Below are 112,542 nucleotides of genomic sequence, written 5' to 3'. Positions count from 1 at the left end.
AGCGGATGCGATCGGCTCGCGGCTGGCACGCCTCGCCGGCAAGGTGCAGGTGATGGCGGTGACGCATGCGCCGCAGGTCGCAGCCCGTGCCAGCCAGCATCTGTTGATCTCCAAGGATGCGCTCGACAAGGGCAAGCGGGTCGCCACCCGCGTCAACGCACTCGCCGCCGACCATCGCCGCGAGGAGATCGCACGCATGCTGGCCGGCGCCGAGATCACCGCGGAGGCCCGCGCCGCTGCGGAACGGTTGCTCAGGGCGGCGAGCTAGTTTGCCCATGGCTGCCAAGGCGAAGAAAGCGCTGGTCGACGTCGACAAGCTCACCAAGGCCCAGGCCAAGGTCGAGCACATGCGGCTTTCACTCGAGATCGAGGCGCACAACGAGCGCTACTATCAGAAGGACGCGCCGACCGTATCGGACACGGCCTACGACGCTCTGCGGCAGCGCCTGGAGGCAATCGAGGCCAGGTTTCCCGATCTCGTCACCAAGGACTCGCCGACGCAGACGGTTGGCGCTGCACCGGCCCGCGGCTTTGCCAAGGTGCAGCATGCCGTTCCGATGCTGTCGCTCGGCAACGCATTCAGTGACGAGGACGTCACCGAATTCGTCGAACGTATCAGGCGCTTTCTCAAGCTGGATGCCGACCATATTCCGGCGCTGGTCGCCGAGCCGAAGATCGACGGCCTGTCGCTCTCGCTGCGCTACGAAAATGGCGAACTTGTTCGGGCCGCGACGCGTGGCGACGGCTTCACCGGCGAGGATGTCACCGCCAACGTCCGTACCATCAAGGACATCCCGCACACCCTGAAGGGACGCAACGTTCCAGCAGCCTGCGAAATGCGCGGCGAAGTCTATATGCTCAAGAAGGACTTCCTTGAGCTGAACAAGAAGCAGGCCGCGGCCGACGACACGGTGTTTGCCAATCCGCGCAATTCGGCGGCGGGTTCGCTGCGTCAGAAGGACGTGTCGATCACCGCGTCACGACCGCTGAAATTCTTCGCCTACACATGGGGCGAGATGAGCGAGCTGCCCGCCGACACCCAGCACGGCATGCTGGAGTGGATGGACAGAGCAGGCTTTGTGGTCAATCCGCTGATCACGCTCTGCAAGAGCGTCGACGATGTCCTGAAATTCTACAACAAGATCGGCGAGGAGCGGGCTTCGCTCGGCTACGACATCGACGGCGTGGTCTACAAGGTCGACCGGCTCGACTGGCAGGAGCGGCTCGGCTTCGTGTCGCGCAGTCCGCGCTGGGCCATCGCACACAAATTCGCAGCCGAACAGGCAACGACAATTCTCAAGGGCATCGATATCCAGGTGGGGCGCACCGGAGCGATGACGCCGGTCGCGCGGCTCGAGCCGGTGACGGTCGGCGGCGTCGTGGTTTCGAACGCGACCCTGCACAACGAGGACTACATCAAGGGCATCGGCAACGACGGCAATCCGATCAGGGATGGCGTCGATCTCCGCATCGACGACACCGTCGTCGTGCAGCGCGCCGGCGACGTCATCCCCCAGGTCGTCAATGTCGTTCTGGACAAGCGGCCGAAGAGTGCAAAGCCGTACAAGTTTCCGGACACTTGCCCGGTGTGCGGCAGTCACGCGATCCGCGAGGAGGGCGAGGCGGTGCGCCGCTGCACCGGCGCGCTGATCTGTCCGGCGCAGGCGGTCGAGCGGCTGAAGCATTTCGTGTCGCGCCTTGCCTTCGATATCGATGGTCTCGGCGAGAAGCAGATCCAGGAATTCTACGAGGACGGACTGGTGATGTCGCCGGTCGACATCTTCACCCTTCGCGAGCGGGACCAACGTTCGACCAGCAAATTGATGCAGCGCGAAGGCCACGGCGAAACCTCGGTGCGCAACCTGTTCGACGCGATCGACGCCCGCCGCAACATCGACCTGCACCGCTTGATCTTTGCGCTAGGCATTCGCCATGTCGGCGAAGGCAATGCCAAGCTGCTGGCGCGGCACTACCACACGATCGAGAATTTCCGTGAGGCGATGCTGGCCGCCGCCAAGGGCAGCACGGACGAAGAGAACACCACCGAGGCCTACCAGGACCTCAACGATATCGATGGCATCGGCGAGATCGTCGCGGATGCGGTGGTCGAGTTCTTTGCCGAGCCGCGCAACGTGAAGGCGCTCGGTGAATTGCTGCAGCAGATCGAGGTGAAGCCCGCCGAGCAGCCGCGCAAGAGCTCGCCGGTCTCGGACAAGACCGTGGTGTTCACCGGGTCGTTGACGAAGTTCACCCGCGACGAAGCCAAGGCGATGGCCGAGCGGCTCGGCGCCAAGGTCGCGGGATCGGTTTCAAAGAAGACGGATTACGTCGTCGCCGGCGAAGAAGCAGGCTCGAAGTTGACCAAGGCGCGCGAGCTTGGCGTTGCGGTGCTGACCGAAGACGACTGGCTGAAGCTGATCGAGGAGTAGGGCGCCGCGTCGCCGCCGCATTCTCCGCTGTCGTCCTCCGCGAAAGCGGGGGACCCAGTATTCCAGAGGCCGCAGTGATTCACCCAATAGGCCGCGGCGTACTGGATCCCCCGCTTTCGCGGGGGATGACGAGGCGAGAGCGCGGTACGAGCGCGCGCCTCACATCATCCCCTTTTCATCCTCCTCGGCCTGCGCGATCAGCTCTTGGCTGACCACCACATTTCGCCGCGGCACGACGAAGATCATGGTGCAGGCGCAGGCGAGCGAGATCGCGAAGAGTGCCGATGTCAGCGGCAGCGTCGTGGTCGAGTGGCCGCCGAGATAGGCGCCGAACTGCGAGATCAGCGAACCGATGCCCTGCTGCAGGAAGCCCATGGCGCCGGACGCAGTGCCGGCGGCCTCGGGGCGGATGCTGATGGCGCCGGCGGCGGAATTGGCCATCACGAAGGCATTGGCGACCATCACGATCATCTGGGTGCCGAACAGCCAGAGCGGCGCCTGGTTCAGCCCGGCGAAACTCCAGATCAGGTTCAGCAGGCTGCCGCCGACCTGCAGTGCGAGGCCGAACCAGATCAGCTTCTCCAGCGAGTGCCGCGGCGCGAAGCGCACGCACAGCAGATTGCCGATGAAGTAGCCGAACCCCGTCATCGCGAACCACGCGCCGTATTCGGCGCTGCTGCGGCCCATCTGGGTCACCACGATATAGGGACCGCCGCCGGCGAAGGCGAAGATGATCTGCGAGGCCAGCACCTGGCACAGCAGATAGCCGACGAAGGCGCGGCTTCGCATCAGCCTGCCAAGATCGCCGCGGAAGCTGGAGCTGTCGGCGCGGTCGCGGCGGGTTTCGGGCAGCGCCAGCGCGATGAAGATCGTGGTGATCAGCGACGCCGCGGTGATGAGATAGAGGATCGCGCGCCAGCCGAATGTGGTTTCCAGCAAACCGCCGGTCAGCGGGCTCACCATCTGCGCGATCATCAGCGCGGCGACGACGAGGCTGATCATGGCGCCGACCCGCTCGCGCGGATAGAGATCGCGGATGATGGCGCGGCTGATCACCATGCCGCTGGCGCCGCCGAGCGCCTGGAAGAAGCGCGCCGCGATCAGCTGCGGCAGGGTCTCGGCGAATACCGAGCCGATGCCGGCCACCACCATCAGGCCGAGGCCCGCGAGCAGCACCGGGCGGCGGCCGAACTTGTCGGATAGTGGTCCCATGATCAGCTGCGAGAGCGCGATGCCGACCATGTAGAGCGACACGGTCATCTGCGCGATTCCGATGTCGCGGCCGAATGTGGTCGCCAGCACCGGCAGCGCCGGAACCAGCATGTAGAGCGAGATCGGCGCGACGCCCGTCATCACGACGAGCATCAGCAGCATGACCTTCGATGTCGCGATGTTGTTGTCTTTGATGTTGTCTTGGGCCGCGCCGGGCGGCTTGCCCATCACGCCGTGCATTCAGGTCCGGTCCAGCATTGTGGAAAAGACTGTAGCGTGCCCGTTCGCGCGGAATACGTGTGTTTCGGCATACGCCCATGCATTTCGGGAGGCGAAGGCGGTGATGTTTCGTCTCGCGCAACAAGCACACTGTCGTCCCGGCGAAAGCCGGGACCCATAGCCACAGGCGTGTATTGTTGAAGTGCGCTGTGGCCTCGGCGTCATACAACAGCAGACAGCGGTGGTTATGGGTCCCGGCTTTCGCCGGGACGACGTCGAGTGTGTGGAACGATGCTTGCGCTGCTACTTCAACGCCGCCGTTGCCTCATCCAGCCACAGCTTGGCGGCGTTGTCGTCGAGATGCGGACGTACCACACGCGCGACGCGGGCGTGGTATTCGTTGAGCCAGCTCAACTCGCCTTCGCTCAGCATGCTCACCTCGATCAGGCGGCGATCGATCGGCGCCAGGGTCAGCGTCTCGAATGCGTTGACCGGCTTCTCGGCGCCGGCAATGTCGGTGCCGATCACCAGTTCGAGGTTCTCGATCCTTATGCCGTAGGCGTCGGTCTTGTAGTAGCCGGGCTCGTTGGACAGGATCATGCCGCGCTGCAGCGGCGTGGTGCCGAGCTTCGAGATCCGCGCCGGCCCTTCATGGACGCTGAGATAGCTGCCGACGCCGTGGCCGGTGCCGTGCTCGAAATCGATCCCGGCCTGCCAAAGATGTTGCCGCGCGAAGCTGTCGAGCTGCGCTCCGGTGGTGCCGTCGGGGAAGATCGCACGGGCGATCGCGATATGGCCGCGCAGCACGCGGGTGAAGCGGTCGCGCATCTCGTCGGTCGGCTGGCCGATCGCGATGGTGCGGGTGACGTCGGTGGTGCCGTCCTCATATTGCGCGCCGGAATCGATCAGCAGCAGATCGCCGGGCTCGATGCGGCGGTTGCTCTTGCGCGTCACGCGATAATGCACGATGGCGCCGTTCGGCCCGGTGCCGGCGATGGTCGGGAACGAGACGTCCTTGAGCGCGCCGGTCTGGCGGCGGAAGGTTTCCAGCGCCTCGACGGTGTCGATCTCGGTGAGGTGGCCCGAGGGCGCCTCGCGGTCGATCCAGGCGAGGAAGCGCGTCAGCGCCACCGCGTCGCGCTGGTGCGCGGTGCGCGTGCCGTCGATCTCGGTGAGGTTCTTGACCGCCTTCAACAGGCTGACCGGATCGCTGCCGCGCACCGGCTTGCCGCCGGCGCCGGCGATCAGGCGGCTCAACGCGTCAGACGCGGTCGCGCTGTCCAGCGCGATCGAGGCGCCGCGCTTGGCGAGCTCGGTCAGTTTTGGCGTCAGCGCCGCCGGCTCCTCGACATCGGCGGATTGCTCGAGATGGTCGCGGGTCGCGTTGGACAGCTTGCGATGATCGATGAACACCAGTGGCCGGCCTTCCTTCGGCACCAGCGCGTAGGACAGCGGCAGCGGCGTATGCGAGACGTCAGCGCCGCGGATATTGAAGGTCCAGGCCACCGCGTGGCTGTCGGAGAGCACCAGCGCATCGACACCGAGCTTGTTGATCTCGAGCCGGATGCGCTTCAGCTTCTCGGCCTCGATCTCGCCGGAAAACTGCGCGCCGTGGATCGCGACCGGGCCGAGCGGCGGCGCCGGCCGTTCGTGCCAGACCGTATCGACCGGGTTGCCGTCGACGGCGACCAGCTCGGCGCCGGCCTTGGCGCAGGCCGCCGCCAGCCGTTCGGCTGCCGCAGAAGTGTGCAGCCAGGGGTCAAATCCTAGGCGGTCGCCGGCTGCCAGATGCCGGGTCAGCCAGTGCTCCGGCGGCGGATCGACCAGCGGCTCGACCTGCCAGGCCTTGCGATCGACCTGCTTGCCGGCCTGCAGCGTGTAGCGCCCGTCGACGAACAGGGCGGCTTCCTTGCTCAGCACGATCGCGAGTCCGGCCGATCCGGTGAAGCCGGTCAGCCAGGCAAGCCGCTCCTCGGACGCCGCAACATACTCATTCTGCTGCTGATCGGCGCGCGGAACCACGAACCCGGTCAGCTTGCGCCGCGCCAGTTCCTCGCGCAGTGCGCTTAAGCGCGCGGTCAGCGCCACGCCGCCTTCGGGCTCTTCGAACGTCTGGAAATGGGCTTCGAACATCGCCTTTGCGCTCTCTTCCGATGCAGCATGAGCTTCGCGCCAACGCGCTGAGGCATGACCACATTTTTGGCATAACTTATGCTTGAATCATGTCATAGTGGAAGTGACCGGACGATGTCCACCATCGACGGTCAGCGTACGGGGGGTGTCCAGGAGTGTCTCAACTCAACGGTGAGGAGATGCACGATGCCTGCATTCACGTTTGAGAAGATCTCGCCGCCGGTCCGTCGCGGGCCGATCGCGCCGATCGAGCAGAAGCAACGTGGCGTCATCGTGCAGATGCTTGACCGTTTGGTCGCGGCGCGCGCCAGGCGTGCAGCCGGTCAGGACAAGGCCGAGACGGCCGGCCGCGATTCCGCAGCAACCGAATAGCTAATCCAAGGATCGCGCTAACCGTGCGAGGTCGGACGCCTTCGCCACGGTTACATTGACGACCCTGGTGCCCTCGAGTTCGCGCACGATCCGCTCATCGAGGCCGACGACACCCAGATCGAATTCGCGCTCCGGCGTCAGTAGCGTCATGCGCTGACCGGCGATGACGACGACGGTCATGTCGAGCGGCTCGCCGGATATCGCCCATTCCCTGAGCTCGTTGCGAAACGGCTCCCTGCGCCAGGCATCCGGGAAGCCCGGATCGCATCTGACCTCGAGGCCGTCGTCGGACGTGGTCAGGACGAGCTTCGATCGGGAGGGCTTCCAGTGCTCCTCCAGCAGCTCGTTGACGAGCCAGACGCAGCTGAACGCACGGCACTCCGCCGGACGGCTCGGATAGATCCGGCAGCCGCGCCCCGGCCTGCAATGCGCACACCATGCGTTGGCCGGCTTCGCCAGTTCCTCGATCGCCATCACCTTGCAGCAGAGCGTGCAGTCGCCGCACTGTCTGCCGGTCGCGGTCATTTCACCTGACCGAGCGCAGCAGCAGGCTGCTCCAGCCCTCGATCTTCAGATGCCGCAGCGGCACCAGCCCGCGGGCGCGATAGGCGGCAATGACCGCCGGCGCCTGATGCGTCAGCAAGCCCGAGAGGATGACTTGCGCGGACGATGCGAGGTGCCGGGTCATCGGCCCCGCCAGCTGGCGCAGCGGATTGGCGAGGATGTTGGCGAGCACCAGATCGAACGGCCCGTCCTCGGCAAAGCGCGGTGCGGCAAAGCCGGTGGCGCGGATCACATCCACCAGATGCCCCGCCCCGTTCAGCCGGGCGTTCTCCTCGGCGACCTTGACAGACGGCGGGTCGATGTCGCTCGCCAGCACCTTGCGATGCTGTGCCTTGGCAGCGGCAATCCCCAGCACGCCCGTCCCGGTGCCGAGATCGAGCACCCGGCGGGGCTGATAGGCCTTCAGCACGTGGTCGAGCAGCAGCAGGCAGCCGCGCGTGGTGCCGTGATGGCCGGTGCCGAAGGCGAGCGCCGCCTCGATCTCGATCCCGAGCTTGTTGGGGGCTATCCTGTGCCGGTCATGCTGGCCGTGGACGATGAACCGGCCGGCCGCGACTGGGACCAAATCTTCCAGGCTGGCCTTGACCCAGTCCTTCGCCTCGATGGTGTCAAATACCAAAGTCGATGCGACATCCTGTCGCGTCACCGCCTGGCCGACCAGCTCGCGCAGTAAGGCCTGGTCCGGCGCCTCGGCAAAGTGGACGGTCACGTCCCAGCGGCCGTCCGGCCGCTCGAAGGCCGCAAAAGCCGCCTGATCCTCGAAATACATCTCGGACAGCGCGTCGACCACGCGTTTTGCGGTCTGTTCGTCTGGAAGGGTGATGCTGGCGCGGTGTGTAGACGGGGTCATCGGAGGCCGGTAGCGCGGTTTTTGTTAAAATTTCAAGCCGCATTCAATCGAATATCGCGAGAATTGATAGGTTCCCGATTCAGACAACCTTAGATACCGCCGTACTACTACGGAGGCGGAACTCGGGAACACCCTTCGTTCCAAGGCATCACAACCCAGGGCAGGGCTGCAATGAAGACTCTTTTCGTTAGGTTTTTACAGAATGATTCCGGCGCGACCGCCATCGAATACGGACTGATTGCGACCGGCATTGCCATCGCCATCATCGCTGCGGTGAATGGCGTCGGCACGAACTTGAGCGGGACGTTCAACACGGTCGCCAGTTCGCTCAAGTAACTTCGCAGACGGCGTTCTCGAGCAAGCACCGGGCACAACGAGGCCCGGTGTTTTCTTTTTGACAGATTGCCCACAGAGCCTCACGCAGCCTGACCACAAGCCATCAAGCACATTGTCCCCGGGGTTGTCGGCTTCCGTTCCACAGGCAGTCAACCGGGATACTCACCGATTGTCACGCCAAGGCACACCACCTTTGACCCCGGTCGACCCACAGCTTCTCAACAGACCTGTCCACAGCTTGGCCCGGCCCTGACCGCGGCGCCCGATGCGCCGTCAGCTTTATGCGAACAGCGCGCGATGGTCGGCGAGGACGGCCCGCGCGGCGTTGTGGCCGGGGGCGCCGGTGACCCCGCCGCCGGGATGAGCCCCGGAACCGCAATGGTAGAGACCGCGCAGCGGTCCGCGATAGTCGGCATGGCCGAGCATGGGACGCGCCGAGAAGAGCTGGTTCAGCGTCAGTGCGCCGTGGAAGATGTCGCCGCCGAGCAAGCCGAACTGCCGCTCAAGGTCGAGCGGCGACAGGATCTGGCGGCCGATCACACTGCCCGCGAAGCCGGGGGCGTAGTCATCGACTGTTGCGATCATGAGGTCGGCGACCTCTTCGCGATGGTCGTCCCATGATTTGCCGTCGGGCAATTGCGGCGCCACGTGCTGGCAGAACAGGCTCGCGACATGCTGACCCGGCGGGCTCAAACTGTCGTCGAGCGTCGAGGGGATCAGCACCTCGACGACGGGCGCGCGGCTCCAGCCGGACTCACGCGCATCGCGCCAGGCGCGATCCATGTAGCCGAGACCAGGCGCGATGATGATGCCCGCAGTGAGGTGATCGCCCGGGCCGGGCAGCGCGGTGAACGAGGGCAGGGTATCAAGCGCCACATTCATCCTGAACGTGCCGGAGCCGTTCTGCCATCGCCCGATGCGCGTGCGGAATTCGCTTGCCAGTGCGCCCTCCGGCACCAGGCGCGTGTAGAGCAGCTTCGGGTTGACGTTGGAGACGACATATTTGGCGCTGATAGTCTCGCCATTGTCGAGGATGACGCCGGTGGCGCGATCCTTCTCGACGATCACCTCGCGGACGGGCGCATCGGTTTCGATCTCGACGCCATGGCTGCGCGCGGCACGCGCCATCGCCTGGGTGATCGCGCCCATGCCGCCGATCGCGTGGCCCCAGACACCCTTCTTGCCGTTCACTTCGCCGAACGCATGGTGCAGCATCACATAGGCCGAGCCGGCCGCGTAGGGGCTGGCATAGTTGCCGACGATGGCATCGAAGCCGAACAGCGCCTTGACGAGGTCGTTCTCGAAACGCTCGTCGAGCATCTCGCCGGCCGAGCGCGTGAACAGGTCGAGCAGATTGCGCTGCTGCTCGAGCGACAGCCGGCGCAGGATGTTGGCGGTGCCAAGCGCGTTGAAGGCTTCATTCATGGCGCCGAGGCCGAAGCCTTCGACCAAGTTCGGCGGCGCGCGCAGCACGAACTGGCGCAGCACGTCGGCGATGGCTTCGAGTTCCCCCGAGAACACGCCGATCGCGGCCGCATCCCGCTGGCTCAGTCTCTCGACCGACTGCTGGGTGCGGCCTTCGCCGGTCAGCAGGTAACTGCCGTCGGGTGCGGGGAGGAAGTTCTGCGCGCGGCGTTCGACGATCTTGAGGCCGTGGTCGGCAAGTTTCAGGTCGGAGATGATCTGCGGATTGAGCAGGCTCACCGTGTAGGCGGCGACCGAATTGCGGAAGCCCGGACAAAACTCTTCGGTGACGGCGGCGCCGCCGACCACCTTGCGGCGTTCCACGACCTTCACCCGCAGCCCCGCCATCGCGAGATAGGCCGCGCAGGTGAGGCCGTTGTGCCCCGCACCGATGATGACGACGTCGACTTCATGATTGGACATGGTGCTTCTATAGGCCGGATGATCTCATCCGGCCACCGTCCGCGATGCCCTCGCATCCGGCGGGTCACAAAACCGTACCGATCCGGATACGATAATTCGACCGCGATTGTGTGGCCGTGAGCCCCCAGCGGGGCAGGCAGGGCGCCTCGTTCGTTCAGTCTTGCCAAACCGTGGAGTGCATATGCCGTTTGTTTTTGATCAAACTCAAATCGAGTGGCCCGACGACGATTCCGATCTGCCGCCGCCGCGTGCCGACCAGTTCGTCTATCTGCCGGCGCCGGAATATGGCGGGCAACACGATCCCGTGCATTTTTCTCTGGACGTCCCGCCCGAACCGCCGCCGGACAAGGTGCCGGTTTCGCGACCAAGCCTGTGGGATCGCCTGCGTGGCCGCAGGACTCCGGCTGCGCCAAATCCGCAGGCGACGGCGGCCTGGCATGCCGCACGCGCCACGCAGGCCGTGTTTGTCCGGCAGCGTTTGCTCGCTGCGGTCGTTCCGGTGCTCACCGATCTCGGCGCGCGGCAGCTCTACTGTCGCTATGACGGAGGCAATGACGAGGGATTCACCTGGCTCGAGAGTGCCACGCTTCACGACGGCACGCGCATCGACACCGCTGCACTGGTCGATCAACTCGTCGCGCGCAAGCTGCTCGACCGGCTGGTCGCGCGCGGGGTGACGCGCCGGTACGACGAGAGGAGTGAGCACAACCAGATCGACTCTTTTGTTCACGACTGGCTGTGCACGGAGTTTGCGACCATGCTGCTCGGCAGCGGCTACGGCACCGGCGAGCATGTCCTGTACGGCGCGTTCACGGTCGATCTCGACGCCGGCACCGTGACCGACGACCCCGCCGCCGATCCGGTGACCCGCAACGCAGAGATCACGAGGTAGCCTGCGATGGCGCATCCCTATCATCATGCCGTGCGTTCGGCGCGCCTGTTCGGCGGTGTTCCCGAGGACTACCTACCGATCCACGACTGGTTCGACGAGAGCAAGGCGCATCTCGCCGACGTGCGGCACCGCGCGCTTCGTCATCACAGCGAAGGCATCTTCCTCTGCGAGAGGATATTCGGTGCCACGCTGACCAACAGCGCCGGCAAGCAGGTGCCGGTGCGGACGGTTGGCGAGCAGCACGTCAAGGACGATCTCGGCTGGATCCCGTCGGTCAAGGATTGGCTGCAACATCTGGAAATGCAGCCCTGGATGGGACGAACGCCGTTCCGGCCGCAGATGGACGCAGCTGCACCGCTCACCGGCGCGGCAAGTTCGACCGATGATGTGCTGACAGGCTGAACCGCTCAAGCGATTGGCATCGGTGGCCGTGTTGCCCGCTGCAGGGCGCTATGATTCAATGCAATGCATGTGCCCGGTGTTGATCTGCCGGATCGTGACCGGGAGTATTCATGTCGTCTGAGCCGTCCGCCTCGCGAAACCGGCTGGTGCTGGTTGTCTACACCGCCGCGATCTTCGTCAGCGCCCTGTTGCTGTTCTCGGTGCAGCCGTTGTTCACCAAGATGGTGCTGCCGCGGCTCGGCGGCTCGCCGGCGGTGTGGTCGGTGGCGATGGTGTTTTTCCAGTCGCTGCTGCTCGGCGGCTACGCTTACGCGCATCTCTTGATGAAGCTGAACAGCCGTGTGGTGCCGATCGTGGTGCATCTCGTGCTGCTCGTCGTCGCGCTCCTGACATTGCCGCTCACGATCAAAAGCGGCTGGGGCGAGCCGCCGACCTCGGGCTACGCGGTCTGGCTGCTCGGCCTGTTCGTGGTCTCGATCGGCCTGCCGTTCTTCGCGCTCGCCGCCAACAATCCGCTGCTGCAGGCCTGGTTCGTGCGCACCGGCCACCCCAACGGCCCCGATCCTTATTTTCTCTATGCGTCCTCGAACATCGGCAGCTTCCTGGCGCTGCTGTCCTATCCGGTGCTGCTCGAGCCGATGTTCACGTTGCGCACCCAGAACCTGATCTGGACCGGCGGCTATGGCCTGCTGATCGTCCTGATCGCAAGCTGTGGCGTGCTGCTGTTGCGGTCGCCGGCCTATGCCGCCGCACACGACGCGCAAGTCGATGATGCAAACGCGCCGGCGCCGTCCTGGTCGCGGCGGGCGCGCTGGATCTTCCTGGCTGCCGTACCGTCCGGCCTGCTGATCGCAGTGACGGCGCATATCTCGACCGACGTCGCGGCCGCTCCCTTGCTTTGGGTGCTGCCGTTGTCGCTGTATCTCCTGACGTGGGTGCTGGTGTTCCAGTCGCGGCCGCTGCTGCCGCACAAATGGATGCTGCTGGCGCAGCCGCTGGCGATTGCCGGCGTCGTGATCCTGCTCGCGGTCGGCGGCGAGCAGAACTTGCTCCTCACGCTCGGCGGCCATCAGCTCTGCTTCTTCATCATCGCGATGGCCTGTCATGGCGAACTTGCGCGCACCCGCCCGGCGGCGAAATATCTCACCGGCTTCTATGTCGCGCTGTCGTTCGGCGGCATGGTCGGCGGCCTGTTCGCGGGGCTGATCGCGCCGTTCACCTTCTCATGGATCGCCGAATATCCGATCCTGCTGGCGCTCGCGGCGCTGTGCCGTCCGCCCGGCGGCGCGGAGCGGCTGCCGCGCTGGAGCGCCTGGTACTGGCCGTTCCTTGCGGTGCTGGCGGTCGTGCTGATCGCGCCGAGCTATTCGGCCGGCGCCATCTTCAACTGGTTCGACGACCACCGGGTGTGGGTGATCGGCGCGGTCGGCGTGCTCTCGGCGCTGCTCGCGCTCGCACTGAATGCCAATCGCTGGAAGATCTTCGCCACCGTCGCCGTCGCGCTGGTGGTGCTGCGTGCCTATCCATCGGACGACGGCCGCGTCGAAACCGTGCGCAGCTTCTTCGGCGTGCACAAGATCGTGGTGACGCCGAACGGGCAGTATCACGTGCTGATGCACGGCACCACGATCCACGGCGCCGAGAAGTTCAAGAACGACGACGGCACGCCGGTCACCGGAAAGCCGGAGCCGATCAGCTACTATCACAAGGATGGCGGCATCGGGCAGGCCATCACCGCAATGCGCGAGCGCAAGGGCGCGCCGCTGAAAGTGGCTGTCATCGGCCTCGGCTCGGGGACGCTGACCTGCGCCTCGGCCCCCGGCGAGGACTGGCGGTTCTTCGAGATCGACCAGTCGATGGTCGATACCGCGAGCGACCCGAAATACTTCACCTACATCCAGAGCTGCGAGCCGAACCTGAAGCCTGTGATCGGCGATGCGCGGCTGACCTTCGCCAAGGAGCCGGACGGCGTCTACGATCTCATCATCGTCGACGCCTATTCGTCGGACGCGATCCCGATCCATCTCGCGACCGAGGAGGCGATGGCGATCTACAAGGAGAAGCTGGCGCCGCAGGGCGCGGTCGTCATGCATGTCTCCAACCGGCACCTCGAACTTGCCAGCGTCGTGGTCGGCATCGCCGATGCCAACGACATGAAAAGCTGGGTCTACAGCGAGGATTCCGGGCGCGACAACGAATACATTTTCTCGACCTCGGTCGTGGTCTCCGCCCGCGAGGACGCCGATGTCGGCAAGCTCGCGGCATCAGACGTCTGGACCGAGACCGATGCCAACGAGAAGCAGCGGGTCTGGACCGACGATTATTCGAACGTGCTGGGCGCGGTCTACCGGCGCTTGCGCGACGGCGAGCAATAGGCTCTAGCGGTCCAGCAGCTTCGCGATCTGGGAGCTGACGATCGCGGTGAACAGTTCGGGGTCGTTGAAAGCCCGCGCAGAGAGCATAGCTCCGTGAACCGACGCCATCAGCGTCTGGGCCTCATCTTCCGGCTGCTTGTCCAATCGGAACAGGCGCTGCTCTGCGCCAGCCTGCAGCACCGACGTAAGCCATCGCGCAAGATGATGGAAATGGGCGCGGACGCGCGATGCGACCTCGTCCGGCAACATCGGCATCTCGCCGGCAAGCATCGCGCAGACGCAGAACGGCAGCGTGGCATCTCGAATGCACGCTTGCCAGAAGCTCGCATAGGACTGCAGTTGGTCGACCGGACTGGCGGATTGCTCCTGAAGCGCCTTCAGGCCCAGCTCCGTCTGCTGCCGGTAGCGATCGACCAGCGCCGAAACCAGCTCGGCCTTGGTCGGGAAGTGATGGTGGATGCTCGCCTTCCGGATGCCGATCGCACCCGAGATGTCGGCATAGCTGAACCCGTTATAGCCGCCCGCCACGATGAGAGACTGCGCGACGTCGAGAATCCGCTCTGAAGTCGAAATCATTGGGTTCATGCCGGCGCCTACCTTCCGGTAGGTAAGTTGTCAAGGCGGAGCAGCGCGTTTGTTCGACACAAGAAGGTGTCCCGGCGCCCGATTGACCCGGGACGTTTATCTACCTACTAGTAGGTAGATAAACATGGGAGTCAATCAATGCAAAGCCGACTTTCGGCCCAATCCAGCTGGCTGCAATCCTACTATTTCGGGCGCGCTCTCTTCTCGATCGCCTGGGTCGCCGCCGCCGTACTTTTCAGCGGGCAAGCAGGCCCCGCCGCGTTCCTGCTGGTGATCTATCCGGCATGGGACGCCATCGCCAATCTGGCTGACGCGCGGGTCAACGGCGGGCTGAAGGCCAATCCGTCCCAGGCATTGAATGTCGTGGTCAGTGCCATCACGGCGCTCGCCGTGATCGTGGCGATCGGCCGCAACACCTATGCCGTTCTGGCGGTGTTGGGTGCCTGGGCGATCCTCGCGGGTCTGCTGCAATTGTCCACCGGCGTCAGGCGCTGGCGCCATGTTGGCGCGCAATGGGCGATGGTCCTGAGTGGTGCACAGTCTGCACTGGCCGGCGGCTACATGATCAGCCGATCGATCGGCACCGTCGCGCCGACGATTCTGGACATCGCTCCCTATGCGGGATTCGGCGCGTTCTATTTCCTGCTTTCGGCGATCTGGCTCGTTGCCAGGGCCCACCGCAGCGCGCGTGCGTAAGCACTGCCCGGCAGCATCGGAGAGCGCCAGTCAACGTCACCGCGATGGCTATTTCTTCTCCGGTGCTGTCGTCGCGGAGGCGGGTGTCGAAGCCGCAAGCAGTGGCATCGTCGGCGCGCTCTCGCCGCCGTCCTCGTCGAGGAATTGCTCCACGCCCGCCTGGATCGACGATTTCGCGCTGTCAGGGCCGCGGTCGCTGAGGTCGTTGTGCTGGAATTCGGTTCTGACCACCTTGATGCCGAGCCTCGCGCAGGTCTCGTCGTCAGGTACGACGCCCGGATCGGCCTTGAACACCGGATCCCTTGAGCGGAACGACAGGATCTTGATCTTGCTGTCGGTGATGAAGGGGACGCGCAGATTGTCCAGCGTCACGACCTTCTTGACCAGGTCGGGATGCTGCCTGGCGAAGAACATCGAGATGTCGCCGCCGTTGGAGTGGCCGATCAAGGTCAGCGCGCGATAGTTTGCGTTCGGATAGAGCTTCTTCAGCTCGTCGATCGCATACATGATGTTGAAGACGCCGCGATTATATTGCATGCGGCGGCCGACATATTCCTCGCCGACCTTGGTCACCATCGGCGCATCGCTGTCGAGATCATGCTGGATGCTGACCACGAGGTAGCCGCGTGACGCGAACACATTGGTGAGGAATGAGTACTCGGTGTTCCTGACGGTGTTGCCGTGGCTCAGGATCGCGACCGGCAGCTCGATCATCTCGGCCATCGCCTGCATTTGCCGGTCGCGCCGGACCGCGACCTCGACCGTGACGTCGCGATCGTCGCGAAGGACGTCGTGGAATGTCAGCGTCGTGTGACGGATGGCCCATCTGTCCGTCGTGAAATAGCCGGCCATCGCCACGATGCACAGGCAAAGGACAATGATGCCCCGTTTCATGTCGACCTCTGATATTGCCTACGCGACCCGCGCTTCTCGCCCTGGTTTCATGGGCATTCCGCGTGAATCGGCCTCCAGGGGCCGGGCGGGCGCTCTTGCCGCCGAATATCGGGCTAATTTTACAATCAGATGACGACGCGACGACGGGCCACGGCGCACGACGGCGCGGGCCTTTTGCGACGGTCACAAGCGGGTGAGGGGAGCGTGAACTGACGGCGCGGCGGCTGCGGCGCCGTCAGCGGATCAGGAGAGACTGCGTCTCAGTCCTGATAGTTGTTGCCGTAGAAGCTGCGCTGCTGCTGGTAGTACGGCCGCGGCTGATAGGTGCCCTGCGGCGCCGCCGCGTAGCCCTGGTTGCCGTAGTATTGCTGCTGGCCATAGGCCTGCGCGTCGTAGACGCGGCGGCTTGACGGCGGCGCCGGGTAGCGCTGCGCAGTCGAGCTGCCGTCGGCCGGATAGATGTAGCCGTCATCGGCGCGGGCCTGCGCCGGATATTCGCGCGGCTGCGGTGTCAGGACGACCGGGTCGCCGGCTGCGGCGGTGCCATACTGCTCGTCCTGCTGCGGCGCGCGGCGGGCGACGGCGGTGCCGTTGCGCCCGCGGGGATTGCGCGCCAGCGCGACCTGCGCCGAACCGGTCAGCGTCACCGTGGTGTTGAGCACGCCTTCCTTCTGGACCAGGGCGTAGAGCGTCGTTGCGTTGTCGCGCGACAGCCGCACGCAGCCATGCGAGGCCGGTGTGCCGAGGCGGTTCACCGAGTCGGTGCCGTGGATCGCGTGCCCGATCTTGGTGAAGAAGATCGAGTGCGGCATCGGCGCGTCGTCGAATTCCTTGGAGTAGTGATCCTCTTCCATGCGGAAGGCGCGGAAGGTGCCGTTCGGCGTTTCGCGCGAGGGGATGCCGCTTGAGACCGGCCAGTGATAGCGCGCGACGCCGTCGACCGCGACCGTCATCTGCTGGTTGTCCTTGTCGATGGTGATATCGACCTTGGCCTGCGCGGCGCCGGCCGTGAAAAGCATTACGGAAGTGAACGCAATGAGGAACGAACGCATTTTATCCTTGGCCTCCAGGCCTGATCACAAAGCCGCGGCTCTCCGTCCCCGGCAACCAATATGCACGGAATCCGAATTTGGTTCCAGTCGCGGACCTCATGCATCGTTAATCCCGCACGCGGCGCAAACAAGGCCGAAGCCGGGCTGGCCTGTCGCGGCGGACTGACATTTTCGCGAGCAGGCCGCGACAACGGCCCCAGTTGGTCACCGCCACGCAACCATTTGGCCGCATGGGCGTTTCACAATCCCGCCTCGGCGGCGCATTCGCGCCGCGCATCAAGGAACCAAGATGAACAACACCAAGGTTAAGACCGCGGCCGTCGTCCCAGCCGGCCTCTCCGCGCGGCTCCTGCTTGCGGCCGCAGCCCTCGCTTTGGCGCTGGTGACTGTCCCCCATGTCGGCCATGCCCAGGGCATCGTCCGCGGCGCTCATGAAGGCGCTTATGAGGGTAATCGGGCCGCCGGTCCGATAGGCGGCGTGGTCGGCGGTGCCGTCGGCGCCGGCGTCGGTGGCGCGATGGGCGCGGTCAAGGGCGTGTTCGGTATCCCGGATCGCGGCTACCGCCGTGGCCACCGCTGCCGCGGCTATTACCGCCACGGCCATTTCCATTGCTACTGATTGTTGGAGAACCTGTTGCCGGATGAAGTGCCGCCCGTAGCCCGGGTGAGCGCAGCGATACCCGGGTAAACCGTTCCCGCATATCGCTTCGCTCATGCTGGCTACAAGGCCGCAAACGTCAATTCTTCAGCCGGTAGCCGGTCCGGAAGATCCAGGCCACGATCACCATGCAGGCGATCAGGAAGCCCGCGGTCATGCCGAGGCTCAGTCCGACGCTGACATCGGCGATCTCGTAGAAGCTCCAGCGGAAGCCGGAGATCAGATAGACCACCGGATTGAGCAGCGTGATGGTGCGCCAGCCCGACGGCAGCATGTTCACGGAATAGAAGCTGCCGCCGAGGAAGGTCAGCGGCGTCACCACCAGCATCGGAATCATTTGCAGCTTCTCGAAGCCGTCGGCCCAGATGCCGATGATGAAGCCGAACAAGCTGAAGGTGACGGCGGTCAGTACCAGGAAGGTCAGCATCCACACCGGATGCTGGATATGCAGAGGTACGAAGAGTCCGGCAGTGGCCAGGATGATCAGGCCGAGGACGATCGACTTGGTGGCGGCGGCGCCGACATAACCGATCACGATCTCGAAATAGGAAATCGGCGCCGACAGGATCTCGTAGATCGTGCCGACGAATTTCGGGAAGTAGATGCCGAACGAGGCGTTCGAGATGCTCTGGGTCAGCACCGACAGCATCACGAGCCCCGGCACGATGAAGGTGCCGTAGCTGACGCCCTCGACCTCGGTGATGCGCGAGCCGATCGCGGCGCCGAACACCACGAAATACAGCGAGGTCGAGACCACCGGCGAGACGATGCTCTGCAGCAGCGTGCGCCAGGTGCGCGCCATTTCGAACAGATAGATCGCCCGGATTGCGCGGTAGTTCATGGCGCCCTCACGAGGCTGACGAAGATGTCCTCCAGCGAGGATTGCTTGGTATCGAGATCGGAGATCCGGACGCCGGCATTGCGCAGATCGTTGAGCAGGCTGGTGATGCCGGTGCGATCGCCCTTGGTGTCGTAGTCGTAGGTCACCGCGTGGCCGTCGTCGGAGAGTTCGAGATTGTAGGTGGCGAGCGCCTGCGGAACGGCGTCGAGCTTGCTCTGCAGCTGCAGCGTCAGCTGCTTCTTGCCGAGCTTCTGCATCAAGGTCGCCTTGTCCTCGATCAGGATGATCTCGCCCTTGTTGATGACGCCGATGCGGTCGGCCATCTCCTCGGCTTCTTCGATGTAATGCGTGGTCAGGATGATGGTGACGCCGGCCGCCTGCAGCGTGCGGACCACTTCCCACATCCCCTTGCGCAATTCGACGTCGACGCCGGCGGTGGGCTCGTCGAGGAACAGGATCTGCGGCTCATGCGACAGCGCCTTGGCGATCATCACACGGCGCTTCATGCCGCCGGACAGCTCGATGATCTTGCTGTCCTTCTTGTCCCACAGCGACAGGTCTTTGAGCACCTTCTCGATATGGTCGGGGTTCTTCGGCTTGCCGAACAGGCCGCGACTGAAGCTGACCGTTGCCCAGACCGACTCGAAGGCGTCGGTGTGCAGTTCCTGCGGAACCAGCCCGATCATCGACCGCGCCGCGCGATAATCGGCGATGATGTCGTGTCCGCCGATCGAAATGCGGCCCTCGCTCGGATTGGCAATGCCGCAGATGATGCTGATCAGCGTGGTCTTGCCGGCGCCGTTCGGCCCGAGCAGCGCGAAGATCTCGCCTTTGACGATATCGAGATTGATGCCCTTCAGCGCCTTGAAGCCGGAGCCATAGGTCTTTGACAGATTGGATACGGAAATGATCGGCGACATGGAGAATCGGATGCGTGAGGGAAGGGCGCGCGCGGATTGGGGCCCGGGCAGGCGCGTGATGCGGGTTCAGCCGAGATAGGAACGCACGGTCCGTTCTGCAATCGGTCGGCGAGGGAGAAATTTATTCTGCGGTGCGCCTTAGGGGCCCACTGCCAAAATATCGAAAACAACCCCATGCAAAGGAGCCGGCGGCTGGCGGCCCACATTGCAATTTGACCAGTCGGGCAAATCAGCGGTACTCTTCTGGTATTCCGAAGTCGTGGAGGCGCCCTTCGCTCCAGGGCAATCGCATCCGGGCGGGAGGGGACGCAGTTCCGACGCCCCGCGATTCAATCCAATCAGTGCCGCTTCGCCGGTTTCGCTGGTTTCTTGGCGGCCGCCGCCGGGGCGGGGTGCGCGGGCGGCGCGATATCGGCGACCTTGGCGACCAGCATGATCTGCAGCTGGTTGTTGACCGGCGCGTTGGGGCGGGCGGGGTCGAGCAATTGCTCTTCGCCGAGCCCGACCGACTGCAGGCGCTTCGCCGTGATCTTGAAGGTGTTGACCAGGATGTCGCGGATCGCGTCGGCGCGCCGCTGGCTCAGCAGCACGTTGTTCTCGCGCCGTCCGGTCGATTCGATGTGACCGACGATCAGGAACGTGTACGGCAGCAGCGAGGCGTGCGTCAGCGCATCGGCGATCCGCCCGACGGACTGGTAGGAGTCCGGCAGCACGATCGGCGTGTCGACGTCGAACTGGATGTCGGCGTTGAATGTCGGCAGGTTGGTCAGGTCGGGGGCGATCGGCGGCCGCTTTTGCGGCGGCGGCTCGTTCTTCGATCGCGACCGCGATCGTTCCAGCACTTGCTGGCGCAATGCGGGGACGTCGATCGTTGCGTCCGTCTCGTAGTGATTGAGCTTGGCGATAACGTCGTCGCGCGTGATGGCGGTTTGCGCCTGAGCCGGCGCAAGCGGCATCGCCAGCAAGACCAGCGTGCCGAGCACGCCCAGAAGGCCAGGATCGCGCAAGCCTCGTGTCGTCAGGCGCATCATTGATACCCCGCGTCATTGATCGCCTGGGCGCAATTGCGGCTGAGGCCCTTGGCGCCGACGAGGCATGGCACCGATTTGCTGGTCTCCTTGGTCGAGCCGCCGCAGACCTTGACGATCTCGCGGGTGCATACGTTGGCAACGGTCACGCGCGCCGCGATCCGCTTCTGGATCGCATCGAGGGTGGAGAAGTAGCTCTCCTTGCACTGCGGCGAGATCACGTCGCGGTTGCGCGACAGGCACTCCTTGAGGCGGGTGGAGTCGAGGTTGACGCCGCGGCAATTGGCGGTGATGTCGGCGCCGCAGGCCTTGGCGAGCTGCGCTGCGGAATCGCCAAAGCTGATCGTCTCCGCGACCGCCAGCGACGGCGCAGTGAGCGCGATGACAAAAAGGAAAAACCCACCCCGGACCATGGGGCCATCTCAACCCGTGAAATCAGCGATGGTCAAGGGCTACGAACAGGGAAGGCCACTAACGAAGGCCGCCAAGGAAAGCCGCTACGTCACGCCCGTTCCACAAAGCTGTCGACCACCTTCTTCTCGCCGGCCTTTTCGAAGGCGATGGTCAGTTTGTTGCCGTCGACTTTCACCACATGGCCATAGCCGAATTTCTGGTGAAACACCCGGTCATCCAGTGAAAATTCCGACGTCGTGCCGGTGGATTTCGCCACCAGCTCGCCCTCGATCACCATGGGGCCGCGCTTGGTGCGGCTGAAGCTGTCGGAGGAAAAGGACGACTGCCGCTCCTCGAAGCCGCCTCCGCCGCTGCGTCCCCCGCCGCCGCGATTGCGGTTGGCCTGGGCGCGCTGCCAGCCCGGGGTCGAATAGCTCGAGCCGAATGATTCGAGGTTGTCGAAGCGGGAGGCGCCATAGCCGCCGCTGCCACCCCAGCCCGATCCGCCCTTGGATTCGGTGATCTCGACATTGTGCGCCGGCAGCTCGTCGAGGAATCGCGACGGGATCGTGGTCGACCAGGTGCCATGGATGCGGCGGTTGGTCGCGAAATAGATCTTGGCGCGGCGGCGGGCGCGGGTCAGCCCGACATGGGCGAGGCGGCGCTCCTCCTCGAGCCCGGCGCGACCCTGTTCGTCCAGCGTGCGCTGGCTCGGGAACAGGCCTTCCTCCCAGCCCGGCAGGAACACGTTGTCGAATTCGAGGCCCTTGGCCGAATGCAGCGTCATCAGCGACACGGCTTCGTCGCCAGCCTCGCCGTCGCGGTCCATCACCAGCGAGATATGTTCGAGAAACCCTTGCAGGTTCTCGAATTCCTCCATCGAACGCACCAGCTCCTTGAGGTTGTCCAGCCGGCCCGCGGCGTCCGCCGAGCGGTCCTTCTGCCACATCTCGGTATAGCCGCTCTCGTCGAGCACGATCTCGGCGAGCTCGGTATGCGAGGTGACCTCGCGCTGGGCGCGCCAGCGGCCGAACTGCATCACGAGATCGCGCAGCGACCCACGCGCCTTCGGCTTCAGCTCGTCGGTCTCGACCACGGCGCGCGCCGCCTCGAACAGCGGAATGCGGCGCTTGCGGGCGTGGTCGTGCAGCAGCTGCACGGTGGCATCGCCGAGCCCCCGTTTCGGCACGTTGACGATGCGCTCGAAGGCGAGATCGTCGGCCGGCGAATTGATGGTGCGCAAGTACGCCAGTGCATCGCGGATTTCGGCGCGCTCATAGAATCTGGGGCCGCCGATCACGCGGTAGGGCAGGCCGAGCGTGACGAAGCGGTCTTCGAACTCGCGCATCTGGAACGAGGCACGGACCAGGATGGCGACGTCGTTGAGGTTTTCGCCCGTGCGCTGCAGCTCCTCGAGCTCCTCGCCGATCGCGCGCGCCTCCTCTTCCGAATCCCAGGAGCCGGTGACGGTGACCTTCTCGCCGTCGACATCCTCGGTGCGCAGCGTCTTGCCGAGCCGGCCCTCATTGTGCGCGATCAGATGCGAGGCCGCGGCCAGGATGTGGCCGGTGGAGCGGTAGTTGCGCTCGAGGCGGATCACCTTGGCGCCGGGGAAATCGTGGTCGAAGCGCAGGATGTTGTCGACCTCGGCGCCGCGCCAGCCATAGATCGACTGGTCGTCGTCGCCGACGCAGCAGATGTTTTTCAGTGGCGCCGCATTCTCCGTCATTCCGGGATGCGCTGAAAGCGCAGAATCTCGAGATGCGTCCTCGTGACCTCGAGATTCCGGGTTCATGCCTTCGGCATGCCCCGGAATGACGGGAGAGGTGATCACCCCCGGAATCACATCGGAAAGAGGTCGCCCCGGCCGCGACGGCGCCTGCGACAGCAGGCGCAGCCACAGATACTGCGCGACGTTGGTGTCTTGGTACTCGTCGACCAGGATGAACTTGAAGCGGTTCTGGTACTGCCGCAGCACGTCCGGATTTTCGCGGAACAGCCTGATGTTCTCGAGCAGCAGGTCGCCGAAATCGGCGGCGTTGAGGATCTTCAGCCGCTCCTGATAGGTTGCGTAGATCTTGCCGCCCTTGCCGTTGCCAAACGAGGCGGCCTCGCCCGCCGGCACCTGCGACGGCGACAGCCCGCGATTCTTCCAGCTGTCGATCAGGCCGGCCAGCATCCGCGCCGGCCAGCGCTTGTCGTCGATGTTCTCGGCCTGCAGCAACTGCTTCAGCAGCCGCACCTGGTCGTCGACGTCGAGCACCGTGAAGTTGGATTTGAGCTGCACCAGCTCGGCATGGATGCGCAGGATGCGGCCGCCGATCGAGTGGAAGGTGCCGAGCCACGGCATGCCCTCGACCGCCTGGCCCAGCATCTGGCCGAGCCGCAGCTTCATCTCGCGCGCCGCCTTGTTGGTGAAGGTCACCGACAGGATCTCTTGCGGCCGCGCGCGGCCCTGGCTCAGGATATGCGCGATGCGCGTGGTCAGGACGCGGGTCTTGCCGGTGCCGGCGCCGGCAAGCACCAGCACGGGACCGTCGAGCGTCTCGACCGCCTCGCGCTGCTCCGGATTGAGGCCGTTGAGATATTGCGGAACGCCCGCCGCCGCCCGCGCACGCGCGGCGATGCCGCCAGCCACCGGCTGGTGCTCGGGAACGCCGTGATGGGGCAGTTTGCTCGGCTCGGTCATTGGCGAATCGTCTCGGCCCCACGATGGCACCGTGGGACGGTGAAGGGGAGCCTTCTTAACAGGGATTGAAGGCCATATAGGGCCTGACCGGCCGTTTTGACAGGTTTATCGTGGCTGACTGGAACGGTTTTGGCAGCAGTGCACAACCAGCCTGGTTCCTGAAATCGGCGAAAATTTCCCGGTTTCGCGGTCAGGAACCAGCGTTTCCCCGGAGGATTGTTTCGACAAATGCGGCGCCGGCTAAACGCCCGCGTCCGGAATCGAACAAGGAAACGAAGCGAGAGGTTCTGATCATGTTGAGCTGGGTCGTCACATTCCTGGTAGTCGCCCTGATCGCGGGCATTCTGGGCTTCGGCGGCATCGCCGGCGCCTCGATCGAAATCGCCAAGGCGATCTTCTTCATCGCCATCATCCTGTTCCTGGTGTCGGCGGTGGTCGGATTGGCGCGCGGCCGCACAAGGGTCTAGCGAAAGGCTGGGTCTAGCGAAGGGCTGGTTATTTCTTCGAGGGCATCGCCACGTTGCGGCCGATGCCCTCGGGCCGCGGCACACCCGCATAGCTATCCACGATCTTCTGAATGCGGGTGCGGATGTCAGGTGGAAACGGCGCCACCTTGCGCGCCTCCATGTCGATATGCAGCGTGAGATTTTCCGAGGTCGCGGAAAGCCAGCCCTCGGTGGCGTGGCGCAGCTCCTCGAACGTGTGCAGCCGCTTCTCGTCGGCGCCGAGCAGGAAGACCGAGACCTGCACGGGATCGCCGAGATGAATTTCTCGCAAGTACCGGACATGGCACTCGGCGGTGAAGGTCGAGCACTGCCGCTCCTTCATGTAGGCCGGCCCGATGCCGAGCTGCAGCCACATCTCGTCGATGGCGCGGTCGAACATCACATTGTAGTAGGCCATGTTGAGATGGCCGTTATAGTCGATCCATTGCGGCTCGATCTGCATCACGGAAGATTTGAACGGGGCGGCCGGTAGTGGCATCTCGCTCGTGGCAGTCGCTGAAGTCATTATCCATCCCCGGTTCGTTGGCGTGCGAGCATGAACTTTTCTGTGACTCCGGCGTCCACTTTTTCAAGTCAGGCTCTCTTGACCCCTTATACAAGCTTTGCCACGGTCGGCTAAAGCCGGGAGGAAATTCGACGTGGCGACAACGATTTCGAGCAATCTGACGCGACCTGAGCCGCAGGCCCTGAAGCGCGCGATCGACGCGCTGGCGGCCCGGTTCGGCAACCGGCTCGTGACGTCTTTAGCCGTGCGCGAACAGCACGCCCATACCACCACCTGGCTGCCGACCCAGCCGCCCGATGCGGTGGTGATGGCGCAGGAAACCGCCGACATCCAGGACGTGGTGCGGATCTGCGCCGCAAATCGCGTGCCCGTCATCGCCTTCGGCACCGGAACCTCGCTGGAAGGCCAGGTCAACGCGCCGGCGGGCGGCGTCTGCATCGACCTGCGCGACATGAACAAGGTGCTCGAGGTGCATGCCGAGGACCTCGACTGCGTGATCCAGCCCGGTGTGACCCGCAAGGCGCTGAACGAGCATCTGCGCGACCAGGGCCTGTTCTTCCCGATCGATCCCGGCGCCGATGCCTCGCTCGGCGGCATGACCTCGACCCGCGCCTCCGGCACCAACGCGGTGCGCTACGGCACCATGCGCGAGAACGTGCTGGCGCTGAAGGTGGTGCGCGGCGACGGCGAGATCATCACGACCGGCACGCGGGCCAAGAAGTCGTCGGCCGGTTACGACCTGACGCATCTGTTCATCGGCGCTGAAGGCACGCTCGGCATCATCTCCGAGCTCACCATCCGCCTGCGCGGCATTCCCGATACGATCGCGGCTGCTGCCTGTTCCTTCGAGACGGTGCGTGGCGCCTGCCAGGCCACGATCCTCGCGATCCAGACCGGGATTCCGGTTGCGCGGATCGAGCTGCTCAATGCCGCGCAGGTGAAGGCCTGCAACAACTATTCGAAGCTGTCGCTGCCGGAAACGCCGCTGCTGCTGCTGGAATTCCACGGCAGCGAGGTCGAGGTCGCCGAGCAGTCGAAGAATTTCCGCGATATCGCCGCTGAGTGCGGCGGCGGTGACTTCACCTGGACCACCAAGCCGGAGGACCGCACCAAGCTGTGGCAGGCCCGGCATGACGCCTACTGGTCCGTCAAGGCGCTGCGCCCCGGCGACAGCATCGGCGTTGTCGCAACCGACGTCTGCGTGCCGATCTCGCGGCTTGCCGATTGCGTCACCGAGACCGAGGACGATCTGAAGCGGCTCAATCTGCTGTCGCCGATCGTCGGCCACGTCGGCGACGGCAATTTCCACTGCTCGCTGGTCTGCGACGTCGACAACAAGGACGAGATGGCGCGCGGCGAGGAGTTCATGCACCGCCTCGTCGAACGGGCGCAGGCGATGGGCGGCACCTGCACCGGTGAGCACGGCATCGGCCAGGGCAAGCAGAAATATCTGAAGGCCGAGCTCGGCCCGGAGGCGCTCGACGCGATGCGGGCGCTGAAGCAGGCGCTCGATCCGCAGAATATTTTCAATCCCGGCAAGATCGTTCCTGCGGCTTAACCAATCGGATATTCCGGCCACAGGACGTTGCGATGTCGTGGTTCAGCAAGGCCAAGCGGAAGGATATCTGGGACGATCCCGCCGCGCAGCCGCTCGGCGACATCGAGGCTGCGCAGAGGATCCGTGCGATCTGCCGCGATGCCGCCGGCTGCGCCGAGGCGGTCTCTTCGCCCGACAAGCGTTCGCAGGAGAAGCAGCAGATCGAGCGCGATCGCTACGAGCGTGCCGCCAAGGTCGCGATGGAGACCGCGATGAAGATCTCCAACGAGCTGGTGCGGGATTCCGCGGTGCGCGAGATCGTCGGCCTCTGCATGAAGGCCAACAACATCAAGACGGGCCGGGCGCTGTTCCGCGCCATCCACGCGGGCTCGATCAAGGCCGAGGTGTTGAAGGAGCATCCTACGCTGCAGGCGGAGTAGCGGTGACCCGCCTCGGCTAAGCATGTACTCATAAGTCCGGGAGCAGACATGGTCTGGACCGGCCGGAAACGTTAGCAAATGATCCCGAAGCGGACACATACTTATCCATCGGCATGTCTTTGGCCGACCTTCCTCCAGTTTCAAGCATTGCTATAGTTGGATAGGTCACTACGTTTGGACGTTGGCTAGCACGAATTATGGCAGCGACGCTGACAAGAGCCCCAGGGCATTGCCCGATATTTCACCAAGCGGAGCTGAGATGGATAGCCCAGTCAGGTACGCCCGCAGCGGTGATGTTTCCATCGCGTACCGCATTTTTGGCCAAGGCCCCCGCGACATTGTGTTGATACCGGGTACCCTCTCGCACGTTGAGTTGCTGTGGGAGGTCCCTAGCCATGAGCATCTTCTAAAAAGACTCACGACTTTCGCGAGAGTAATCGTCTTCGACAAACGCGGACAGGGCCTTTCGGATCGCGTCGCCGAACAGACTATCGAGGAACGAATTGGCGACGTGCGCGCCGTTATGGATGCGGCCGGTTCTGATCGTGCAGCCATATACGGTTGGTCCGAAGGTGGTCCTATGTGCCTTATGTTTGCAGCCACCTATCCGGCCCGGACCTCTGCGCTGATACTATTTGGCACCTTTGCATCGATTAAGGATGAGCCTTGGGCCGTAACGCCTGAAGCTTACGGAAAAACCCTTCGTCGACTGGACGCGCACTGGGGAGAAGGGGTTTTGATACGTGTTAACGCGCCAAGCCGGCGCGATGACGCTACCGTCCTGGAATGGTTCGCGAGAATTGAGCGAGCAGCAGCGAGTCCGGGTTCTATCCGGGATTTGATGAAGGCGAATTACCAACTCGATGTCCGCCATCTGCTAGCGACCATCCAGACGCCCACTCTGATACTTCATCGTGCGGGGGACGACCTTGTTCCAGTCAGAGCCGGCCGCTATTTGGCTGAGCACATTCCCGGTGCAAAATACCTTGAGATTCCAGGCACCGATCATATGGTGCTCGATCAAGAGACGCAGGACATCATCGCCGACGAGATCGAAGAATTCATAACCGGTTCACGTCGACATCTCGAGCCTGCCCGGGTTCTCGCAACTATCATGTTTACCGATATTGTCAGTTCGACGCAACGTGTCGCCGAAGTTGGAGACGCCCGGTGGCGCGAGCTGCTCGGCAATTTCTATGCGGTGTTGCGTAAGGAATTGATCGCGTTCCGGGGCCACGAGGTGCGTACCGCAGGTGATGGCCTGCTTGCCACCTTTGACGGACCGGCACGGGCTATAAAATGCGCGCGCTCTATGCGCGAGAAGATACGTCCGCTAGGGCTGCAGGTCCGCACCGGATTGCACACTGGGGAATGTGAACTCATCGACGATGATATTGGCGGCATTGCAGTACATATCGCAGCCCGAGTCGCCGCCTTGGCGGAATCGGACGAAGTGCTGGTTTCAAGCACGGTCAGAGACTTGGTTGCCGGATCAGGGATCGAGTTCGTAGATCGAGGCGCCCACAATCTAAAGGGCGTACCCGGAGACTGGCGGCTGTTCGTCGTTCAGTAGGTCATGTCGCCTACTGGGCCCTTGGTGGACATTCCTCCGTCCGCCGCCGATGTCTGATTTCGGGGCCCAAATGGATGTCGTCTGCCCTGTATCGGGAAGGCCTTATGATGAGTAGGCGCCCCAGGTCTTTCCACCGAGCGTGCGGACCGCTTCATCGACGCTGTGGAAGACGTGGTCCCTCGGCAGGACGGCGTAGAGATCGAAGCGCTCGAACGCCTCCTGGGCGCGGGAGGATTCGAGCCGCGCCACGGCCACCGTCAGGCCGTCATCGCGACACTCGCGAAACAGGTCGCGGAGCGCTTGCGCCGCCGTGAAGTCGATCTCGATCATGCCGCTGGCTTCGATCACCAGCAGTTTCGGTTTGGGTGTCGCGTGGCCGATGGTCTTGAGCACGCCGCTGTGAAAACCTTCCGCGTTGAGGAACGACAACGGCGCCTGCAGGCCGACCACGGCAATGCCGGGCTTGCGCTCGCCAGTGACGTGCGGGCCCGCCGGCCACCAGATCGTGGTGCCGGGCACATGGACGAATTCCACCAGCTGGCCGCGCGTCGTGGTCCAGATGCCGTGCAGCAGCGACAGCGCGATGCCGACGGCGACGCCTTGCTCGATCGGCAGCACGATGATCGCGGCTGATGTCGCCACCACCAGCAGGAATTCGTAGAACGACTGGCGGTAGATCGCGACGATCTGCTTCACGCGAATGATGCGCAGCGCCACGAACAGCAGGACGCCGCCGAGCGCCGCATCAGGCACGTGCTGCAGCAGCGTCGCACCGAACGCCAGCAGCGCGAGCACGATGGCGGCGGCGAACAGGCCGGCGAGCTGCGTGCGGCCGCCGGTCTCCGAGACGATGCCGGTGCGCGGCGGGCTGGCGTTGACGGGGAAGGCGCCGAACAGGCCGGCGAGCAGGCTGCCGGCACCGGCGCCGAGGAAGTCGCGGTCGACGTCGGCCGGCTTGTCCGGATCTGATAGAAACGAGCGCGTCGTCGCCGCGGTCTGCACCATGACGACGATGGCGATCAGGATCGCCAGCGACAACAATTTGATCCATCGCTCCGGCGCGATGTCCGGAAGCGATGGCGTTGGCAGCGACCCGGGCACGGTGCCGACCACCTTGACGCCGTTGCTTTCGAGATGGCCGGCGATCACAGCGATGGTGGCCACGACAAGGCCGATCAGCGCGCCCGGAATCCGCGCGCTGATCTTCTCCGATCCGGCAACCAGCGCCAGCACGCCGAGGCCGATCGCCAGCGTGTAGAAATTGGTCTGGCCGATCTTCTCGGCGAGGACGCCGAGCTTGTAGAGCGTCGGGCCGTCCGGCGTGGTCAGGCCGAGCACGCCCGGTAATTGCGAGACCAGGATGTGGACGGAAATGCCGGCGAGGAAGCCGACCGTCACCGGCGTCGACAGCAGATTGGCGATCCAGCCGAGCTTGAACAGGCCGCCGGCGATCATGATCGCGCCGACCATCAGCGCCAGTGCCATCGCCAGCGACTGATAGTCTGGTGAGCCAGCGGTTGCCATCAGCGCCAGGCCGGCCGCGAAGATCGGCGTGATCGTGGAATCGGCGCCGCAGGACAGGAAGCGGTTGGCGCCGAACATCGCAAAGCCGAGCGAGCCGGCCATGAAGGCGAAGAAGCCGATCTGCGGCGAGAACCCGCCGAGCCGCGCGGTCGCCATCTGCTCGGGGATCGCGATCGCGGCGAGCGTCAGCCCGGCGATCAGATCGCCCGGCAAGTCGCCCGGTCGGAATGCGCTGAGCGAACGGAAGATCGGCCAGTTGGCGCGTGTCTGATGAACGTCGGCCATCGGTCTCCCGTGAGGATTGCGGCGATTCGCCAATAGTCCGACATCGCGCCGGCAAAATCCAGCGCAGTTGGGCTGTGTGCAGCAGCAAGGCGGTTCGCTATCCCGCGCGCGCTTCGGTGATCGCCTTGCGGATATCAGCCAGCGGCGCGCGGTCGTCGAATTCGACGCTGTCGCCCTGCAGCCTGACGCCGAGATCGCGCCACAGTCCGGCGAGATCGGGCGTCACAGGCCGTGATCCCCATTCGCCGTGCAGCCGCGTCAGCACGTCGACGCCGACCGCCTTGTCGGCGGTCGACAGCACGCGCGCGATCGGCCAGTCCCTCTCATGATTGCCGCCGGCGGCGAGCACGCCGCGCATCGCGTCCTGCAAGCCGAATTTGTTGCCGGTGCGCTTGCGGATCTCGACATCGGCGAACAGGCAGAACATCGCGCCGCCCCAGTATTTCCGGCCCCAGGTGTCGGTATTGTCGAGGCCCTCGTCGCCGGCCTGCGGCAGCCCCTTGGGCATGTCGCGCAGCATCGCCAGCCAGATCTCCCGCGCGGTGAGGTCGCCGGCCTGCACCCGCGCGACCGGCTCGACATAGACCGCGAGCCCCTCCGACAGCCAGGCATAGCGGTCATCGAGATCGGGCAGGGCGGTGTGCACCATCTCGTGCACGATCACCCAGTCGCGCTTGAGATCGTCCACGCCCGCGTCGCGGCCGATCGGCAGCCGGATCGCGGCGCCGCGATAGCCCCATGTGGTGCCGCCGCGCACGCGCGAACCGTCGACCGGCACGATCAAGAGCCGCAACGAGTTGACGGGAAACCGGCCGTAATAGATCGAGACCGCGCGGGCGGACGCCTTGATCCAGTCGAATATTTTCTCCTTCGGCAGCGCCATCTCGCCGGGTGCGAATCCGACATGGATGGTGGCGCCGGCGACGTCGAGGTCGGTCTTGGGCAGCCGGTCGAAGGCGTCGTAGGGCATGCCCTCGCCGCGCATGAACTCGGACTGCGCCCTGACGTGGCACGATGCGATGCCGATGAGGATCGCCGCGACCAGCATCGCGGCGGCGATCACGCGATATGTCGGGATGCTCTTCATCGCGTCATGCCGCGCGCCCCTATTCGCGAACGGAAGCCGCTGTCAGAAGTCCCGCCGTGATCCAGCCATGCAGATAGCCGGCGCCGCGCGCTGCGGCATTGTCGGGATTGTCATAGGTCGCGAGCATCTCGCAGAGCACGCCGAACGGAACGCCGTCAGAGGCTTCATCCCACATCATCGCTTCCTCCGTCGGCAGCTCGCGGAACATCGGCGTGGTGTCCTGGCGCCAGATCAGCAGGCGGGCGGGTTCGGCGAGCGTCTCCGCCTCGGGCGGCGTCTCGTCGTTCTTCAGTGCCATCCAGATCGCTGCGGCATTGGTCGACGGGTCGACCCTCGCAGCGCTCGGATGCGGCTCGAACACCAGCTCGTTCCAGACCTCGGGCGCAAAACCGGCCATCGCCTCCAGCGCCAGCACGGCGCCTTCACCGGCGTCGAAAGCGTCGTTCAACGCCTTCTCCAGCGCGGCGAGGTCGGCGAGCACCGGATGGTTGCTGTAAGGGGCGGTGGCCTTCAGGAAATCCGGCAATCCTTGCGAGAACCAGCGCAGGTTCGGATGCTCGGACGGCCGTGCCTTGACGTAGGCATGGCCCATCTCGTCGAACATCTCGTCGCCGAGATAACCGTGCAGCAGTTCGTGGTCGTTACGCATCGCCTCGACCAGCCGCGAGCCGTAGGCATGGCGATAGACGCCGAACAGCGTCGCGCGCGTCTCCCTGGGGCTGTCGAGGATTTCGGTCAGGATGCCGTCGTCGCCGCTGAGGATGGCGTGCTGAAACTCGCTCTGCTGGCGCGCGAAGTCGCTCATGCCGCCGGCACGCCCGCGGGCAGCACCTGCCCGGCGATCTCGCGGGTGCGCTCGACCTCGCGCAGCAATTCGTCGAGCGGCGGGATGTTGTCGTCGCGCTCGATCATGGTCGAGACGCGTCCGAACCGCTTCAAGGCCGCGACATAGAGGTCCCAGACATCCTCGCACACCGGATGGTCGTGCGTATCGATGATGTGCGTGCCCATATGGCTGTGGCCCGCCATGTGGAATTGCACCACGCGATCGGGTGGAATGCCGTTGAGGAAGGCCATCGGATCGTAGCCGTGGTTGAAGGCGCTGACATAGACATTGTTGATGTCGAACAGCAGCCAGCAGCCGGAGCGGCGCGACAGCTCGGAGAGGAATTCCCACTCCGTCATCTCGGAATTGTTGAACTGCACATAGGTCGAGACATTCTCGAGCACGATGGCGCGGCCGAGGAAATCCTGCACCAGTTGCACCCGGCGCACGACGTGATCGAGCGCCTCCTGCGTGTAGGGGATCGGCAGCAGATCGTGCAGGTTCTTGCCGTGCACGCCGGTCCAGCACAGATGGTCCGACAGCCATTTCGGCTGCACGCGCGTTGCGAGGTCCTTCAGGCCTTGCAGATAGTCGAAATTCGGCGGCGCGGTGGAGGCGATCGACAGCGAGACGCCGTGCATCACCACGGGATAGCGCGCGCAGATCCGGTCGAGGATCCGCAGCGGCTGGCCGCCCGGCAGCATGTAGTTCTCGCTGATCACCTCGAACCAGTCGATCGGCGGATTTCCGTTCAGGATCTCGTCGTAGTGCTGGGCGCGCAGGCCGAGGCCGAAGCCCAGGAACGGAGGCTTGGCCGATTGCAGCGGGCGCTCTGCGAGCACCGACTTGTCCGGTGATCGGCTCGCAACGTTCATGGCGGCTCCGCGCTTCTGGCGCCGGGATCGCGGCGCCCAACTTCAAAACTATCATGGAAACGAGGCCCGGCCTACACCGGGCCCCGCTCGGTCTGATCCGTTCACCCGGCCTTGAACTTGCCCTTCGCCGCGGTGCAGTCGGCCTTCGTCATCTCCGCAAAGCCCTGACCCTTGCAGGCATTCTGACCTTTGCAAGCGTGATTGCCGCCCTTGCAGGCGCTCTGGCCCTTGCAGGCATTGGCACCAACGCATTTGCCTTCGCTCGCAGCGTAGGACTGCGTCGACACCACGGCTCCGGCCAGGAAAAGCGTGGCGGCGGCAGCGGCGAGTGTGGCACCGGACTTGGTTGTAAGCTTCATGAGCGTCTCCTTGTGCTAGATGGTTGAAGGTGCGCCGCCCGCAAGCCGCGTGAGTTGGCCGAAGGCTGCACCCAAAGATAGCTACGGATATGGTCCGCTTTGGTTACCAATGCTGGGATCATTTATCCGGGCCTTGGCGTGAAAAGGCCCGGCGCCGTCGCCGGGCCTTCTTGGGACGATGCGATCAGCCCTTGACGAACTTGCCGCCCATCGCGTTGCACTGCTTTTCCGAGCTCAGCGAGAAGCCGGTGCCCTTGCAGGCGTTCAGGCCCTTGCAGGAATTGGCGCCGCCCTTGCAGGCGCTCTGGCCCTTGCAGGCATTGCCGGCCATGCACTTGCCCGTGGCGGCATTGGCGGGCGTCGAGGTGGTCGAAACCACGGAGCCGGCGAGGAACAGGGTGGCCGCAGCGACGGCGAGCGTTGCGCCGGACTTCGAACTCAACTTCATGACGATCTCCTCGGTGATTTGTCTAAAAGCAATAAATGTGGCGCCGTGAGCATCCGACGATCGTTCGATCCCGGACCGCACAACGGATGGACGTTCGGAGAGCAATCAGATCGCAGGGGCGTCCGTGGCGCGGTGCTTCCCGCGATTTGAGTGCTCGTCCAAGATCAGCTACGGGGCATCAGGCGATTTGGTTACAGCGCTTCAAAGGAAAATTTTGTTTGGTCCGGGTCTGATGCCCGGTCCATGTCAAACACCGTGGGCAAAAGAGTATTTCATTGCGCCGAGCCGAACCGGTTTGCTGCGTTGCACAGTCTGCATTTTAATCAGTTTTGCGCGGCGCGCGCCGGTTTCAGCTTCGCCATCTGCGCCACGTTCGCCTGCAATTCCTCGGCGCTGAACGCCGGGAACGAGCAGATGCGGTTGCTGCAGGCAAAGGCCGCGGGCTCGCCGAGGTCGGGATAGTCGACGTCCGGGTTGGGCAATCTGCCCTCGCGCAGGTCGAGCCATTCGAGCCGCTTGTAGCGGGCCGGCAGGACGCGGGCGATCGCGTGCAGGCGCTGCGCGCGCGTGTCGTCCTTGTGTCCGACGATCGTGACATGCGTCGGCTCGGTGGCCAGTTCCTCATCGGCGAGCAGCACGCCGGGCATCGGCCGCGGCATCTCGCTCGAAGCCGCACCGAGGTAGCGCATCGCATGCGCCGCCAGTTCACGGGTGCCGTCGCTGCCGGTATAGCGATTGAGCATGTTCATGAAGCGCGCGATCTGGATCTGGTCGTCGATCAGCTTGGCGGGCCTCGCGAACACGCCGGCTTGTCCTTCCGGCGTCTTCGAGGTGAGGAAGCCGCCGGCGTCGTCGCGGAACGTCGCGGCGAAGTCGCCGGCTCGCACCGCCGACGTCAGCCAGTCGCGATTGCCGGTCGCGGCGTAGAGATCGAGCAGGGCCTGTCCCATCGCGACGGTGTCGCCGAGGAAGGGGCCGCCGCGATCCTTGTCGCCATGGCGGAAGCCGCCGTCCGGCAGCGCGCGATTGGCGAGCACCCATTTCGCCGCGCGCTCGGCGATCGCGAGCGCCTTGGGATCGGCGCTCGCGTCGTAATAGGCCACGAGGCCTGAGATTGCCCAGCCGTTCTCGCGTGCATAGAGGTTGTTGTCGATGCGAGGCAGGCCGAGCTTGCGGCGCGCGGCATCATCAAGCGCATAATAGGCGTGGCCGTCGACGTCGTGATCGAGGTCGGCATCCTGGCTGACATAGAAGGCGCCGTCGGGGCCCAGCAGGACATCCGTGAGGTAGCGCTCGACATCGCGTGCGGCCGCGAGATATTTCGCCTCCTTCCACTGCGCATAGGCCTGGCTATACTGCCGCAGATATTGCGACTGGAACGAGATGATCTTCTCGAAATGCGGATGGCTCCAGGAGCCGGCCTCGGAATACTGGAACACGCCGCCCCACACCGGATCGATCAGCGCGACCGCGGCATCGAGCGTCTGCCTCGCGCGCCGTGTTGCCGTCGCGTCACCGGCTTCGGTCCGGCTGATCGCAAGGTCGAGGCTGTCGGCGTCGATATATTTCTGGTTCTCGCCCCAGCCGCCGAGCTTGTCGTCGTAGGATTCATCGAACGTCCTGGTCAGCTCAGTGCGTTGCGCCTTGCCGATGAAGGCCGAAATGGCGGGCTTGATCTCGAACGCCTCGCCGACCGACGGGCCCGGCGAGGGATCGTCGATGATGGCCTTGAGCAGGGCCTGCATCCGCTCCGGCTCGATATAGCCCCTGATCTTGGCGATCTCGCTGCCGTCGGGCGCGAACACGATGGTCGCAGGCCAGCCCCAGTCGCCGTAGCGGCTCGAGAGATCCGGATTGGCGTCCTGGTCGACGCGGACCGGGAGATATTTCGCCGCGAGCAGCTCCTGCACCCTGGGGTCGGCGTAGGTCGTCTTCTCCATCACGTGGCACCAGTGGCACCACACCGCCTCGAGATCGAGGATGACGAAGCGCTGCTCGGTCGTGGCGCGCGCGAACAAATCGTGGCTCCAGCCGGTCCATGCCGGGGCGTCCACCGCAAGCGAGGGCTGCGCGCTCAACGCCATGAGAACTGCGATGCTGCGGACAAATCTCATGGCGCGCTCCCGAGGGCGAGGGTCGTCTGAGCTACGGGGCCGCCGGGATCGGGGCTCGCAAGCTCACGGGATTGTGAGCGCGCCTCCCGGGTTGTTCTCAGGTCGGCGCCTTCCGGCCCTCGGCCGCGTTGACCAGCAGGCGGTCCAGCGAGGCGGCGCCGGGACCTGCGATCGCAAGCCACATGAAGGCGGCGAAGTAGGTCGCCTCCTCGAACCCGAGCAAGGTCTCCAGCGAGTCGACGTCGCCCCATTTCGCCGACCTGATCGCGACGATCATCACCACCGCGAGCATCGCGGCGGGGATGCGGGTGAACAGGCCGAGGATCAGCATCGCGCCGCCGAAGCATTCGACGCCGGACACGAAGGGGGTGAGGATGGTCGGGAACGGAATGCCCCAGCCGACGAAGTTCTCGGTGACCTGGGCGAGGTTGGTGAGCTTGCCCCAACCGGCCAGCATGAAGGTGTAGCCGACGATGATCCGCATGATCAGCGGCCCGGCCCAGGAAAAATGCGAGGCGATCCGCGCCGGCAGCAGAATCAGCAGGTTGACGATGAAGTTCATGCGAAACCCTCCCAATATTCCGCCACGCAGCCGGCGCCGGCTCTCGGTGCGAACGCACGTCAACCGGCACGAGCCAAAAGCTACGGCCGCGTCATGGTGGGAGTTTCGCCTGACATGGCGGGCTTGTTACGGGCCCTATCCGATATTTTGCAGCGCCGGGAAGGTTTCCAGCAGCCAGACGCTGACACCCGACACCGCGCCGGTCAGGAAGCCGATGCCGGTGACCACCATCAGCACGCCCATCACGCGCTCGACGGTGTCGAGGTGGCGCTTCATCCGCGCGAACAGTGAGGAGAACTGCTCGACCAGAAAGGCGGCGACCAGGAAGGGGATGCCGAGCCCGGCGGAATACACCGCGAGCAGGCCGGCGCCTTTGGTTACCGTGGCCTCCGCGGCCGCAATCGAGAGGATTGCGGCCAGGATCGGCCCGATGCAGGGCGTCCAGCCGAAAGCGAACGCCAGCCCCATGACATAGGCGCCCCACAGCCCGACCGGCTTGGGCGCGGTCAGCCGCCCCTCGCGCATCAACAGGCCGATTCGGGTGATGCCGAGGAAGTGCAGGCCCATGATGATGATGACGATGCCGGCCAGGATCGAGAGCTCGGCCGACCAGGCGCGCACCAGCCCGCCGACGATCGACGCGCTGGCGCCGAGCGCCACGAACACGGTCGAGAAGCCGAGCACGAACATGACCGCCGAGATCATCACCGCGCGCTTGGAGGCTGCGGTGGCGCCGTCCTGGTTGACCTGCTCGATGGTCGCGCCGGTCAGGTAGATCAGATAGGGCGGCACCAGCGGCAGCACGCAGGGCGACAGGAAGCTGACTAGACCGGCGATCAAGGCGGCCGGGATCGTGACGTCGTGCATCAAGGAACCTTCGAAGATAGCTGGCCTGTCTTGGCGTGTACGCAGCCAACAATCCAGAAGTTTCGTCACTGAGGCCTTCAACTATGGTCACAGGCCCGTGTCCGGGGGCTGCGTTGCGTCCGGGCTGGTGAAACAATCGCGGATATGTTCCGTAATGCGGTAAAGCAACCGCTGATCCGGACCTCATCGATGCGCATCGGCATCCGCAGTGCCATCTCCGCCCTCGTCCTGACCTCGATCGTGGTCAGCGCCGTCGGCGTGCATCTGCTGTGGTGGCGCACCGCACAACGGGTGAGCCAGACGCTGGCCGACACCATCAACGACCAGATCGTCTCCGCGGTCGGCGACGAACTGCAGTCGATCACGACCGAAGCGCGCTCGTCGATGACGGCGGTGCGGACGCTGTTGACCGAGAAGGTGCTGGACGCCCGCGACGTACGCAAGCGGCAGTTCGTGTTCCTGTCGCAGCTGCAATCGCAACCGACCATTTCATGGGTCGCGTTCGGCTGGCCGGACGGCACGTTTTTTGGCGCCCACAAGCTCGGCGACGCCGGCGTCGAGATGCTGACCATCTCGCCCGACCGCAAGCTGCGGGCCGATCGATACGACTATGCCGGTATCGACATCAAGCTCAGGGACAGCACTGTCGAGGATGGCAAATACCTGGTCACGGAGCGGCCCTGGTTTCGCGATGCGATCGCAGCCCGCGACCAGCAATGGTCGACGCTGACGACGCTGCCCCGTGGCGAGCGGCTGGCCGCGATGCTGGCGGTGCCGATCGACGTCGACGGCGAGCGCACCGGCGTGCTCGCCATCATCATCGAGCTGACCCGGGTGTCGAACTTCCTCTCGCAGCTCACGGTCGGCAAGTCGGCGGGCGCCTTCCTGCTCGATCGCGACGCCAGCGTGATCGCGTCTCCCGATGCTGACGCCGACGAGCTGAATGCGCTGAAGACCGACCACCCGCTGCTGCCGGTTGCGGTCGCAGCAGTCAGGCAGGCCGGCAAGGCCTACGATCCCGGCGAGGGCGAGGCGTACCGGTCCCAGGTCAATCGCAACGGACAGGCCTATCAAGCGGTGCTGACGCCGATCTCGTTCCCGGGCTGGTCGCTGGTGACGGTGGTGCCGGAATCCGAATTCCTCGGCCCGGTGCGGATGACGATCCGCAACCTGCTGATCGGGCTCGCGGTGCTGATCGCGGCCGCCGGGCTGTTGTCGGCCTGGCTGGCGCAGCGCCTGATCGCGGGGCCCCTGATCAAGGTGGTCGGCGAGATCAGACATGTCGAGCGCTTCGACCTCGACAAGGTCGAGCGGCATCCGTCGCGCCTTGCCGAGATCGAAAACCTGTCGGGAGCGATCGGCGACATGGCGCAGGGGCTTGCCGCGTTCCGCAAATACATTCCCGCCGATCTGGTGCGGCGGCTGGTCAGCGACGGCAATGGCGCGCGGCTCGGCGGCGCGGTGCGGCCGATGAGCGTGATGTTCGTCGATCTCGCCGGCTTCACCGGCATGTCGGAACGGCTCGGCGATCGCATCATCCCCTTGCTGTCGCACTACTTCGACATCGTCTCCGCGGCGATCCAGCACGAGAGCGGCACCATCGACAAGTTCATCGGCGACGCCGTCATGGCGTTCTGGGGCGCGCCGGCGGCCAATCCGGATCATGCCGCGGATTGCTGCCGGGCGGCGCTCGCCTGCCAGCACGCGGTCGCGCAGGCCGGCCTCGCCGACGACAAGGGAGAGGCGGTCAGGATCCGGATCGGCATCAATTCCGGCGACATGCTGGTCGGCAATATCGGCTCGGAGGTGCGGCTCAACTACACCGTGATCGGCGATGCCGTGAACATCGCAAGCCGTCTCGAGGGCACGAACAAGGTCTATGGATCGACCATCATCATCGGTCCGGAGACGCGGCGTCTCGCCGGTGACCGTATCGTCGTCCGCGAGCTCGACCGGCTCGCCGTCTACGGCCGCGCCGGCGGGCTCGAAATTTACGAATTGATCGCAATGGCCGACGAGGGCGCGATCGCGCGCGACTGGATCGCGTCCTACGAGGCCGGGCTTGCGGCCTGGCGCGCCGGCGATTTCACCGCAGCGATCGCGGCGTTCGAGAGGTCCTTGCAACTCCGCGGCACGGATGCGGCCTCGACGCAGATGATCGCGCGATGCAGGCATCAGCTCGCCAATCCCACCGATGAGGATTGGGACGGCACCACGGTGGCGCGGTCGAAATAGCGGGAGCTGCGCAGCGGCGTGTGCAAAGAGTCCGTCAGGTGCGGCAAAGCAGACCGACGGGCAACTCAATGCGAAGCTGCGTCCCCACCACAACTGTCATCGCCCGGCTCGACCGGGCGATCCAGTACGCCGCGGCCCCTCGGCTCAAGCACAGGCGTCTCTGGAATACTGGATCACCCGCATGCGCGGGTGATGACACCGAACTTGCCCGAGATCGCGCCACCTACTCGATGTCGTCCTGGCGAAAGCCAGGACCCATTACCCCGAATGCCGATTGTTATGCACCGCTGGAACGACGAGTCCCGCCTACAACATCCGCCGCGGCGTATGGGTCCTGGCTTTCGCCAGGACGACGATGGGGAGAGAGTTGTGCGCTCACCGCTTGCGCGCGCCTTTGTTCGCCGCCGTCTCGAACTCCCGCCCCCGAATCCGCACCAGATCGTCGGCGGAATGTGTCAGCAGCACCACCGTGGCCTCGCGTGCAGCCTCGGCATCGCCCGCGGCAATCGCGTCCAGCACCGCGCGGTGCTCGATCAGCGCGCGCGGGCGGTGCGAGCCGGGGGCTGCGATCGTAAAGCTCTGGCGCAGGGTAATCTCGAACATCTGCGCGATCGGCCAGAAGAACTCGTTGCGGGTCGCGAAATAGATCGCCTGATGGAACATGATGTCGGCGGCGACGAAGTCCTCGTTGGTTCTTGCCGCGTCCATGCCGTCGCATCCGGCGCGGATACGGGCGATGTCACCTTCCTCCGCATGGGTCGCGGCCAATGCTGCGGCTGCGGGCTCGACCGCCAAGCGCAGCTGAAACAGCTTAGCCAGATAGCGATCGATTTCCGCGGTCTCGAGGTGCCAGCGCAGCACGTCGGGATCGAGCTGATTCCACTGCTCGGGCGGCCGCACCCGCGTGCCGCTCTTCGGCCGCGACTCGATCAACCCCTTGCCGGTCAACGTCCGCATCGCCTCGCGCACCACGGTGCGGCTGACATCCATCATCTCGCAGATCTGCATTTCCGGCGGCAGTGTCTCGCCGACGCCGATCTCGCCGCGCACGATGCTGCTGCCGACGCGGTCGGCGACCTGGCTGTGCACGCTCCGGCGCAACGCGTTGGAGGTCTGGAACATCGGAAGCCTCGCTGCGGTTGGTTGCCTGCACCGCCGCCGCGGTGCTCTTGCACAACCGAATGTGTTTTGTCATACATTATGACAAAAGCGCTGCCAAGCTCGCGCCGGGCGGCGGGCGGTCACGAGAACGCCAAGACAAAGCGAAGACAAAAGCGATCCGTTCCCGGGGAGGAGCATCATCATGATCTCGAAGCATGTGAACCGCCGCATCGTGTTGCGGTCGTCGGCCGCTGCTGCGGCGTGGCTCGCCGCCGCGCCCGTGATCATCGGCCGCGCGCAGGCTGCGACCATGAAGATGCGCTGTTCGTCGTCGCTCCCGAACGATCCCAAATATGCCAACGGCCGCGTCTACTACGACAACCTCGTCAAGAGCCTGAAGGCGAACGGGCTCGGCGAGCAGATCGAGGTCACCTTCTTCCCCGACAACCAGCTCGGCCAGGAGATCGACGTCATCAACTCGGTGAAGCTCGGGGTGATCGACCTGATGGTCTCGGGCTCGTCGATCTCGGCGAACCTCGTGCCGCTGGTCGGGACTTTCGATCTTGGCTACCTCTTCACCAGCTACCAGCAGCAGACCAAGGCGTTCGACGCCGGCGCGGCGAAGCCGATCGAGGATGCGCTGCTCAAGGGCGGCAGCATCCACATCATCGCCTGGGCCTACAATTTCGGCGCCCGCAGCGTGCTGGCGAAGAAGCCGGTGAAGACGCCTGAAGATCTCGCCGGCCTGAAGATCCGCACGCTGCCCAACCCGATCATCACCGAATGCCTGCGCCTGATGGGGGCCGCGGCGACGCCGCTGGCGTTCGGCGAGATCTATACGGCGCTGCAGGCCGGCGTGCTCGACGGCCTCGAGCACGATCCGCCGACCATCCTGGCCAGCAAGTTCTATGAGACGGCGAAGCACTACGCGCTGACCCAGCACATCTTCTCGCCGCTCGCGGTCTATTTCAGCGACACCACCTTCAATCGCATGCCCCCCAAGCTGCGCGAAGGCTTCCTCGACGCGGCGAAGCAGGCCGCGATCGAGACGCGCGCGCATGGGCTCGCGGTTGAGAAGGAGGCGCTGGCGGCCCTGGTAGAGAAGGGCGTCACGGTCGTCGAATGCGACAAGGAGGCATTCCGCAAGCGCGTGCTGCCGCAGACCGACAATTTCATCAAGGCGCGGCCCGAGGCGAAGGCCGTCGTCGATCTGATCCGCGCCACCCAGGCCTGAGGTCGGCGCATGTCGGTCGCCGCAGTCGCGACGAGACGCAGCGCCGATCGGATCACGGCGCCGCTGCTCGCCGTCAGTGACGCGATCGCCGCGATCCTGCTCGCCGCCGATCTCGTGGTGGTGTGCGTCTCGGTGCTGGCCCGCTTCCTGTTCAATGCGCCGGTCGAATGGTCCGACGACGTCGCCCGCGGCCTGATGGTGGGGTCGAGCTTCTTCGGTGCGGCGAGCGCGCTCGCGCGCAACGAAAACCTCGGCGTCGCCTTCTTCGTCGACATGCTGCCGCCGGGCGTGCGCCGCGTCGTCGACGCGGTCGGTGCGCTGCTCGTCACCATCATCGCAGGCTATGTCGCGTTCAACGCCGTCAAGATGGGCTGGCTGACCACCGGCCAGACCTCGGGCTCCGGCCTGCCGCTGGAATGGACGTTCTACCCGATGGGCGTCGGTGCGGCGTTCATGACGATCTTCGCGTTCGAGACGTTCTGCGGCCGGCCGCTGCGCGACATGGCGGCAGGCATCGTCGCGACAACCGTCATCGCAGGTCTTTACCTGGCCTGGGACGCGCTTGCACCGTCGTCGGTGCCGTCGTCGCAGGCGTTGATGCTGATCGGCTTCTTCCTGACGCTGTTCGGCGGATTGCCAATCGGCTTTGCGCTGGCGTTGGCGGCGCTGATCTTCATCTGGGTGGAGGGCACGCTGCCCGGCGTGATCTTCGCCCAGCAGATGGCGCGCGGCATCGACAATTTCGTGCTGCTGGCGATCCCGTTCTTCATCCTGGTCGGCTATCTGATGGAGGCCAACGGCATGTCGGTCCGCCTGATCGAGCTGTTGCAGCGCGCGGTCGGGCGGATGCGCGGCGGCCTCAACGTCGTGATGGTGATGTCGATGGTGCTGTTCTCCGGCATCTCCGGCTCCAAGATGGCCGACGTCGCCGCCGTCGGCTCGGTGCTGATCCCGGCAGCGCGCCGCTCGCGGCAGAATCCGGGCGGCGCGGTGGCGCTGCTCGCCGCCTCCGCTGTCATGGCGGAGACCATTCCGCCCTGCATCAACCTCATCATTCTCGGCTTCGTCGCCAATCTGTCGATCGGCGGACTGTTCGTTGCCGGCATGCTGCCGGCCGCGCTGATGGCGCTGGCGTTGATCGCGGTGTCGATTATCTTCGGGAAGCGTCCCGCCGCGACTGACGAAGCCGAGCCGCGCGCCGCAGTCTCGGGGCTATGGACCGGCGCGATCGCCTCGTTCGGGCTGATCTTCATGATCTTCTTCGGCTTCAAGAGCGGCTTTGCCACGGCAACGGAGATCTCGGCCTTTGCCGCTGTCTACGCCATCGCCGTCGGCAGCCTCTTGTTCCGCGAGCTCGGCGCGAAGAGCCTCGCGCATTGCTTCGTGCAATCGGCTGTTCGCTCGGGGCTGGTGCTGTTCATCGTTGCGGCGGCGCAGTCGCTCGCCTTCATCCTGACGCTGCAGCAGGTGCCGCACGCGGTCGGCGACCTCATGCTGGCGATCTCGGGCAGCCACGGCGTCTGGCTGTTCATGCTGCTATCGATCCTGGCCCTGGTGGTGATGGGCTCGGTGCTGGAGGGCGCCGCGGCGCTGATCATCTTCGGCCCGCTGCTGCTGCCGGTTGCGGTCAAGCTCGGCATCGATCCCCTGCATTTCGGCGTCGTGCTTGTCATCGCGATGGGGCTCGGGCTCTTTGCGCCACCACTTGGTCTTGGCCTCTACGGCGCCTGCCTGATCGGCAATGTGCCGATCGAGCAGACCATCAAGCCGATCTCAGTCTATCTCGGCCTGCTGTTGCTGTGCCTGCTGGTGATCGCCTTCGTACCCGCCATCAGCACGGCCTTGCCGCATGCGCTCGGCTACTAGGGGGATAAAAACGTGAAGGTGCTGCTCGCCCATACTCCGCAGATGCGCCGCGACTATTATGGCGGGCGCAGCCTGAACGGTCTGCGCGCGGTCGCCGACGTCACGCTGCATGAGGGTGACGAGGCGCTCGACGCGGCGGCACTGGTCGCGGCCGCGGCCGATGTCGACATTATCGTCGCCGATCGCATGACCCAGGGGCCAGGGGAGATTTTTCCGCTGCTGCCAAAACTGCGCGCCTTCGTGCGCTGTGCGGTCGATATCCGCAATATCGATGTCGCGGCAGCATCCGCTGCCGGTGTGCTGGTGACGCAGGCGAGCGCGGGCTTTGTGCAGTCGGTCGCCGAGCTCGCGCTCGGCTTCATGGTCGATCTGTCGCGCGGCGTCTCGCGTGCCACTGCTGACTATCACGCGGGCAGGGCGACCGAGGTCGTGATGGGCCGCCAGCTCGCGGGCAGCACGATCGGCATCATCGGCTATGGCAGCATCGGGCGCTATCTTGCCGGGATCGCCAAGGTCCTCGGCATGAAGGTGCTGGTCGCCGATCCCTTCGTGACGCCGGATGATGCGGCGATCGCGCATCTGCCGCTCGACGAACTCCTGGCGCGCGCCGATTACGTCGTCTGCCTCGCGATCGCCAATGCGGAGACCGAGAACCTGATCGGGCAGGCCGCGCTGTCGCGGATGCAGACGCACGCCTACTTCATCAATCTGTCGCGCGGCAACCTGGTCGATGAGACGGCGCTGGCGGCCGCGTTGCGCGAGGGCCGCATCGCCGGCGCCGCGATGGATGTCGGCCGCGCGCCCGACCAGATGCCGGCGCCGGAGCTCGCGAAGCTCGGCAATGTAATCGCAACCCCGCATGTCGGCGGCCTGACGCCGCAAGCCATCGAGCATCAATCGTCGGAGACCGTGCGTCAGGTCGCGAAGATCGTCGCCGGCGAGATACCTGTCGGCGCCGTCAATGCCGAGCACTGGACGCGGCGGCCGGGGCCATGAAAGTTCGGCTGATCCCAATGCCGTCCGCGGGACTGGACAACACCTTCGCATCCGGCCCAAACTTGAGCCCGTCAAACCGCGGCCCAGAGCGTGCGGATAATCAATCAACGGACGTCCCGCAACAAACGACGGGCGCCGCGAGGGAAACAGGGAGTGCATCACATGGCCATTTCACGCCGTGACGTTTTATTGGGCAGTGCCGGTGCACTCGGCGCCGCATCGTTCTCCTTCCCGGCTCCTGCCATCGCACAATCGGAACCGATCAAGATCGGCTGTCTCGCGGCGATCACCGGGCCGAGCTCGGCGCCGACCGTCGGGTTCAACCGCGGCATCAACTTCGCGGTCGATGCCATCAACGGCGCGGGCGGGGTGAAGGGCCGCAAGATCGAGCTCGTCATGCGCGACACCCAGGGCGATCCGACCAAGGCGGTGAACGCCACGCAGGAACTGATCAGCCAGGCCAAGGTGCACGCGATCTGGGGGCCGCTGAATTCGGGCGAGGCGCTGGCGACGACGCCGATCATGGCGCGCGCCAAGATGCCGGACTTGCACCCCTGCGTCGTCGAGACCCTGATCGATCCGGTCAAGTTCCCCAATGCATTCCGCATCGCGCCGTCGAACAATCAATGGGATGACGCCGTGCGCAATTATTGCCTCAAGATCCTCAAGGTGAAGAAGGTCGCCGTGATCGGCGACACTACCGGCTATGGCGTTACCGCGGTCGGCGCCTCCGTCGCGGCGTTCAAGAAGGACGGCGCCGAAGTGGTCTATCAGGCCAATATCGACGCAACGCAACCCGACATGACGCCGGACATGCTGCGCGCCAAGAATGCCGGTGCCGAGGCGATTGTGGTGTGGAGCGTCTCGACCGGCATGGAGGCGCGCATGTTCAACACCCGCGCCGCGATGAACTGGGATGTTCCCTTCGTAGGCCACCCCTCGCTGGCCTCGGGCGAGCTCGCGAGCCTGGTCGCCAAGCCCGAAAACTGGAAGAAGGTCTATGCGATCGGCTACAAGAGCTGCAGCTATGACAGCGCCGGCAAGCTGCCGCCGAAGAGCGCCGATCTGGTCGCGCGGCTGACCAAGGCCAACATCGCGCTGAACGACACGCTGTTGTGGTGGATCGCGGGCGGCATCGATTGCATCGAGCTGATCGCCAAGGCGGTCGCGGAAAGCGGCTCGACCGACAGCGCCGGCATCGTCAACTACTGGAATTCGCTGTCGACCTATCCCGGCTATTTCGGCAATTACCGCTTCTCGCCGACCCAGCATAACGGCTATTTGACCGAAGAGATCGTGATGTCGGAAGCCTCGACCGCCAAGGACGGCACCTTCGCGCTGGCGCCGGGATACACATAGCAGGGCGAGGGCGCAGCCGATGCTGGCCTCGATCCTTGCATCCGGTCTCGCGGCGGGCGCGATCTACGCGCTGGTCGGCGTCACCTACAACACGATGTTCTCGACCTCGCGGGTGATGAGCTTCACCGCTGGCCAGCTCGCGATGCTGGGCGGCGTGTTCGGCTCGATGTTCACGCTGAAGCTCGGCCTGCCGATCGCTGTCGGCTTCGTGCTGACGCTGCTCTGCTGCGCGGTGATCGGGATCATCACCGAATTCGTCGCGGTGCGGCCGGTGCTCAAGAGCCTCGACCAGCATCTCTACGTGCTGTCGACCCTGGCGGTCGCGCTGATGATCCAGCAGGTCACGGCGATCAAATGGGGCACCGAGCCGCAGCCGTTCCCGCGCATCGCAGGATTCGGCGAGGGCGTTTGGGACGAGAAATTCTGGCTGCCGGTCGCCGCCTGCGCCGTCACCATCATCGGCCTTGAATATCTCTACCGCCGCACGCTGGTCGGCCGCGCGTTCCTCGCCATCGCGGAGGACAATTTCGCGGCGCGGGCGCTCGGCCTGCCGGAGCGCAATCTGCGCGTCGCGAGCTACGCGCTCGCCGGCGTGGTGGGCGGCATCGCCGGATTCTCCGGTGGGCAGCTGCTGCTCGCCTTCTTCGCCAATGGCGCGCTGCTCAACTTCTACGGCTTCGTGCCGGTGGCGCTCGGCGGGCTCGGCAACAACCGAGGCGCGATCATCGGCGGGCTGGCGCTCGGCCTGTTCCAGCAGGCGGCGAACTTCCTGGTCGGCGGCATCTTCTCCTCGGTCGCGGTGTTCACGCTGTTCATCGTGGTGCTGCTCGCAGCGCCGCAAGGCTTGTTCGGCGCCTCGACCGCGCGGAGAGTGTGATGACGTCGGTCGCAGCCACGCCGCCCCGAACCGACAGCGGCGCATGGCGCACCGCGCTGCCGCACATCCTGCCGTTCATCGGTATCTTGGTCGCAGCGGTGCTGCTGCCCTTCGTCAGCAACGACTATTGGGTGCTGATCGGCACCCGCGCCGCGATCTACTGGGTGCTGGTGTCGGGCCTCAATCTCGTCGTCGGCTTCGCGGGGCATCTCGCGATCGGCTATGTAGCGCTGCTGACGCTCGGCGCCTACACGACCAGCGTGCTGGTCGCCGGCAACGTGATGCCGGCGATTCCGGTGTTTGCCGCCTTGCCGATCGCGGGCCTGATCGGCGCGATCTTCGGCGTGATCGTCGGCCTGCCGGCCTTGCGCCTGCGCACCTTCTATTTCGCGATGTCGACCTTGGGCTTTGCGACCATCGTGACCCAGATCGCGCTGGCCTGGCAGAGCGTGACCGGCGGCGGCATCGGCATTGCCGGTCCGGAATTCCCGGCGCCGTTCAACACGCCCTGGGGCTTTTACGGCCTCTGCATCGCGTTCGCCGCGTTCACCACCTGGATGAGCGCCAATGTCGCGCGCAGCCGGTTCGGCCGTGCCTTGATCGCGGTGCGCGACGCCGAGGTCGCCGCCGAAGCCAGCGGCATCTCCAAGCCGAACATGCTGATTGCGATCTTCCTGTTCGCCGGGGCGCTGGCGGCGATCGCCGGCGGATTGTTCGCGACCCTGCAGACCTACATCACGCCCGACGCGTTCACCTTCGATCTCTCGGTGCTGTTCTTCATCGCGATCCTGATCGGCGGCCGCGGCTCGATCCTCGGGCCGATGCTCGGCACCATCATCCTGACCATCCTGCCGGAGATCGCGGCGCCGCTCGCGGCGTGGTCGACCTTCCTCTACGCGGTGCTGCTGCTGCTGATCGTGCTGGTGATGCCCGGCGGCATCGCGGCGCTGCTCGATTTCCGCAACCGCCGTCCGCTCGCCAGCAACCGCGCCATCGTGCCGCGCCCGGCCGCGCTCGCCGAGATCGTGCGCCGGCGCGACGGCGGCAAGCCGCTGCAGCTGCGCGGCATCGCGCTGAGCTTCGGCAATGTGAAGGCGATCGACGGTCTCGATCTCGATGTCGCGCCCGGCCAGATCCACGGCCTGATCGGTCCGAACGGTAGCGGCAAGACCACCACGCTGAACGTGATCTCGGGCTACTACGCTGCGAAGGCCGGCACCATGACGCTCGGCGATGAGGTCCTGCCCGCGGGCGCGCCGGTCAAGCGCGCGGCCAGCGGCATCGCGCGCACCTTCCAGACCCCGCGCGTGATCGGCGAAGCCTCGGTGCTGGAGAACGTCATGATCGGCGGCTCGATCGAGGGCAGGGCGAATTTCGTCGAGGCGATGCTCGCGCTGCCGCGCAATGGCGCGGACGAGCGCATGCTCGCCGCCAAGGCGCGGGCGCTGCTCGGCGTCGTCGGCCTCGAGGCGCTCGCCGATGTGCGCGCCGACCGCCTGCAGCACAGCGAGCTGCGCTTCATCGAGATCGCACGCGCGCTGATGCTCGATCCGGACTTCCTGTTGCTCGACGAGCCCGCGGCAGGCCTCTCCAATGACGAGATCGAGCGGCTCGCTACGCTGATCAAGGCGGTGTGCGGCCGCGGCACCGGTGTGCTGCTGGTCGAGCATCATGCCGACCTGATCTTCGATATCTGTCACCAGGTCACCGTGCTCAATCTCGGCCGCACGCTGGCGGCGGGAACGCCGGCGGAGATCCGCGTTCACAAGGAGGTCGTCAGTGCTTACCTCGGCGGCTGAACCTCTGCTCAACGTGAGCGGGCTGGTGTCCGGCTACGGCAAGATCCGCGTGCTGCACGGCATCGACATGACGATTTCCGCTGGCGAGGTCGTCGCATTGCTCGGTCCGAACGGCGCCGGCAAGACCACGCTGCTGCGCGCGATGTCGGGTTTGTTGCCCGTCAATGCCGGGCAAGTGCGGTTCGCTGGGCGCAACATGACCAACGCCACGCCGCGCGATGCCGCGCGTGCCGGCCTCGTGCATGTGATCGAGGGACATCGCGTGTTCACGCAGATCTCCGTGACCGACAATCTGCTGCTCGCCGGCTACGACCTGCCGCGCTCGGAACGCGCCGTGCGCATCGAGGAGGCGCTGTCATTCTTCCCCGAGATCGCCGAGAAGCGGCACGAACGCGGCGGCGCGCTGTCGGGCGGGCAGCAGCAGATGCTGACGGTGGCGCAGGGCCTGGTCCGCCGGCCGCGGCTGTTGATGCTCGACGAGCCCTCCGCCGGACTGTCGCCGGTGCTGGTCGATCGCGTCCTCAACGTCATCGGCCGGCTGCGCGGGCAGGGCACCTCCGTGCTGCTGGTCGAACAGCTGCTGGAGAAGGCGCTCGCCTGTGCCGATCGGGTCTACGCGCTGGTGCAGGGGACGATCGCGCTGGAGGCTGTGACCGGCGAGAGCGACCTCGCGCACCGGCTGGAGCGCGCTTATTTCGGCCATGAAAGCCATGCGCTGGGGGCCTGAGGCCGCCTTTCCCCGCGCGCTCAAAACTCGGGCTTGGCGCGTGGCGCCGTTTCTGGCTTGATTGCCCGGTGAGGCTGGCCTTGTTAGAGTGCACCGGAATCCGCAAGCGGACAGTGTATCGGGAAGGTGGTGTTCATGCTGTGCCCGGCCTGTCAATCCGAGACCTTGGCAGAGGACGGTGTCTGCCGGTCGTGTGGGCTGAGCTTCTCTTCCGTCTGTCCGAATTGTCAGCATCCGAATCTCGAGACCGCGCGCTTTTGCGGCGCCTGCGGCGAACGTCTGGACCAGGCCCAGCCGGTTGGCGAGCGCAAGGTGGTCACCGTGATGTTCGCCGATATCGTCGGCTCGACCGAGCTCATCGGCGACAATGACCCCGAACTCGCGCTGGCCCGCCTGCCGCCCGCGCTGGAGCGCATGGGCCGTGCGGTCCAGCAATATCACGGCACGATCATGCGCAGCATGGGCGATGGGCTGATGGTGATCTTCGGCATCCCCCACGCCCAGGAGGATCATGCGTTGCGCGCCTGCCAGGCCGCGCTCGCCATGGTCCAGTCGTCGCGCGACAATGGCATCGTGCTGCGGGTCGGCATCCACTCCGGCGAGATCGTCGCCGGCGTGCCGGACAAGTTCACGAAAGAGCAGGGCGTCTATGGCGCCGCTGTGCACCTTGCAAGTCGCCTCGAACACATGGCGCAACCGGGCGACATCTGCGTCACGGAGTCGACGTTCAAGCTCGTGCAGGCGTCCTGCGATGGGCGCGCGCTGGGCCACCAGGACGTCAAGGGGTTTCCGCGGCCGGTCGCCGTCTACCGGCTGGTCGGAATGAAGCCAGCACGCGCGCCCTTCCGCGATGCCGTCGTCGGCGTCTATCGCGGCCGCGATGCCGAGCTTGCCGTCCTGCACGACGCCTTCGCCGGGGCCGAACAGGGCGAGGGCAAGGCGATCGGCATCTCGGCACCGCCCGGCCTTGGCAAGAGCCGCCTGTGCTTCGAATTTGCCCGGACCGTCAAGGAGCGTCTGGTGCCGGTGCAGGAGGCGCGGGCATCGCCCTACGATCACTCCGGTCCGTTGCAGCCGCTGCTGGAATTCTTCCGCAACTTCTTCCGGATCGCTTCCACCGACGATGCGGAAACGGCACGCGCCAAGATCGCGGCACGGATCGAGTCCTCGGTCCCTCATCTGATGGACGACGTCGCGTTGCTCGCCGATTTCCTCGGCATTCGGGACGCGCAAGCGCCGGCGCCTGCGATGGACCCGAAGGTGAGGCACGCGCGGCTCGTCAATCTGGTCGCAAGTCTCGTGCGCGACGGCACCCGCACGCCGTCGGTGATCATCATCGAGGACATTCACTGGCTGGACGAAGCGAGCATGGAGTTCGTCTCGGCGCTGGTGAATGTCGCGCATATCAGCCGTGCCCTGATCATCCTGACCTATCGGCCGACTTATCAGGCACCCTGGGCCGATGGCCCCGGGTTTCGAGAGCTGCGGCTCGACGAACTCCGCGATGAGGACGTGTCCGCCCTGACGCGCGATCTGGTCGGCGATCACCTGTCGACCGTCGCGATACGCGACCGCATCGTCGAGCGGAGCGGCGGCAATCCGTTCTTTGCCGAGGAGCTCATCCGCTCACTGGTCGATAGCGGAGAACTCGAAGGCCGGCCGGGGCACTACGAAGCATCCGGGCAAGTGCCGACCGAGACCCTGCCGGCTACGGTTCAAGCCGTGATCGGTGCGCGCATCGACCGGCTCGCGCCGGCAGATAAGGAGGTCTTGCAGGTGGGCGCGACGATCGGCCGGGAATTTCCGCTGCCGGTGCTCACCGAGGTCACGCGGGCCCATGCGCCCAACCTGTCCGACATCCTTCGCCGCTTGCTGGAAGTTGAGCTGATCGAGAATGTGCCCGGCGAGACCGAACAGGAACGCTTCGCCTTCCGTCATCCGCTGATCCAGGAGGTTGCCTACGCCATGCAACTGCGCACCCGCCGCGTCGAGCTGCATGCCGCGGTCGCCAGGGCGCTCGAGCGCTTCCACCACAACCAGCTGAGCGAATACGCCGACCCGATCGCCCATCATTTCGAGGCGGCCAAGGATTATGGGCCGGCGGCCGCCTACACCGCACGCGCGGCGGCCTGGATCGGGACCACCAATTCGCGCCTGGCGATGAAGGCATGGGTGAAGGTCCGGCTGCTGCTGCAATCGCTGCCTCATGCGCCCGAGACCGACCGGCTGCGCATGCACGCGTCGGGACAGATCGTGAGCCTCGGCTGGCGCGAGGGAATGAGCGCGGAGGAAGCTGCGCCGTTCCACATCGAGGCGCTGGATATGGCGCGGCAACTGAAGGACTCTGTTTCGGAAATGCTGATCCTGGCCGGCTATGGCCGGGTCATGGCCTGCACCGGCTCGGCGGACGAATACGTAGTGCAAGTGCTGCATGCGATCGAGGTCTGCGAGGACCCGAGCATCGAAACCATCTTGCACGTGTTCCTGTGTCAGGCCTACGGCTATGCCGGCAAGCTTCGGGAAGCGCTCGCGGCCGGCGAGACCGCGCTCAAGCAGGTTGCGCGCATCGAGAAGTCCCACCAAGCGCAGCTCGGCTTCAATGTGGAACGGTGGGTCGAGAGCCTGTATGCGCGGCTGCTGGTGCGCACGGGAAGTTTCGATCTTGCGCGGGAGAATATCGCCAAGCTGGTCGCCAACGAGAGCGGCCATCCCGATCCGGCGGTCCTGTTCATTCCGCATCATGCCGGAGTCGAACTGGCCTGGCTGACGCAGGATGAAAAGCTGGCTGATCTTCACAGCCTGCGTATCGACGAGATCGCCAGCAGAAACAACACGCCCTACGTTGCGGTATATGCGAGCGTCTGCCGCGGACTGGCGCTGTCGCTGGCGGGGGACCACGTCGCGGCGATCCAGAAGCTCGAATCGGCGATCCGGCTGGCGCGCGAGGCTTTCGCCGGCCTCGAATATGAAAGCGACATGCTGGCATTCCGTGCCGAAATTCATCTGAAGAGTAACAGCTTCGCCGTTGCCTTTGGCGCCGCTGAACAGGGGATCGCGGTCGCGCGGGAGCGGCGGGCGCGGCTCGCCGAATGCCGCTCGACGCTGGTGCTGGCGCAGGTGGTCAACGCGGATCAGTTGCGCTATCCGCAGTATCAGCTGAGCGAGCTGCTCGCACGCGCCCGGCATCTCATCGAGACGACCGGCGCGCGGCCTTACGAGAGCCTGTTCCCGGTCGCGCAGTTACCGGCAGCGTCTTGCGGACAAGAAGCGTGAATTCCCGAAGTCCGTAGCCGGTGATCAATTCGACGCGGCCGAACCGCTCGCAAAATGGCGTCCAGCGCTCCGGTACGGTGCGATACAGTCCCGCCTCGGCCGGCGCTTCATCGCGAGGCAGCATGAAATTGATGGCGAATCCGATCCGGCTGCTGGCGTCGAGATCGGTGAGGATCGCCTCGACATAAGCTTCCCATTCCGCGATGGGATGACCGAGCCGGACGTTCAAGGTCCCGCTCGCGAGCGAGTAGTCGGCGAGTGCGCCGCACTGCGAACCCTCGGCGAACACGGCCAGCTTGTTGGCGGCCCAGCGGGCACGGGCAGCCGCGATCATGGCCGGCGAGATGTCGATGCCGCGATAGGTCACGGCGGCATCGCCGTGGCGCATCGCCAGGAACTCCAGCAGCGCGCCGTAGCCGCAGCCGAAATCGTTCAGGCTGAACGGTTGCCCGAAGCGGCAAAGCTTCAGCAGCTGCACGAAGCGCAGGTATTGCGAGACCACGTTCGGCCAATCGACCCCGAGCGGGGTCGGGCCGTGGCGTTGCAGCGTTCCCGAATAGTATTCGCGAACCTTGGCCTGCAGTGCGCGCATCGCGCCGGCGTCGCGCTACTTCTTGCGCTTGCCGGCCTTGGGACGGTGGGCGCCGATCGTCGGGACCGAGATCGTGAGAAACCCCTTGCTGGAGAAGCTCAGGGCGCGATCGCCGCTTGTGATCTGCACGATTCCTTTCGGGTGCTCCCCGGGATGCCAGGTGAAGAACACCGGCATCGCCCTGCCGCTTTCGAGATTGGCCTGCAGCGACGCAATGATCTGATCGTGCCCGTTCTTCCGCGAGGCCTTGCCGTCAATCGATGAACCCGTCCGCTTCAGCAGCTTCAGATACTTGAAAAATCCCTGACGATCGGCTTCGCCGACCGGCGCAATGTTGAGAAGCCCAAAGGACATCTGCAGCGTGTGCTGCGGCGAGAATACCTTGAACTCCTTTTGAAACTGGACCATCTCGTCCAGCGCTTCGCCAATGAACCGGGAGTTCAACTGCTCCTGAACGTGCGGAACGTACCCGTCTGCGACCAATCCACCCATAGTATTCCTCCTGAGTATTCCTTCTGAAAAGAAGATGATAACCCGCTTCGTGGTCTCCGGCCAGACGCGAAGTGATAATCCGATGATCCTACAATCATCGGTAGGTACATTTGTCTATGAATTGCTTCACAGATTTGGCCGTGCATTATGCAAGAGAACGTGTTTCCCCTCTTGCTCGGTCGCACCCGCCCGGTTGCACCCTTACGATGGTCATGCCATGCGACTTCCCTTCTTCTACGGCTGGGTCATCGTCGCGGTGACTTTCGTTACCATGGCGATCGGCGTCAACGCACGGACGGCATTCTCGCTGTTCTATCCGCCGATCATCTCTGAATTCGGCTGGGAGCGCGGCGTTACCGCGGGCGCATTCTCGTTCGGCTTTGTCGCTTCCGCGATCGCGAGCCCGCTGATCGGCCGGCTGATGGACCGCAGCGGTCCGCGCGCGGTGATGGAGCTCGGTGTGCTCTTGATGGGCTCCGGCCTGCTGCTGGCGCCGCTGACCACGCAACCCTGGCATCTCTATCTCACCATCGGCGTGCTGGTCGGTTCCGGCAGCGTCTGCCTCGGCTATTCCGGCCAATCGCTGTTCGTGCCGAACTGGTTCATCCGCCGCCGTGGCCTCGCAATCGGGCTCGCCTTCGCCGGTGTTGGCATCGGCTCGGTGACGCTGCTGCCATGGGTGCAGCACATGATCGAGCACACCGGCTGGCGCACCGCCTGCACCGCGATGGGGATCGTGGTGCTGGTCGTGCTCGCGCCGATCAACCTGTTGCTGCACAAGAAGCCGGAGGAGATCGGCCTGCAGCCGGACGGCGATGCGGCGCCGACGGCGACGTCGGCCAGGCCGGCATCGAACATCGTCGATCCGGTATGGGCCGGCACCGACTGGACGCTGTCGCGTGCGCTGCGCACCGCGCGGTTCTGGTGGATCGCGACCGGCTATTTCTGCGGCCTGTACATCTGGTATGCGGTGCAGGTGCACCAGACCAAATTCCTGCTCGACATCGGCTTCAGCTCCAACGTCGGCGTCTGGGCGCTTGGCGTCGTCAGCCTGCTCGGCATTCCCGGCCAGATCTGGCTCGGGCATCTCTCCGATCGCATCGGCCGAGAATGGGTGTGGGCAATCTCGTGCTTGGGCTTCGTGATCTGCTTCGCCGCGCTCGCCGCGTTGAAATACTGGCCGAGCATGATGCTGATCTATCTCATGGTCTTCACCCAGGGCGCGCTCGGCTATGGCCTGACCTCCGTGATGGGACCGGTGGTGCTGGAGATCTTCCAGGGCAAGCAATACGGCAGCATTTTCGGCACCGTGATGCTGGCCGCGCTCGCCGGCGGAGCCGCGGGCCCGTGGATCACGGGCCAGCTCTACGATCTCTCGGGCAGCTATACCAGCGCGTTCCTGCTCGGCATTGCCGTCAGCCTGCTGTCGGCATTCGCGATCTGGCAGGCTTCGCCCCGCAAGGTCCGTGCCGTCGCCGGCCAGATGCATAAGGTCGCAAGCGCGGCCTGACACATCAGGCGGATGAAACGCCGATCGCCCGCTGCAGGTCGGTGATCGCGCGCAGGCAACTGTCGGCAGGTGTGGTCTCCGGATCGATCAGGCGGTGCAGGCGGAAACCATCTTCCAGCGCCAGCACGATCGCGCCGGTCCAGTCCGGATTGAGTCTGGCGTTCCTGCCGCTGTTCTTCTGCGCGGTCTCGACGATGTCGGCGATCAGCTTGCGCCGCGCGCGCAGGCGCTTGGCGAGTTCAGGCCGGCGCTTCTCGGCGCGCGCCACGAACAGGATCATCTCCATATGCAGGAGAGGCGAGCGGCCGAGCGGATCCTGCCGGCTGCGGTCCACGGTGCGCAATGCCTCCAGGAAGTCGGCGAGGTCCCTGTGCTTGGCGAGCAAATCGAGATTGCGCCGGATCGATTGCTCGACGTGATCCTCGAGCATCGCGAAGATCAGCTCGTCCTTGCTCTTGAAGTTCGAGTAGAAGGCGCCGCGGGTGAAACCCGCCGCAGCCGCAATCGCCTCGATGCTGGCGCCGCCGATTCCCTGTTCCTCGAACACCCGCGCCGCCGCCTCGAACAGCTTCTCGCAGGTGTCGTCCCGTGTCGGCCTGGTTCGAACCCTTGACATCGGCGCAGTTTAGGGCACAATGCAACTCGATACAAGAGTGTATCGAGTTGCGGTTGATAAAGCGAGAGTAGCTAAAACCAGAATGGCCGCACCCGTGTTGGTGCGGTCTTGAGGATGACACCAAGGCGCGCCAGAGTGCAGGCACCGGCGTCGCGCACGAACGAGGTCACCATGAACGAGCATGTTCAGCCGGCCAGCGGCGAGCCGCTTTTCAATCCACTGGCGCCCGAATTCATTCGCAATCCCTATCCGTATTATGAGCGGCTACGCCGCCTCGATCCGATGCATGTCAACGCGCATGGCGCCTTCGTCGCCAGCCGGCACGCCGAGGCGAGCCTCGTGCTGCGCGACAAGCGGTTCGGCAAGGACTATGTCGAGCGCTCGATCCGCCGCTACGGCCCCAAGATCATGGAGGAGCCGGTCATCCGCAGCATGAGCCACTGGATGCTGCAGCAGGACCCGCCCGATCACACCCGCCTGCGCGGCCTCGTCGTCAAGGCGTTCACCGCACGCCGGGTCGAGGACATGCGCCCGCGCATCCAGCACGTCGTCGACGAAACGCTCGACCGCATCGTTCCGCAAGGAAAGATGGACCTGATCGAGGATTTCGCGTTCCGCCTGCCGGTGACGATCATCTGCGACATGCTCGGCATCCCCGAGGAGCATCGCGACGCCTTCTACAACGGCTCGCGCGACGGCGGCCGTCTGCTCGAGCCGGTACCGCTCACGGCGGAGGAGATCAAGCAGGGCAACGCCGGCAACGCGATGGCCGCGATGTATTTCCACCAGCTGTTCGAGCTGCGCCGCAAGCAGCCCGGCGACGACCTCACCACCCAACTGGTGCAGGCCGAGGAGAACGGCCAGAAGCTGACCAACGAGGAGCTCACCGCCAACATCATCCTGCTGTTCGGCGCCGGCCATGAGACGACCGTCAACCTGATCGGCAACGGCCTGCTCGCGCTGTTCCGCAACCCGGACCAGCTCGCGCTGCTGAAGGCCAATCCCGGCCTGATCACCAATGCGATCGAGGAGTTCCTGCGCTACGATTCCTCGGTGCAGCTGACCGGCCGCGTCGCGCTGGAAGACATCGAGGATCTCGGCGGCAAGCGCATCCCGAAGGGCGAGAGCGTGCTGTGCCTGCTGGGCTCGGCCAATCACGACGAGGCTGTCTATCCCGACCATCCCGAAAAGCTGGACATCCAGCGGCCGAACGTGAAGCCGCTGTCGTTCGGCGGCGGCATCCATTTTTGCCTCGGCGCCCAGCTGGCGCGGATCGAGGCCGAGATCGCGATCTCGACGCTGCTGCGCCGGATCCCCGACCTGCGGCTCGATGACGCGGAAAATCCGGAGTGGCGGCCGACCTTCGTGCTGCGCGGGCTGAAGCGGCTCCCGGCGAGCTGGTGACATCCGGGATGTGGTGACATCCGGGATGCGCGGCAGGGCAGTAACCCTGCCGCGACGGCCGGCGGGCACGCACGCTTGAGCGGAAAACCGTCATCCGCCTGACGTCGCAGCGGTAAAGCCGCTGTGACTTCGCCATACTTGTCTCTATATTTGGGTTGCTCCGGCCGAGGGTTCAGCACCGCGGAGCGGGCTCAAAGGGAGACACCGTGCAGACGACGCTGCTCGGCCTGGCAATCGCCTTCATTCTTGCACTGGTCGCCGCGCTGGTCGGTCCGTATTTCGTTGACTGGAACCAGTTCAGGCCGCAGTTCGAGGCGGAGGCGTCCAAGATCATCGGCACGCCAGTTCGTGTCGCTGGCAATCTCGACGCGCGCCTGCTGCCTGCGCCCTCGCTGCGGTTGAAAACCGTCACCATCGGCGGCGCCAACGACCTCGGCAAGATCCGGGCCGCCAATCTCGACGTCGAGCTCAGCCTGAGCTCGCTGATGCGCGGCGAGTGGCGCGCCAACGAACTCACTATCAACGGCATGTCGCTCGACCTCGGGCTCGATCCGAAGGGGCGGATCGACTGGTCGCCGTCGAGCGGGAGCTTCAACCTGGCTTCGCTGGCGATCGATCGCCTCAATCTGACCGGCCGCATCGCACTGCACGATGCCGCAAGCAGCAGCACGCTCGAGCTGAACGACATTGCCTTCAGCGGCGATGTCCGCTCGCTTGCCGGCGCGGTCCGCGGCGACGGCAATTTCATGTTCGACGGCAACCGCTACCCGTTCCGGATTTCCTCGGGGCAAAGCGCCGACGGCAGCGGCACCCGCCTGCATTTCAACATCGATCCCGGCCAGCGCCCGATATCGGCCGATCTCGACGGCATCCTGACCTTCGAGGCCCGCGCACCGCGGTTCGAGGGGAGCGTGGCGCTGGCGGGCACACCTGGCCAGCGCGGCGGCAGCGATATGCCGCCCTGGCGGATCGCGGCCAAGGTGAAATCGGATTATTCGGCAGCGCGTCTCGACCAGGTCGAGGTGAGCTATGGCGGCGAGGACCGCGCACTGAAGCTCGCAGGAAATGGCGATCTCCGGTTCGGCGCATCGCCGCTGCTGCGCGCCGCGCTTTCGGCGCGACAGCTCGATGGCGACAAGTTCGCCGCCAAAGATCGCGCCAAGGACGCCAACAATGGCAATGTCGAGCCGGTGCGCGTGCTGCCGGCGATGCGCGCGGTGTTGTCGGGTCTTCCGCAAAGCCCGATCCCGGCGCAGGTGGAGCTCACCTCCGAACAGATCATGCTCGGCGGCCGTCCGTTGCAGGACGTCTCGGCAGAGCTGCAATCGGATGCGAAATCATGGACCGTGCGCCGGCTGGAGTTTCGCGCGCCGGGATCGACGCGGGTCTCGATGAGCGGCGCCAGCGCGCAGACCGGCGTCGCCAACAGCTTCAAGACCGCGCTCAACATCGAATCGTCCGACCCCGATACGCTGATGAGCTGGCTGCAGGGGCGGGGCGACATCGCCTATCGCAGCCAGAAGCCGCTGCGGTTGCGCGGCGACGTCACGGTGTCGCCGGCCGGTTTTTCGATCGACGCGATGAAGGCGGAGATCGAGGGCGGCACGGTCGAGGGCCGCGTCGCGGTCGCGCATCGCGAGGCGACGAGCGGCTCGAAGGTCGAGGCGCAGTTGAAGGCCGAGCGGCTCGATCTCGATGCGACCGCAACATTCATCCGCTCGCTGGCCGGCCCGCAAGCCGAATGGCCGGACGAGGCGCAGCTGTCGCTCGATGTCGGGCGCGCGATCTCCTCGGGGCAGGAATTGCGGCCGTTGCTCGCGAAGATCGCCTACAGCCCGAAGAACATCGTGCTCGAGCGCGTCAAGATCGGTCAGCCCGACAATGTCACGCTGGATGGCAGCGGCAATTTCGATCGCGTCAATTCGACCGGCAAGCTCGCCGTCGATGCGACCGCCGCGTCGCTTGGCCGGCTGACGGCTGTCGTTCAGCCGTTCGCACCGGAGCTTGCCGCGCGGCTCGGCGTGCTGCGTGCGGATGCCGGTCCGGTCCGTGCGAGGCTTGCGCTCGACCTCGGCAAAGGCAAGGCCGCCGATCGCGTCAGCGCGCGCGCGACGGTCGATCTCGACACGCCGCAACTCAAGGGCAATACGGTGATCTCGGCGACGCCGCCGGCGGCTGCGATCCGTGCGCTGGATTTCGACGCACTTCGCAACAGCGACGTCACGGCCGAGGCAAAATTCTCCGCCAGCGAGGGCAATGCGCTGCTGGCGCTGCTTGGGCTTGACCGTGCGGTCGCAGCCGGTGCGGGCCCGACGCAGTTCGAGGGCACCGCGAGCGGCGCATGGCACGCGCCGTTGCGGCTGAAGGCGAGGCTCTGGGGCGCCGGGCTCGACGCGGATGCCGAAGGGACCGCGGAGCCGTGGTCCAAGGATGGGGCCGGGGAGAGCAAATCGAGCGTCAGCCTCCGTGTCCGCAGCGCCGACATCAGTCCGCTGCTCAATCTGAAATCATCCGATCCGGCGGCAAACATCCGCCTGTCGTCGCGGGTCACGCTTGCGGGTGACAGGCTGACCTTCGACGATCTCGACAGCATCGTCGCTGGTTCGCGGCTGCGCGGCCGGCTGGCGCTGACGCTCGCCGATCAGAAGAGCATCGAAGGTGAAGTCGGCCTCGATCAGATCACGCTGGCGCCGATTTTCGCAGCGGCGATCGGCGCGGCCGGTCACGATGCGACGGAGCCGCTCGGCCAGGGGCTGACAAGCGCCTGGCGCGGCAAGGTCACGTTCGAAGCGCTGCACGGTCTGCTGCCGGGCGGCGCCGAGCTGCAGCCGGTCCGCGGCACCATCAGGTCGGATGGGCAGTCGCTGACCTTCGACGGCGTCAAGGGCAAGATCGGCGGCGGCGAGGTGACCGCCTCCATCGATGCGCGGCAGGGCGTCAATGGACTCGCCTTAAATGCAAATGTGCAGCTTTCGGGCGTCGACGGCTCGGCCTTGCGCTACCGCAGTCTCGCGATGCCCAAGGCACGCGCTTCGATGCAGATGACGTTGTTGACGCAGGGCCGCAGCGCCTCGGCGCTGATCGGTGCGCTGTCCGGCAGCGGCGCCGTGACGCTGGAGGGGCTGAACCTTCCGGGGCTCGATCCGCGCGCGTTCGACGTTGCGATCCGCGCCAGCGATTCCGGGCAGGCGACCGACGACGCGCGGCTGCGGCAGATCGTCGAACCGGCGCTCGCGGCCGGCGGGCTATCGGTCGCTTCGTCGCAAATTCCCTTCAACATTCGTGACGGCCGGATCCGGATCGGCGTCACCACGCTCGCGGCGAGCGGTGCCAACGTCATCGTGTCTGGCGGCTACGACATTCCGGCCGACCAGGCCGACATCCGCACCGCGTTGACATCGACGCAGGTCGGCACCGCCACCAGCCGCCCGGAAATCCAGCTGCTGGCGGTGGGCACACCCGACGGATTGTCGCGCAGCATCGACATCGCGGCGTTGTCGTCGTGGCTAGCGGTGCGCGCGATCGACCGGGAGACCAAGCGGCTCGACGCGATCGAGCGCGGCGAACCGGTGCCGCCTCCGACCCCGGCGGCCCTTCCGCCGCCCGCCGGGCCGGCACCGGACGCGTCCAATCCAAATTCGGCGGGAGTGCCTTCTGCCAACTTGCCGGTGCCCGGCCCTGATCCGCGCCGCGTGCCGGCGAAGCCGAAGATCGTTGCGCCGCGGCCGCCGATCGTCCCGCCGGCTGCCACAGCACCTCCAGCTGTGCCGCTCGTGCCGCCTGCGCCGGTTGCGAGCCAGCCGCAGCTGGCGCCGCTGCCGCCGCCGATCGAGGTCAAGCCGGTGCCCGGTGCGGCCAGGTCGAGGCCGCTGCGGCCGCCGCTGTCGCTGACGCCGCAGGTCGCCAATCCGCCGCCACGGCCGGCGATGCAGAACTAGAAAGCGTCAAGCGAAGTGGGTTACCGGTTCGCGTGGCGAAAACGCGTCAGAACAGGAATCCAGAGCTTACGATCGGTGCTGGAGAATATTGATCAGCCGGCCGAACGGATCGTGGACGAAGAAGCGCCGCACGCCCCATGGCTCGTCCGCCGGTCCGTATTCGATCGCGATGCCGGCGGCCTGCATCCGGTGCAGTGCTTCGTCGAGATCGTCGACCTCGATCGAGAGATCGGGCACCGGCGTGCCGGAGCCACCTTCGGAAGCGAAGCTGATTTGAACCTGCATCGTTTCGGATGGACCGTAAGTCGCAATCCAACCGAAATCCATCAGCGGCTCGAGGCCGAGGATATCGCGATAGAACGACTTCGCTGCCGCGACATCTGATGCGGCAACGTTCGCGACGATGCGATTGACCTTCATGCTGAAGTCCACGCGGCGGAACGACCGTCTGCTGAAGCGACGGCCGGCAAGGCCGTCAGGCCTGCTGGCGCGTGTCGACCTGTTGCGGCCTGACATCCGTCGGCACGGCCGGGGTGGCGCGCGAGCGGAAGTAGTCGAGCACGAAAAGCCGGATCGCGGAGGACAGATTGCCCTGCTGACGGTTGTTGTCGATCTCGCCGACCAACTCCGACAGCGTCATGTTCCGCAGACCGGAAATCTCCTTCATGCCGTTCCAGAAGGCTTCTTCGAGGCTGACGCTGGTCTTGTGACCGGCGACGACGATCGACCGCTTGACGACGGGAGATTTCATGATGCGTCACCACTTTCGATGCGGTGCTGATCGAGCACGCGCGTACTGCGCTCGCCGAGAAATTCGTCACGCGCTCGTTCGGATTTGGTGCGACCGAATAGCGCACGATTGGCTTCGGCCTGCTTTGCTGCTTGTTCGCGCTCACCGCGCTTCTTGAATCGTTTCAGGTTGACCACGTCGCCCATGCTCGTCGTCCTCATCGTCCCCAGAGCGGAATTGGTGATGCATCGTGACGAAAGCAAGAGCGATCGCGCAAAGCGCCTGGCTCGATATCCATCCCGAATCCCCATTTGATGCTTGTGATAGCATCAAAGAATCCGTTTCGCTCTGCGAAAACTAGACGTCTGTACCATGCGCTAGCGCAGAGCTGATAGGCAAACAGCCTTAGCCTTTAGGCGTTATGATCCATAATTATATCACGCGCGCTGACCGTAATTATCCGGACATTGCGCGCTTCGCTTCAGCCGGGGTGTGTCATTTTGTCCGGCTGCACGAGGCGATCAAATTCGTCGGCAGTTACGAATCCGAGCCGCAAAGCCTCTTCCTTCAACGTCGTTCCGCGTGCGTGTGCCGACTTCGCGACCTTGGCTGCGTTGTCGTAACCGATCTTCGGCGCGAGCGCCGTCACCAGCATCAGCGAGCGCTGCATCAGCTCGTTGATGCGCTTTTCGTCGGCGCGTATTCCGACAACGCAATGCTCAGTAAATGAGCGGACAACGTCAGACAGCAACTGAATGGAATTTATCATACAATATGCCAACACGGGCTTGTACACGTTGAGCTCGAAATGGCCCTGGCTGCCGGCGACGGTGATCGTGGTCTGATTGCCGAACACCTGGCAACAGACCATGGTCATGGCCTCGCACTGGGTCGGATTGACCTTGCCCGGCATGATCGACGAGCCCGGCTCGTTCTCGGGCAGGATCAACTCGCCGAGGCCCGAGCGCGGGCCCGAGCCGAGGAAGCGGATATCGTTGGCGATCTTGAACAGGCCGGTCGCCACCGAATTGATCGCGCCATGCACCAGCACATAGGCGTCGTTGGACGCGAGTGCCTCGAACTTGTTTGCCGCGCTGGTGAACGGCAGCTTGGTGATCTCGGCGACGTGCTTGGCGAAAGCGTTGGCGAATTCCGGCTTCGAGTTGAGGCCGGTGCCAACAGCAGTGCCGCCCTGCGCCAGCGGGAACAACTCCTTCACCGCCGAGTGCAGCCGCGCGATGCCGCTCTCGACCTGCGCGGCGTAGCCGGAGAATTCCTGGCCGAGCGTCAGCGGTGTTGCGTCCTGGGTATGCGTGCGTCCGATCTTCACGATCTTGGCAAACGCTTCCTGCTTCTGGTGCAACGCCCGATGCAGCTCGGTAAGGGCAGGGATCAGGTCGGCGATGATGCGGTCCGCCGCAGCGATATGCATCGCAGTCGGAAACGAGTCGTTCGACGATTGGCTCATGTTGACGTGATCATTCGGATGGATCGGCTGCTTGGCGCCGAGCTCGCCGCCGAGCATCTGGTTGGCGCGGTTTGCGATCACCTCGTTCACGTTCATGTTGGTTTGCGTGCCCGAGCCGGTCTGCCAGACCACCAGCGGAAAATGATCGTCGAGCTTGCCCTCGATCACTTCCCTGGCGGCGCTGACGATGGCGTCAGCGCGGCGTGCATCGAGCTGGCCGAGATCGCGATTGGTTTCGGCTGCGGCGAGCTTGACGATGGCGAGCGCGTGAATGATCGCGATCGGCATCCGGTCGTGGCCGATCTTGAAATTCTGCCGCGAGCGCTCGGTCTGCGCGCCCCAGTAGCGATCGGCGGCGACGTCGATCGGACCGAAGCTGTCGGTCTCGCTACGGGTGGCGGCGTTGGATGGTGTCGTCGATTGAGCCATGGATGCTCTCCGTTGCGTCATCAGAACGTGATCCGGCGATGCGCCAGGTTTTCGCCGCGGCAACGCGACAGCGTCCGCGCGGAAGCACGTTCATGCAGAAGATAGTCCGGTATGACGATCTGTCATCCCGGCCCTCGAATGCATCCTACAAGGTCGAAGATCGATCGGTGTTTAGATTATTTCTTGCGGAAGCGGTCCAGCCGCACGACCTCGGCGCCTTCGCTGGGCTTCGCAGGCTCCTGCTCGGTCTCGGCCGTCTCGGGCTCGACCACCGCCCGGGCGGCCGGTGCGGGAAGGGGAGAGGCCGGTGCCGTCGCGGGCGGGGCCTCCTCGGACAATGCCTCCGAGACGTCGAACCGCAGATCGAACGGTGCGGACGGATCGAGGAAGCGCGTCACGGCGGCGAACGGTACGTTCAGCCGTTCGGGAATCCCGCCGAACGACAGGCCGACCTCGAACCGGTCCTCGGTCACCACCAGATCCCAGAACTGGTGCTGCAGGATGATGGTCATCTCCTCCGGATACTGCGCGAGCAGCCGCGGCGACAGCTTCACGCCGTCGCCGTGCGAGAGGAAGGTGATGTAGAAATGGTGCTCACCTGGCAGGCCATGTTCGGCGGCGTCGGACAAGACCCGGCGCAGCACCCCGCGCAGCGCATCGCGCGCCAGCACGTCATATCGGATGTGATCGGTCGCCATCGTATTCCTGTCGCTTCGAAAATGCCGGCAAGGCATCGCCGGACCCGTCCGACTCGCCCTTTTGGTCATGGTACCCCGCCGGGACCCGGAAATCAGCAGGGCTGGCAGCGGAAAATGCGGGCGGACACCCGATCGGGAAATAAAGTGGAGGCTTCTGTTGCCAGGTGCCTCCGAACCCCGCCTAACGGAGCTTAACCCGTTAGGACTTTAAGATGGTCTTTCAAACTGCGTTACGCAGCCTGAGCAACCGGAGCAAAGTTGTCGTTGGCAACTATTGCATTAGCCCGATAACGGCGGAACCATACCGAGAAAAAACACGCCCTTTACGCCCTCGTCGATCCTATTTCGCCCCCGCCAAAAGCCACCAAAGCTAGGGCTCGGATGGGTTTTGGTGGAGGCGCCGGGTACCGCCCCCGGGTCCGAATGGTTTATTGCGACGGCCATTTATTTCCATAGCCGGCGAACCGGCACCCCCAATATAGGCGGCACGAACGAAGAAAAATAGAGCCGATTCAGGCTTGTTCAGGTCTGAAACAGGCCGATTTGGGTTGGCCGGCGTCTCGGCGCTGCGTCTTGGCACTGTCCTGGCGCCGTTCTAGATTTTGCCCATGCCCCCGGAATCCCCGCCGGTTGCCGCCGCGGCGCCGGATGCCTCTGCACCGTCTCCGCCCCTCCAGCCCGGCCTGCTCGAGCTGTTCCTGGCCTTTGCCAAGATGTCGCTGGCCGGCTTTGGCGGGGTCCTGGTCTGGGCCCGGCGGTCGATCGTCGAGCAGCACCGCTGGATGACGGCGGAGGAGTTCAACGAGACCTTCGCGCTGTGCCATTTCCTGCCAGGTCCGAACATCGTCAACCTGTCGGTCGTATTCGGCTCGCGCTTTCGCGGCATCGCCGGCGGGCTTGCGGCCTTCGCCGGGCTGGTGGGGCCGCCGATGGTGATCGCGACCGTCCTTGCCGCAATCTATGCCCGCTACGGCGATATCGACGTCCTGCGCCGGACACTCGCCGGCGTCGCCTGTGCCGCGGTCGGGCTGCTGTTCGCCGTCGTCCTCAAGATGATGATGCCGCTGTTGAAGCGGCGCGATGTCACAGGTCTCGTCATTCTGGCGGCGGTTTTCGTCGCGATCGGTCTGATCCAATGGCCGCTCCAGATCGTGCTGCTGGCGGCGATCCCGCTCAGCATCGCGACGACAGTTTTGGCGCGACGCATGGTGAAGGCATGAGCTCGGAGTCCAGCCCGATCGCAGCACTGGTCTGGACCTTCGGCCTGATGTCGCTGTTTGCGGTCGGCGGGGCCAATTCGGCGATCCCCGAAATGCACCGCGCCGCCGTCGACGTGCATCACTGGCTGACCGACAAGCAGTTCGCCGACGTGTTCGCGATCTCGCAGCTCTCGCCGGGACCGAACGTGCTGATCGTGACGCTGATAGGCTATTCTGTCGCAGGCGTCGCGGGGGCATTGGCCGCAACGGTCGCGATGTGCGGACCGACCGCGTTGCTTGCCTATTATGTGAGCCGCTTCCTCGATCGCTCGCGCGACGTGCGTTGGCCGGCGATCATTCAGGCCGCATTGGTTCCGCTGTCGATCGGACTGATGGCCGCCTCCGGCCTGATCGTGGCGCAGACATCAGACCAAAGTTGGATCGCGATCCTGATCACCATTGTCGCAGCTGCGCTTGCTTTTGCGACACGGATCAATCCCTTATGGATGTTGCTTGCCGGAGGTCTCTTGGGTTTTGCTGGCGTTGTCTGACGAAAATCGCTAGCAAGGCTTTCGGTCAACGCACCACACGCCAAGCCATTCAATCACAACGGGCGGGACAGCCCTGACGGGGGAAGCGAAGTCATGAGCGATACGCCAAGCGAGGCGCCGGTCAAATCGATCTTGCCGAAATGGGTGCGCGGTCCGCAGGACTTTGTCGGCGGGCTTGTGATGATGGCGGTTGCCCTGTTTGCCTTGTGGGCTTCGAGCGATCTGCAGGGCATGCACGGATTCTCGTTTGGTGCCGGAACCGCGCCGCGCATGTTCGCCGTGCTGCTGCTGCTGCTCGGCGGCGCTGTCGCGCTGATGGGGATCCTGAGCGACGGCCCCCATATCGCGGCCTATTCATGGCGCGGGCCGCTGTTCGTATCGGCAGCGATCGTGTTCTTTGCGGTGTCGATCCGGCCGCTTGGGCTCGTCGTCACGGCATTTGCCAGCTTCATGATCGCGGCACTCGGCTCGGAGGAGACGAAGTGGCTCGAGGCGACCATCGTCGGTGCCTGTCTGACGCTGGGCTGCGCATTGTTGTTTCCTTACGTGCTGGGACTTCCGATGCCGATGTTCCCTCGTTTCCTGATTCAGTGAGGGCGGCGCAATGGAACTGTTCGCCAATCTCGCCCACGGTTTTGCCGTTGCGCTTTCGCCGATCAATCTTCTGATGTGCCTGATCGGCGCTCTGGTCGGTACGCTGGTCGGCGTGCTGCCGGGCATCGGCACCATCGCCACCGTCGCCATGCTGCTGCCGATCACCTTCGGCCTGCCGCCGGTCGGCGCGTTGATCATGCTCGCCGGCATCTATTACGGTGCGCAATATGGCGGCTCGACCACCTCGATCCTGGTCAATATTCCGGGCGAGGCGACTTCGGTGGTCACCGCGCTCGACGGCCACCAGATGGCAAGACAGGGCCGCGCCGGCCCGGCGCTCGCGATTGCCGCGATCGGCTCGTTCTTCGCCGGTTGCGTCGCGACCGTGCTGATCGCCGTGCTCGGCGCACCGCTGACCAAGCTCGCGCTAGCATTCGGCCCGGCCGAATATTTCTCGCTGATGGTGCTCGGCCTGATCTTCGCAGTGGTCCTCGCCAAGGGCTCGGTGCTGAAGGCGATCGCGATGATCGTGTTCGGCCTACTGCTGTCGATGGTCGGCTCCGACATCGAGACCGGCGCCTCGCGCATGGCCTTCAACATCCCCGAGCTTGCCGACGGCCTCGGCTTCGCGACGGTGGCGATGGGCGTGTTCGGCTTCGCGGAGATCATCCGCAATCTCGACGCCGGCGCCGGGATGAGCCGCGATCTGGTGCAGCAGAAGATCACCGGCCTGATGCCAACCAGGAAGGACCTGATGGATTCCGCGCCGGCAATCGTGCGCGGCACCATCCTGGGCTCGATCCTTGGCATCCTGCCGGGCGGCGGCGCCGTGATCGCGTCGTTTGCCGCGTATACGCTGGAGAAGAAGATAGCCAAGGATCCGTCGCGGTTCGGCCGCGGCGCGATCGAGGGCGTGGCGTCGCCGGAAAGCGCCAACAACGCCGCGGCGCAGACCTCGTTCATCCCGCTGCTCACCCTCGGCATCCCGCCGAATGCGGTGATGGCGCTGATGGTCGGTGCGATGACCATTCATGGCATCGTGCCGGGTCCGCAGGTGATGGTGAAGCAGCCAGACCTGGTCTGGGGCATGATCGCCTCGATGTGGATCGGCAACCTGATGCTGATCATCATCAACCTGCCGCTGGTCGGCATCTGGGTCCGTCTGCTGCGCGTGCCGTACCGGCTGATGTTCCCCTCGATCGTGATCTTCTGCGCGATCGGCATCTACTCGGTGAACAACGCGCCGGTCGACGTCGTGCTCGCAGGCGCGTTCGGTCTGGTCGGCTACTGGCTGATCAAGCACGATTTCGAGCCGGCACCGCTGCTGCTCGGCATGGTGCTCGGCCCGCTGATGGAAGAGAACCTGCGTCGCGCACTCCTGATCTCGCGCGGCGACTGGAGTGTGTTCCTGTCGCGGCCGCTGTCGGCAGTGCTGCTGGCGATCGCGGCGGGTCTCCTGGTGCTCGCCGTGCTGCCGACCTTGCGTGCGAAGCGCGACGAAGTGTTCGTGGAGTCCGAGGGCTAGAGCATGATCCGGAAAAGTGTGAAGCGGTTTTCCGGATAGATCATGCTCAAACAGGGAGCGCCGGCCCTGCGTCGGCGCGCCGCAGGCGGAAGTCGAATCGACACTCGATGTCGTCTCATGAAATGAAAATGCCGGCCGATTTGGCCGGCATTTTTATTTGGTCAAAACGTTCCCGGGAGGAATTGAGATGATGTCCATTCGCTCGCTTGCGGGCGCATGCCTTTCGGCATTTGCCGCGCTGGGCGCATTCGCCGTGCCGGCCTCCGCGCAAACCTATCCGACGCGCACCATCACCATGATCGTGCCGTTCGCGGCCGGCGGTCCGACCGACGTCATCTCGCGCATCGTCACCGCGCACATGGCGCAGACGCTCGGACAGAGCATCGTCATCGAGAACGTGGTCGGCGCCGGTGGCACGACGGCGACGACGCGTGCCGCGCGCGCCGCCAGTGACGGCTACACGCTGGTCACCGGACATATGGGCACGCACGCGGCTTCCGTGCCGCTCTATCCGAAACTCGCCTATCATCCGGAAAAGGATTTCGAACCCGTCGCGCTGCTCGCCGGCACGCCGATCCTGATCCTTGCCCGCAAGGATTTCCCGCCGAAGGATCTGAAGGAACTCGTCGCCTACGTGAAGGCCAATGCCGAGAAGGTCAACGCCGCGCATGCCGGCATCGGCTCGGTCTCGCATGCCTCCTGCGAGCTGTTGAACTCGATCCTCGACGTCAAGCCGGTCGGCGTGCCGTTCAACGGCACCGGCCCTGCCATGAACGCGCTGGTCGCCGGCCAGGTCGATTACATGTGCGACCAGATCGTCAACGCGGTGCCGCAGATCAACGCCGGTACCATCAAGGCCTATGCGGTCGCCACCCCCGAGCGCAATCCGTCGCTGCCCAATGTCCCGACCACGGCAGAGGCCGGCCTGCCGGCATTCCAGGCCCAGGCCTGGAACGCGATCTTCGCGCCGAAGGGAACTTCGCCCGCGATCATCGCCACGCTGAACGCCGCGGCCATCAAGGCGCTCGACGATGAGAATGTGCGCAAGCGCCTGCTCGAACTCGGCAGCGTGATCCCGGCGCCCGCCAACCGCACGCCGGAGGCGCTCGCGACCCTCGTCAAAAGCGAGATCGCGAAGTGGACCCCGGTGCTCAAGCCGACCACTTAAGCCAGCGCGATCAACTGGATAGGGCAGGGGCGGAACGTGAGTTCCGCCCCTTGTCGTTTGGCGCAAGGGTGCTCACTTTTCAGGGTATAATCGGTGCAATCCGCCGAATCAGCGTGTCGGCCGGCGGCCTCGGCCGTTAAGTTTGCCGCTTCCCCGAAGGGCCCGAAACAGACGCCATGAACCAGTACCACGACCTGCTCGAACGCATCCTCGCCGACGGCGCTGAGAAGCACGACCGCACCGGCACCGGCACGCTGTCGATCTTCGGCCACCAGATGCGCTTCAACCTCTCGGCCGGCTTCCCGATGCTGACCACCAAGCGGCTGCCGCTGAAGGCGATCGTGCACGAGCTGCTCTGGTTCCTCGCCGGCGACACCAACATCAAATATCTCAACGACAACGGCGTCACGATCTGGGACGAATGGGCCGACGCCAATGGCGATCTCGGCCCGGTCTACGGCTCGCAATGGCGCTCGTGGCCGGCGCCTGATGGACGCAGCATCGACCAGATCGCTGGTGTGATCGAGATGATCAAGCGCAATCCGGACTCGCGGCGGCTGATCGTCAGCGCCTGGAATCCGGCCGAGGTCGACAAGATGGCGCTGCCGCCGTGCCACTGCCTGTTCCAGTTCTATGTCGCGAACGGCAAATTGTCCTGCCAGCTCTATCAGCGCTCCGGCGACGTCTTCCTCGGCGTGCCCTTCAACATCGCCTCCTACGCGCTGCTGACCATGATGGTGGCGCAGGTGACCGGCCTCAAGCCCGGCGATTTCGTGCACTCGCTCGGCGACGCGCATCTCTACTCGAACCACCTCGAGCAGGCGCGGCTGCAATTGACGCGGCCGACGCGGCCGCTGCCGACGATGGCGATCAATCCCGACGTGAAGGATATCTTCGCGTTCCGCTACGAGGACTTCAAACTCGAGGGTTACGACCCGCATCCGCACATCAAGGCTGAAGTCGCGGTCTGAGGGATTAGATGTCGCTGATGATCCGCCGCGCGCGGCCCGATGAGGCCGGACTGGTGTTCTCGCTGGTCCGCGAGCTCGCCGACTACGAAAAGCTTTTGCACGAGGTCCACGCCAGCGAGGCCGATATCGCCGAGGCGTTGTTCGGCGTGAACCCGCGGCTTACTTGCGACATCGCGGAATGGAACGGCGAGCCGGCCGGCTTCGCGGTCTGGTTCGTCAACTTCTCGACCTTCGCCGGTCGCCACGGCATCTATCTCGAGGACCTCTTCGTGCGTCCGGCACTGCGCGGGAAGGGGATCGGCAAGGCGCTCCTGGTGCATCTGGCGAAGCAATGCCTCGCCAATGGCTGGGCGCGCCTGCAATGGGCGGTGCTCGACTGGAACGCGCCGTCGATCGCATTTTACAAGTCGCTCGGCGCCGAGATGATGGACGAGTGGACGATTTGCCGCGTCTCCGGTCCGGCGCTGTCGGCGCTCGCGCAAGGAGCGCGCTGATGGAGATCGTGCTCGTCGTCGCGGTCGCCGAGAATGGCGTGATCGGAAATGCCAACGCAATCCCGTGGCGGCTGAAGACCGACCAGCAGCGCCTCAAGGCAATCACGCTGAACAAGCCCGTCGTGATGGGACGCAAGACGTTCGAATCCCTGCGCAGACCGCTTCCGGGTCGCACCAATATCGTGGTGACGCGCGATGCGAACTACCGCGCGCGCGGCGCCATCGTCACCACGTCGTTCGAGAACGCCCGGGCCATTGCGCTTGGTGACGCGCTGCGGCGTTTCGCCACTGAAATTGCCGTCATCGGTGGCGCGGAGATCTATGCGCAGTGGATGGGCACGGCCGATCGGCTCGAGATCACCGAGGTTCACGCCCGACCGGACGGCGATACACGGTTCGACAAGATCGATACGAAAGAGTGGGACGAGGTGGCGCGCGTGCGAAATCCGGCAGGTCCGGACGACAGCGCCGACTTCTCCTATGTGACATATCGTCGGCGCGGCCGGGGTTAACCAATGTTTGCATTGACAATTGTGGCCCGGCGCATAGCTCGTCCGGCCAGGAAGCTTGCGTTGTAAGGGCCTGAGCGGTCCCCTATAACCGGGCCGGACATTCGAGGCCGGGCGTCCCGTCCGGACTTGTCGAGGAGACGTTTGATGCCGTGGAAAAATCAAGGCGGGGGGCCGTGGGGCTCGGGTCCGAAAGGGCCATGGGGCACAGGTCCGCAGTCGGCCGGGCCAAGGCCGCCGGATCTTGAGGATCTGCTGCGGCGCGGCCAGGACCGGCTGCAGCAGTGGCTGCCCGGCGGTCATTTCAGCGGCATGGGCATCGCGCTGGTGCTGGTCGCCGCGCTGGCGATCTGGTTCGCCACCGGGATCTTCCGCGTCCAGTCGGAAGAGCTCGGCGTCGTGCTGCGCTTCGGCAAATACGTCCGCGACGCGCAGCCGGGCCTGCGCTATCACTTGCCGTATCCGATCGAGACGGTGCTGCTGCCGAAGGCGCTGCGCGTCAACACGATCTCGATCGGCATGACCCTGATCGACGATCCCGCACGGCGCGGCCGCACCATGCGCGACGTGCCGGAAGAGAGCCTGATGCTGACCGGCGACGAGAACATCGTCGACGTCGACTTCACCGTGCTCTGGCGTATCAAGCCGGGCGGGGCCGGCGCCTATTTGTTCAACATCCAGAATCCCGAAGGCACCGTGAAGGCGGTTGCCGAAAGCGCGATGCGTGAGGTGATCGGCCGCTCGCAGATCCAGCCGATTTTGACCGGGGCGCGCAACGTCACCGAGCAGAACGTCCAGGAGCTGATGCAGAAGACGCTCGATTCCTACAATGCGGGCATCCAGATTGCGCAGGTGCAGATGCAGAAGGTCGATCCGCCGGCGCAGGTGATCGACGCATTCCGCGACGTGCAGGCGGCGCGCTCCGACCTCGAGCGCAAGCAGAACGAGGCACAGACCTACGCCAACCGGATCGTGCCGGAAGCGCGTGGTCGTTCCGCGCAGATCCTGCAGGCCGCCGAAGGCTACAAGGAGCAGGCGGTCGCCGAGGCCAAGGGCCAGAGCGCACGCTTCCTGAAAGTCTATGATGAGTACAAGAAGGCACCCGAAGTGACGCGCGAGCGCATCTATCTCGAGACCATGGAACGCGTGCTCGGTAGCTCCGAGAAGCTCGTCTATGACGGCGGCCAGGGCCAGAACATCGTGCCCTACCTTCCGCTCGGCGAACTGACGCCGCGGCGTCCGCCGGCAGCACCGGCCACGACCGGCCAGCAGCAGGGAGCCACCCGATGAGGTCCCCTGTCACCGGCATTGTGTCCCTGATCGTCCTCTTCATCGTGCTCGCCGTCGGCTACAGCTCGGTGTTCACCGTGCAGCAGACCGAGCAGACCATCGTCCTGCGGTTCGGCGAGCCGGTTGAGGTCGTCACCGATCCCGGCCTGCACTTCAAGGCGCCGTGGAATTCGGTGATCAACGTCGACAAGCGCATCCTCGATCTCGAAAACCCGTCGCAGGAGGTGATCGCCTCCGACCAGAAGCGGCTGGTGGTCGACGCCTTCGCGCGCTATCGCATCAAGAATGCGCTGCGCTACTACACCAGCGTCGGCTCGATCCAAGCCGCCAATTTGCAGCTGACCACGCTGCTCAACGCGGCGCTGCGCCGCGTGCTCGGCGAGGTCACCTTCATCACGGTGGTGCGTGACGAGCGCGAGAAGCTGATGGCACGGATTCGGGAGCAGCTCGACAAGGAGGCCGATGGCTACGGCATCGAGGTCGTCGACGTCAGGATCCGCCGCGCCGACCTGCCGGAGCAGAACAGCCAGGCGGTGTACGACCGGATGAAGTCCGAGCGTCAGCGCGAAGCCGCCGAGTTCCGTGCCCAGGGCGACCAGAAGGCGCAGGAGATCCGCTCCAGGGCCGACCGTGAAGCGACCGTGATCGTGGCCGATGCGAACTCGACCGCGGAGCAAACCCGTGGTGCGGGCGATGCCGAGCGCAACCGCCTGTTCGCCGAGGCCTATGGCAAGGACAAGGACTTCTTCGCGTTCTATCGCTCGATGACGGCCTATGAGAACAGCCTCAAGTCCGGCGACACGCGTTTCCTGTTGCGGCCGGACTCGGAATTCTTCAGATACTTCGGCAATGCGAACGGCAAGGCGCCTGAGGCGGCCGCCGCGCCGAAACAGTAACGTCACGACTGAACATCACGACTTGAATCAAGACCTGGCGGCGATGCGGATACCGCGTCGCCGCCAATCAACAACAACAAGCATCGAGCGGGAGGCTGCCATCCGATGAAGTCCATAGCGTTCGGCGACTTCCTCATCGGGTTGGGAATCCTGTTCGTGCTCGAAGGCATCCTGTTTGCGGCAAGCCCCGCCTGGATGCGCCGGGCGATGAAGAGCGCGCTGGCCACGCCCGACAACATCCTGCGCATCGTCGGCATCGGCTCGGCGGTTGCGGGACTGATCCTGATTTGGCTGGTGCGGCGCTGATCATTGCCTGTTCCACCGCGCAGACCGCGCCGGAATGAACATAATCGTGAGCCTCTCGCGGCCGGTTTTTCGCCGAAATGCCCGGGTGAGATGCTTGCGCCATATGCCCGTTCGGGCGCACTCTGTGATCACGGGCGCATACTGCGACCAGCTAATTTGAACCCGTTTGCCTGGAGAAACTCCGACATGATCGCTGCCAGACCAGCCCTGAGCCGTCGCCTCCGCATGATGGGAGCTGCGATCTCGATCGGTGCTGCGAGCATGCTGAGCTCTGTGCCGGCGTTCGCACGCGGCCCCGAGGGCATCGCCGACATCGCCGAGAAGGTGATCGACGCCGTCGTCAACATCTCGACGTCGCAGACGATCGAGGCCAAGGACCGGACGATGCCGCAGCTGCCGCCGGGCTCGCCGTTCGAGGAATTCTTCGACGACTTCTTCAAGAACCGCCGCGGCCCGCCCGGCAAGGGCGGCGACAAGAGCGGCGAGTTCCAGCCGCGCAAGACCAACTCGCTCGGCTCGGGCTTCATCGTCGACACCGCGGGTATCGTCGTCACCAACAACCACGTCATCGCCGACGCCGACGAGATCAACGTCATCCTCAACGACGGCACCAAGATCAAGGCCGAGCTGGTTGGCGTCGACAAGAAGACCGACCTCGCGGTCCTGAAGTTCAAGCCGCCGAAGCCGCTCACCGCGGTCAAGTTCGGCGACAGCGACAAGATCCGCCTCGGCGACTGGGTGGTCGCGATCGGCAACCCGTTCAGTCTCGGCGGCACGGTGACCGCCGGCATCGTCTCGGCCAAGAACCGCGACATCAGCCAGGGCCCGTACGACAGCTACATCCAGACCGACGCCGCCATCAACCGCGGCAATTCCGGCGGTCCGCTGTTCAACCTCGATGGCGAGGTGATCGGCGTCAACACGCTGATCATCTCCCCGACCGGCGGCTCGATCGGCCTCGGTTTCGCCGTGCCGTCGAAGACGGTGGCCGGCGTCGTGGACCAGCTGCAGAAGTTCGGCGAGCTACGCCGCGGCTGGCTCGGCGTTCGCATCCAGCAGGTCACCGACGAGATCGCCGACAGCCTCAACATCAAGCCGGCACGCGGCGCGCTGGTTGCCGGCGTCGACGACAAGGGCCCGGCCAAGCCGGCCGGAATCGAGCCGGGCGACGTCGTCGTCAAGTTCGACGGCAAGGACGTCAAGGACCCGAAGGATCTGTCGCGCATCGTCGCCGATACCGCGGTCGGCAAGGAAGTCGACGTCGTCGTCATCCGCAAGGGCAATGAAGAGACCCGCAAAGTCACGCTCGGCCGGCTCGAGGACAACGACAAGGTTCAGCAGGCCAACGCCAAGCCCAAGGACGACACCGCCGAGAAACCGGTGACCCAGAAGGCGCTCGGCCTTGACCTCGCGGCGCTGAGCAAGGACCTGCGCACCAAGTACAAGATCAAGGACAGCGTGAAGGGTGTCATTGTCACCGGCGTCGACAGCAACTCCGATGCTGCCGAGAAGCGTCTGTCGGCTGGCGACGTCATCGTCGAGGTGGCGCAGGAGGCGGTGTCCAGCGCCGCCGACATCAAAAAGCGTCTCGATCAGCTGAAGAAGGACGGCAAGAAGTCCGTGCTGCTGCTGGTCTCCAACGGCGACGGCGAACTGCGCTTCGTCGCGCTCGGGGTGCAGTAGGGGCGCGCTGACGCCTCACCCTCACTGTCATCCCCCGCGAAGGCGGGGGATCCAGTACGCCGCGGCCGCTCTTGTTGAGAAAAGTGGGCAACGGCTTTTCCAGGTAATCGGCATCGGTGGTTATGGGTCCCCGCTTGCGCGGGGACGACAGGCTTCGCGAGCCTACTCCGCCACGAATTCGTCGCGCCGATAGCCCTGCGCATAGAGCAGCGCGGTGAGGTCGCCGTGATCGATCCGCGCCGCCGCGGCGGCTGCGACCGCGGGCTTGGCGTGATAGGCGACGCCGAGACCCGCGGCCTGGATCATGCCGAGATCGTTGGCGCCATCGCCCGTGACCAGCGTGTCGATGTCGTCGAGATCGAAGGATTCGGTCAGCTCGACCAGCGTTGCGAGCTTGGTGGCGCGGCCGAGGATCGGCTCGACCACTTCGCCGGTCAGCTTGCCGTCCGCGACCTGCAACTGGTTGGCGCGGTTCTCCTGGAAGCCGATCTTCTCCGCGACCACCTTGGTGAACAGGGTGAAGCCGCCGGAGATCAGGCAGGTATAGGCGCCGTGCGCGCGCATCGTCATGACCAGCGCGCGGCCGCCCGGCGTCGGCGTGATGCGCTTCTCCAGCACCTCGTCGACGACGCCCACTGGCAAGCCCTTGAGCAGCGCGACGCGCTCGCGCAGCGCCGATTCGAACTCGATCTCGCCGCGCATCGCACGCTCGGTGATGGCAGCGACATGGGCCTTCAGCCCGGCGAAATCGGCGAGCTCGTCGATGCATTCCTGGCCGATCATGGTCGAATCCATGTCGGCCAGAAAAAGCTTCTTGCGCCGGCCGATCCGAGGCTGCACGACAATGTCGATCGGCAGGTCGCCACGGGCCTGGCGCAGCCGCTCCTCGATGGCCTTGATGTCGTCCCTGCTGGCGTCCTGACGCTCGAACGGAATGTCGACGGCGACCTCGTTGAACAGCCACTGCGCCGGGCCCGGTGAGGGCAGCACGGCCCGCGCACCGTCGACGATGGTGGAGTCGAGCGCGGGGCTTGCAGGATTGCAGATCAGCGTGGCAACGAGGGACATGCAGGCGCATTCAGGATTGTTGGACAAGGCAGTGCTTATCGCAGGGCCGACCGCCAGCGGCAAGTCGGCGCTGGCGCTCGAGCTTGCCCAGCGCGCCGGCGGGGTCGTGATCAACACCGATTCCATGCAGGTCTATCGCGACCTCCGGATCATCACCGCGCGGCCGACGGCCGCCGAGGAGGCACAGGTTCCGCACAGGCTCTATGGCCATGTCGATGCCAGCGTGAATTTTTCCGCGGGCGCCTGGGTGACGGATGCGGCAAAGGTGCTCGGCGAGGCCCGTGCGGACAAGCGCCTGCCGATCTTCATCGGTGGCTCCGGCCTCTATTTCAAGGCACTGACGCGCGGGCTGTCGGCGGTGCCGCCGATCCCCCCTGAGGTGCGCGACGGTGTGCGCGCAAGGCTGGAGCAGCACGGCGTCGAGGCGCTGCATGCCGAGCTTGCACTGCGCGATCCGGTGTCGGCCGAACGGCTGAAGCCGCGCGACCGCACCCGCATCGCGCGGGCGCTCGAGGTCGTCGAGGCCACCGGCCGCCCGCTGCCGGACTGGCATCGCGATGGCCTGCCGCCGCTGCTGCCGCCGGGCCAATTCCACGCGTTGTTTCTGGCGCCGGAGCGCGAGCGGCTCTATGCGCGGATCGACGCGCGGTTCGGCGCGATGCTCGATGCCGGCGCGCTCGACGAGGTCGCCGCGCTGGCCGCGCGCGGGCTCGATCCGCTGCTGCCGGCCATGAAGGCCCATGGCGTCCCGGCGCTGATCCGTCACCTCAAGGGGGAGATCAGGCGGGAGGAGGCCGCCGAGATCGGCCGGGCCGACACCCGCCACTATGCCAAGCGCCAGTTCACCTGGTTTCGCCACCAGCTCTCGGAATTCGAATGGGTTGAGCCTGGGGCGGCGAGGGAGTGGCTGGAGAGCCTTATCCGGTAGCCCGGATTGCGCTTCGCTCCATCCGGGCTATGGCCTCTCGGACTGCGGGCGCCGCGCGCCCGTCTGCCATGCGCGTTGCGCCGCGCAAAAACACTCGCCGAACGGTCGGAACCCCGTTACACTTCAAAAATCGCGAAACTGCCTGCCTTGCCTTGACATTCGGGCTTTGGCCGCTATGTTCGCGCAACCTTTGGGAAGACTGGGTCCTATCGTGCGCAATATTATTACCAAGCTGCTTATCGCCGTCGTACCCAGGCACACCGCCGGGGATGGCTAGCGGCCATCCAAATTCGGGCGGTGTGCATGGGGCCTCTAGGGCCCCTTTTTATTGCCCGAAGCAGAACTGACGAGAACTGACAAAAGCCGCGCAAAAACAAGCGCATCCGGAGCGAACCATGACCGACAAGAGCCACGATCCCAATCAGATGACCGGCGCCGCGATGATCGTGCGCGCGCTCATCGATCACGGCGTGCAGCATGTCTTCGGCTATCCCGGCGGTGCGGTGCTTCCGATCTACGACGAGATTTTCCAGCAGAGCGAAGTCGAGCATATCCTGGTCCGCCATGAGCAGGGCGCCGGTCATGCCGCCGAAGGCTATGCCCGTTCGACCGGCAAACCCGGCGTGGTGCTGGTGACGTCGGGTCCCGGCGCCACCAACATGGTGACGCCGCTGACCGACGCGCTGATGGATTCGATCCCGCTGGTCTGCATCACCGGCCAGGTGCCGACCCACCTGATCGGCAACGACGCCTTCCAGGAATGCGACACCGTCGGCATCACGCGGCCCGCCACCAAGCACAACTGGCTGGTGCGCGACGTCAACGACCTCGCCAGGGTGCTGCACGAGGCCTTCTATGTCGCCACCACCGGCCGCCCCGGTCCGGTGCTGGTCGACGTGCCGAAGGACGTGCAGTTCGCGACCGGCACCTATCATCCGCCGCGCAAGTCGGACGTTCACATCTCCTACACGCCGCGCGTGAAGGGCGATGCGACCCAGATCCGCAAGGCGGTGGCGCTGCTCGCCAATGCAAAGCGTCCCGTAATCTATTCCGGCGGCGGCGTGATCAATTCGGGTCCGGAGGCTTCCAAGCTGCTGCGTCAGCTGGTGGAGGCGACTGGTTTCCCGATCACCTCGACCCTGATGGGACTGGGCGCCTATCCGGCGTCGGGGCCGAACTGGCTCGGCATGCTCGGCATGCACGGCACCTACGAAGCCAACATGACCATGCATGATTGCGACGTCATGCTGTGCGTCGGCGCGCGCTTCGACGACCGCATCACCGGCCGCGTCGATGCTTTCTCGCCGGGCTCGAAGAAGATCCACATCGATATCGACCCGTCCTCGATCAACAAGAACATCCGCGTCGACGTGCCGATCATCGGCGACGCCGGCAACGTGCTCGGCGACCTGCTGCAGGTGTTCAAGGCGGAGGCCAAGAAGCCCGACATCAAGGCGTGGTGGCAGCAGATCGCGCAATGGCGCGCGCGCAACTCGCTGTCCTACCGCAAGAACAACGATATCATCCTGCCGCAATACGCGATCCAGCGGCTGTTCGAGCTGACGCGAGGCAAGGACACCTACATCACGACCGAAGTCGGTCAGCACCAGATGTGGGCCGCGCAGTTCTTCGGCTTCGAGGAGCCGCACCGCTGGATGACCTCGGGCGGTCTCGGCACCATGGGCTACGGCCTGCCGGCCGCGGTCGGCGTGCAGGTGGCGCATCCGGACAGCCTGGTGATCGACATCGCCGGCGACGCTTCGGTGCAGATGACGATCCAGGAGATGTCGACCGCGGTTCAGTTCGAGCTGCCGATCAAGATCTTCATCCTGAACAACCAGTACATGGGCATGGTGCGGCAGTGGCAGCAGCTGCTGCACGGCAACCGCCTGTCGCATTCGTACTCGGAAGCGCTGCCGGACTTCGTCAAGCTCGCCGAGGCCTATGGCGGCGTCGGCCTGCAGGCGACCAAGCCGGCCGATCTCGACGGTGCGATCAAGGAGATGATCTCGATCAGGCGTCCGGTGCTGTTCGACTGCCGCGTCGCGGCGCTGGAGAATTGCTTCCCGATGATTCCGTCGGGCAAGGCGCACAACGAGATGCTGCTGCCGGAAGAAGCGACCGATGAGGCCACCGCGAAGGCCTTCGCCGGTGGCAAGGCGCTGGTGTGATGATGGATCGGCGCGGAGCACTCTCTCTTTACCTCGCCCCGCTTGCGGGGAGAGGTCGGATTTCGCGTGAGCGCAATCCGGGTGAGGGGGAGTCTCCGCGAGTCCGTCTCTCACCATTGCCTTGGCCTTGGAGGCAGCCCCTCACCCCAACCCTCTCCCCGCGAAGGGCGGGGCGAGGGAGCCTATCGCACGCTCGGATGGAGGGCGGCTCCGATGTTTGATCTCAGCGAGCTCGAGCGCGCGCACAGGATCGTCGGCACCGCGGTGCCGGCGACGCCGGCGTATGCGTGGCCGTTGCTGGCCGAGCGGCTCGGCACCGAGGTCGTGGTCAAGCATGAGAACCACACGCCGATCGGCGCCTTCAAGGTGCGCGGCGGCCTGGTCTATCTCGAGCGGTTGAAGCGCGAGCGGCCCGATGTGCCCGGCATCATCTCCGCGACGCGCGGCAATCACGGCCAGAGTCTGGCGTTTGCCGCGGGCCGCCACGGCGTGCCCGCGGTGATCTACGTGCCGCGCGGCAACGCGGTGGAGAAGAACCGTGCCATGCACGCGTTCGGCGCCGAGCTCGTCGAGCACGGCGAGGACTTCCAGGCCGCGCGGGAAGAGGCCGAGCGCCGTGCCCAGTTCGCCGGCCTGCACATGGTGCCGTCGTTCCACCCGGACCTGGTGCTGGGTGTCGCGACCTACGCGCTCGAACTGTTTCGTACGGCGCCCGATCTCGACATTCTCTATGTGCCGATCGGGCAGGGCTCCGGCATCTCCGGCTGCATCATGGCGCGCGACCTGCTCGGCCTGAAGACCGAGATCGTCGGCGTGCAGTCGACCGAGGCGCCGTCCTATGCGCTGTCGTTTGCGGCCGGCAAGATCGTGACCACCGAGACCAGCAACACGCTTGCCGACGGCATGGCGACGCGGATTCCGGACGCAGATGCGTTCGCCCTGATCCGCAAGGGCGCCTCGCGCATCGTGCAGGTCACCGACGACGAGGTCGGGCAGGCGATCCGTGCCTACTGGACCGACACCCACAATCTCGCCGAGGGCGCAGGCGCTGCGGCGCTCGCGGCCGCGCTGCAGGAAAAGAGCAAGCTCGCCGGCAAGCGGGTCGGCCTGATCCTGAGCGGCGGCAATATCGATTTCGATCTGTTCCGGACCTGGATCGGGACGGATGCTGCGCCGGCCGCCCAGCGGGCGGTGGCGTGAAAAGAATGTAAGGGGACGACCATGAACCAGCCCGCATCCGCCTACTTCCTCGAGGAACGTCACGATCCGAACGAGACGCACACGCTGTCCGTCCTCGTGCAGAACGAGCCCGGCGTGCTCGCGCGCGTGATCGGGCTGTTCTCCGGCCGCGGCTACAACATCGAGAGTCTCACGGTTTCGGAAACCGAGAGCCAGAAGCACCTCTCGCGGATCACCATCGTCACCACGGGCACGCCGATGGTGATCCAGCAGATCAAGCATCAGCTCGACCGCATGATCCCGGTCTACCGCGTCGTCGACATGACGCTGACCGGCAGCTCGATCGAGCGCGAGCTTGCGATGGTCAAGGTGAGGGGCGGTGGCGATCACCGCGTCGAGGCGCTGCGGCTGGCGGATGCGTTCCGCGCCCGGGTGATCGACGCCACGACCGAGAGCTTCGTGTTCGAGATCACGGGCAACTCGTCCAAGATCAGTCAGTTCATCGACCTGATGCGCCCGCTGGGCCTGGTCGAGGTGTCACGAACCGGGGTGGCCGCGATCACGCGTGGGCCGGAAGGAATGTGAATCATGTTGGCGCGCGACTGGTACTACACGCAACGGCGGCAGGTCGGTCTCGATACCGCGGTTGCCTCGATCTATGACGTCAGCGAGGACAGCGATGTCCGTGCCCGCCAGGCGCTGACCATGCTCGGCGTCAAGCCGGGCTGGCGGATCGCCGATATCGGCTGCGGCAACGGCGTGCTGGCGACCGAGGCGGCGCTCATGGGCGCCGAGGTCGACGCCATCGACATCTCGCCGGCGATGATCGGGCTTGCCGAAATCTATGCGCGCGACCGCAAGGCGAAGATCCGGACCCAGCCGGCCGGGCTGTTGTCCTTTGCCTATCAGCCGAATTCCTACGACCTCATCGTCAGCGAGTTCACGCTGCACCATTTGCCGGACTTCTGGAAGGCGGTGGCGCTGTCGCGGATTTTCAACGCGCTGAAGCCCGGCGCGAATTTCTATCTGCGTGACATGGTGTTCGTCAGCATGCCCGACGGCGTCGATCGCGATGTCGAGGGCTGGGCCGATTTCTCGATCAAGAACCACGATTTCGAGCGCGAAAGCGTGATGACCCATATGCGCGACGAATACTCGACCTTCGGCTGGGTGATGGAGCGCATGCTGACCGAGACCGGTTTCACCCTGGTCGCCGCCGACTATCACGCGCCGCTGCACGGCACCTATCTGCTGCGCAAGCCGAAGCCGGACGAACAGATCTAGATCCTCGCATCGACAGAGCCAAACCGAACCAAAGAAGAAGAACAATGAAGCCGGCCGATGTTGGCATCGCCGTCATGGTCGCGGTGATCTGGGGACTTGCGTTCGTCGCGAGCCGGATCGCGCTCGATGAGCTGCCGCCCGAATTGATGACGGCGCTGCGCTTCGGCATCGCGGCGGTGCCGTGCCTGTTCCTGCCCAGGCCGGGCCAGGTCTCGTGGCCGCTCCTGATCGGAATCAGCCTCACCTTGTTCCTTGGTCAGTTCCTTGCGCAATCCATCGCTATCGCCCACGGCATGCCGGTCGGGCTCACCAGCGTGATCGTGCAGAGCCAGGCGCTGTTCACCATCGGCTTTGCTGCGGTGCTGTTCGGCGAATTGCCGTCGCGGCTGCAGACCGTGGGCATCGCCATCGCTGCGATCGGCCTGCTGATGATCTGCGGCACCGTCGGATACGATTTCAGCGTCGCCGCCTTTGCCATCCTGATGATCTCGCCGATCTCGTTCGCAATCGGAAACCTGCTGCTGCGGCCGGCGCAAGGCGCACGCATGTTCGACCTGTTCGCATGGCTGTGCCTGTGTGCCGCGATCCCGTTGTTCGGCCTGTCGCTGCTGACGCTGGGTGCGAAGCCGATGTGGCAGGCGCTGTCGCATCTGTCGCCGGCCGGCATTGTTTCCATGCTGTTCGTCGGCACCGTTTCCACCAGCATCGCCTATTGGCTGTGGGGCCGGTTGCTGAGGGATTATCCGGCGGCGCAGGTGGTGCCGTTCGCGCTGCTGGTGCCGTTCGTCGGCTCCGCCGCCTCCAGCATCGTGTTCGGCGAGAGGTTCGGGCCGCTGCGGCTCGCCGGCATGCTCACTGTCATCGCCGGCATCGCCGTGATGCTGCTGTCGAAGCGGCCAAAGGCTCTGCCGAAAGTCGCGTGAGGGCACTATGTCGAATTCGCTGCTGTTTGCCTTTGTCGTGTTTGCGGTCGTGATGTTCTTCACGCCGGGCCCCAACAACATCATGCTGCTGTCCTCGGGGCTGACCTACGGCTTCCGCCGCACGGTGCCCCACATCGCCGGCATCACAGTCGGCTTTGCCTTCATGGTCGGCGCGGTCGGCGTTGGGCTCGGGGCGGTCTTCATCGCCTATCCGGTGCTGCAGACGATCCTCAAATATGGCGGCGTCGCCTATCTGGTCTATCTCGCCGCCGTCATCGCCATGGCCGAGCCGCCCTCGGCGGACAAGGACGACGGGCCCGGCCGCGGCCCGATGACGTTCTGGGGTGCGGCCATGTTCCAGTGGATCAATGCCAAGGGCTGGGTGATGGTGATCGGCACCATCACGGCCTACGCGGCGATTGCCGCCTTCCCCTGGAACATCGCGATCCAGGTCGGCCTGAGCCTGGCCCTGGGGACGGTGTCCTGCATCGTCTGGGCGCTGTTCGGCACCGCCCTGCGGCCGATCCTGACCTCGACCCGGGCGATCCGCGTCTTCAATGTGGTGATGGCCATCCTGCTGCTGGCCTCGCTCTACCCGGTCTTCATGGACGCATGATGCCGCACCGCGCCATGCGAGATGGGGGTTTCCCCTGAGGGGAAAAATGCTCTAGACAACGCCGGAAATTCGCGGGCGCCCGGCGGTTCTGACCTTCCGAAAGCCTGACTCATCGGCCGATTTTGGCCCCCTTCAAACGAGGAAAACACGATGCGAGTTTACTACGATCGCGATGCCGACCTGAACCTGATCAAGGGCAAGAAGGTCGCCATCGTCGGCTACGGCAGCCAGGGTCACGCCCACGCGCTCAACCTGAAGGATTCCGGCGTCAAGGAAGTGGCGATTGCGCTGCGCAAGGGTTCGGCCTCGGCCAAGAAGGCCGAGAACGCCGGCTTCAAGGTGATGGAAGTCGCCGAAGCCGCCAAGTGGGCCGACCTCGTCATGATGCTGACCCCGGACGAACTGCAGGGCGACATCTATCGCGAGCACCTGCACGACAACATGAAGAAGGGCGCGGCGCTCGTGTTCGCCCACGGCCTCAACGTGCACTTCAACCTGCTCGATCCGCGTGCCGACCTCGACGTGCTGATGATCGCGCCGAAGGGCCCCGGCCACACCGTGCGTTCGGAGTATCAGCGCGGCGGCGGCGTGCCCTGCCTGATCGCGATCGCCAAGGATTCGTCGGGCAACGCCCATGACCTCGGCCTCAGCTACGCTTCGGCGATCGGCGGCGGCCGCGCCGGCATCATCGAGACCACCTTCAAGGAAGAGTGCGAGACCGACCTGTTCGGCGAGCAGGTGGTGCTCTGCGGCGGCCTGGTCGAGCTGATCAAGGGTGGCTACGAGACGCTGGTCGAAGCCGGCTACGCGCCCGAAATGGCCTATTTCGAGTGCCTGCACGAAGTGAAGCTGATCGTCGACCTGATCTATGAAGGCGGCATCGCCAACATGAACTACTCGATCTCCAACACCGCCGAATACGGCGAGTACGTCACCGGTCCGCGCATCGTCACGGCCGAGACCAAGGCGGAGATGAAGCGCGTGCTCGCCGACATCCAGGGCGGCAAGTTCGCCCGCGACTGGATGCTGGAGAACAAGGTCAACCAGACCTCGTTCAAGGCGACCCGTGCCAAGCTCGCCCAGCATCCGATCGAGGAAGTCGGCGCCAAGCTGCGCGACATGATGCCCTGGATCAAGAAGGGCGCGCTGGTCGACAAGAGCAAGAACTAAGCTCGACGCGTAGGTGTAGGGTGGGTTAGCGAAGCGTAACCCACCGCGTCTCCGCGGAACGAATTGGTGGGTTACGCCTTCGGCTAACCCACCCTACGCATCGAATCAAAAAAGGGTGGGCGCGTTGCCCACCCTTTTTCTTTGTCACGAAGACGTCGCCGGGCTAACCGGCCGCCATCGGCTGCTTCTCGATCCTGTTGTGCAGCTGCCAGAACCGCACGGTGCGCTGTGCGGTTTCCAGCGACAGCCGCCGGTAATCGCGGTGCGCGACCTCGAGGGTCGCATGGTCGAGCGGATGCGGCAGCGGCCGCTTGCGCAGGATGGTTTCGACCGTCGGCCAGTTGAGCCGCGCCGAGCGGCACGGGATCAGGAGCAGGTCGGAGCGCAGCCCGAGCATCAGGCGCTCGATCATCGCGATCGGCATGTCGTTGAGCACGGCGAGCGCGACCGTGACCTCGTCGAACTTGCCGTCCTCGGCGAATTTGTAGACCGCCGCATCGTCGAGCTCGTTCAGCTGCTTCATCAGCTTGACCAGCTCTTCGGCGATGCCGTAGTTGCGGCGGGGAGCCGCGGCCTCTTCCTGCGCGATGTCGTTCAGCACCTCGCTGATCTCCTCGCGGGCCCTGGGCGATGCGATCGCGAGCAGGCGGGCGCGCACCGTATCCTTGGCGCGCTGCAGCAGGTCGCGCAGCAGCTTGGCCGGAATATCGATGCGCAGCCCGAGGATCTCGACCAGCTCGTCGTCGCCTTCGGCGCGGGCGACGATCGAGGAATAGCCGTTGTCGGAGAACTGCGCGCCGGCGTTCTTGGCAAGGCGCCGGATCACCCTGTCCTCGCCGCGGTCGATGATCACGTCGGTGACGGAAGCCGGCAGGTTCTCCCGCGCCGAGATCGCGAACAGATGGTCCTGGCCCTTGCTGGCGGCGATCTCGCGCAGTGCGTCGTTCGAGAGGCGGCTGGAGTGGGTCAGCACGTCGCCGGCGACGCTGATGTCGTCGTCCCAGGCGAGGTGCTGAATCACCTCAAACGGCGCATAGTCGAGCGGCGCAAGCCGCTTGCTGAGCTCGGCCCGCGCACGCGTCTCGACACGCGCGACGAGCAGGCAGAGCACGTCGTCGAACACCTTGACCTGTTCATCGTTGAGGCGGTCGCCGTCGTTCAGGAACAGATCGGTGACCTGCCGCAGCGTCTGCACGCGCTTGGCGGACGTCCCGTCCCGGACCGCATCCTCGAGTTCGGCAATAATCGATTGTGACGCCTGTTGCGCCATCGATGGGCAACCTTGTTTTTGTGTTGAATGACACCTGTCCGTGCACCATGCAGGGCGCGGTCTTACACCTGCGTTAAGGTGGAACCCGGTGCAAATACGGGTGCATCGCATCCTTAACGTGGCGCGACCGGACAGGACTCAATTGGTGCTTTCGCCACAATGGCGGTGCGCCTTAAGGGATTGTTTAGGACGATGCGCGCCGCGCGACGGCGAAGATGTCGATCGAGGCGGCGCGCCCGCGCAACTGCGTCGAGCCGAGCGGCTCGATGGCAAAATCCGGGTCCGAGGGCAGCAGGCGAAGCAGCTCGCCCGATATCAGCAGTGGCCGGCCGGCCTCCTTGCAATGCGCCTGCAGCCGCGCCGTGACGTTCACGGTATCGCCGAAATAGGCGATCTGCCGCCGCGAGTCGCCGCATTCGCCGATGACGACCGGGCCGGCATGCATCCCGGCGCGAAACGCCGGTACCACGCCGAACTCCTTGCGATAATGGTCGGCCCGCTTGGCGAGGCGGTCCTCGATCGCGAACACGCAGTCGAGATAACGCCGCGACGGCTGGCCCGTGCCGGCTGGCCAGGTCACGATGACCTCGTCGCCGACATAGGCATGAACCTCGCCGCCATGCGCCACGATCGGCTCGTCGATGTCGAAGAAGAAGCGCGTCAAGAGCTCCTGCACGCGCAGCTCGCCCATCGCCTCCGCCAGCGACGTCGAGCCGACCAGGTCGAGGAACAGCAGCACGCGTTCCTCGCGTACCGGCTGGCGATAGCGTCCGAGCACGATGTTGAGCAGCGTATGCCCCCCGATCATCCGGACCAGTTCGTAGATCGTCGTGATCGGGATCGAGAGCAGCAGGGACACGCCGATGATCTTGAAGAAGGTCTCGCGAACCCACTTCGCCTCAAGCCCATGCCCATACAGAATGACCTCCAGCGCGATCGCGGCGACCCCGACGACGAGGGCCATGATCACGGAGCGGGCAATGAGATCGACGATGAGCGGCAGACGCCGCAGCCGGCCGCTGCGCATGGTCAGATAGAGATGCGTGGCCCAGACGATCAGGGTGAGGGCAGCGCCGTCAAGCGCGCTGCGCACATAGTTCGCGGCGGAGCCTTCGTTGGATTCGTTGAAGGCGTAGCGAAACAGCCCGCCGACGAGCAGGCCGAACACGGCCAAAACGATCGCAGGCGTCACGGTCCGCCGCATGAATACCTCCATGCCCCTGAAATATCCTGCGCGGATCGGGAAGGCCAGCCGCGGTGCGACTGATATGAACGGGATGGGCTACGGCCGCACTAACGTATGGCTCTATGGGATCCATCGAAAGGGAAGGCCGCATGAAATCGGCTCTCACGACAGGCGTGTTCAGACTCGGGTCCTTGGTTGTAGCCATTTTCATCATCGCCATCTCGTCGGCCTGGGGCGGCGATCAGGGCGATCCCGAACAGTCCTGCGACGGCAACACCTACCAGATGGTCGAGTGCCTCAAGGCCAAGACCGCGCAATGGGACAAACGGATGAACGTCGCCTATCAGCAGGCGCTGAAGGATGCCGCGGGCGACAAGCAGCGCGAACAGCTGCGCACCGCGCAACGGTTATGGATCCAGTACCGTGACGCGAATTGCCTGTATTACGACCTCGGCGAGGGCACCATCGCCCGCCTTGACGCCGGCGAATGCATGCGCAGCATGACCGAAATTCGTGCCAAGGAACTGGAGAATCTCGGCCATCAGTGAGCCATCTTCCGGTGCCAGGACGTGGTCATGACTGACGGAAAGAGCCAGAACGAACTGACCCAGCTTGCGGAGGAGGCGCTGCGCGCCCAGCCCGGCTGCGAGACCGCCCGCGTGCCGGCGGTCGCCGCGCTGCCCGATGGCCAGGTCGGGCGCAACTGGGAGATTCCGAACGTCGTGCTCGGCGACAGCCTGATCAGCGACGTCGACCGCGCGGTGCTCTCGGTGCATCGCCGGCTCGGCCGCCAGTTTCACCTGGTGTGATCCGATCTGACCCGGCCGCGCCTCAGCTCGCCTGCGCCGGACGCGGCGCAGGCCGCGCGGCCATGCTGATCATCCTGAGCGCAAACACCGCGGCGAGCGGCACGAGGAACAGCGCGTAGAGCGGCATCTCGGGAATCCGCTTGCCGAACGAGGCCGTGAACTGCAGCAGCAGATAGTAGCCGCCGATCAGATGCAGCCTGCGCCAGGCGCGCGGGCCCAGCAGCGCAGCCGTGCGATCGAACGAGGTCGCGGTCAGCGCGATGATGACGAGATAGCCGATACCGCCGAAGATATAGGAAACGATAGAGGTTGCGGCGGCCAAGCCGGCCGGATCGAGCATTGCGAACGCTGATATCGCGACCGCGTGGATGGCGTGCGAGGCGGCGAAGGTGACGCCCAGATAGCGGCGGTTGCGGCGCTGCCAGTGCGTCCAGGCATTCGGCCAGAGCCGCGCCAGCGCCGCCGCGGAGAAGGCGAGACAGAACAACAGCAGCGAGGTTCGCGCCGTGAAACGGATCACCATCCGCACGCCCTCGACCTCGAACTGCCGCATCGCGGCGATCCAGATCGAAAGCCCGATCAGGGTCAGTGTGAGCAGGCCGAACAGCCGCCAGCCCTCGAACCAGTTACGACGCGTCGCCATATCCTGCCTCCCATCGTTGATGTAATCGCCAGTTACATTTCGCGACGGGATGCGGTCAATCCGTGTAATCACTGCTTACATTCACAAGCGGGTGATGCTAGAGGTGCGCCATGCGCCGCCCCGCCAAAAACCCGCCGATCGGACGCCGGCCCGCCAAGTCCCGTCCGGCCGCCGCGGCGCGGGCGCCGGCGGCCAAGCCGTACCACCACGGTGACCTCCGTCGCGTGCTGATCGAGGCGGCCATGCAACTGGTCGGCGAGGGCGGGCCGGAGGCGCTCAGCGTCCGCGAAGCCGCCCGCCGTGCCGGGGTTTCGCCGGGCGCGCCGTTCAGGCATTTCCCAAGCCGGGACGCCCTGATGAACGCGGTGGCCGAGGAGGCGCAGCGCCGCTTCCGCGCCGAGATCGAGACGGCGCTGGCCGAGGCGCCGTCAGGCGATCCGCTCGGCCGCTTCCGCTGCCTCGGGATCGCCTATCTGCGCTGGGCGATGAAGAACCCGACCCATTTCGAGATCATCTCCAGCCGCCGCTTCTTCGACCACGACCGCTCGGCTGGCGTTTCCAGCGACAATGCGGAGTTGATCGGCCTGACCGAGCGCCTGCTGGCGGAGGCCTTTTCAGCCGGTCAGCTTGCGGCGCGCGACCTGAAGCAGGTCCAGATCGCCGGCCGCGCCCTGGTCTATGGTTTTGCGCGGATGCATATCGACGGCCATTTGCCGCGCTGGGGCGTTGGCGAAGCGGAGGCCGAGCAGATGGCCGCTGACATCGTCGACCTCTTCATCGCCGGGATTGCAAGGCCTGCGGCGAAGGTCTGAGGCCCGCTGTGCCGGCCGGGCGTGCTCAGGGCGGGCAAATTCATTGCGCGTTCATGACGATTCAATTACGTTTTCATGACACGGCGCAGACTCCGGCTGTGCGGTGCGCCTCCTGGCCATTGCCAGTCAAGGCGGTGGCATTGCGCCGGGTTGTATTGCGTCCCGCCCATGGCGCCCGCGCCTCAGCAAAACTCGTCCGTTGCCGCGCTGGCCGGCGGTCTCGCCGCGATCGGCATCTGGCGGTTGCTGGCGGTCGCCGCACCCCATCTCGGCGCGCTGATCCTGATGCTGCGGACCGAGACCGATTTCGGTTCGCGGCTCTGCTTCCTGCTGACCTGGGGAATCCTCAACTTCCTGTTCGTCGCACTGCTGCGCCGGCCGGCGCTGTCGGGCGCGCTGTCGTTGACGCTGGTCGTGGTGCTGGTGCTGCTGTCGCGGTTCAAGCACGACGTGGTCCAGATGACCGCGAACTTCGTCGACCTGATGGTGATCGATCGCGACACCGCAGCGTTTCTGCTCACGATCTTTCCGAACCTGCGCTGGTCGATCATCGGCGCCGGCCTCGTCACGTTGCCGCTGATGTACGCGCTGTGGTGGCTCGATCCGTTCCGCATCCGCCGCCTGCCGGCCGCGGCGGCCTGCCTTGCCTGCACCGCGGCGCTCTCGGGCTATGCCTTCGCCTGGCCGGATGAGGCCTGGCGCGGCTATTACGACGACGGTTATCTGTCGAAATTCGCGCGCTCCGGCGTGACTGCGGTGTCGGACTTCGTCGCCTATGGCTTCATGGAGTCGGATCCGAGCGCGAGCGACCAGCTCAAGGTGCCGCTGGTCGACGCCTGCCATCCCGCCGGGCGGCGACCGAACATCATCATGATCCACGATGAATCGAGCTTCGACGTCCGCGCTGCGTCCGGCGTCAAGGTTCCGCCGGGCTACGGCAGCCAGTTCAAATCCTACGACGGTGTCGAACGCAAATTCCTCGCCGAGAGCAATGGCGGGCCAAGCTGGTTCACCGAGTACAACGTGCTGGCGGGATTGTCCTCGCGCTCGTTCGGCCGGTTCGCCTATTTCGTCACCCGCATCGCATCGGGCAGGGTCGAGCGCGGCCTGCCGCTGGCGCTGCGCCGCTGCGGCTACGACACGCTGTCGCTCTATCCGGCGTTCGGCGCCTTCATGAGCGCGCGCAGCTTCCAGACCACGACCGGTATCCAGCAATTCTACGACGCGCATGATATGCATGCGAAGGACGTCGAGCCCGACAGCTTCTTCTACGACAAGGCGCTGAAGCTGATGGCCGAGCAGAAGACGCTCAGCACGCCGCTGTTCACCTTCGTCTACCTCGCCGCCAATCATTTCCCGTGGGAGACGAAATTCCGCCCCGAGCTGCTGCCGGCATGGAAGCGGCCGGGCAACACGCCGTCGGTCGACGAATATCTGCGCCGGCAGGCGATGAGCGCCAACGACTACGCCGGCTTCGTCGCGGCGCTGAAGAAGAAGTTTCCGGCGCAGCCGTTCCTGATCGTGCGCTACGGCGATCATCAGCCGGAGTTCTCGCCGCAGCTGCTCGATCCCGGGCTCGACGAGGCCGGCATCGGCAAGAAGCTGATGGACTACGATCCGCGCTACTACGCGACCTATTACGCGATCGACGCCATCAACTTCGAACCGGTGAAGAGCCCGGCCGTGATGGACACGATCGACGCCGCCTATCTGCCGCTGGTGATTCAGGAAGCCGCGGGTATTCCGCTCGATCCGTCGTTCGAGGAGCAGAAGGCGATCATGCTTCGCTGCAACGGCGCGTTCTACGCCTGCAAGGACGGCGCGGAAGCGCGCCGCTTCAACCGCCTGCTGATCGACGCGGGGATCATCAAGGGGCTTTAGCGGCGATCATCCTACGATTTTCCGCCAATCTTCTCCCACAGCCAGCGCGCCACGGCGTCGGGCGACGATGATGCATCATTGCCCGACGCGCGCAGGTTGGCCTCGCGCATCTCGGCGATGCCGATCTTGCCGAGCAACGGACGCAGCGCCGCCTGCAGAGTCTCGTCGTCGCGCCGCTTTGGCGACAGCAGCACGATCGCGTCATAGGGCGGGATCGCGTGCTTGTCGTCCGCGAGCGTAACCAGGTCGTATTTCGCGATCAGCCCGTCGCTGGTGTAGCCCGCGATCACGTCGGCCTCGCCGGAGGCGACCGCCGCATACATGAAATCCGGCTGCATCTGGCGCTGGGTGCGGAACGTCAGCCCGTACGCCTTCTGGATGCCGGCCCATTCCGGCCGCGAGAAGAATTCATAGTCGCCGGCGATCGACATCGTCGCGGCGTGCGACGCCAGGTCGGCGATCGAATGGATGCCGAGCTGATCGGCGCGCTTCCTCGGCATCACCAGCGCATAGGCGTTCTCGAAGCCGAGCTCGCCGAACAGCGTGATGTCCTGCTTCGCCAGCGTCGTCTTCAGTTCGCTCAGCAGCTCGGCGCGGGGCCTGATGTCGATGTGGTGGAACTGGTTCGCCCACAGCGTGCCGGAATAGTCGACATAGACGTCGATATCGCCGGCCGCGAGCGCATCGAAGATCACGTTGGAGCCGAGGCCGGCGCGGGTCGTCGTCGGCAGTCCGGCCGCTTGCAGCCGCTGCGCCATCAGCGCCGACAGCACGTATTGCTCGGTGAACGTCTTGGCGCCGACGACATAGCGCGCCTGTGGCCGCGCGATCGCGGGCACCAGCGTCGCTGCGATCAGGGCGGCAATGCCGAGCCCGCCGAGTGCGGTCAGCACGCGGCTGCGATTGCGCAGGCCGTTCTCGATCAGCGCCAGCAATTGGTCGACGACAAGCGCGAGCACGGCGGCGGCGAAGCAGCCGAACAGCACGAACACCCAGTTCTGGGTCTGCAGCCCCGCGAAGATATAGTTGCCGAGGCTGGTCTGGCCGATCGGCGTCGACAGCGTCGCGGTGCCGATCACCCACACCGCGGCGGTGCGGATCCCCGCCATCATCACCGGCAGCGCCAGCGGCAGCTCGACTATGGTGAGCGATTGCCGCGGCGTCATGCCGACGCCCTGGGCAGCCTCCAGCACCGCCGGATCGACGCCGGAGAGGCCGGTGATGGTGTTGCGCAACACCGGCAGCATCGAATAGAGCGCGAGCGCCAGCACCGCCGGCAGGAAGCCGAAGGCGGAGAAGCTGAAGCCGAGCCACGTCGCGGTCAGCGCCGTGAGCGCCAGCAACAACGGATAGAACAGCGCGAGCAAAGCGAGACCGGGTACGGTCTGCACGATGCTGGCAAGCCCGAGCAGCGTGCCGCGCAGCACCGGCCGGTTGCGCGCGATGAGCGCAAGCGGCAGGCTGATCAGAAGTCCGAGCGCCAGCGCGGCGACGCTGACCCGGACATGGTTGCCGAGATAGTCGGGCAGATGCGCAAGCGCCTCGCTCCAGCGTGGATCGCTCATGCCGTGCCGTCCCGCGGCAGCAATGCGCCCAGCCGTTCCGCCTGTCGCCGCGGCATACGCAAGAGTTCGCCGACATAGGCGTCGGTGTTGGCTGCGAGTTCCGCCGGCGTGCCCAAAGCGAGCAGCTTGCCGCCACGCATCACTGCGACACGATCGGCGAGCAGCAGCGCCTCGGTCATGTCGTGCGTGATCATGACCGTGGTCAGGGCGAGCTCGCGGTGCAGGGTGCGATAATCGTCGCCGAGCGCGTCGCGGGTCAGCGGATCGAGCGCGCCGAACGGTTCGTCCATCAGCACAATGCGCGGCTTCGCAGCCAGCGCGCGCGCGACGCCGACGCGTTGGCGCTGGCCGCCGGAGAGTTCGTGCGGCAGGCGGTCGCGATGTTGCGCGCGGTCGAGCCGCACGAGGTCGAGCAGTTCATCGACCCGCGCCGAGATCTCGGCCTGCGGCCAGCCGAGCAGCGTTGGCGTGATGCCGACATTGCCGGCGACGGAAAGATGCGGAAACAGTCCGCCGCTCTGGAAGACATAGCCGATGCGGCGCCGCAGCAGGATCGGGTCGATGCGGCTGACGTCTTCGCCCTCGACGGCGATCCGGCCGCGGTCGGCCTCGATCAGGCGGTTGGCCAGCCTGAGCAGCGTCGTCTTGCCGGAGCCCGAGCCGCCGACAACAGCCAGGAATTCACCCTCGGCCACGTCAAGCGAGACGTCGTTGACCGCCACCACGCGACCATTGTCAAAACTCTTGCCGACATGCGCGTAGGCGATCAGCGGCGTTGCAGGCATTCTCGGGCCATTCCTGGGCGACCTCACGTCTCACCATCGTGAACGACAGTGATAGCCCATAAAATGGACTTTGACTCGAGGTCCACGCGCCTGCATCACGCGGTTTCGCAGGCTGTTTCAGGTGGCCGCGCGAAGCGGGTCAGCCCCTTCGGGGGCTGTGAGCACACATCACACTTCGTTCTTTGGGACGTATTTGCCCATGATGCACTTGTAGCTCTGCAAGCGCCAATCGTGATACGGCCCCTTGGCGAGCCAGTCGGCGATGCCGATCTGGGCACTCACAGCGCAGGCGCCCATGGTGATGCCGGATTGGTCGCTGTTGGTGACGACCTTTTCCATGCAGAGCTGAGCATTGCAAAGGATGGCGACGAGCGTAACAAGCATGATGGTCTTTATCCGTAAGATTAACCCGGTCTGAACCGAATCATGCACGGTTCATGCCATTATCAGCGGCTTTGGTGTCACAGCCGGCAAGACCGGGAAAGTACGGCGGAACGAATCACGCGCTCGCCGGCGCGTAGCCGCACGCCCGCAGATGGGCTATAGTTGCTCCCCAACTACGACGTAAGATCGGGGCGAGCGAGGAACGTTGCGCGGTCGGGGGCTGCATCGATGATGACGTTGCCTGAGTTGGCGGCAGGTGCTTTGGAGAAGTTTCTCGCCACATGGGTCAGCCGCACCTTTGGGGCTTCGCAGGCGCGATTTGGCGAACTGCTGCCCGCCGCCGCGCGCATCGCGCTGGAATGCATCGGCAACAGCGATGCGCTCTACCACAATGTCGAGCACACAATGCTGGTCACGCTGGCCGGGCATGACATCATCCGCGGTCGCGCGCTGCACACCCATGTCACCGCGGAGGATTACACCCACACGATGATCGCCTGCCTGACGCACGACATCGGCTACGTGCGCGGCCTGCTGAAGGGCGATGGACCGGATGGTTATGTCATCGATGCCTCCGGCAAGAAGGTCGTGCTGCCGCGCGGCTCGTCGGATGCCGGCCTGATGCCGTATCACGTCGACCGCTCGAAGCTCTATGTGCTCGACAGGCTCGAGGCCGTCCTCCCGCTCGATCGCGAGCGCGTTGCACGCAACATCGAAGGCACGCGGTTTCCGGCACCCGAAGGCCAACAGTATGACGACGAGGCGGCGATCGTCCGGGCCGCCGATTTCATCGGACAGCTCGGTGATCCCAACTACATCAGGAAAGCCAACGCGCTCTATCACGAGTTCGAGGAAGTCGGCATCAACCGTCAGCTCGGCTATGAATCGCCGGCCGATATCGTCGACCGCTATCCGCAATTCTACTGGAATATGGTCGCACCGCACATCCAGGGCGCCATCAACTGCCTGAACATGACGGCAAGCGGCCGCCAGTGGATCGCGAACCTCTACAGCAACGTCTTCCGCGCCGAGCGCGAGGTCACCCTGTCCGGCCCGCAAATCTGACGCACGGCAATGGCGGCGCGGCCTTTCAGCACGGCTCGCCTGCATTCCCCGGTCGTCTGCGGGACGTCCACATTTCGGCCTGCTTCATCGTTGCACAGTCCGTGGAAATCGGCGACCTTGCGCCATGGACCTCTCCATCGACCGTGTTCTCGATCGTTTCAGCATGATCTCCCGTTTCGCTCGATTGATTGCGATTGCTTTCGTGTGCTGGCCTGCGCTCGCCGTTGCCGCCGGGCCGGTCTACGACGTCGACCTGTATGCGTTGATGTCCGGTACCTGCCGCAATGTCAGCGTCGCTGGCCGCAGCTATTCCTGCAAGGCGGTGGCCTACTTCCACACCCTGCGCGGCCGTTCCGAATTCACCGTGGTGCTCGACGATCCCGCCGACAAGAGCCACATCGTCTCGTTCTCCGGCGAGAGCACCGAGCGCACCCAGGACAATCTGTTCGAGCTCGCGGTCGACCGCATGTTGCTGAAGTCGAGCGACCGTCCGCGCGTCGATGGTCTGCCGGTGCCGCTGGTCGAGATGTCGACAGGCTCCTGCCGCCAGGTCGGAAGCTTCATCACGCGGCAGGTGTCGACCATCACCTGCGCCGCCACCGACCAGAACGGTAAGCGGTACGAGCTGAGCTTCGAGTCGGATGGCTCGCCGATGACCTTGCGCCGGCTGCGGCAATCGACGCTGCCGTCGGAACGGCAACGGGCGCGCCAGATCGCGCAGCTCGAATGCCGCCTCAAGGCGCGGGCCGCGCAGGTTCTGCCGCGGGACACCACGGCCTTCATGATCCGTTGTCTCGGTGAGGACGACGGCAAGCCGGCCGGCGAACAGCGATAGCCGCGCGCCCGGCGTCCCGGAGCAAGCTTGAGGAGGATTCGATGCGCTTGAAATTCACCATCATCGCCGCCGTCGGCGTCGGCATCACCGGGCCCGCCGCCGCGCAAATGTACGATCCGAATTATCCGGTCTGCCTGGAAGTCTATGGCGGCAGGCTGACGCCCGAGTACATCGATTGCAGCTTCACGTCGCTTCCGCAATGCCAGGCAACGGCCTCGGGACGATCGGCGACATGCTCGGTCAATCCCTTCTACAAAGGTCCAAGAAAGCCGACCAGGGAGCGGGGTCAACGACCGCGTCAGCCTGTCAACTAGCGCGCCGTCGCGTCGCTGGCGCAGTTGACTAACTCCTGTTGTTGGGGGGAAACCTTCCGAGCGACAAGGAGAGACCGATGCGCCTGAAACTGTTTGCGGTCGCCGCATTCGCGGTTGCCCTGGCCGGACCTGCCGCCGGGCAGGCCTACGATCCGAACTATCCGGTGTGCATGCACGTCTTTCAGGGCAAATTCGGCGGAAGCTACATCGATTGCAGCTTCACCTCGATCCCGCAGTGCCAGGCGTCGGCGTCGGGCCGGGGTGCGATGTGCTCGGAGAATCCCTTCTTTGCGCCGCCGCCGCCTCCAAAGCGCCGGGCGCACCGCGGACGGCATCGTGCCCACTGATGCGGGAACACCAGGCGGTCGGCCCGCCGTCAGGCCGGCGCGTGTGCACGCAGGCGAACGGCCGGCCATCGCGCTCCCACGCCCGGTTGGGCTCCCATTCGGGAGAGACTGGGCGTCGGCGCCCTCGGCGCTGTGGTCGGGGCCAAACCCTGCCGCGATCCCCGGGTGGTGGGCGGCGCATCAGGCGGACGTTAACGAATCTTCACGATCATGCGGGCCGCTTTGGCTGTTGGCAGCGGTCGGCTAGATCGACACACGTCCCGAATTCGTTCACAACTATGGCGATAGTTACGCATTCTATTGCTGGATTCGTCGCGACGGGACGCGCGCAACCTCGCCAGGACAGGCCTGGCCGACAGCAATCATATTGCGTCAAGATTTGCGAAGGAATTCCATGACGGCAAGCTGGGTCAATTCCCTGGTCGACGGCGGCATCAAGTCCGACATGCTCAACTTTGCCGCGGACGGCGTCTTCACCGACGCTGAAGCCATCCAGTTGCTGGCGGATGTCGCCAATCGAGGGAGTGTCACCGCAAATGAGCTGAACTCGCTGCAGCTGATCGCGGCCAATCTGAACAGCGGCCTCTACACGTCGGATTATGTCTCCCATCTCTTCAACCAGCTCGTTGATGGGAATCCAGCGAACGCCACCTGGACAGGGGGCGGCACTGCTCACATCACGCTCGGCAATCTGCAGGTTGGCACGACGTCGACGCAGATGTCTGAACTGATCGGAAAGTGGTTCCAGGGGACCGATCTTCCGGATCCGACCTTGCCGCCCGATGCAGGCGGGAGCGGCTGGACATTGCAGGGCTACAGCGCGGTTGTCGGGCCGTTGTATTCTTCGGCGGGCGCGGCCACGGTCAACGACATCTGTCAGGGAGCAGACGGCGATTGCGAATTGATGTCGGGATTAATCGACGTCGTCGTCTTTCATCCCCAGGTCATGAGCTCCATGATCGTCGACAACGGAAACGGCACCTATGGCGTGCGCTTCTATGTCAATGGGCAGGAGACATGGGAGACCGTCAATGACGAGTTTCCAGTCGTCAGTGGCACCGAACTTGACTATGGCCACAACTATAATGAGCAGCCCACAGCAATGTGGGTTGCTCTGGTGGAGAAGGCCTACGCGCAGCTCAGTGCAACCGGGCAGATCGGGCACCCGGCGGTCAACAGCTACAACAATATCTCCGCTGATCCCCCGACGAATGTCTTCGAGAACCTGACCGACGCGACGAGCGTCAACTATTATCTGAGCAGCGCGTCCAATTGGTATAGCAACAAGTCCGTCTATATCGCGGCACTCTCCAGCCACGACGACGTCATCCTCGAGATTCCTTCAACGTCTCCCTACACGTATGACAGTGCCGGAAACATCCAGCTAGTCCCGGACCACGCGTTCGGGGTCGTCGGCTATGACAACGCGACGGGCAATTTCATTGTTCGTAACCCATGGGGAAACAGCTATCCCGGCCAGAACTGGGATGTGCAATTTGAGGTTTCGCTGACACAGATCGCCAGCGAGGGCGGCGACTTCGTCATCGACAATTCCGGCGCCGTCGACGTCGCGCCCACGGTGGTCGCGTCAAACATCACCGGCCGCGTGCAAACCTCGATTGCAGCGTCGTCCATGTTCTACACGACGGGCGGTACTCTGCCCATAATCGAATATGCGCTTTGGGACTCCACCGGTAACGGCCACTTCACCGTGGGCGGGGTGGCGCAGGCGAACGGGGTCGAGATCGACGTCGCTGCCTCACAGTGGTCCAGCATTGCCTATCAGTTCGGTCCCGCGAGCGACCAGCTGTGGGTGGAGGCGTTCAACGGCGTATTCTGGAGCGCCTGGACCGAATTTACGGCAACCCCGGAAGGGCCCGTGGTGACGGCCGCAAACGTGACGGCAACCCACGGCCAGAGCTTTGCCGTGTCCTCGCTGTTCACCTATTACGACCCGTTCGGCCTCGCAGCCGTCGAATACGATGTCTGGGACAGCGGCACCGGTGGCGGCCACTTCGTTCTGAACGGGGTGGCGCTTGCCGCCAACCAGGACAACTACATCACGGCCGCGCAGCTGCCGTCATTGACCTATCAATCCGGCTCCGGTGCGGACACGCTCTGGATCCGGGTCAACGACAGCACGGTGTGGGGACAGTGGTCGAACGCCTTCACCGTCACCGCGCCGGTCGACACCGGTCCCGTCGAGGCGGTGTCGAACATTGTCGCGGCGCATGGCCAGAGCTATGCGGCCTCGTCCTTGTTCACCTACAGCGATCCGTTCAACAATCCTGCAACGCAATATGACGTCTGGGACAAGGGAACCGGTGGCGGACACTTCGTTCTGAACGGGGTGGCGCTTCCCGCCAACCAGGACAACTACATCACGTCCGCCCAGCTGGGCTCGTTGAGCTATCAATCCGGCTCCGGCATCGACACGCTCTGGATCCGCGCCAATGACGGCACCGTGTGGGGGGCGTGGTCGAGCCCCTTCACCGTCAATGCTCCGATTGACACCGGGCCCGTTGAGACGGTGTCGAACATCGTCGCGCCCCACGGCCAGAGCTATGCGGCTTCGTCGCTGTTCACCTACAGCGATCCGTTCAACAGCGCCGCGACCGTGTACGATGTCTGGGATAGCGGCACCGTCGGCGGCCACTTCCTCCTGAACGGCGTGGCGCTGCCCGCCAATCAGGACAATTACATCACGGCCGCCCAGCTGGCGTCGCTGACCTATCAATCCGGCTCCGGCATCGACACGCTCTGGATCCGCGCCAACGACGGCACGGTGTGGGGCGCGTGGTCGAGCGCGTTCACCGTCAATGCTCCCCTCGACAGCGGACCCGTCGAGACGGTGTCGAACATCATTGCCGCCCACGGTCAAAGCTATGCGGCCTCGTCGCTGTTCACCTACAGCGATCCGTTCAACAGTGCTGCGACCCAATATGACGTCTGGGATACGGGCACAGGCGGCGGACACTTCCTTCTGAACGGGTCGGCGCTGTCGGCCAATCAGGACAATTACGTCACGGCCGCGCAGCTGTCGTCATTGACCTATCAATCCGGCTCGGGGACCGACACGCTCTGGATCCGGTCCAATGACGGCACGCTGTGGGGCGCGTGGTCGAGCGCCTTCACCATCAATGCTCCCCTTGACAGCGGGCCCATTGAAGCGGTGTCGAGCATCGTTGCGGCTCACGGTCAGAGCTATGCGGCCTCGTCGCTGTTCACCTACAGCGATCCGTTCAACAGCGCTGCGACGCAATATGACGTCTGGGACACCGGCACGGGTGGCGGGCACTTTGCTTTGAGCGGGGTGGCGCTTGCGCCCAACCAGGACAATTACGTCACGGCAGCCCAGCTGGCGTCGCTGAGCTATCAATCCGGCTCGGGCGCGGACACGCTGTGGGTCCGCGCGAACGACGGCACCGTCTGGGGATCATGGTCAAGTGCTTTCACCGTGACTGCGCCGGTGGACACGGGTCCGGTGGTGACCCCGACCAATTCGAGCACGCTGTCCGTTCAAGGCCAGACGTTCTCGGTGTCCTCGCTCTTCACCTATTCGGATCCGTTCGGCAGTTCCGCGACATCATATGATGTCTGGAATAGCGGAGGCGGCAACGGCTACTTCACGCTGAACGGTGTTGCGCTCGGAGCAAATCACGACAACGTCGTCGCGGCCTCGCAGCTCTCCCAGCTTGCGTATCACGTCGGATCGGACACGGACACGCTCTGGATCAAGGCCAATGACGGGACCGTCTGGGGCGCCTGGTCCAGCGCGTTCACGATCAGCGATCCCTCGATCATTCCAGCCGGACAGACCCTCGAGCTTGCGTCGGCGAGCGCGGCGCAAATCTCCTTCGCATCAGGCTCCGGGACACTGAAGCTCGACGACCCCACAGACTTCTCCGGCACCGTCGCCGGCATGACGGGAGCCGACGCGATCGATTTCGCCAATATCAGTTTTGCGGCTGGGCAAACCGTGGGCTTTGCCGGCAACACCGCAGGCGGATCGCTCTCCGTCTCGGACGGCGTCCACGCCGCCAGCATCGCCTTGCTCGGAAACTACATGGCATCCACCTTCGTCGCCGCCAGCGATGGACATGGCGGCACGGCCATCACGGTGCATCCTGATCAGGTCGCAACGCTTGCCCCGCCGCAACATGCCTGAGCGGGGCCGCTGCTCCAACGCGCGGCCGCCTGCTTACGACGGCGTGCCCATCGCATAGGGCTTCAGCACGGCATAGAGGAAGTCGTGCGTCGGGGTCGGCACGCCGAGCTTGCGGCCGAGCTCGACCACCTTGCCGCTTAGCCAGGGCAGCTCGAGCCGGTTGCCGCGCTCAAGATCGAGCGCCATCGACGCCTTCATCGCCGGCGGCGCATGGCCGATGAAGTCGAGCACTTTCGCAAGCGGGTCCGGCGGCAGCTTGATGCCGCTGGCGTGCGCGATGGCGATGATCTCCTCGCAGGCCGATACGAAGAACGGGCGCAGGTCGGGATCGTCGCGCAGCCTGCCGATCGGCTGGCGCGTGACCGCGGTCATGCCGGCATTGGTGGCGAGGCCAACGAACTTCATCCACAGCTCGGTGTTGATCTGGTCGCTCAGCGTGGCATCGAACCCGGCCTTCAGGCAGAGCGCGAGCAGCGCCTTGCCGCGCGGCGTGATGCGGCCGTCGAGCTCGCCGAAGATCATCCGCATGAAGGTGCCGACCTGGTTGATCACGCCGGGCTTGATGATCGAGGCAGAGATCTGCGCCACGCCGCCCATCACGGCGTTGCGCCCGAGGATCGGGATCAGCCGGTCGGGCGCGTCGATGCCGTTCTGCAACGGGATCACGGCGGTGTCGGGACCGACCATCGGCTTGATGTGCTCGCCGGCGCTCTCGACGTCCCACAGCTTGACGCAGAACAGCACGATATCGACCGGGCCGACGCTTGCGGGGTCGTCGGTCGCCTGGGTCGGGATCAGGTGGGTTTCGCCGCGGCCGCCCTGAACCTTCAGCCCTTCGCTGCGCATGGCGGCGAGGTGCGCGCCGCGCGCGATAAAGGTGACGTCGGCGCCGGCATGCGCCAGCGCCGCTCCAAAGCCGCCGCCGACGCCTCCGGCGCCGACCACTGCGATCCTCATGATTGTCTCCTTGTCCACCGTCTTGGCCCGCAGCCTCGACGAAGTCGGTGCGATGCGCAACCCCGGTTGCGCAATGCGCCACCGGGCGTGTCTGAAAATCGCGTGACCGCGGTCCCTCAGCACGCGTCCTGCGCCATCTTCCTGCGTTGAACTTGCCCGAGCGAACCGCTAAGCCATCTGCCTGATATTCGGGAGGAATGCGTGGCGATGACGGAGCCGACGGCGGTCGCGCTTGACGGTGCGACGGTGGCGTTTCGGTTGGCGGATGGACGCGTCTATACCGCGGTCGAGCAGGCCAATCTTTCGGTCGCGCATGGCGAGTTCGTCGCCATTGTCGGCCCGACCGGATGCGGAAAATCCACGCTGCTCAATGTCACCGCCGGGCTGTTGAAACCGGCCGCCGGGGCGGCGCGGATTTTCGACAAGCCGCTCAGTGGCCTCAACCGCGACGCCGGCTATCTGTTCCAGGCCGACGCGCTGTTCCCGTGGAAGACCGCGATCGACAATGTCGCGATCGGGCTCGAGATCCGGGGTACGCCGCGGACGGATGCGCTTGCGCGCGCGCAGCAATGGCTGACCTCGGTCGGGCTCGGCGCCTTCGCCGGCCGCTATCCGCACATGCTGTCGGGCGGCCAGCGCAAGCGCGTCGCGCTCGCGCAGGTCCTGATCCGCGATCCGAAGATCCTGCTGATGGACGAGCCGTTCGGCCCGCTCGACGCCCAGACCCGGCAGATCATGGGCAATCTGCTGCTGGAATTGTGGACCGCCGACCGCAAGGCGGTGCTGTTCGTCACCCACGATCTCGAGGAGGCGATCGCGCTCGCCGACCGCGTCGTGATCATGTCTGCCGGCCCTTCCGCGCGCATCATCGGCGACTGGCGCATCACGCTGCCGCGGCCGCGCGATATCGCCGAAATCCGGATGGAGAAGGATTTCCATGCCCTCCACCGCGAGATCTGGGGCGTGCTGAAAGACGAGGTGATGAAGGGCTATGTCCAGTCGACGCAGGCGGGAGCGGCCTGATGTCGCGCCTGACGTTGCTGTCCCTGCAGGTTCTGGTCGCCGTCGTCACACTGGCCTTGTGGCAGTTCTTTTCCACCGTGCCCGTTTTCGGCAAGGTGCTGCTGCCGCCGTTCTTCTTCTCCAATCCGGTCGACGTCTTCAGCCAAATTGTAAAATGGTTCTCGACCGGGGTGATCTGGAAGCATCTTGCGATCACGCTGTGGGAATCCATCCTCGCCTTCGTGATCGGTTCGGCCGGCGGCATCCTGGTCGGCTTCTGGTTCGCGCGGCAGCCGCGCGTCGCCGCCGTGTTCGATCCCTATGTGAAGATGGTCAACGCGCTGCCGCGTGTGGTGCTGGCGCCGATCTTCGCGCTGTGGTTCGGGCTCGGCGTCTGGTCCAAGGTCGCGCTCGGCGTCACGCTGGTGTTCTTCATCGTGTTCTTCAATGTCTACCAGGGCGTCAAGGAAGTGCCGACGACGGTGCTCGACAACGGCCGCATGCTCGGCATGAACGAGCGGCAGCTGATGCGGCACGTCTACTGGCCCTCGGCGCTGTCGTGGATGTTCTCCTCGCTGCACACCTCGGTCGGCTTTGCGGTGGTCGGCGCGGTGGTCGGCGAATATCTCGGCTCAGCGGCCGGGCTCGGCTATCTGATCCAGCAGGCCGAAGGCGTGTTCGACGTCGCCGGCGTGTTCGCCGGCATGTTCGTGCTGTCGGCCTTCGTCATCCTGATCGACATGGCGGTGACTGTCGTGGAGAAGCGGCTGCTGGTCTGGCGGCCGACGGCCGTGACGCGGGATTAGGTCACTGCCGGCGTCGCTTCCAACAGCCCGCGGATCTTCTCCATCACCTCCGGGTCAACAGGATTGTAGACGATCATGCTGAGGTCGGAGCGGCCGTCGACCGCGAACGCCGAATATTCGAACTTGACCGGGCCGAGGATCGGATGACGGAGCTGCTTGACGCCCTCGCCATGGGTTCGCACGTCGTTGTCGCGCCAGAGCGCCGCGAATTCCGGGCTGAGCCGGCAGAGCTCATCGACAAAAGGTTGCACCTCGGCGGCCGCACCGGCGCGCATCGCGTCCACCCTGAAGGCGCCGACGACGAAGCGCGCCACGCTGGCCCAGTCATGTTGCGCGGCGCGGACGCGCGGATCGAGGAACATGAAGCGCAGCACGTTGCGCTCGCGCGGCGGCAGCGATCCGTAGTCCGTCAGCATCACGGTCGCCGCGCGGTTCCAGGCGACGATGTCCCATGTCGCAGTCCTGATCACGGCGGGGCTCGGCAGCAACGCGTCGAGCACGCGCTGCAGCCGCGGCGAGACGCCTTCGTTCTTCTGGTAGCGCACCTCGGGCGTGCGTCCGAGGCCGAGCAGGAACAGATGCTCGCGCTCGACATCGGTCAGCATCAGCGCACGCGCGATGCGGTCCAGCACATCGGCCGACGGCGCACCGCCGCGGCCCTGTTCGAGCCAAGTGTACCAGGTCGCCGAGATGTTGGCGCGCTGCGCCACTTCCTCGCGGCGTAGCCCTGGCGTGCGCCGCCGCTCCGGCGGAAAGCCGAACGTCGCCGGATCGAGCTTGCTGCGGCGGTCCTTCAGATAGGCACCGAGCAGGTTCTCTTGCGTGAGCGGTTCGCTCATCCTGTTAGCCAATATACCATGATAAAGTCACTACTTTACCACGATAGCCGTGCCGCCCAGATTTGTCTCCAGCAAAACCTGGAGATTGCTGATGCGTGTGTTTGTCACTGGAGCCACCGGTTGGATCGGCTCGGCCGTCACGAATGATCTGATTGCCGCCGGCCATCAGGTGCTCGGCATGACCCGTTCCGACAAGGGCGCGGAAGCGCTCGCCGCCGCCGGCGCCGAGGTTCACTACGGAACGCTCGAAGATCTCGACAGCCTGAAGAGCGGCGCCGCGCGGGCCGACGCTGTGATCCATTGCGCCTTCAACCACGACTTCTCGAAGTTTGCGCAGAACTGCGCGGATGACCGGCGCGCGATCGAGACGCTCGGTGCCGTACTCGAAGGCTCGAAGCGTCCGCTGATCACCACCTCGGGTGTCGCACGGGTGGCGCAGGGCCGCGTCGCGACCGAAGAGGATCCACCGATTCCGGTCTCCGAGCTTTATCCGCGTGCGTCCGAGGCGACGACGATGGCAGTGGCCTCGCGCGGCGTACCTGCGGCCGTGGTGCGGCTGCCGCCCTCGGTGCATGGTCATGGCGACCACGGCTTCGTGCCGCGCCTCGTCGCCTTTGCGCGCGAGAAGGGCGTCTCCGCCTATATCGGCGAGGGACAGAACCGTTGGCCCGGCGTGCATCGGCTGGATGCGGCGCGCGTCTACCGGCTCGCGCTCGAGCGCGGCGTCGAAGGCGGCCCGTTCCATGCGGTCGCCGATGAGGGCGTGCCGTTCAAGGCGATCGCCGAGGTCATCGCCCGCCGGCTCAACGTTCCGCTGGTGTCGAAGTCTTCAGAGGAGGCGGCCGAGCATTTCGGCATGTTCAGCCGGTTCGTCGCCTTCGATGTGCCGACCTCGAGTGCGCGGACGCGCGCGCGGCTCGACTGGCAGCCGTCGCAGCCCGGGCTGATCGCCGACATCGATCACCCCGCTTATTTCGCGTAGCTGCGGCGGAGTACGGACCATGACAGACGCCAAGATGTCGCTCGACGGCAAGCGCGTGATCGCAATCGGGGGATCGTCGGGGATCGGCCTTGCCGTCGCTGCGCTCGCGCGGGAGCAGGGCGCGGAGGTGGTGATTGCTTCCAGCAAGCCGACCAATGTCGATGCGGCGGTCGCGCGGCTGCCGGGATCTGCGGGCATGACCGTCGATCTGCGCGACGAAGCCAGCGTGTCGCGCTTCTTCGAGCAGGTCGGCGCCTTCGATCACCTCGCGATCACGGCCGGCGATCAGGGCCTCCCGGCGTTCGGTGCCACGCGTGATCTCGATCTCGTTGCGGCGCGCGAGGCTCTGACCCTTCGCTTCTGGGGCTCGCTCGCGGCGGTCAAGCACGCCAGCCGCGTGATCGCAGCGAACGGATCGATCACGCTGACTGGCGGCCTGCTGGCGCACCGCCCGCAAAAGGGGATGCCGTTTGTTACCGCGGCCGCGGGTGCCATGGAGAGCCTGGCCCGCGGCCTTGCCGTCGATCTTGCGCCGGTCCGCGTCAATGCTGTCTGCCCGGGGCTCATTCTCACCGAGCGCGTCAAGCAGATGCCGGAGGAGAGGGTGCGCGGCTACGTGGCAGGCTTGCCGTTACCGCGCGCCGCATCGCCGAGCGAGGCGGCCGCGGCTTATGTCTATCTGATGCTGAACAGCTACGTGACCGGGCAGATTCTTGCGGTGGATGGCGGTGGTCTGTTGGTGTGATCGTTAGAGCGGGAAGCACCGCATGTAGAGATCGTAGGGCGGGTTAGCGCAGCGTAACCCGCCGATGTTGCGGCGAAGAGATGGTGGTGGGTTACGCCTTCAGCTAACCCACCCTACGCAACCACTTAGAGCGGGAAGCATCGCATGTAGGCCGCGAACAGCTTCTCATCGCTGTAGCTCACCAGCTCTGAGGCAATCGCGTCGGCCAGTTCGAGGTCACGGTTCTGGATGCGCAGCCAGGCCTGGGTATCGGCGGTGATGTTCAGCGCCGCGTCTCCGACATGACGCCCCGGCACCACCTGCAGATCCTTGCCCTTGATCACGACTGTCATGTCCAGCGCGCTTGCCCCGGTGAAGCGCAGATGCGTCACGAAATCCAGACCGCGCGCCCTGCCGCGCTGAAATCCGAGCGAGAGCGAGAAGATGTAGGCCTGGATGCTGCCGGTATGGCGGCCGGACGTGACATGCTGGACCTTCTTGTGCGGAAAGCGCCGCGTCACCGTGTCCTCGGCGTCGGTATCCGGGATCACATAGACGAACTCGTCCTTGTCGATCAGCGGCTGCACGACGTCGGCGAAATGCGCGTCCCGATCGTGCAGGAAGGGGCCGATCACATCTTCGCCGGCCGGACAGGCCGAGATGCAATAGGCTGCCTTGTAGCCCGGCTTGAACGATAGCGATTGCCAGATGTTCAACGTCTCGGTGCGGGGGACGCGGGCGCGATAATCCTTCGCGTCCTTGGAATCCGCGACCTTCTCCACCCACTGCGTGAAGTTGCCGAGGAAGTCGTGATAATTGTGGGTGTGGCAGGACAGGAAATCGAAGCCGCCGTCCGGCTTGATGGCGCCGACCGGGCAGGCGGCCACGCACAACTTGCACTCCAGGCAGGGATTGTAGTCGATCGGCTGGTCATAGGCGTCCACCTCGCATCCGAGCAGGACGGTGCCGAGCAGGACGAAGCTGCCGAATTTCGGGTGGATGATGCTGCGATGGATGCCCATCCGCCCGAGCCCGGCTTCGACCGCGATCGGCTTGTGCTGGACCATCATGATCCGGGGCAGGTCCATCTCCATCGGGAAGGCGGCGACCGAATTGCAGGCCGGGATGCCGTGCTCGTCGAGCGCGCGAACGATGGCGCGTGCGGTCTCGTTGACGTGGTCGTAAGTACCGTGGAATTCCTCGTTGGCGACCGAGCGTGAGGGCGAGCGCACCGGCTCGCGGTTCATGTGGCACACGATCGCAAGCAGGGAACGCGTCCGGCCGTAGACCTTGCGGATGAAGTCGCGCTGCGGCGCGATGGCCGCCCGGTCGAACTCGATGATGCCGACGTCATCGGCGCCGCACTCGCGCGCGATCCGCTTGAGCAGTTCCGAGGAAGCCGGGACGTCGTGAACGTGCTGGCTGCTGCGCGCGCGCACCGCCCTGACCGTGGGGTGATCGTCCAGGCTCATGGTCCCGCTCTCTATAAAATGACGATCATCATATTATGGAGCGAGCGGACGTGAGGCAAGTGAATTATCTGTCAATGGTCATGTAGTGGAACCTCCGGGTTGCACGCCGGCCCGAACACGACACGTTGATCGAGCCATGCACTCCGTCATCGTGAGGTGGCCGCTTCTTCAGCGGCCCTCGAAGGATGCACGACCCGGCTGGTAGCCGTCGACCCTTCGAGACGGCCGCTTCGCGGCCTCCTCAGGGTGACGGTACGCGCCTCGCGATGACGGCTGACGGACCGTCGTCAATCCAGCAGCTTGGTATCATCCGGCGCCTGAGGCGGCGTCTTGATCGCAATCGACTTGATGGCGCGGCCGTTCGGCTTGTTGCCGCCATGCGGCGTGCCCTTCGGGATCACGATCAGGTCGCCCGGCTTCACCGTCACTTCCTTGTCGCCGAGCCAGACCGTGCCGGTGCCTTCGAGCACGAATTGCATCTCGTTGGTGTTGGGGTGCATGTGCTTCGGCACATTGCCGTCCTGGATCGAGACGGTGGCGCCATCGGCGGAGACGAACGTCCTGGAGCGGAAGCCGACCTTGTTGGCGTCGCCGAGCTTGTCGCCCTCCATCTCGCCGGTGTGGATCACCTGCGCGGTGATGCTCTCGGCGGCGAGCGCCGGCCGCAGCAAATGGGTGACGCCGCAGCCGGCGGCGAAGGCCGCGGCGATCGACAGCGCGGTTGCAAGACGATTCATGAAGACCTCCCTTGATGTTTCCCTTGAAATATTCTTGGCGTTTCTTCGGTGTTTTCCTGTATCCGCGATGCTATGCCGTGGCCGCAGGCTTGACCAGTTACCGGAAAGTCGCCTTCTCAAGGCAGGCCTGCTCCTCTATCGTGCCGGCCAGTCGAACGGAGGACGTCATGAACAAACTGCTGGGCAAGCTTGCCGGAACGCTGTTGGCGCTGACCCTGTCCACGGGCCTTGCCGCGGCGCAAAGCAAGATCACCATCGCGGTCGGGGGCGGCGCTTGCCTGTGCTATCTGCCCACCGTGCTGGCCAAGCAGCTTGGCGAATATGACAAGGCCGGGCTTGCGGTCGAGCTGGTCGATCTCAAGGGCGGCTCGGATGCGCTGAAGGCCGTGCTCGGCGGCAGCGCCGACGTCGTCTCCGGCTATTTCGACCACTGCGTCAATATCGCCGCCAAGAAGCAGGAGATGCAGGCCTTCGTGGTCTATGACCGCTATCCCGGCCTGGTGCTGGTGGTCTCGCCGAAGCACACCGGTGAGATCAACTCGATCAAGGATCTTGCCGGCAAGAAGGTCGGCGTCAGCGCGCCGGGCTCTTCGACCGATTTCTTTCTGAAGTATCTCTTGAAGAAGAACGGCCTCGATCCGGCCGGCACCGCCGTGATCGGCGTCGGCCTCGGCGCCACCGCGGTGGCCGCGATGGAGCAGGGCCAGATCGATGCCGCCGTGATGCTCGATCCCTCTGTCACCGTGCTGCAAGGCAGCCACGCCGACCTCAAGATTCTCAGTGACACCCGCACCCAGCACGACACGCTCGCGGTGTTCGGCGGCGAATATGCCGGCGGCGCGCTCTATTCGACCACAGCCTGGGTCAACGGCCACGAGAAGGAAGTGCAGGCGCTGACCAATGCCATCATGGCGACGCTGTCCTGGATCCATTCGCATTCGGCCGAGGACATCATGGCCAAGATGCCGGAGGAGCTTGTCGGCAAGAACAAGGAGCAATATCTGGCCGCGCTGAAGAACACGATCCCGATGTATTCCGAGACCGGCAAGATGGATCCCAAGGGCGCGGAAGCGGTGCTCGCGGTGTTCAGCGAGGGCTCGCCGGAGGTCGCAAAGGCCGGCATCGACGTCACCAAGACCTACACCAACAAGTTCGTGGATCAGGTCAAGAAGACGACCGGAAGCGCGAAGTAAGCGCACGTGCCCGACATGCAGTCTCCGCTGATTTGTCGCGTCACCACGCTCGACCTGGCATTGCAGCGGCGTCCCTGGCCGTTCGCGGACCAGCGGCGTGGCGAGATCGACGCGCATTTCGCCGAGCAGCGGCGGCTGAACCCGAACCTGTGGAACGGCCGCGTCCTGCTCGGGCGCGATCCGGTCTTCGCTGGCGAGCGGCTCAGCGCGAGCTATTTCGAGACCGATTTCGCAAGCTTCCTCGCCTGGCGCGACTGGGGCTTTCCGGACAATGAGGTCTTCAACGGCTTCGGCATGGGCGCGCTGCTCTCGAGCGACGGCGCCTTCGTGTGTGGCGTGATGGGCGAGCAGACCGCGAATGCCGGACGGATCTACTTTCCCTCCGGCACGCCCGATCTCGACGACATCAGCGGCGAGAGCGTCGATATCGCCGGCAGCGTGATGCGGGAGCTCGAGGAGGAGACCGGTCTTACCGCAGCAGATTGCCGGGCGGATGCCGATTGGCACTGTATCTACACCGGCGTTGCGCTCGCGATGATGCAGATCCTGCGCGTCGACATGCCCGCTGACACGCTGCGCGCGCGCATCGAATCCAATCTCGCGCGTCAGAAAAATCCCGAACTCGCCGGCATCCATCTGGTGCGCAGCCGCGCCGATCTCACCAGTGCAATGCCGCGTTTCGTCACCGCGTTCATCGAAACGCAGCTGCCGGCGTAGGGTGTGTAGTCATAAGAGTCAGCCTCTGAGGGTGAAGCGGTCGTTGTCTGGATCGGTCGTCATCGACGGCTTGTGACCTGAAGCAACGTTTGGCCGATCATTCGGCCACTTCAACGATCATCTCGACCTCCACAGCGTTGTTGAATGGAAGGCCCGCCATTCCAACAGCCGATCGCGCGTGTTTGCCGGCCGCCTCGCCGAAGATCTCCACCATCAAATCGGAGAAACCGTTCACGACTTTCGGTTGATCACCAAAGCCTTCGGCCGAATTGACCATCCCGAAGACCTTGACCACGCGCTTGACGCGATCGAGGCTCCCAAGTGCGACGCGCACCTTCGCCAACATGATCAGGCCGACCTGACGGGCCGTGTCATAACCTTCCTGCACGGTGAGGTCCTTCCCCACCTTGCCCTTGTACTTCCAGTCAGCAGCCGGGGTGTTTCCCGCGAGAAAGAGTAGATTGCCAACCCGGACCGCATCGACGTAGTTGGCGACGGGAACAGGCACGGGCGGCAGCGTAATATTCAACTCCTTCAGCCTGGCCTCGGCAGAAGGTGAATTCTGCGCCACCGCAGCCGACGAAGCGGCAAGCCACGCTCCCAATCCAAGCACGCACGCACCGAACCACGAGATGAGTCTCGTTCTGCAAAGCATATGAGTCATGTGTCGCCTCCGATGACAGCTACTTCGCAGGCCTCAGGATAAGTCAGAAATAGCGAAGCTGCCCTCCGTAGTTCTCCGGTCTGAAAGGTCGTCGGCAGCGCTTCGCCGAAACTTTGCGCAGGCCTGCGCCGTGGCGACGCAGCCATCGCGTTTGACATCATCGGCCGCTGCCCCTGTGATAGGACGGCACGAAAGCAAAAATGCAGTGCACAATCTCTGGGGAGGGATTCATGCCGGTCAGGAGGGCCGTCCGCCTGCTCGAGCAGGAGAAGGTCGACATGGTAATGGGTTTCTTCAATCGTCTCCGCGGGTTCTAAATCGCAATCTGCTATTTTCCCTGCCGCGCACTTTCGAGCAGGGTCATGCAGGCGTCGAGACAGGCTGCTGCAATCGTCCGGCCGAGGGGGCCCGGCTTCTTGTTCAACAGCCGATGCATCACGACGCCGTGCAGCATCATCATGATCGGATAGGCGATGTGCGCGGCCCTGCTTTCGTCGACGCCGGCGCGCACGATATGGGTGGTGTATCGTTCGATCTCGCCGGCCTGCGCACCCGTTGTGACGCGCTCCATCCAGCCGCGCCCGTAGAGCAATTCATAGTCGCGGGGGTGGGTGCTGCCGAACTCGAGATGTCGTACGCAGGTGTCCTGAAAGTCGCGGGATTTCGCGAGGTAGGCCGAGAAGCGCTGAAAAGCCAGCGCGCGTAACGCCGTCAGCAACGCCTCCCTGTCGGCGTAGTAGCTATAGACCGTCGGCGTCGTGGTGGCTGCTTCCGCGGCCACGCCGCGGATCGTCACGGCCTCCTCGCCGCCCGACTGCCACAGCGTGTCGGCGGCCTTCAAGATCCTGTGAGGCAGCTCCGGATCGGCAGTTCTCGGCATTGGCCCTCTTGCTTTTACATTGTATAAGTTATACGTCGTCTAAATAATAACCCGTGCCCAGGAGCAAGCAAATGGCCCTTTCCCCGAAACTGATTGGACCCTCGATCTCCTTGATCACCGGCCTGATCACGTCGACCAGCATGTCGTTCGTCGGTCTCGCCATGAACTATGGGTTCCAGCCCGATTTCGCCGTGCGCTGGCTGAAGGCCGCGGCAACGAGCTACGTCGTGATCGTCCCGATGTTGATCATCGTCATCCCGCGGATCCAGCGCTTCGTCATGCGGCAGGCCGGATTGCCGACGCGCTGAGGTCGGGTCGCAGCACAATGAGCACCGTCTCCGGGCTCAAGCCCCCGGGCATCACAGATATCACGCAGTTCGTCCTTTGAACGCAACCCAAGGGTCAGCAACATGACGACGAAACACAAGCACGACAAGCCGATTCTCGTGACCGGAGCAGCCGGCGCTGTGGGCGGCGTCGGCCGCAGCCTCACCGAATTCCTGCTCAAGAACGGCCACAAGGTGCGCGCCTTGGTTCGGCGGGAGGACGCGCGCGCCGAAGCCTTGCGGCGGCTCGGCGCAGAGGTCGTAAAGGGCGACGTGACGGACCTCGCTTCGATGCACCGCGCCGTCGAAGGTTGCCGGCGTATCTATTTCGGTATGTCTGTCTCGGCGGCTTACCTGGAGGCCACGATCAACACT

Annotated in this window: 106 protein-coding genes, 1 other RNA gene and 2 pseudogenes (2 of these 109 only partly in view); 63 read left to right on the top strand and 46 right to left on the bottom strand. The window is 64.9% G+C overall.

Translation table 11 applies throughout. The annotated features are described in order from the left end of the window. Together recN and ligA are read left to right on the top strand one after the other, a co-directional pair. A protein-coding gene (gene recN, locus ACVIGB_RS17490; protein ID WP_456721689.1) for a DNA repair protein RecN crosses the window boundary here: on the top strand, positions 1-268 show its 3' portion. It extends 1,403 nt beyond the left edge of the window; the window shows 268 of its 1,671 coding nt (coding positions 1,404-1,671); its start codon lies off the left edge, out of view; its stop codon occupies positions 266-268. A 7-nt stretch (positions 269-275) separates the two neighbouring features. Continuing rightward, the gene (ligA, locus tag ACVIGB_RS17485; RefSeq protein WP_456721690.1) at positions 276-2,429 is read left to right on the top strand and encodes an NAD-dependent DNA ligase LigA; all 2,154 of its coding nucleotides are present in this window, start codon (positions 276-278) and stop codon (positions 2,427-2,429) included. Between the two features lie 159 nt (positions 2,430-2,588). Here ligA and ACVIGB_RS17480 read toward each other — a convergent pair whose 3' ends face one another. Then, a complete protein-coding gene (locus ACVIGB_RS17480) occupies positions 2,589-3,881 on the bottom strand; it encodes a multidrug effflux MFS transporter (RefSeq protein ID WP_456721691.1) in 1,293 nt (430 codons plus the stop codon). A gap of 282 nt (positions 3,882-4,163) precedes the next feature. Beyond that, on the bottom strand, positions 4,164-5,993 hold the full coding sequence (locus tag ACVIGB_RS17475; RefSeq protein WP_456749174.1) for an aminopeptidase P family protein: 1,830 nt from the start codon (positions 5,991-5,993) through the stop codon (positions 4,164-4,166). Between the two features lie 186 nt (positions 5,994-6,179). Between ACVIGB_RS17475 and ACVIGB_RS17470 the strand changes: the two genes are divergently transcribed. Continuing rightward, positions 6,180-6,365, top strand: coding sequence for a hypothetical protein (locus tag ACVIGB_RS17470; protein ID WP_456721692.1), 186 nt, complete (start codon positions 6,180-6,182; stop codon positions 6,363-6,365). On the opposite strand, the gene ACVIGB_RS17465 is transcribed toward ACVIGB_RS17470, so the two are convergent. Further along, the gene (locus ACVIGB_RS17465) at positions 6,366-6,890 is read right to left on the bottom strand and encodes a hypothetical protein (protein ID WP_456721693.1); all 525 of its coding nucleotides are present in this window, start codon (positions 6,888-6,890) and stop codon (positions 6,366-6,368) included. It abuts the gene before it with no gap. Position 6,891: 1 nt separating this feature from the next. After that, positions 6,892-7,779, bottom strand: coding sequence for a 50S ribosomal protein L11 methyltransferase (locus tag ACVIGB_RS17460; RefSeq protein ID WP_456721694.1), 888 nt, complete (start codon positions 7,777-7,779; stop codon positions 6,892-6,894). Between the two features lie 171 nt (positions 7,780-7,950). On the opposite strand from ACVIGB_RS17460, the gene ACVIGB_RS17455 reads away from it, so the two are divergent. After that, the gene (locus ACVIGB_RS17455) at positions 7,951-8,115 is read left to right on the top strand and encodes a Flp family type IVb pilin (protein ID WP_456721695.1); all 165 of its coding nucleotides are present in this window, start codon (positions 7,951-7,953) and stop codon (positions 8,113-8,115) included. Positions 8,116-8,394: 279 nt separating this feature from the next. Here the strand turns inward: ACVIGB_RS17455 and ACVIGB_RS17450 are convergent, their stop codons facing one another. Further along, positions 8,395-10,002 (bottom strand): phytoene desaturase family protein, encoded by a 1,608-nt coding sequence (locus ACVIGB_RS17450; RefSeq protein WP_456721696.1) that lies wholly within the window; start codon positions 10,000-10,002, stop codon positions 8,395-8,397. Between the two features lie 181 nt (positions 10,003-10,183). Between ACVIGB_RS17450 and ACVIGB_RS17445 the strand changes: the two genes are divergently transcribed. The 3 genes from ACVIGB_RS17445 (at position 10,184) to ACVIGB_RS17435 (ending at position 13,671) form a co-directional block, all read left to right on the top strand. After that, a complete protein-coding gene (locus tag ACVIGB_RS17445; protein ID WP_456721697.1) occupies positions 10,184-10,894 on the top strand; it encodes a hypothetical protein in 711 nt (236 codons plus the stop codon). Positions 10,895-10,900: 6 nt separating this feature from the next. Further along, the gene (locus ACVIGB_RS17440; RefSeq protein WP_244549565.1) at positions 10,901-11,296 is read left to right on the top strand and encodes a DUF6915 family protein; all 396 of its coding nucleotides are present in this window, start codon (positions 10,901-10,903) and stop codon (positions 11,294-11,296) included. Between the two features lie 110 nt (positions 11,297-11,406). After that, a complete protein-coding gene (locus ACVIGB_RS17435; protein WP_456721698.1) occupies positions 11,407-13,671 on the top strand; it encodes a spermidine synthase in 2,265 nt (754 codons plus the stop codon). A gap of 3 nt (positions 13,672-13,674) precedes the next feature. Here ACVIGB_RS17435 and ACVIGB_RS17430 read toward each other — a convergent pair whose 3' ends face one another. Further along, complete coding sequence (locus ACVIGB_RS17430) at positions 13,675-14,256, bottom strand: TetR/AcrR family transcriptional regulator (protein WP_456721699.1); 582 nt, start codon at positions 14,254-14,256, stop codon at positions 13,675-13,677. A gap of 138 nt (positions 14,257-14,394) precedes the next feature. Here ACVIGB_RS17430 and ACVIGB_RS17425 point away from each other — a divergent pair, with 138 nt between their 5' ends. Continuing rightward, positions 14,395-14,952, top strand: coding sequence for a DUF308 domain-containing protein (locus ACVIGB_RS17425; RefSeq protein ID WP_456721700.1), 558 nt, complete (start codon positions 14,395-14,397; stop codon positions 14,950-14,952). 48 nt (positions 14,953-15,000) lie between these two features. Here the strand turns inward: ACVIGB_RS17425 and ACVIGB_RS17420 are convergent, their stop codons facing one another. Then, positions 15,001-15,846, bottom strand: a complete 846-nt coding sequence (locus tag ACVIGB_RS17420; RefSeq protein WP_229169895.1) for an alpha/beta hydrolase family protein — start codon at positions 15,844-15,846, stop codon at positions 15,001-15,003. A gap of 260 nt (positions 15,847-16,106) precedes the next feature. Further along, complete coding sequence (locus ACVIGB_RS17415) at positions 16,107-16,898, bottom strand: L,D-transpeptidase (protein ID WP_092115899.1); 792 nt, start codon at positions 16,896-16,898, stop codon at positions 16,107-16,109. 289 nt (positions 16,899-17,187) lie between these two features. Between ACVIGB_RS17415 and ACVIGB_RS17410 the strand changes: the two genes are divergently transcribed. Continuing rightward, complete coding sequence (locus ACVIGB_RS17410) at positions 17,188-17,517, top strand: hypothetical protein (RefSeq protein ID WP_456721701.1); 330 nt, start codon at positions 17,188-17,190, stop codon at positions 17,515-17,517. 118 nt (positions 17,518-17,635) lie between these two features. Here ACVIGB_RS17410 and ACVIGB_RS17405 read toward each other — a convergent pair whose 3' ends face one another. From ACVIGB_RS17405 to ACVIGB_RS17385, 5 genes are all read right to left on the bottom strand, one after another. Then, positions 17,636-18,397 carry an ABC transporter permease gene (locus ACVIGB_RS17405; protein ID WP_092115897.1) on the bottom strand — a complete coding sequence of 254 codons (762 nt, stop codon included), beginning with the start codon at positions 18,395-18,397 and terminating at the stop codon, positions 17,636-17,638. Further along, the gene (locus ACVIGB_RS17400; RefSeq protein ID WP_229166774.1) at positions 18,394-19,317 is read right to left on the bottom strand and encodes an ABC transporter ATP-binding protein; all 924 of its coding nucleotides are present in this window, start codon (positions 19,315-19,317) and stop codon (positions 18,394-18,396) included. Before ACVIGB_RS17400 ends, ACVIGB_RS17405 begins: the two co-directional genes overlap by 4 nt. Before the next feature lie 338 nt (positions 19,318-19,655). After that, entirely contained in the window at positions 19,656-20,348 is a 693-nt protein-coding gene (locus ACVIGB_RS17395; protein ID WP_456721702.1) for an OmpA family protein, read from the bottom strand. Then, on the bottom strand, positions 20,345-20,758 hold the full coding sequence (locus ACVIGB_RS17390) for a hypothetical protein (RefSeq protein WP_092115892.1): 414 nt from the start codon (positions 20,756-20,758) through the stop codon (positions 20,345-20,347). Before ACVIGB_RS17390 ends, ACVIGB_RS17395 begins: the two co-directional genes overlap by 4 nt. Positions 20,759-20,847: 89 nt before the next feature. After that, positions 20,848-23,427 carry an ATP-dependent helicase gene (locus ACVIGB_RS17385; protein ID WP_456721703.1) on the bottom strand — a complete coding sequence of 860 codons (2,580 nt, stop codon included), beginning with the start codon at positions 23,425-23,427 and terminating at the stop codon, positions 20,848-20,850. 293 nt (positions 23,428-23,720) lie between these two features. Between ACVIGB_RS17385 and ACVIGB_RS17380 the strand changes: the two genes are divergently transcribed. Beyond that, positions 23,721-23,894 carry a DUF1328 domain-containing protein gene (locus tag ACVIGB_RS17380; RefSeq protein WP_212310518.1) on the top strand — a complete coding sequence of 58 codons (174 nt, stop codon included), beginning with the start codon at positions 23,721-23,723 and terminating at the stop codon, positions 23,892-23,894. A 28-nt stretch (positions 23,895-23,922) separates the two neighbouring features. On the opposite strand, the gene ACVIGB_RS17375 is transcribed toward ACVIGB_RS17380, so the two are convergent. Then, complete coding sequence (locus ACVIGB_RS17375) at positions 23,923-24,411, bottom strand: thioesterase family protein (RefSeq protein ID WP_092115890.1); 489 nt, start codon at positions 24,409-24,411, stop codon at positions 23,923-23,925. 160 nt (positions 24,412-24,571) lie between these two features. Here ACVIGB_RS17375 and ACVIGB_RS17370 point away from each other — a divergent pair, with 160 nt between their 5' ends. The 3 genes from ACVIGB_RS17370 to ACVIGB_RS17360 all read left to right on the top strand — a co-directional run bounded on the left by ACVIGB_RS17370 (position 24,572) and on the right by ACVIGB_RS17360 (position 27,988). Then, on the top strand, positions 24,572-25,996 hold the full coding sequence (locus ACVIGB_RS17370; protein ID WP_456721704.1) for an FAD-binding oxidoreductase: 1,425 nt from the start codon (positions 24,572-24,574) through the stop codon (positions 25,994-25,996). 32 nt (positions 25,997-26,028) lie between these two features. Then, positions 26,029-26,415, top strand: a complete 387-nt coding sequence (locus ACVIGB_RS17365; protein WP_456721705.1) for a hypothetical protein — start codon at positions 26,029-26,031, stop codon at positions 26,413-26,415. 259 nt (positions 26,416-26,674) lie between these two features. Next, entirely contained in the window at positions 26,675-27,988 is a 1,314-nt protein-coding gene (locus tag ACVIGB_RS17360; RefSeq protein WP_092115887.1) for an adenylate/guanylate cyclase domain-containing protein, read from the top strand. Between the two features lie 102 nt (positions 27,989-28,090). Here the strand turns inward: ACVIGB_RS17360 and ACVIGB_RS17355 are convergent, their stop codons facing one another. The 9 genes from ACVIGB_RS17355 to ACVIGB_RS17315 form a co-directional block, all read right to left on the bottom strand. Then, positions 28,091-29,797 carry a SulP family inorganic anion transporter gene (locus ACVIGB_RS17355; protein ID WP_456721706.1) on the bottom strand — a complete coding sequence of 569 codons (1,707 nt, stop codon included), beginning with the start codon at positions 29,795-29,797 and terminating at the stop codon, positions 28,091-28,093. 97 nt (positions 29,798-29,894) lie between these two features. Beyond that, the gene (locus ACVIGB_RS17350; RefSeq protein ID WP_456721707.1) at positions 29,895-30,884 is read right to left on the bottom strand and encodes a hypothetical protein; all 990 of its coding nucleotides are present in this window, start codon (positions 30,882-30,884) and stop codon (positions 29,895-29,897) included. Positions 30,885-30,903: 19 nt separating this feature from the next. Continuing rightward, a complete protein-coding gene (locus ACVIGB_RS17345; protein WP_456721708.1) occupies positions 30,904-31,689 on the bottom strand; it encodes an HvfC/BufC family peptide modification chaperone in 786 nt (261 codons plus the stop codon). Then, positions 31,686-32,585 carry an MNIO family bufferin maturase gene (gene bufB, locus ACVIGB_RS17340; protein ID WP_456721709.1) on the bottom strand — a complete coding sequence of 300 codons (900 nt, stop codon included), beginning with the start codon at positions 32,583-32,585 and terminating at the stop codon, positions 31,686-31,688. Before bufB ends, ACVIGB_RS17345 begins: the two co-directional genes overlap by 4 nt. Positions 32,586-32,686: 101 nt before the next feature. Continuing rightward, positions 32,687-32,944 carry a BufA2 family periplasmic bufferin-type metallophore gene (gene bufA2 / locus ACVIGB_RS17335; protein ID WP_021077200.1) on the bottom strand — a complete coding sequence of 86 codons (258 nt, stop codon included), beginning with the start codon at positions 32,942-32,944 and terminating at the stop codon, positions 32,687-32,689. 184 nt (positions 32,945-33,128) lie between these two features. Then, entirely contained in the window at positions 33,129-33,392 is a 264-nt protein-coding gene (bufA2, locus tag ACVIGB_RS17330) for a BufA2 family periplasmic bufferin-type metallophore (RefSeq protein ID WP_342727657.1), read from the bottom strand. Between the two features lie 323 nt (positions 33,393-33,715). Next, positions 33,716-35,506 carry a thioredoxin domain-containing protein gene (locus tag ACVIGB_RS17325; RefSeq protein WP_456721710.1) on the bottom strand — a complete coding sequence of 597 codons (1,791 nt, stop codon included), beginning with the start codon at positions 35,504-35,506 and terminating at the stop codon, positions 33,716-33,718. Between the two features lie 97 nt (positions 35,507-35,603). Continuing rightward, positions 35,604-36,068 carry a DoxX family protein gene (locus ACVIGB_RS17320; protein ID WP_456721711.1) on the bottom strand — a complete coding sequence of 155 codons (465 nt, stop codon included), beginning with the start codon at positions 36,066-36,068 and terminating at the stop codon, positions 35,604-35,606. Between the two features lie 135 nt (positions 36,069-36,203). Next, on the bottom strand, positions 36,204-36,935 hold the full coding sequence (locus tag ACVIGB_RS17315; RefSeq protein WP_456721712.1) for a cytochrome c biogenesis CcdA family protein: 732 nt from the start codon (positions 36,933-36,935) through the stop codon (positions 36,204-36,206). A 189-nt stretch (positions 36,936-37,124) separates the two neighbouring features. On the opposite strand from ACVIGB_RS17315, the gene ACVIGB_RS17310 reads away from it, so the two are divergent. After that, complete coding sequence (locus tag ACVIGB_RS17310; RefSeq protein WP_456721713.1) at positions 37,125-39,170, top strand: adenylate/guanylate cyclase domain-containing protein; 2,046 nt, start codon at positions 37,125-37,127, stop codon at positions 39,168-39,170. A 375-nt stretch (positions 39,171-39,545) separates the two neighbouring features. On the opposite strand, the gene ACVIGB_RS17305 is transcribed toward ACVIGB_RS17310, so the two are convergent. Further along, on the bottom strand, positions 39,546-40,292 hold the full coding sequence (locus tag ACVIGB_RS17305; protein WP_456721714.1) for a FadR/GntR family transcriptional regulator: 747 nt from the start codon (positions 40,290-40,292) through the stop codon (positions 39,546-39,548). 181 nt (positions 40,293-40,473) lie between these two features. On the opposite strand from ACVIGB_RS17305, the gene ACVIGB_RS17300 reads away from it, so the two are divergent. From ACVIGB_RS17300 to ACVIGB_RS17260, 9 genes and pseudogenes are all read left to right on the top strand, one after another. Further along, positions 40,474-41,505, top strand: a complete 1,032-nt coding sequence (locus ACVIGB_RS17300; RefSeq protein ID WP_456721715.1) for a TRAP transporter substrate-binding protein — start codon at positions 40,474-40,476, stop codon at positions 41,503-41,505. A 9-nt stretch (positions 41,506-41,514) separates the two neighbouring features. Beyond that, complete coding sequence (locus ACVIGB_RS17295) at positions 41,515-43,371, top strand: TRAP transporter large permease (protein ID WP_456721716.1); 1,857 nt, start codon at positions 41,515-41,517, stop codon at positions 43,369-43,371. A gap of 12 nt (positions 43,372-43,383) precedes the next feature. Beyond that, a complete protein-coding gene (locus ACVIGB_RS17290) occupies positions 43,384-44,367 on the top strand; it encodes an NAD(P)-dependent oxidoreductase (RefSeq protein ID WP_456721717.1) in 984 nt (327 codons plus the stop codon). A gap of 162 nt (positions 44,368-44,529) precedes the next feature. After that, positions 44,530-45,726, top strand: a complete 1,197-nt coding sequence (locus ACVIGB_RS17285) for an ABC transporter substrate-binding protein (RefSeq protein ID WP_456721718.1) — start codon at positions 44,530-44,532, stop codon at positions 45,724-45,726. A gap of 19 nt (positions 45,727-45,745) precedes the next feature. Continuing rightward, entirely contained in the window at positions 45,746-46,603 is an 858-nt protein-coding gene (locus ACVIGB_RS17280) for a branched-chain amino acid ABC transporter permease (RefSeq protein WP_166304948.1), read from the top strand. Then, on the top strand, positions 46,603-48,402 hold the full coding sequence (locus ACVIGB_RS17275; protein ID WP_456721719.1) for a branched-chain amino acid ABC transporter ATP-binding protein/permease: 1,800 nt from the start codon (positions 46,603-46,605) through the stop codon (positions 48,400-48,402). Before ACVIGB_RS17280 ends, ACVIGB_RS17275 begins: the two co-directional genes overlap by 1 nt. After that, positions 48,383-49,129: an ABC transporter ATP-binding protein gene (locus ACVIGB_RS17270; protein WP_456721720.1), complete on the top strand. Its 747-nt coding sequence runs from the start codon at positions 48,383-48,385 to the stop codon at positions 49,127-49,129. Before ACVIGB_RS17275 ends, ACVIGB_RS17270 begins: the two co-directional genes overlap by 20 nt. A gap of 135 nt (positions 49,130-49,264) precedes the next feature. Further along, positions 49,265-49,405 (top strand): annotated as a pseudogene (locus ACVIGB_RS17265) (double zinc ribbon domain-containing protein); the annotation flags it as partial. Between the two features lie 36 nt (positions 49,406-49,441). Next, on the top strand, positions 49,442-52,402 hold the full coding sequence (locus ACVIGB_RS17260) for an ATP-binding protein (RefSeq protein WP_456725152.1): 2,961 nt from the start codon (positions 49,442-49,444) through the stop codon (positions 52,400-52,402). Here ACVIGB_RS17260 and ACVIGB_RS17255 read toward each other — a convergent pair. Together ACVIGB_RS17255 and ACVIGB_RS17250 are read right to left on the bottom strand one after the other, a co-directional pair. Beyond that, positions 52,317-52,994 (bottom strand): methyltransferase domain-containing protein, encoded by a 678-nt coding sequence (locus ACVIGB_RS17255; protein WP_456721721.1) that lies wholly within the window; start codon positions 52,992-52,994, stop codon positions 52,317-52,319. The genes ACVIGB_RS17260 and ACVIGB_RS17255 overlap by 86 nt on opposite strands. 15 nt (positions 52,995-53,009) lie before the next feature. Further along, complete coding sequence (locus tag ACVIGB_RS17250; RefSeq protein WP_143046656.1) at positions 53,010-53,486, bottom strand: hypothetical protein; 477 nt, start codon at positions 53,484-53,486, stop codon at positions 53,010-53,012. Positions 53,487-53,703: 217 nt separating this feature from the next. Here ACVIGB_RS17250 and ACVIGB_RS17245 point away from each other — a divergent pair, with 217 nt between their 5' ends. Next, positions 53,704-54,996 (top strand): MFS transporter, encoded by a 1,293-nt coding sequence (locus tag ACVIGB_RS17245; protein WP_456721722.1) that lies wholly within the window; start codon positions 53,704-53,706, stop codon positions 54,994-54,996. Positions 54,997-55,000: 4 nt separating this feature from the next. Here ACVIGB_RS17245 and ACVIGB_RS17240 read toward each other — a convergent pair whose 3' ends face one another. After that, positions 55,001-55,612, bottom strand: coding sequence for a TetR/AcrR family transcriptional regulator (locus ACVIGB_RS17240; RefSeq protein WP_092115868.1), 612 nt, complete (start codon positions 55,610-55,612; stop codon positions 55,001-55,003). A gap of 171 nt (positions 55,613-55,783) precedes the next feature. Here ACVIGB_RS17240 and ACVIGB_RS17235 point away from each other — a divergent pair, with 171 nt between their 5' ends. Together ACVIGB_RS17235 and ACVIGB_RS17230 are read left to right on the top strand one after the other, a co-directional pair. Then, positions 55,784-57,016 (top strand): cytochrome P450, encoded by a 1,233-nt coding sequence (locus ACVIGB_RS17235; protein ID WP_456721723.1) that lies wholly within the window; start codon positions 55,784-55,786, stop codon positions 57,014-57,016. A gap of 206 nt (positions 57,017-57,222) precedes the next feature. Further along, a complete protein-coding gene (locus tag ACVIGB_RS17230; RefSeq protein ID WP_456721724.1) occupies positions 57,223-60,954 on the top strand; it encodes an AsmA family protein in 3,732 nt (1,243 codons plus the stop codon). Between the two features lie 66 nt (positions 60,955-61,020). Here the strand turns inward: ACVIGB_RS17230 and ACVIGB_RS17225 are convergent, their stop codons facing one another. The 6 genes from ACVIGB_RS17225 to ssrA form a co-directional block, all read right to left on the bottom strand. After that, the gene (locus ACVIGB_RS17225; protein WP_456721725.1) at positions 61,021-61,374 is read right to left on the bottom strand and encodes a VOC family protein; all 354 of its coding nucleotides are present in this window, start codon (positions 61,372-61,374) and stop codon (positions 61,021-61,023) included. 55 nt (positions 61,375-61,429) lie between these two features. Continuing rightward, a complete protein-coding gene (locus ACVIGB_RS17220; RefSeq protein WP_024580116.1) occupies positions 61,430-61,705 on the bottom strand; it encodes a ribbon-helix-helix domain-containing protein in 276 nt (91 codons plus the stop codon). Next, positions 61,702-61,890, bottom strand: a complete 189-nt coding sequence (locus ACVIGB_RS17215; protein WP_173637960.1) for a DUF4169 family protein — start codon at positions 61,888-61,890, stop codon at positions 61,702-61,704. The genes ACVIGB_RS17220 and ACVIGB_RS17215 overlap by 4 nt, the downstream gene beginning before the upstream one ends. Positions 61,891-62,165: 275 nt before the next feature. Further along, a complete protein-coding gene (gene fumC / locus ACVIGB_RS17210; RefSeq protein WP_456721726.1) occupies positions 62,166-63,581 on the bottom strand; it encodes a class II fumarate hydratase in 1,416 nt (471 codons plus the stop codon). Positions 63,582-63,757: 176 nt separating this feature from the next. Next, positions 63,758-64,279 (bottom strand): SspB family protein, encoded by a 522-nt coding sequence (locus ACVIGB_RS17205; protein ID WP_092115861.1) that lies wholly within the window; start codon positions 64,277-64,279, stop codon positions 63,758-63,760. 143 nt (positions 64,280-64,422) lie between these two features. Further along, positions 64,423-64,787, bottom strand: a transfer-messenger RNA (tmRNA) gene (gene ssrA, locus ACVIGB_RS17200). A gap of 100 nt (positions 64,788-64,887) precedes the next feature. Between ssrA and ACVIGB_RS17195 the strand changes: the two genes are divergently transcribed. The 12 genes and pseudogenes from ACVIGB_RS17195 to ACVIGB_RS17140 all read left to right on the top strand — a co-directional run bounded on the left by ACVIGB_RS17195 (position 64,888) and on the right by ACVIGB_RS17140 (position 75,465). Beyond that, complete coding sequence (locus ACVIGB_RS17195) at positions 64,888-65,499, top strand: chromate transporter (RefSeq protein ID WP_456721727.1); 612 nt, start codon at positions 64,888-64,890, stop codon at positions 65,497-65,499. After that, the gene (locus ACVIGB_RS17190; RefSeq protein ID WP_456721728.1) at positions 65,496-66,029 is read left to right on the top strand and encodes a chromate transporter; all 534 of its coding nucleotides are present in this window, start codon (positions 65,496-65,498) and stop codon (positions 66,027-66,029) included. Before ACVIGB_RS17195 ends, ACVIGB_RS17190 begins: the two co-directional genes overlap by 4 nt. A gap of 144 nt (positions 66,030-66,173) precedes the next feature. Then, positions 66,174-66,623: pseudogene (locus ACVIGB_RS17185) on the top strand (tripartite tricarboxylate transporter TctB family protein); the annotation flags it as partial. 10 nt (positions 66,624-66,633) lie between these two features. Next, positions 66,634-68,148 carry a tripartite tricarboxylate transporter permease gene (locus ACVIGB_RS17180; RefSeq protein WP_223975529.1) on the top strand — a complete coding sequence of 505 codons (1,515 nt, stop codon included), beginning with the start codon at positions 66,634-66,636 and terminating at the stop codon, positions 68,146-68,148. A 187-nt stretch (positions 68,149-68,335) separates the two neighbouring features. After that, a complete protein-coding gene (locus ACVIGB_RS17175) occupies positions 68,336-69,316 on the top strand; it encodes a tripartite tricarboxylate transporter substrate-binding protein (protein WP_456721729.1) in 981 nt (326 codons plus the stop codon). Positions 69,317-69,492: 176 nt separating this feature from the next. Next, on the top strand, positions 69,493-70,287 hold the full coding sequence (locus ACVIGB_RS17170; protein WP_092115855.1) for a thymidylate synthase: 795 nt from the start codon (positions 69,493-69,495) through the stop codon (positions 70,285-70,287). 8 nt (positions 70,288-70,295) lie between these two features. Beyond that, positions 70,296-70,781, top strand: coding sequence for an N-acetyltransferase family protein (locus tag ACVIGB_RS17165; RefSeq protein WP_456721730.1), 486 nt, complete (start codon positions 70,296-70,298; stop codon positions 70,779-70,781). Further along, positions 70,781-71,293: a dihydrofolate reductase gene (locus tag ACVIGB_RS17160; protein ID WP_092115853.1), complete on the top strand. Its 513-nt coding sequence runs from the start codon at positions 70,781-70,783 to the stop codon at positions 71,291-71,293. The genes ACVIGB_RS17165 and ACVIGB_RS17160 overlap by 1 nt, the downstream gene beginning before the upstream one ends. Positions 71,294-71,437: 144 nt before the next feature. Further along, a complete protein-coding gene (hflK, locus tag ACVIGB_RS17155) occupies positions 71,438-72,580 on the top strand; it encodes an FtsH protease activity modulator HflK (protein ID WP_456721731.1) in 1,143 nt (380 codons plus the stop codon). Continuing rightward, positions 72,577-73,476: a protease modulator HflC gene (gene hflC / locus ACVIGB_RS17150; RefSeq protein WP_092115851.1), complete on the top strand. Its 900-nt coding sequence runs from the start codon at positions 72,577-72,579 to the stop codon at positions 73,474-73,476. Before hflK ends, hflC begins: the two co-directional genes overlap by 4 nt. 105 nt (positions 73,477-73,581) lie before the next feature. Beyond that, positions 73,582-73,782, top strand: coding sequence for a DUF2065 domain-containing protein (locus ACVIGB_RS17145; RefSeq protein ID WP_092115850.1), 201 nt, complete (start codon positions 73,582-73,584; stop codon positions 73,780-73,782). Positions 73,783-73,968: 186 nt separating this feature from the next. Further along, positions 73,969-75,465, top strand: coding sequence for a Do family serine endopeptidase (locus tag ACVIGB_RS17140; protein ID WP_456721732.1), 1,497 nt, complete (start codon positions 73,969-73,971; stop codon positions 75,463-75,465). Positions 75,466-75,627: 162 nt separating this feature from the next. Here ACVIGB_RS17140 and serB read toward each other — a convergent pair whose 3' ends face one another. Continuing rightward, positions 75,628-76,533, bottom strand: a complete 906-nt coding sequence (gene serB, locus ACVIGB_RS17135) for a phosphoserine phosphatase SerB (RefSeq protein WP_456721733.1) — start codon at positions 76,531-76,533, stop codon at positions 75,628-75,630. On the opposite strand from serB, the gene miaA reads away from it, so the two are divergent. The 8 genes from miaA to ilvC all read left to right on the top strand — a co-directional run bounded on the left by miaA (position 76,532) and on the right by ilvC (position 84,804). Continuing rightward, positions 76,532-77,461, top strand: coding sequence for a tRNA (adenosine(37)-N6)-dimethylallyltransferase MiaA (gene miaA, locus ACVIGB_RS17130; protein WP_456721734.1), 930 nt, complete (start codon positions 76,532-76,534; stop codon positions 77,459-77,461). The two genes, serB and miaA, sit on opposite strands and share 2 nt — an antisense overlap. Positions 77,462-77,856: 395 nt before the next feature. Next, positions 77,857-79,632, top strand: coding sequence for an acetolactate synthase 3 large subunit (locus ACVIGB_RS17125; protein ID WP_092115847.1), 1,776 nt, complete (start codon positions 77,857-77,859; stop codon positions 79,630-79,632). Between the two features lie 213 nt (positions 79,633-79,845). Continuing rightward, the gene (locus ACVIGB_RS17120; protein WP_456721735.1) at positions 79,846-80,832 is read left to right on the top strand and encodes a threonine dehydratase; all 987 of its coding nucleotides are present in this window, start codon (positions 79,846-79,848) and stop codon (positions 80,830-80,832) included. A gap of 21 nt (positions 80,833-80,853) precedes the next feature. Continuing rightward, on the top strand, positions 80,854-81,396 hold the full coding sequence (gene ilvN / locus ACVIGB_RS17115; RefSeq protein ID WP_016841057.1) for an acetolactate synthase small subunit: 543 nt from the start codon (positions 80,854-80,856) through the stop codon (positions 81,394-81,396). Between the two features lie 3 nt (positions 81,397-81,399). Continuing rightward, positions 81,400-82,095, top strand: a complete 696-nt coding sequence (locus tag ACVIGB_RS17110) for a class I SAM-dependent methyltransferase (protein ID WP_050628421.1) — start codon at positions 81,400-81,402, stop codon at positions 82,093-82,095. Positions 82,096-82,139: 44 nt separating this feature from the next. Continuing rightward, positions 82,140-83,018 (top strand): EamA family transporter, encoded by an 879-nt coding sequence (locus ACVIGB_RS17105; protein ID WP_342727691.1) that lies wholly within the window; start codon positions 82,140-82,142, stop codon positions 83,016-83,018. A 7-nt stretch (positions 83,019-83,025) separates the two neighbouring features. After that, the gene (locus tag ACVIGB_RS17100) at positions 83,026-83,634 is read left to right on the top strand and encodes a LysE family translocator (protein ID WP_092115844.1); all 609 of its coding nucleotides are present in this window, start codon (positions 83,026-83,028) and stop codon (positions 83,632-83,634) included. A gap of 150 nt (positions 83,635-83,784) precedes the next feature. Further along, positions 83,785-84,804: a ketol-acid reductoisomerase gene (gene ilvC / locus ACVIGB_RS17095; protein WP_028342350.1), complete on the top strand. Its 1,020-nt coding sequence runs from the start codon at positions 83,785-83,787 to the stop codon at positions 84,802-84,804. A gap of 163 nt (positions 84,805-84,967) precedes the next feature. Here ilvC and ACVIGB_RS17090 read toward each other — a convergent pair whose 3' ends face one another. Further along, on the bottom strand, positions 84,968-86,074 hold the full coding sequence (locus tag ACVIGB_RS17090) for a DUF2336 domain-containing protein (RefSeq protein WP_456721736.1): 1,107 nt from the start codon (positions 86,072-86,074) through the stop codon (positions 84,968-84,970). Between the two features lie 184 nt (positions 86,075-86,258). Beyond that, a complete protein-coding gene (locus ACVIGB_RS17085) occupies positions 86,259-87,278 on the bottom strand; it encodes an adenylate/guanylate cyclase domain-containing protein (RefSeq protein WP_456721737.1) in 1,020 nt (339 codons plus the stop codon). Positions 87,279-87,409: 131 nt separating this feature from the next. Between ACVIGB_RS17085 and ACVIGB_RS17080 the strand changes: the two genes are divergently transcribed. Both ACVIGB_RS17080 and ACVIGB_RS17075 read left to right on the top strand, forming a co-directional pair. Then, entirely contained in the window at positions 87,410-87,808 is a 399-nt protein-coding gene (locus tag ACVIGB_RS17080) for a lysozyme inhibitor LprI family protein (protein WP_244549561.1), read from the top strand. A gap of 27 nt (positions 87,809-87,835) precedes the next feature. Continuing rightward, positions 87,836-88,069 carry a hypothetical protein gene (locus ACVIGB_RS17075; protein ID WP_092115842.1) on the top strand — a complete coding sequence of 78 codons (234 nt, stop codon included), beginning with the start codon at positions 87,836-87,838 and terminating at the stop codon, positions 88,067-88,069. Between the two features lie 22 nt (positions 88,070-88,091). Here ACVIGB_RS17075 and ACVIGB_RS17070 read toward each other — a convergent pair whose 3' ends face one another. Beyond that, complete coding sequence (locus ACVIGB_RS17070; protein ID WP_456721738.1) at positions 88,092-88,712, bottom strand: hypothetical protein; 621 nt, start codon at positions 88,710-88,712, stop codon at positions 88,092-88,094. A 110-nt stretch (positions 88,713-88,822) separates the two neighbouring features. Between ACVIGB_RS17070 and ACVIGB_RS17065 the strand changes: the two genes are divergently transcribed. Continuing rightward, entirely contained in the window at positions 88,823-89,524 is a 702-nt protein-coding gene (locus tag ACVIGB_RS17065; RefSeq protein WP_456721739.1) for a TetR/AcrR family transcriptional regulator, read from the top strand. A 168-nt stretch (positions 89,525-89,692) separates the two neighbouring features. Beyond that, a complete protein-coding gene (locus tag ACVIGB_RS17060; protein WP_456721740.1) occupies positions 89,693-91,405 on the top strand; it encodes a sulfatase-like hydrolase/transferase in 1,713 nt (570 codons plus the stop codon). An 11-nt stretch (positions 91,406-91,416) separates the two neighbouring features. On the opposite strand, the gene ACVIGB_RS17055 is transcribed toward ACVIGB_RS17060, so the two are convergent. The 3 genes from ACVIGB_RS17055 to ACVIGB_RS17045 form a co-directional block, all read right to left on the bottom strand. Then, on the bottom strand, positions 91,417-92,970 hold the full coding sequence (locus tag ACVIGB_RS17055) for an ABC transporter permease/substrate-binding protein (RefSeq protein WP_456721741.1): 1,554 nt from the start codon (positions 92,968-92,970) through the stop codon (positions 91,417-91,419). Further along, a complete protein-coding gene (locus ACVIGB_RS17050) occupies positions 92,967-93,755 on the bottom strand; it encodes an ATP-binding cassette domain-containing protein (protein ID WP_456721742.1) in 789 nt (262 codons plus the stop codon). The genes ACVIGB_RS17055 and ACVIGB_RS17050 overlap by 4 nt, the downstream gene beginning before the upstream one ends. Positions 93,756-93,923: 168 nt before the next feature. Then, positions 93,924-94,139 (bottom strand): hypothetical protein, encoded by a 216-nt coding sequence (locus tag ACVIGB_RS17045; RefSeq protein ID WP_074131807.1) that lies wholly within the window; start codon positions 94,137-94,139, stop codon positions 93,924-93,926. Positions 94,140-94,367: 228 nt separating this feature from the next. Here ACVIGB_RS17045 and ACVIGB_RS17040 point away from each other — a divergent pair, with 228 nt between their 5' ends. From ACVIGB_RS17040 to ACVIGB_RS17020, 5 genes are all read left to right on the top strand, one after another. Continuing rightward, positions 94,368-95,204: a metal-dependent phosphohydrolase gene (locus tag ACVIGB_RS17040; RefSeq protein ID WP_092115836.1), complete on the top strand. Its 837-nt coding sequence runs from the start codon at positions 94,368-94,370 to the stop codon at positions 95,202-95,204. A gap of 124 nt (positions 95,205-95,328) precedes the next feature. Next, positions 95,329-96,039 carry a hypothetical protein gene (locus ACVIGB_RS17035; protein ID WP_456721743.1) on the top strand — a complete coding sequence of 237 codons (711 nt, stop codon included), beginning with the start codon at positions 95,329-95,331 and terminating at the stop codon, positions 96,037-96,039. Between the two features lie 41 nt (positions 96,040-96,080). Beyond that, on the top strand, positions 96,081-96,353 hold the full coding sequence (locus ACVIGB_RS17030; protein ID WP_456721744.1) for a DUF3551 domain-containing protein: 273 nt from the start codon (positions 96,081-96,083) through the stop codon (positions 96,351-96,353). A 77-nt stretch (positions 96,354-96,430) separates the two neighbouring features. Continuing rightward, positions 96,431-96,700 (top strand): DUF3551 domain-containing protein, encoded by a 270-nt coding sequence (locus ACVIGB_RS17025; protein WP_456721745.1) that lies wholly within the window; start codon positions 96,431-96,433, stop codon positions 96,698-96,700. A 394-nt stretch (positions 96,701-97,094) separates the two neighbouring features. Next, complete coding sequence (locus tag ACVIGB_RS17020; RefSeq protein ID WP_456721746.1) at positions 97,095-100,868, top strand: C2 family cysteine protease; 3,774 nt, start codon at positions 97,095-97,097, stop codon at positions 100,866-100,868. Between the two features lie 33 nt (positions 100,869-100,901). On the opposite strand, the gene ACVIGB_RS17015 is transcribed toward ACVIGB_RS17020, so the two are convergent. Beyond that, positions 100,902-101,825, bottom strand: coding sequence for a ketopantoate reductase family protein (locus ACVIGB_RS17015; protein WP_456721747.1), 924 nt, complete (start codon positions 101,823-101,825; stop codon positions 100,902-100,904). 207 nt (positions 101,826-102,032) lie between these two features. Between ACVIGB_RS17015 and ACVIGB_RS17010 the strand changes: the two genes are divergently transcribed. Then, positions 102,033-102,848, top strand: coding sequence for an ABC transporter ATP-binding protein (locus ACVIGB_RS17010; protein WP_456725153.1), 816 nt, complete (start codon positions 102,033-102,035; stop codon positions 102,846-102,848). Beyond that, positions 102,848-103,633 carry an ABC transporter permease gene (locus tag ACVIGB_RS17005; RefSeq protein WP_456721748.1) on the top strand — a complete coding sequence of 262 codons (786 nt, stop codon included), beginning with the start codon at positions 102,848-102,850 and terminating at the stop codon, positions 103,631-103,633. Before ACVIGB_RS17010 ends, ACVIGB_RS17005 begins: the two co-directional genes overlap by 1 nt. Here ACVIGB_RS17005 and ACVIGB_RS17000 read toward each other — a convergent pair. Further along, on the bottom strand, positions 103,630-104,472 hold the full coding sequence (locus ACVIGB_RS17000) for a helix-turn-helix transcriptional regulator (RefSeq protein WP_456721749.1): 843 nt from the start codon (positions 104,470-104,472) through the stop codon (positions 103,630-103,632). The genes ACVIGB_RS17005 and ACVIGB_RS17000 overlap by 4 nt on opposite strands. 91 nt (positions 104,473-104,563) lie before the next feature. Between ACVIGB_RS17000 and ACVIGB_RS16995 the strand changes: the two genes are divergently transcribed. Together ACVIGB_RS16995 and ACVIGB_RS16990 are read left to right on the top strand one after the other, a co-directional pair. Continuing rightward, positions 104,564-105,454 (top strand): SDR family oxidoreductase, encoded by an 891-nt coding sequence (locus tag ACVIGB_RS16995; protein ID WP_456721750.1) that lies wholly within the window; start codon positions 104,564-104,566, stop codon positions 105,452-105,454. A 19-nt stretch (positions 105,455-105,473) separates the two neighbouring features. Further along, positions 105,474-106,199 carry an SDR family oxidoreductase gene (locus ACVIGB_RS16990; RefSeq protein WP_456721751.1) on the top strand — a complete coding sequence of 242 codons (726 nt, stop codon included), beginning with the start codon at positions 105,474-105,476 and terminating at the stop codon, positions 106,197-106,199. A 125-nt stretch (positions 106,200-106,324) separates the two neighbouring features. Here the strand turns inward: ACVIGB_RS16990 and ACVIGB_RS16985 are convergent, their stop codons facing one another. Then, on the bottom strand, positions 106,325-107,650 hold the full coding sequence (locus ACVIGB_RS16985) for a 4Fe-4S binding protein (protein WP_456721752.1): 1,326 nt from the start codon (positions 107,648-107,650) through the stop codon (positions 106,325-106,327). 287 nt (positions 107,651-107,937) lie between these two features. After that, a complete protein-coding gene (locus ACVIGB_RS16980) occupies positions 107,938-108,387 on the bottom strand; it encodes a cupin domain-containing protein (protein ID WP_092115819.1) in 450 nt (149 codons plus the stop codon). 167 nt (positions 108,388-108,554) lie between these two features. On the opposite strand from ACVIGB_RS16980, the gene ACVIGB_RS16975 reads away from it, so the two are divergent. Together ACVIGB_RS16975 and ACVIGB_RS16970 are read left to right on the top strand one after the other, a co-directional pair. Further along, positions 108,555-109,580, top strand: coding sequence for an ABC transporter substrate-binding protein (locus ACVIGB_RS16975; RefSeq protein WP_456721753.1), 1,026 nt, complete (start codon positions 108,555-108,557; stop codon positions 109,578-109,580). A 15-nt stretch (positions 109,581-109,595) separates the two neighbouring features. Next, positions 109,596-110,297: an NUDIX hydrolase gene (locus tag ACVIGB_RS16970; RefSeq protein WP_456721754.1), complete on the top strand. Its 702-nt coding sequence runs from the start codon at positions 109,596-109,598 to the stop codon at positions 110,295-110,297. Positions 110,298-110,394: 97 nt separating this feature from the next. Here ACVIGB_RS16970 and ACVIGB_RS16965 read toward each other — a convergent pair whose 3' ends face one another. Both ACVIGB_RS16965 and ACVIGB_RS16960 read right to left on the bottom strand, forming a co-directional pair. After that, positions 110,395-110,961, bottom strand: a complete 567-nt coding sequence (locus tag ACVIGB_RS16965; protein ID WP_244549558.1) for a RidA family protein — start codon at positions 110,959-110,961, stop codon at positions 110,395-110,397. Between the two features lie 328 nt (positions 110,962-111,289). After that, complete coding sequence (locus ACVIGB_RS16960) at positions 111,290-111,841, bottom strand: TetR family transcriptional regulator (protein ID WP_092115816.1); 552 nt, start codon at positions 111,839-111,841, stop codon at positions 111,290-111,292. A gap of 71 nt (positions 111,842-111,912) precedes the next feature. Here ACVIGB_RS16960 and ACVIGB_RS16955 point away from each other — a divergent pair, with 71 nt between their 5' ends. Together ACVIGB_RS16955 and ACVIGB_RS16950 are read left to right on the top strand one after the other, a co-directional pair. Next, positions 111,913-112,149, top strand: coding sequence for a DUF2798 domain-containing protein (locus tag ACVIGB_RS16955; RefSeq protein WP_456721755.1), 237 nt, complete (start codon positions 111,913-111,915; stop codon positions 112,147-112,149). Between the two features lie 102 nt (positions 112,150-112,251). Then, positions 112,252-112,542 carry the beginning of an SDR family NAD(P)-dependent oxidoreductase gene (locus tag ACVIGB_RS16950; RefSeq protein ID WP_456721756.1) on the top strand. 627 nt of this gene lie beyond the right edge of the window, so only the first 291 of its 918 coding nucleotides appear in the window; the start codon lies at positions 112,252-112,254; its stop codon lies beyond the right edge, outside the window.

The sequence above is a fragment of the Bradyrhizobium sp. USDA 4341 genome (assembly GCF_054063755.1).
Note: the sequence above shows the minus strand (reverse complement) of the source record. Positions and strands in the feature narration are given on the sequence as shown.

Coding starts and splice junctions, on each gene's coding strand:
- ligA (WP_456721690.1), top strand. CDS start 276: ATGGCTGCCAAGGCGAAGAAAGCGCTGGTCGACGTCGACAAGCTCACC.
- ACVIGB_RS17480 (WP_456721691.1), bottom strand. CDS start 3,881: ATGCACGGCGTGATGGGCAAGCCGCCCGGCGCGGCCCAAGACAACATC.
- ACVIGB_RS17475 (WP_456749174.1), bottom strand. CDS start 5,993: ATGTTCGAAGCCCATTTCCAGACGTTCGAAGAGCCCGAAGGCGGCGTG.
- ACVIGB_RS17470 (WP_456721692.1), top strand. CDS start 6,180: ATGCCTGCATTCACGTTTGAGAAGATCTCGCCGCCGGTCCGTCGCGGG.
- ACVIGB_RS17465 (WP_456721693.1), bottom strand. CDS start 6,890: ATGACCGCGACCGGCAGACAGTGCGGCGACTGCACGCTCTGCTGCAAG.
- ACVIGB_RS17460 (WP_456721694.1), bottom strand. CDS start 7,779: ATGACCCCGTCTACACACCGCGCCAGCATCACCCTTCCAGACGAACAG.
- ACVIGB_RS17455 (WP_456721695.1), top strand. CDS start 7,951: ATGAAGACTCTTTTCGTTAGGTTTTTACAGAATGATTCCGGCGCGACC.
- ACVIGB_RS17450 (WP_456721696.1), bottom strand. CDS start 10,002: ATGTCCAATCATGAAGTCGACGTCGTCATCATCGGTGCGGGGCACAAC.
- ACVIGB_RS17445 (WP_456721697.1), top strand. CDS start 10,184: ATGCCGTTTGTTTTTGATCAAACTCAAATCGAGTGGCCCGACGACGAT.
- ACVIGB_RS17440 (WP_244549565.1), top strand. CDS start 10,901: ATGGCGCATCCCTATCATCATGCCGTGCGTTCGGCGCGCCTGTTCGGC.
- ACVIGB_RS17435 (WP_456721698.1), top strand. CDS start 11,407: ATGTCGTCTGAGCCGTCCGCCTCGCGAAACCGGCTGGTGCTGGTTGTC.
- ACVIGB_RS17430 (WP_456721699.1), bottom strand. CDS start 14,256: ATGAACCCAATGATTTCGACTTCAGAGCGGATTCTCGACGTCGCGCAG.
- ACVIGB_RS17425 (WP_456721700.1), top strand. CDS start 14,395: ATGCAAAGCCGACTTTCGGCCCAATCCAGCTGGCTGCAATCCTACTAT.
- ACVIGB_RS17420 (WP_229169895.1), bottom strand. CDS start 15,846: ATGAAACGGGGCATCATTGTCCTTTGCCTGTGCATCGTGGCGATGGCC.
- ACVIGB_RS17415 (WP_092115899.1), bottom strand. CDS start 16,898: ATGCGTTCGTTCCTCATTGCGTTCACTTCCGTAATGCTTTTCACGGCC.
- ACVIGB_RS17410 (WP_456721701.1), top strand. CDS start 17,188: ATGAACAACACCAAGGTTAAGACCGCGGCCGTCGTCCCAGCCGGCCTC.
- ACVIGB_RS17405 (WP_092115897.1), bottom strand. CDS start 18,397: ATGAACTACCGCGCAATCCGGGCGATCTATCTGTTCGAAATGGCGCGC.
- ACVIGB_RS17400 (WP_229166774.1), bottom strand. CDS start 19,317: ATGTCGCCGATCATTTCCGTATCCAATCTGTCAAAGACCTATGGCTCC.
- ACVIGB_RS17395 (WP_456721702.1), bottom strand. CDS start 20,348: ATGATGCGCCTGACGACACGAGGCTTGCGCGATCCTGGCCTTCTGGGC.
- ACVIGB_RS17390 (WP_092115892.1), bottom strand. CDS start 20,758: ATGGTCCGGGGTGGGTTTTTCCTTTTTGTCATCGCGCTCACTGCGCCG.
- ACVIGB_RS17385 (WP_456721703.1), bottom strand. CDS start 23,427: ATGACCGAGCCGAGCAAACTGCCCCATCACGGCGTTCCCGAGCACCAG.
- ACVIGB_RS17380 (WP_212310518.1), top strand. CDS start 23,721: ATGTTGAGCTGGGTCGTCACATTCCTGGTAGTCGCCCTGATCGCGGGC.
- ACVIGB_RS17375 (WP_092115890.1), bottom strand. CDS start 24,411: ATGCCACTACCGGCCGCCCCGTTCAAATCTTCCGTGATGCAGATCGAG.
- ACVIGB_RS17365 (WP_456721705.1), top strand. CDS start 26,029: ATGTCGTGGTTCAGCAAGGCCAAGCGGAAGGATATCTGGGACGATCCC.
- ACVIGB_RS17360 (WP_092115887.1), top strand. CDS start 26,675: ATGGATAGCCCAGTCAGGTACGCCCGCAGCGGTGATGTTTCCATCGCG.
- ACVIGB_RS17355 (WP_456721706.1), bottom strand. CDS start 29,797: ATGGCCGACGTTCATCAGACACGCGCCAACTGGCCGATCTTCCGTTCG.
- ACVIGB_RS17350 (WP_456721707.1), bottom strand. CDS start 30,884: ATGAAGAGCATCCCGACATATCGCGTGATCGCCGCCGCGATGCTGGTC.
- ACVIGB_RS17345 (WP_456721708.1), bottom strand. CDS start 31,689: ATGAGCGACTTCGCGCGCCAGCAGAGCGAGTTTCAGCACGCCATCCTC.
- bufB (WP_456721709.1), bottom strand. CDS start 32,585: ATGAACGTTGCGAGCCGATCACCGGACAAGTCGGTGCTCGCAGAGCGC.
- bufA2 (WP_021077200.1), bottom strand. CDS start 32,944: ATGAAGCTTACAACCAAGTCCGGTGCCACACTCGCCGCTGCCGCCGCC.
- bufA2 (WP_342727657.1), bottom strand. CDS start 33,392: ATGAAGTTGAGTTCGAAGTCCGGCGCAACGCTCGCCGTCGCTGCGGCC.
- ACVIGB_RS17325 (WP_456721710.1), bottom strand. CDS start 35,506: ATGAGATTTGTCCGCAGCATCGCAGTTCTCATGGCGTTGAGCGCGCAG.
- ACVIGB_RS17320 (WP_456721711.1), bottom strand. CDS start 36,068: ATGAACTTCATCGTCAACCTGCTGATTCTGCTGCCGGCGCGGATCGCC.
- ACVIGB_RS17315 (WP_456721712.1), bottom strand. CDS start 36,935: ATGCACGACGTCACGATCCCGGCCGCCTTGATCGCCGGTCTAGTCAGC.
- ACVIGB_RS17310 (WP_456721713.1), top strand. CDS start 37,125: ATGCGCATCGGCATCCGCAGTGCCATCTCCGCCCTCGTCCTGACCTCG.
- ACVIGB_RS17305 (WP_456721714.1), bottom strand. CDS start 40,292: ATGTTCCAGACCTCCAACGCGTTGCGCCGGAGCGTGCACAGCCAGGTC.
- ACVIGB_RS17300 (WP_456721715.1), top strand. CDS start 40,474: ATGATCTCGAAGCATGTGAACCGCCGCATCGTGTTGCGGTCGTCGGCC.
- ACVIGB_RS17295 (WP_456721716.1), top strand. CDS start 41,515: ATGTCGGTCGCCGCAGTCGCGACGAGACGCAGCGCCGATCGGATCACG.
- ACVIGB_RS17285 (WP_456721718.1), top strand. CDS start 44,530: ATGGCCATTTCACGCCGTGACGTTTTATTGGGCAGTGCCGGTGCACTC.
- ACVIGB_RS17280 (WP_166304948.1), top strand. CDS start 45,746: ATGCTGGCCTCGATCCTTGCATCCGGTCTCGCGGCGGGCGCGATCTAC.
- ACVIGB_RS17275 (WP_456721719.1), top strand. CDS start 46,603: ATGACGTCGGTCGCAGCCACGCCGCCCCGAACCGACAGCGGCGCATGG.
- ACVIGB_RS17255 (WP_456721721.1), bottom strand. CDS start 52,994: ATGCGCGCACTGCAGGCCAAGGTTCGCGAATACTATTCGGGAACGCTG.
- ACVIGB_RS17250 (WP_143046656.1), bottom strand. CDS start 53,486: ATGGGTGGATTGGTCGCAGACGGGTACGTTCCGCACGTTCAGGAGCAG.
- ACVIGB_RS17245 (WP_456721722.1), top strand. CDS start 53,704: ATGCGACTTCCCTTCTTCTACGGCTGGGTCATCGTCGCGGTGACTTTC.
- ACVIGB_RS17240 (WP_092115868.1), bottom strand. CDS start 55,612: ATGTCAAGGGTTCGAACCAGGCCGACACGGGACGACACCTGCGAGAAG.
- ACVIGB_RS17235 (WP_456721723.1), top strand. CDS start 55,784: ATGAACGAGCATGTTCAGCCGGCCAGCGGCGAGCCGCTTTTCAATCCA.
- ACVIGB_RS17225 (WP_456721725.1), bottom strand. CDS start 61,374: ATGAAGGTCAATCGCATCGTCGCGAACGTTGCCGCATCAGATGTCGCG.
- ACVIGB_RS17220 (WP_024580116.1), bottom strand. CDS start 61,705: ATGAAATCTCCCGTCGTCAAGCGGTCGATCGTCGTCGCCGGTCACAAG.
- ACVIGB_RS17215 (WP_173637960.1), bottom strand. CDS start 61,890: ATGGGCGACGTGGTCAACCTGAAACGATTCAAGAAGCGCGGTGAGCGC.
- fumC (WP_456721726.1), bottom strand. CDS start 63,581: ATGGCTCAATCGACGACACCATCCAACGCCGCCACCCGTAGCGAGACC.
- ACVIGB_RS17205 (WP_092115861.1), bottom strand. CDS start 64,279: ATGGCGACCGATCACATCCGATATGACGTGCTGGCGCGCGATGCGCTG.
- ACVIGB_RS17195 (WP_456721727.1), top strand. CDS start 64,888: ATGCCCCCGGAATCCCCGCCGGTTGCCGCCGCGGCGCCGGATGCCTCT.
- ACVIGB_RS17190 (WP_456721728.1), top strand. CDS start 65,496: ATGAGCTCGGAGTCCAGCCCGATCGCAGCACTGGTCTGGACCTTCGGC.
- ACVIGB_RS17180 (WP_223975529.1), top strand. CDS start 66,634: ATGGAACTGTTCGCCAATCTCGCCCACGGTTTTGCCGTTGCGCTTTCG.
- ACVIGB_RS17175 (WP_456721729.1), top strand. CDS start 68,336: ATGATGTCCATTCGCTCGCTTGCGGGCGCATGCCTTTCGGCATTTGCC.
- ACVIGB_RS17170 (WP_092115855.1), top strand. CDS start 69,493: ATGAACCAGTACCACGACCTGCTCGAACGCATCCTCGCCGACGGCGCT.
- ACVIGB_RS17165 (WP_456721730.1), top strand. CDS start 70,296: ATGTCGCTGATGATCCGCCGCGCGCGGCCCGATGAGGCCGGACTGGTG.
- ACVIGB_RS17160 (WP_092115853.1), top strand. CDS start 70,781: ATGGAGATCGTGCTCGTCGTCGCGGTCGCCGAGAATGGCGTGATCGGA.
- hflK (WP_456721731.1), top strand. CDS start 71,438: ATGCCGTGGAAAAATCAAGGCGGGGGGCCGTGGGGCTCGGGTCCGAAA.
- hflC (WP_092115851.1), top strand. CDS start 72,577: ATGAGGTCCCCTGTCACCGGCATTGTGTCCCTGATCGTCCTCTTCATC.
- ACVIGB_RS17145 (WP_092115850.1), top strand. CDS start 73,582: ATGAAGTCCATAGCGTTCGGCGACTTCCTCATCGGGTTGGGAATCCTG.
- ACVIGB_RS17140 (WP_456721732.1), top strand. CDS start 73,969: ATGATCGCTGCCAGACCAGCCCTGAGCCGTCGCCTCCGCATGATGGGA.
- miaA (WP_456721734.1), top strand. CDS start 76,532: ATGCAGGCGCATTCAGGATTGTTGGACAAGGCAGTGCTTATCGCAGGG.
- serB (WP_456721733.1), bottom strand. CDS start 76,533: ATGTCCCTCGTTGCCACGCTGATCTGCAATCCTGCAAGCCCCGCGCTC.
- ACVIGB_RS17125 (WP_092115847.1), top strand. CDS start 77,857: ATGACCGACAAGAGCCACGATCCCAATCAGATGACCGGCGCCGCGATG.
- ACVIGB_RS17120 (WP_456721735.1), top strand. CDS start 79,846: ATGTTTGATCTCAGCGAGCTCGAGCGCGCGCACAGGATCGTCGGCACC.
- ilvN (WP_016841057.1), top strand. CDS start 80,854: ATGAACCAGCCCGCATCCGCCTACTTCCTCGAGGAACGTCACGATCCG.
- ACVIGB_RS17110 (WP_050628421.1), top strand. CDS start 81,400: ATGTTGGCGCGCGACTGGTACTACACGCAACGGCGGCAGGTCGGTCTC.
- ACVIGB_RS17105 (WP_342727691.1), top strand. CDS start 82,140: ATGAAGCCGGCCGATGTTGGCATCGCCGTCATGGTCGCGGTGATCTGG.
- ACVIGB_RS17100 (WP_092115844.1), top strand. CDS start 83,026: ATGTCGAATTCGCTGCTGTTTGCCTTTGTCGTGTTTGCGGTCGTGATG.
- ilvC (WP_028342350.1), top strand. CDS start 83,785: ATGCGAGTTTACTACGATCGCGATGCCGACCTGAACCTGATCAAGGGC.
- ACVIGB_RS17090 (WP_456721736.1), bottom strand. CDS start 86,074: ATGGCGCAACAGGCGTCACAATCGATTATTGCCGAACTCGAGGATGCG.
- ACVIGB_RS17085 (WP_456721737.1), bottom strand. CDS start 87,278: ATGCGGCGGACCGTGACGCCTGCGATCGTTTTGGCCGTGTTCGGCCTG.
- ACVIGB_RS17080 (WP_244549561.1), top strand. CDS start 87,410: ATGAAATCGGCTCTCACGACAGGCGTGTTCAGACTCGGGTCCTTGGTT.
- ACVIGB_RS17075 (WP_092115842.1), top strand. CDS start 87,836: ATGACTGACGGAAAGAGCCAGAACGAACTGACCCAGCTTGCGGAGGAG.
- ACVIGB_RS17070 (WP_456721738.1), bottom strand. CDS start 88,712: ATGGCGACGCGTCGTAACTGGTTCGAGGGCTGGCGGCTGTTCGGCCTG.
- ACVIGB_RS17065 (WP_456721739.1), top strand. CDS start 88,823: ATGCGCCGCCCCGCCAAAAACCCGCCGATCGGACGCCGGCCCGCCAAG.
- ACVIGB_RS17060 (WP_456721740.1), top strand. CDS start 89,693: ATGGCGCCCGCGCCTCAGCAAAACTCGTCCGTTGCCGCGCTGGCCGGC.
- ACVIGB_RS17055 (WP_456721741.1), bottom strand. CDS start 92,970: ATGAGCGATCCACGCTGGAGCGAGGCGCTTGCGCATCTGCCCGACTAT.
- ACVIGB_RS17050 (WP_456721742.1), bottom strand. CDS start 93,755: ATGCCTGCAACGCCGCTGATCGCCTACGCGCATGTCGGCAAGAGTTTT.
- ACVIGB_RS17045 (WP_074131807.1), bottom strand. CDS start 94,139: ATGCTTGTTACGCTCGTCGCCATCCTTTGCAATGCTCAGCTCTGCATG.
- ACVIGB_RS17040 (WP_092115836.1), top strand. CDS start 94,368: ATGATGACGTTGCCTGAGTTGGCGGCAGGTGCTTTGGAGAAGTTTCTC.
- ACVIGB_RS17035 (WP_456721743.1), top strand. CDS start 95,329: ATGGACCTCTCCATCGACCGTGTTCTCGATCGTTTCAGCATGATCTCC.
- ACVIGB_RS17030 (WP_456721744.1), top strand. CDS start 96,081: ATGCGCTTGAAATTCACCATCATCGCCGCCGTCGGCGTCGGCATCACC.
- ACVIGB_RS17025 (WP_456721745.1), top strand. CDS start 96,431: ATGCGCCTGAAACTGTTTGCGGTCGCCGCATTCGCGGTTGCCCTGGCC.
- ACVIGB_RS17020 (WP_456721746.1), top strand. CDS start 97,095: ATGACGGCAAGCTGGGTCAATTCCCTGGTCGACGGCGGCATCAAGTCC.
- ACVIGB_RS17015 (WP_456721747.1), bottom strand. CDS start 101,825: ATGAGGATCGCAGTGGTCGGCGCCGGAGGCGTCGGCGGCGGCTTTGGA.
- ACVIGB_RS17010 (WP_456725153.1), top strand. CDS start 102,033: ATGACGGAGCCGACGGCGGTCGCGCTTGACGGTGCGACGGTGGCGTTT.
- ACVIGB_RS17005 (WP_456721748.1), top strand. CDS start 102,848: ATGTCGCGCCTGACGTTGCTGTCCCTGCAGGTTCTGGTCGCCGTCGTC.
- ACVIGB_RS17000 (WP_456721749.1), bottom strand. CDS start 104,472: ATGAGCGAACCGCTCACGCAAGAGAACCTGCTCGGTGCCTATCTGAAG.
- ACVIGB_RS16995 (WP_456721750.1), top strand. CDS start 104,564: ATGCGTGTGTTTGTCACTGGAGCCACCGGTTGGATCGGCTCGGCCGTC.
- ACVIGB_RS16990 (WP_456721751.1), top strand. CDS start 105,474: ATGACAGACGCCAAGATGTCGCTCGACGGCAAGCGCGTGATCGCAATC.
- ACVIGB_RS16985 (WP_456721752.1), bottom strand. CDS start 107,650: ATGAGCCTGGACGATCACCCCACGGTCAGGGCGGTGCGCGCGCGCAGC.
- ACVIGB_RS16980 (WP_092115819.1), bottom strand. CDS start 108,387: ATGAATCGTCTTGCAACCGCGCTGTCGATCGCCGCGGCCTTCGCCGCC.
- ACVIGB_RS16975 (WP_456721753.1), top strand. CDS start 108,555: ATGAACAAACTGCTGGGCAAGCTTGCCGGAACGCTGTTGGCGCTGACC.
- ACVIGB_RS16970 (WP_456721754.1), top strand. CDS start 109,596: ATGCAGTCTCCGCTGATTTGTCGCGTCACCACGCTCGACCTGGCATTG.
- ACVIGB_RS16965 (WP_244549558.1), bottom strand. CDS start 110,961: ATGACTCATATGCTTTGCAGAACGAGACTCATCTCGTGGTTCGGTGCG.
- ACVIGB_RS16960 (WP_092115816.1), bottom strand. CDS start 111,841: ATGCCGAGAACTGCCGATCCGGAGCTGCCTCACAGGATCTTGAAGGCC.
- ACVIGB_RS16955 (WP_456721755.1), top strand. CDS start 111,913: ATGGCCCTTTCCCCGAAACTGATTGGACCCTCGATCTCCTTGATCACC.